Origin of the sequence: Saccharibacillus sp. WB 17 (assembly GCF_008634075.2) — a bacterium.
In the GTDB taxonomy this organism is placed as follows: domain Bacteria; phylum Bacillota; class Bacilli; order Paenibacillales; family Paenibacillaceae; genus Saccharibacillus; species Saccharibacillus brassicae.
In genome coordinates, this window is the sequence record NZ_VPFK02000042.1 from 1 (window position 1) to 103434 (window position 103434).

A 103434-nucleotide genomic window follows, 5' to 3' on the forward strand; every position below is an offset into this window, starting at 1 on the left:
AGACCCCTTGGAGACGACGAGGTAGATAGGCAGGAGGTCGAAGCGCAGCAATGCGTGTAGCTGACCTGTACTAATCGGTCGAGGGCTTATCCTATAGACTTGCGCAGCAAGGCTCTTCGGAAGCATCTGCTTCGGTTGAGACTTCGGCGTAAGCAAACACTTCATGACGCGAAGTGGATCGTTTCGGATCCGGTTTTCAGGGTGCAAATCCTGTAACTGCAAGATGCATGTCTTTTCTGGTGTGGGTTATTTTCCTGGATACTGTTCGGCGAACAATAATCTCACGGAAAAAACCGGTTTGGAGAGATACCCAAGTGGCTATAAGGGGACCCTCTGCTAAGGGGTTAGACTGCGTTAGCGGTGCGAGGGTTCGAATCCCTCTCTCTCCGCCATTCCTTTCTTCATTGCAAGAAAGAAAATGGCACTTGTAATATGGCGGTGTAGCTCAGCTGGCTAGAGCGTACGGTTCATACCCGTGAGGTCGGGGGTTCGATCCCCTCCGCCGCTATCTTTATCTTTATTCCCATGGAGGCTTAGCTCAGCTGGGAGAGCATCTGCCTTACAAGCAGAGGGTCGGGGGTTCGAGCCCCTCAGCCTCCACCATCATATGCCGGTGTAGCTCAATTGGTAGAGCAACTGACTTGTAATCAGTAGGTTGGGGGTTCAAGTCCTCTCGCCGGCACCATTAAATTTGGTCTGGAACCGTGGTGTAGGGGTTAACATGCCTGCCTGTCACGCAGGAGATCGCGGGTTCAAATCCCGTCGGTTCCGCCATTTTAATTGAATAACTGGTTTTATGGAGTATGGCTCGGTAGCTCAGTCGGTAGAGCAAAGGACTGAAAATCCTTGTGTCGGCGGTTCGATTCCGTCCCGAGCCATCTTTATAGTGTGGAGGCTTAGCGAAGTGGCCAAACGCAGCAGACTGTAAATCTGTTCTCTCCGAGTTCGGTGGTTCGAATCCATCAGCCTCCACCAGTTTCGAGAGCCATTAGCTCAGTTGGTAGAGCACCTGACTTTTAATCAGGGTGTCGAAGGTTCGAGTCCTTCATGGCTCATCAAGAAGTCGTGTTCCGTTTTGACGGAATGCGGCTTTTTTGCGTATTTGGATTTATGTTAAGATAGAAGAAAACAGGTGTTGGAGGACGGGCTATGAATGTGCAGGACATCCGGCGCCGACTGGAATCGATCGTGGGCAGAACGGTAGAACGGATCGGCGTCTCAAAAAAGCGGCAGCAGGAACTGATGGGCGCGGTCGAACCCGAATGGCAGCCGTCCGGAAGCGAACCGGAAGCCGGGCCGGCCGTGGAAGCGATGCGTCTCGGCGTGGTCGAAGCCGGCTCTACCTGGTTTTTCTCCGCCGATGCCTCGTCGGAAACGGCGGAACGCACCGCTTTTCGTATCGCGAGCGACCGGTTGGACCCTGCCCTGCGCGAATTGATTGCCCTGCTCGTGCAGACGTCGGCAGCGGAGAACTCCGCGCCGCCCCTCCAGGAGGAAGAGACGGAAGCGCAGCAGCTGGGCCGCTGGCTGGCGGACAGGCTGGAGTCGGGAGAAGCTCCGCATGAACTGCCGGATACGCTGCGGTTGAAAAGCCGTCTGTTCACGGAGATGATTCCGTTTCTGTTGATCTACGAAGGGGCGCAGAGTTCGATCGGCGGCTACGAAGAGCTGCATCAGCTGCTGTCCACGTTTCTGGAGCGGGAAGTGCGGGTCGTTCCGCTGCGCGAACGGGAATGGCTGCTGCTCGTCGATCGGCTGGACGTGCTGGATCTGTCGGAAGAACGGGGCGAAGGCGACGAATCGGATCGCGAGCTGCTCGAAGCGTTCGGACTCGGCTTGTACGAGCTAATTGCGAGCGAATGGGCCGGCATTTTCAATCTGTCGGTATCGGAACCGCTGCAGCCGGCCCACGGACTCGTTCCGGCGCTGCGCATTTTGCGGGAAAGCGTCTTTCTCGGCAAAACGTTCCATGTGACGCGTCATGTGCACTTGCCGTGGGAGCTGGATCTGGAGCGGTTGATCTACAGCATTCCGGGCGAGCAGCGGGAACGGTTCATGGAGCGGATCGAAGGCCGGGCGGTCGTGCTGGCGGACAGCGAGACGCTGGCGACGCTGACGACTTTTTTCCAAATGAACTGCAATGTGAGCGAGACGGCCAAGCAGCTGTACATCCACCGCAATACGCTGATCTACCGGTTGGACAAGGTCAAACAGGAGACGGGGCTCGACGTGCGCAACTTCAGCGACGCCGTTTCGATGAAGCTTGCGCTCCTATTGGATAAAGTGACAAAAGACTGAGCGGATTTTTGTGCAGTTTGCGGATAGCCAGGAAAGCGTATTCAAGTTAGAATGGGAACAGATAAAAGAAAGCCGCTTTGCTTCATACACATATCCTCAATACAGGGAGGCAACACTCAATGGCTGGTGTACGCTTAGAACATATCTATAAGAAATACGCAGGTTCCGACAAAGCAACGGTAATCGACGTTAACCTTGATATCAAAGATAAAGAATTCCTCGTCCTGGTCGGTCCTTCCGGCTGCGGAAAATCGACGACTCTGCGCATGATCGCAGGTCTGGAAGAAATTTCCGAAGGCAAACTGTATATCGGTGACCGCGTCGTAAACGACGTAGCTCCGAAAGACCGCGATATCGCGATGGTCTTCCAGTCCTACGCCCTCTACCCGCACATGGACGTATACTCCAACATGGCGTTCGGCCTGAAACTGCGCAAAGTGAAAAAGGAAGAAATCGAGAGACGCGTTCGCGAAGCGGCGAAGATTCTCGATATCGAGCATTTGCTTGAGCGCAAACCTAAAGCACTCTCCGGCGGTCAGCGTCAGCGGGTTGCCCTGGGACGCGCCATCGTACGGGATCCGCAAGTCTTCCTGATGGATGAGCCTCTCTCCAACTTGGACGCGAAACTTCGCGGTCAGATGCGCGCGGAAATCACGAAACTGGTTAAGCGCCTCGAGACGACTTGTATCTACGTAACGCACGACCAGATCGAAGCCATGACCATGGGCGATCGCATCGTCGTTATGAAAGACGGCATCATCCAGCAGGCCGCTCCGCCGGAAGATCTCTACAACAACCCGACGAACATCTTCGTTGCCGGCTTCATCGGTTCCCCTACGATGAACTTCATCAACGGCACGCTGGTCGACAAAGCGGACGGCCTGTACTTCCAGGCTCAGAACCTTGACGTCGAAATTCCGCGCGGCAAAGCTCAAATCCTGCGCGAAAAATCGATGGTCGGCAAAGAAGTCATTCTGGGCCTGCGTCCGGAAGACGTGCACGAAGAGCCGGTCTTCCTGGAAGCTTCGCCAAAAACGGTCTTCACGGCCAACGTTGAAGTTACCGAGAACCTCGGTCACGAAATGCTGTTGTACCTGACAGGCCTCGGCGGCGACACGACGATCGCCCGTGTAGACGGACGTTCGAACGTACGTGAAGGTTCCCAGGTTCAACTGGCAATCGACATGAACAAAGCGCACATCTTCGAAAGAGAATCCGAAGTGAACGTCTTCTACGACGTCAAATAATTCGGCTGCTCTCCGAAAGAGCTTACAGGGCCGCCCTCCGGGGCGGCTTTTTCGTTTGGGGCGGGCAGCGAACGAGCATTGCTTTCGATCTGTATTTCCTTTACGATGAATAAGATAGCGTTTAGAAGCGGCACGACGATTCCATACAAGAACGACCGAGAGAAGGGAAGAATACGCAATGGCTAAAAAGGTAAAAGTAGCCGAGCTGGTTCAACAGTTTCAGTTTGAAGTCGTATCGGGCGAAAAAGGATTGCGCCGTCCGATCGTCGTCGACGACCTGAACCGGCCGGGACTAGAGATGGCCGGATACTTCGAATATCATTCGCCGGAGCGCATTCAGCTGTTGGGCAAAACCGAGCTGACTTTTTATCATATGCTCTCGAAAGAAGACAAGTTGGACCGGATGAGCCGGCTCTGCAGCGAAGAGACGCCGTGCATTATCGTCACCCGGTCTTTTGACGTGCCGGAAGAACTGATTGCTCTCGGCGAAGAGCGGGATATTCCGATTCTGCGCAGCGGCATGTCGACGACCAGCCTGGGCAGCCGCGTTACCGGCTTCCTGGAACGCAAGCTGGCGCCGACGACGACGATCCACGGCGTGCTGGTGGATGTGTACGGCGTAGGCATCATCATTACCGGCAGCAGCGGCATCGGCAAAAGCGAGACCGCCCTGGAACTCGTCAAGCGCGGCCACCGGCTTATCGCCGACGACGCGGTCGAGATTCGTCAGAGCGCCGACAACCAGCTCGACGGCACTGCGCCGGAACTGATCCGTCACCTGCTGGAGATCCGCGGCGTAGGCATCATCAACGTGATGACGCTGTTCGGGGCGGGCGCGATCCGCAACCACAAGCGCATTACGCTCGTCGTGCGGCTGGAGAACTGGCAGCCGGACAAGCAGTACGACCGTCTGGGACTCGACGAGGAGACGACGCGCATCATCGATACGGATGTGCCGCTCGTGACGGTTCCGGTACGACCGGGCCGAAATCTGGCCGTAATTATCGAAGTGGCGGCGATGAACTTCCGTCTGAAGCGTATGGGCTACAACGCGGCCCAGCAGTTTACGCACAAATTGACCGCAACGATCGATAACGACGCGGACGATCTGGACTAAGGCGTCGACTGCTTCACATTTCATGCGGCAAACGCACGGGGAGGAACAAGAATGGGTGCATTACTGGCGATCAATCCGATCGCTTTCAGCATCGGTCCGCTGGCCGTGCACTGGTACGGGCTGATTCTCGGGCTCGGTGCCGTGACCGGCATGCTGATCGCAATGCGGGAAGGCAAGCGTTTCGGGCTGCCGCAGGAATTGTTTATGGATATTTTGCTGTTCGGCGTTCCGTCGGCCATCATCTGCGCGCGGCTGTACTACGTGGCCTTCCAATGGGACCAGTACAAAGACAATCCGCTGAAGATTTTCGCCATTTGGGAAGGCGGCATCGCTATTTACGGCGCGCTGATTGGCGCCGTGATCTGCGGCGTGGTCTATACGCGTATCAAGGGATACAGCTTTTGGCGGATCGCCGATCTCTGCGCGCCGGGTCTGCTGGCCGGTCAGCTGATCGGCCGCTGGGGCAACTTCGTCAACCAGGAAGCGTACGGCGGCGAAGTGAGCGAAAGCTTCCTGCGCGATACGCTGCACCTGCCGAACTTTATCGTGAACCAGATGAATATCGAGGGCGTGTTCCATCATCCCACATTCCTCTACGAATCGTGCTGGAACCTGCTGGGCATCCTGCTGATCTTCGTGATCCGCCGCCGCAAGTTCGTGCGTGCCGGCGAGATCTTTATCGGCTACTTTATCTGGTACGCGATCGGCCGCTTCTTCATTGAAGCGCTGCGCACCGACAGCCTCGCGTTCCAGGGACCGGGCTGGCTGGCTTCGCTGATCCACGGCATGTGGACGCCGATGACGTGGTTCGGCTTCGAAGAAGGTTACCTCGACCCGGCTTACGGCAACGTCCGGATCTCGCAGCTGGTCGCGATCCTCTTCTTCGTTATCGCGATCGCGCTGATCGTGATCCGTCGCATGAACGGCCAGGCCAATATCCGGTATTCCGATCCGATCGTCTCGTCCAGACCGGAAAACGCGCCTCCGGCGATCGACGAGCGCCATCGCGCGGAGACGGGATCGGAGACCGACCGCATCGCTGCCACGCCGTCCGATAGGGAACGCACACCGCCTTCGGGCGACGATCCTCTGCGCAAGGAGTGAGAACCTCATGAATCCGGCAATACGCACCGTGCTGTTCGACCTGGACGGCACGATCATCGATACCAATCAGCTTATCATCGATTCTTTCATGAATACGGTGACCGGCTCTTCGCTGACGCGGGAGACGATCATTCCGCATATGGGCACCACGCTGCAAAATCAGCTGCGCGTCTTCTCCGGCCTCGACGATGTGCGCGAGCTGGAGCAGGCTTACCGCGCCTACAATCTGGCTCACCACGATTCGATGGTCAAGCCGTTCCCGCATGTGCAGCAGGTCATTCATGACCTGCATGCGGCCGGGATCCGCCTCGGCGTCGTCACGACGAAGATCCGGCCGACGACGATGAAAGTGCTGGAGATGTTCGACCTGTACCGGTACATGGAAGCGGTCGTGACCGTCACCGATGTGACGCATCCGAAGCCCCATGCCGAACCGGTGCGGATGGCGCTGGAGAAAATGGGCGCAGAAGCCGAGACGGCGCTGATGGTAGGCGACAGTCCGGCCGATATCCAATCGGCCCAGAACGCGGGCGTGCGCGCCGCGGCCGTCGCCTGGTCGCTCAAAGGCGAACAGGAGCTGTCCGGCTACGGGCCGGACCATATGCTGCACGATATGCGCGACCTGTACGAATTGACCGGAACGGAGCGTCGGGAAGCATGAGAAAAACGGAGCGCCATTTCGTCGAAGACGGTCCCAACGCGCTGCGCCAGATCTACAAGACGGTCAGCCCGTGGAAAGGCGTCAAAAATTTCGTTTTTATCCAAATTGCCCGCTACTGCCCGGTGCTTGAACTGAAAAACTGGATCTACCGCCGTATCCTCCACATGAAAGTGGGCCAGGATACGGCTTTCGGCCTTATGGTCATGGTCGATGTCTTTTTCCCGGAAAAGATTACGATCGGACGCAACACCGTCATTGGCTACAACACGACCATCCTCGCGCACGAGTATTTGATTCGCGAATACCGGCTCGGCGAAGTCATTATCGGGGACGAGGTCATGATCGGCGCCAACACGACGATTCTGCCGGGCGTGACGATCGGCGACGGCGCGGTCGTGGCGGCCGGTTCGGTCGTCTACCGCGATGTAGAGCCGGGCACTTTCGTCGGCGGCAATCCGCTGCGGGTCATCGAACGGAAAAATCCTTAATTTTGTAAAAAAATCGACCTTAAAAACGCAAATTTCCTAAAAAACGACTAAAAAAAGGGATACGAAGCTGCGCCGTCGGGTATAATGCGAAGAGAGCGGACAACGGGAGGCGCTTGCGCCATCCCGTTTTTCGCTTCGTCGGTAGCCGATACGAAGTCCGCATGGAACGATCAGGCAACCAGATCGCTGCGCACGTTCGCAGCGCAACATCGCGGAAGGGAGCAATGGAGTTGAGTTCTGTTTCAATCAAAAAAGAGCGGCTGCCGCAGCTGGACACATTTCGCGCGCTGGCCATTTTGGGCGTGCTGCACGTACATGCCACCTCGCTCGCGACGGTCGAATCCGTCGAACTGAAAGCTTTTTACCTCATCAACTTTCTTAACGTCTTTTTCAGATACGGGACGCCTTCGTTTATTATGCTGAGCAGTTTCGTGCTGTTCTACAACTACTTCAACCGTCCGCTGGACGGCAAGTTGATCGGAGGATTCTACAAAAAACGGCTGCTCTACATTTTGCTGCCTTATGTGCTGTTCTCGGTCATTTATTTCATCTATAAGATGCACGTGGCGGGAACGCTTGGAACGAGCACCGAAACGTACGGGGAGATGCTGGGCCGCTACTGGAAAAACCTGAGTGAAGGCACCGCGTATACGCATCTGTATTTCGTGTACATCAGCGTGCAGTTCTACATTTTGTTCCCGCTGATGCTGAAGCTGTTCAAGTCGTCCAAATGGTTCGTGCGCTGGGCGATTCCGATCGGACTTGTGCTGCAATGGGCGTTCGTGATCTGGAACAAATACGAATGGCAGTATCAGAGCAAAGGCAGTCTCGCGATTACATATCTGTCTTATTACATGATCGGCGCCGTGCTGGCGATTCATTTCGACAAGGTACGGAGCTGGCTTATGAACGACCTCAACAAGCTGCGCACGAAAGCGTGGATCTGGAACGGGATTCTGTGGATCTCGTGGGCGGCGGTGGCGGGGGTGCATATCTGGTTCTACCAGCAGGTACGTCTCAACGGCCTGATCGTCGACACGATCTGGTACGAGATTCTGTGGAATCTGCACACGATGCTTACGGCGCTTGTGCTGATGCGGGTATCGTTCGTCCTGTACCGCAAAGGGCCGAAATGGCTGATCAAGCTGCTGACCCGGCTCGGGGAGCTGTCGTTTGCGATCTATCTCGTCCATCCGCTCATCCTCGGCTATTACCGGGATACGAAAGACTGGTTCTTCGATCAGGTGCCGATGAGCTCGATGACGTATCTGATTTGGGTGTACGGAGGGCTGGTCTGCTCGCTCGTCGTCTCCTGGATCGTCACCCAGGTTGTCCTGCGCTGGATTCCGGGGGCGTGGGTGCTGCTCGGAAGCGTACCTGGGTCTTTGCGTAAAAAGAAAACGGGTCCGTCCGCGCCGGTATCGGCGACCGACCGTAATCTGTAATTGATCGCAATCTGTGATCGATCGGAATCCCTGATCGGCCGGGGCGCGCCTCTTTTGTCGAAAAAGCTTTTTCCCGATTGGGGAAAAGCTTTTTTGCTGCTCTGAAGGTCGTATTTATTAGTTGTTCCTCGTTGACTCCAATACGGACAAAATGATAATATAGTCGTACGCTTTATTTTACTACCATGTTATCACGGTACCATAGTAAAGTGTTGGGCTTTCCATTTTCCGCCATACTGCCCGGCAGGCCGCCGACAATTGCGGTTGCCCGGCGGCGGGCTTTCCGATATGGTGAATATAAATAAGGGTAATGCGTAACAGGCGAGACCCGACTGTGTACAGAGACGAACTCATAGAGGTGAAAATCATGTCCAAACCGAAAGGCTTTGAAAAACCGGTCGGCGTGCGCGATTATCTGCCGCGCGCGACGAGAAGGCTGCGCCGGATCGAACGCAGCGTGCTCGACTGCATGGGCCGCTGGGGCTACGACCCGATCAAGACGCCGACGATGGAATATTACGATACGGTCGGCATCGCAAGTTCCACGCCGGACCGCAAATTGTACAAACTGCTCAACAACCGCGGACAGACGCTCGTTCTGCGCTCCGACATGACGGCGCCGATCGCGCGCGTCGCTTCGTCGCTGCTGCGCGAAGAACCGCTGCCGCTGCGGCTGTCGTATCACGCGAACGTGTTCCGAGCGATCGAAGAAGAAGCGGGCCGCGAAGCGGAATTTTTCCAGACGGGCGTCGAACTCGTCGGCGACCGTTCGCCGGAGGCGGACGCGGAAGTGATCGCGCTCGCGATCGCTTCGCTGCAGGCAGCCGGCGTCGGCACGTTCAAGTTCGCCATGGGGCATGTCGGCTTCCTGAACGGGCTGTTCGACGAAGCGCTGCCGGATCGCTCGGACGCGCAGCAGGCGCTCAAAGAGCGGCTGCTGCATCGCGATTACGTGGGCTTCCGCGAGACGGCGGAATCGCTCGGCCTGAAGCCCGAGCAGCAGGAAGAGCTCGAAGGGCTGCTGCGCCTGCGCGGCGGGGTCGAGGTCTGCGAGCAGGCGGCCGGGCTGAGCGGCCATACGCTTGCGCAGGAGTCGCTTGCGCATCTGCGCAGCGTCTGGGAAGCGCTGGTCGACTACGGCGTGTCGCAGCATGTTTTGATCGATCTGACGATGATCGGCGATTTCTCGTATTATACGGGCATGGTGTTCGAAGGCTACGCGGCGGAACTCGGGTTCCCGGTCTGCAGCGGCGGCCGTTACGACAATCTGCTGCGGCAGTTCGGCCGCGACGTGCCGGCTACGGGCTTCGCGCTGAAGACGACGCGCATTCTCGACGGCGTGGACGATCCGGCGGGCGAAGAAGAACGCCCGGCGCTGATCGTGTACGAAGCGAACCGGCGGGCCGAAGCGTTGGCCGAAGCCGCCCGTATCCGGGCGGAAGGCGGGGCCGCGGTCACGCGCCTTGCGGCGGAGAGCGCCGGGGAAGAGAGCGAGAGCGGCCGCTACAGCCGGGTGCTGCGCCTGACGGCGGAGAACGCGCCGGCGAACTGAACGGCGGCGATCGGCGAAGAGGGCCGCATCATGGAGCGATTCGGGCACGGATCACAGTCCGAACGGAAGCGGAAGCCGACGTGAAGGAAGTCTGAAGGAAGTCTGAAGGAAGTTGAATCGAAGGAAGCCAATATAGAATCTTTTGACAAGAGGAGGAGAGAAGCATGGGAGAAGTGCTGAAGGTGGCAATGCCGAAAGGGCGCATCTACAAAAAGGCCGCGCAGCTGTTCCGCGAAGCGGGCATCGTCATTCCGGACGACGTGGACGACTCGCGCCGGCTGGTCATTCCGATTCCGGAAGCGAATATGGAGTTCATCATGGCGAAGCCGGTCGACGTGCCGACCTACGTCGAATACGGCGTGGCCGATATCGGCATCGTCGGCAAGGACGTGCTGCTCGAAGAGAACCGCGACGTATACGAACTGCTCGATCTTGGCATCGCGCGCTGCCGCATGTCGGTCATCGCGCTGCCGGACCGGCAGCCGGGTATCCATCTGCGGGTAGCGACCAAATATCCGAACGTCGCGGCGCGTTATTTCCGCGAGCAGGGCGAGCAGGTCGAAGTGATCAAGCTGAACGGCTCGATCGAGCTGGCGCCGCTGATCGGTCTGGCCGACCGGATCGTCGATATGGTCGAGACGGGGCAGACGCTCAAGGACAACGGACTCGTGGAGCTGGAGAGCATCTTCGGCATCACGAGCCGCCTGATCGCGAACCGGGTCAGCTACCGGATGAAGAACGACGCGATCCAGCAGCTGTGCGACAAGCTGGAGAAGGTCATGCCGGGCGCCGGCACGGCAAAAGTCTAACACGGTCGCCGGGGACGGGACGCTGCGTCGCGCTGCGCTGCGTGAAAGTGTACGCGGAGACTCTGCCCGACCCCGGACCCTGATTACAAGAAGCGGGAGGAACCCCCATGAAGATCGTACAAGCGGCACAGTTCGATCTGCGCCGGGACGTGGAATACGGCTCGGAAGAGCAGGTCGCGATCGTCAAGCGGATCGTCGGCGACATCAAGGCGGAAGGCGACGCGGCGCTGCTGCGCTACACCGAGAGCCTCGACCGCACGAAGCTCGAAGCTTCGCAGCTGCGCGTCACGGACGCGGAACTGCAGGCGGCCTACAGCCGCGTCGAGCCGTCCTTTATCGAAGCGATCGCGGCCGCGGCCGCGAATATCCGCGCTTTCCACGAACGGCAGAAGCGCAATTCCTGGATGGACCTGCAGCCGGACGGCAGCCTGCTGGGACAGATCATCCGGCCGCTGCGCCGGGTGGGCGTCTACGTGCCGGGCGGCAAAGCCGCCTATCCGTCTTCCGTGCTGATGAACGTCATTCCCGCCCAGGTGGCGGGCGTGCCGGAGATCGTCATGGTCACGCCGCCGGCAACGGGCGGCCGCGAAGGGATCGATCCGTACATTCTCGTCGCGGCGGCGGAAGCCGGCGTGACCGAGATGTACCGCGTCGGCGGCGCGCAGGCGATCGCGGCGCTCGCCTACGGCACGGACAGCATCGAGCGGGTCGACAAGATCTGCGGGCCGGGCAATATCTACGTCGCGCTGGCCAAGCGCGAAGTGTACGGGCTGGTCGATATCGACAGCCTGGCCGGACCGAGCGAGATCGTCGTCCTCGCGGACGAGACGGCCGACCCGGAATACGTGGCGGCCGACCTGCTGTCGCAGGCGGAGCACGACGAACTGGCTTCGGCCATTCTCGTGACGACGTCGGAACGCGTGGCGGAATACGTCTCCGCCGAGGTCGAGCGGCAGCTGTCGCTGCTGCCGCGCGAGCATATCGCGCGGGCTTCGATCGAGAACTACGGCGCGATCATCGTGACCGGGAGCCTCGAAGAAGGCATCGCCGTCGTGAACCGGCTGGCGCCGGAACATCTGGAAGTAATGGTGCAGAATCCGGTCGACTGCCTGGGCCTGATCGAGAACGCGGGCGCGATTTTCCTCGGCCCGTACAGTTCCGAGCCGGTCGGCGACTACTTTGCCGGACCGAACCATATCATTCCGACGAACGGCACGGCGCGTTTCGCTTCGCCGGTCGACGTGGACGATTTTATCAAAAAATCGAGTCTGATCCAATACAGCAAGCAGGCGCTGCTCGCCAATGCCGCGACGATCATGGAGCTGGCACGCCGGGAAGGGCTGGAAGGCCACGCGCGCGCAATCGAAGTTCGGGTGAACAAGGAAGGCGCGGCGCGCCGGGCAGACTGATCACAAGGACGCCGCGCCGCCTGGCGGAACGCGGCGGGCCGAATTCAACAGACGAGAAAGCGGGGCAACAGGGATGACGGAAGCCAATCAGGCAGGGGCGCGCAGCGCAAGCATCGCGCGCAAGACGAACGAGACGGATATCAAGCTGTCGTTCGGAATCGACGGAACCGGCGTATCGGAAATTTCGACGGGGGTTCCTTTTCTCAACCATATGCTCGACCTGTTCGCGAAGCACGGCCAATTCGACCTGAACGTCGACGCGGACGGCGATATCGACATCGACGACCACCACACGGTCGAAGACATCGGCATCTGCCTGGGCGGGACGCTGCTGGAATCGCTTGGCGACAAGCGCGGCATCAAGCGCTACGCCAGCGTGTTCGTTCCGATGGACGAAGCGCTTGCGCAGGTCATCATCGACGTGAGCGGACGTCCGCACTTCGAGTACCGCGCGGAGTATCCGTCCAATCTCGTCGGCACTTTTTCCACCGAGATGGTGCATGAATTCCTGTGGAAGTTCGCGCTGGAATCGCGTATCACGCTGCACGTCATCGTGCACTACGGCCGCAATACGCACCATATGATCGAAGCGGTGTTCAAGGCGCTCGGCCGCGCGCTCGACGAAGCGACATCGATCGATCCGCGCGTGACCGGGGTGCCGTCGACGAAGGGAGTGCTGTAACATGACCGTCGCGATCGTCGACTACGGCATGGGCAATCTGCACAGCGTCAGCAAAGCGGTGGAACGGCTCGGGTACGAATACCTGATCACCGGCGACGAAGTCGAGATCATGCGGGCTTCCAGCGTGCTGCTGCCCGGAGTGGGCGCGTTCGGCGACGCGATGAGCCATCTGCGGGATACCGGCCTTGACCTCGTCATGCGCCGCGCCGCGGGCGAAGGCCGGCCGCTGCTCGGCATCTGCCTCGGCATGCAGCTTCTGTTCGACGGAAGCGAAGAGCACGGCGACCACGAAGGGCTCGGGCTGCTGCCGGGGCGCGCGGTCCGGTTCCCGAGCGGAGAGCTCAAAGTGCCGCATATGGGCTGGAACCGGCTGGACTTTACGCGCGGCGGCGAGCCGCTGCTCGGCGGACTGGAAGAAGGGCACGTCTACTTCGTCCATTCGTACCACGTGGAACTGGGCGAGCCGGGCGACCTGATCGCGTCGGCGGACTACGGGCTGCCGGTCACGGCGATCGTGGGCCGGGAGAACGTCTACGGCATGCAGTTCCATCCGGAGAAAAGCGGGGAGCTGGGCATGAACCTGCTGCGCAATTTTCTGAAGCTGTCCGAAGGACCGGGCAGGTTCTGAGCGGACGAGCGGTTTGACAAGCATACGGAGGAAAAAGGAGAGTTGACGATGACGGCATTTACGATCTATCCGGCAATCGATATTCGCGGCGGCAAATGCGTGCGGCTGCTGCAGGGCGATTACGACCAGGAAACGGTGTTCAACGAAAGCCCGCTCGAAGCGGCGAAGCAGTGGGCAGATCTCGGCGGCCCTTACATCCATCTGGTCGATCTCGACGGAGCCAAAGCGGGCCGTCCGGTCAACCATGAGCTGATCGGCAGCATCGCGTCGGCGTTGAACGTGCCGGTGCAGGTCGGCGGCGGCCTGCGTACGTTCGAAGACGTGCGCCTGCTGCTGTCGCTCGGCGTGAGCCGGGTCATTCTGGGCACGGCGGCGATCGAAGACAAGTCGTTCACGGAAAAAGTGCTGGCCGAATACGGCGACCGCGCGGCGATCGGAATCGACGCGAGAAACGGCTTCGTGGCGACGAGAGGGTGGCTTACGACGTCCGAAGTGCGCGCGGAAGACCTGGCGAAGGAATTGGCGGCCAAAGGGGCGGAAACGTTCATCTTCACCGACATTTCGCGCGACGGCATGATGCAGGGGCCGAACGTGGAAGCGATTCTGAGCCTGGCCAAAGCGTCGGGCAAAACGGTGATCGCGTCGGGCGGCGTGAGCGTGCAGGCCGATCTGGAGCGCCTTGCGGCGCACACGGCGGACGGCATCGGCGGAGCGATCGTCGGCAAAGCGCTGTATACGGGCAGCATCGACCTGGCGGCGGCGCTGCAGGCGGTCGGGCGTTAAGCGGACCGGCATTCAAGCGGATTCGCATGTAAAAAGAACGGGAGTCGAAAGGAGGAGCCGTATGCTCGCGAAACGAATCATTCCGTGTCTGGACGTCAAGGACGGACGCGTGGTCAAAGGAGTCAATTTCGTCAATCTGCGCGATGCCGGCGATCCGGTCGAACTGGCTTCGGTCTACGACCGGGAAGGCGCGGACGAACTCGTCTTCCTCGATATTTCGGCGTCGGTCGAAGGACGGGCCACGATGGTCGAGGTCGTGCGCCAGACGGCGGGAGAGATTACGATTCCGTTCACGGTCGGAGGCGGCATCTCGCAGGTGGACGACATGAAGCGCATTCTGCGCGCGGGCGCCGACAAGACGGCGGTCAACACGGCGGCGGTCCTGCGTCCCGAACTGATCGCCGAAGGCGCGCGGCGCTTCGGCTCGCAGTGCATCGTGCTGGCGGTCGACGCCAAGTACAACGCGGAGTGGGAAGAATGGGAAGTGTACACGCACGGCGGACGCAAGCCGACCGGCATCCGTGCGCTGGAATGGGTGCGGCGCGCCGAATCGCTCGGAGCGGGCGAGATCCTGCTGACGAGCATGGACGCGGATGGCACCAAAGACGGCTTCGACCTCAAGCTGACGCGCGCGGTCTGCCGCGAAGTGTCGGTGCCGGTCATCGCCTCGGGCGGGGCGGGCACCTCGGAGCATTTCTACGACGTGTTCACGGAAGGCACGGCGGACGCGGGACTTGCGGCGACCATTTTCCATTACAAAGAAATCGCGATTCCGGACTTGAAGAATCAATTGAAGCAAAAAGGAGTCGAAATCAGATGAAAAGAGAAAACGATGTGACCGTCCCGCCCGAGCAGTTTGCGGCGCAGGTCAAATGGGACGCGCAGGGGCTGGCTCCGGCGATCGTGCAGGACGCACACAGCAAGGAAGTGCTGACGCTCGCCTACATGAACGAAGAATCGCTGCGCCGCTCGATCGAATACGGCGAGACGTGGTTCTGGAGCCGTTCGCGGCAGGAATTTTGGCACAAAGGCGCGACGTCGGGCAATGTGCAGCGGATCGTCTCGCTGAGCTACGATTGCGACGGCGACGCGCTGCTGGTCGGCGTCATTCCGGCCGGACCGGCTTGCCACACGGGACGGGTAAGCTGCTTCTTCAACAAGGCGGAGCTTGCGGGCGGAGCGGCGGAAACGGGCGTGATCGACGCGGCCGGCGCCGGTGCGGAAAGCGGGCGCGTGCTCGGTTCGGAGCCGGAATTCGCGCAGACGTCGGCGGCTTCTGCCGGAGCGCAGGAGTCGGCCGGACGTTTCGACGTGCTGGGCGAACTGGAAGGCATCATCGCCGAACGCGACCGCGAACGGCCGGAAGGCGCGTACACGACGTATTTGTTCGAAAAAGGGATCGACAAGATTCTCAAAAAAGTCGGCGAAGAAACGGCGGAATCGATCATCGCGGCCAAAAACGGCGACAACGCCGAACTGCGCCTCGAAGTGAGCGACCTGATCTATCACCTGCTCGTGCTGCTGCAGGAGCGCAAGCTGCCGCTGGACGAGATCATGGACGAGCTGGCGCGCCGGCACGAACGTCCGCGCCGGGACTGACCGGATTCGTCGGACCCGGCCGACCCGGCTGGACGCTTCGGGCCCGAAGCGAAGCCGGACGGCGATCCGCAGCCGGGCAGGCATGCGGATCACAACGGCGGACACCCGGCAGACGGCCGGTGCGGTCCGCTTTTTCTATCGGACAAGCGAGAGGAGAAAATCTGATGCTCATCGATTACCATACGCACCACGAACGGTGCGGTCATGCCGTCGGCACGCTGGAACAATACGTGCTGCGCGGCATCGAGCTCGGCCTGGGGCAGCTCGGCTTGTCCGACCATATGCCGCTGATCCATGTCGATCCGGCCCTCTACTATCCGGAGATGGCGATGCCGATGGACGAACTGCCGCGCTACGTCGAGGAAGTGCTGGCGCTCAAGCAGAAATACCGGGACCGTATCGATATCAGGCTGGGGCTCGAAGGCGATTATATCGAAGGCTTCGAGAGCGAGATCAAGGCTATCGTCGACGCCTATCCGTGGGATTACGTCATCGGCTCGGTACATTTCCTCGGCGAATGGGACGTCACCGATTTTCGGCAGACGGCCGGCTGGGAAGGGCGCGATCCGCTGGACGTCTACCGGACGTATTACGACGCGGTCGGACGCGCGGCGGAGACCGGCTTCTACGATATCGTCGGCCATTTCGACGTGATCAAGCGCTTCGGCCACGGCCCCGCGCCGGAGCAGGCCGCGGAGCGGGAAGCGGCCGAGAACGAAGCGCTGCGCCGGATCGCGGACAGCGGCATCGCGATGGAGCTGAACGCTTCCGGCCTGACCAAGCCCTGCGCGGAGATGTTTCCTGCGGAAGGGCTGCTGCGCCGCGCGCTTGCGCTGGGCATTCCGCTGACGCTCGGGTCCGACGCGCACGATCCGGCGAAGCTGTCCGAGAATCTGGACAAAGCCCGCGCGCAGCTGCTTGCGCTCGGCGTGCGCGAGGTGGCGACGTTCGATCGCCGTACGCGGACGATGATCGCTTTAACGGAATAAAAAGCGGGAGACGCCGTTTTCGGCGTCTCTTTGCTTTTGCCGCTCCGGCGATTGGGGTATAATCAAGGCAAGTCCAAGGAAAATTTTATCGATTCGCGGAGCAAGTCCTACGCGGTATACACAAAACAAGATGCGGGAGGGTGCCATGCAGCACAGGATGCGTGTATTTTCAGGATCTTCCAATCCGGGTCTGGTGGACCGGATCTGCAACGATTTGGGCGTTACGCCCGGCAAGGTCAAACTGACCAAATTCAAAAGCGGCGAGAGTTACGTACATTACGAGGAAAGCATTCGCAATCTGGACGTCTTTCTCGTACAGTCGCTGTCCCATCCGATCAACGAGCATTTTGTCGAACTGCTCGTCATGATCGACGCCGCCAAGCGGGCTTCGGCCCGTACGGTCAATGTGGTCATTCCCTATTACGGATATGCCCGCCAGGAGCGCAAAGCCGCGCCGCGCGAACCGATCTCGGCCAAGATGGTCGCGGACGTGCTGACGACGGCCGGCGCGAGCCGCGTCGTCACCATCGAACTGCACGCGGCCGCCATCCAAGGATTTTTCAACATTCCGGTCGATCACCTCACGACGCTCGATCTGATCGCCAACTATTTGCGCAGCAAAAACATTACCGATCCGGTCATCGTGTCTCCGGACGCGGGCCGGGCGAAGCTGGCCGAGAAGCTCGCGAACCGGCTCGACTCGCCGGTCGCGATCATGCTCAAGAAACGTCCGGCTCACAATCAGGCGATGATCACCCACGTCATCGGCGACGTCGAAGGACGCACCCCGATCATCATGGAGGATCTGATCGATACCGGTTCGACGATCCTCAAAGTGGTGGAAGGGCTGAAGGAACGCAACGCCAAGGACTCGATCGTCTGCGCGACGCACGGCGTGTTCTCGGACGGCGCGCTGCAGCGCCTGGAACATCCGAATATCCAGGAAGTCGTCATTACCGATTCGATCGCGCTTCCGGCGGACCATTCGGACCGCTTCACCGTGCTGCCGGTCGCGCCTATGCTCGCCCGGGCCATCCATATTATTCTGGAAGGCGGATCGCTCGCGACGCTGTTCAGCGACTCGGGGATCTGACCGGGATTTGACCGTCCCGGCGCCGGAAACGGCGGCCGGGTCAAGGAGCGAAGCGTCGGCCGCTTGGTTGGGAGCGACCGGGGAATTATGGTATACTGGTTTCGCTATTCGTTTTTAAGCGGTTAACAAAGGGGGCCTTGCTCAGGTGAACGGGAACAATCGGCGTGAAGAGAAGCCGCGGACCAATGTGGTTTCTTTATCGATGGACGAAAGCTTTTTTTTCGAAAGAGCCGTCCGCGCGCTGGATCGCTACCAATATGACAAGGCGTTGAAATATTTTCGCAAATCGGTCGAACTAAAACCGGATAATCCGGTGAACCATTGCAATATGGCGGGTATATTGTCCGAGATGGGCCAATACGAAGCATCGAACGACGTGCTGCTGCACGTGCTGGACGAGGTCGATCCGTCCATGACGGAGTGCCGGTTCTACATGGCGAACAACTTCGCGAACATGGAACGGTTCGAAGAAGCCGAGACCGCGCTGCTGAAGTATCTGGAGGAAGACGCCGCCGGTCAGTTCCTGCACGAAGCGGAAGAGATGATCGACCTGCTTCAACTGGAACTGAACCGCAAGATCCGCGATCACAGCGTGCTGGCCCGCCGCGGTTCCGACCGGCACGAACGGGCCCGGACGATGCTGGAAGAAGGCATGTTCGCCGAAGCGGCCGACCTGCTGGAAGAACTGCTGAAGGAATATCCCGAATTTGCCGCCGCCGCCAATAACCTGGCGTTGGCCTACTACTATATGGGCATGACCGACCGGGCGCTTGGCGTAGTGGAAGACGTACTGGAGCGCGAACCGGGCAATCTGCACGGGCTGTGCAACCTGGCGATCTTCCGCCGCCATTCCGGCCCCGCGGGCGCCGAAGAAGCTTCGCGCCTGGCGCGCCGCCTGACGGCGATCATCCCGTTCCATCGCGAACACGCCTTCAAGCTGGCGACCACGCTCGGCATTCTGGGCGAACACGAAGCGGCTTACGTGCATTTTCGCAGGCTGCTGACGGACGAGGAAGCGTCCGCGGACGCTTCGCTCCATCATTACTGCGCCGTAGCCGCGGTGCTGAGCGGCAGGCCCGAAGCGGCCGAGAAGCTGTGGAAGACGACGCTGAAGCTCGATCCGGAAGCCGAAGCGGCGGCCTATTATCTCGGTCGCCTGCCGGAGTGGCAGACCGACGGCATCGCCGAGCCGGTCAGCTACCATTACCGGCTTGAAGCCGTGCGCCGGTCGGAGCTGTGGCAGCGCTGGGAAGAACGGCTGCCCGAAGATTCGCCGGCGATTCGTGCCGCGCTCATCCGCACGCTGCGCAGCGGCAGCGAAGAAGACAAGCATCATGCGCTGCAGGCGTGCCGGCCGCTGGCGGACGAAGAGATGACGCGGGTCCTGAAGGACCTCGCCTACGACGAGCGCGAATCGGAAAGCGTACGCGGCCTGGCACGCTCGATTCTGGTCGATAACGGATTTGAGCAGGCGGAGCCGGACGCCGAAGACGAACGGTCTTCGGCCCTGTTCTCCCTCGAACCGGCAGAACTGCCGGTGTGGGAGAAACGGTGGCAGGACGTGCTCGACGCGGCGATCCGCTCTTCGTGCGCGCCCGGCGATTTCAGCCTGAGGCGCGATCTGGAGTCGCTCTGGACCGATTTTCTGCGCCGGCTGTATCCCGAAGTTCCCGTGCTTTCCTACGTGGAAGGCTGGGCGGCGGCGCTCGATTACCTGACCGACAAGCTTCGCCGCGGCACCTCGACCTATGAAGAGGTCGGCCGCCGTTACGGCGTGTCGGCTTCGACCGTCGGGCGCTACGTCAACCGGGTGGACCAGGTATGCAGCATCAAGGAACGCATGACCCTGCACGGAAGAGATCACCGGAAAGGACTGTAACGTCCGATCCGCATGTACCCCAAGAATCGCAAAAGCCAATCAACCCTGAGGAGGATGTCTGTATGCAAAAGCACAAAACCGTAGTCATCGGAACCGGCCCGTCCGGCCTTACCGCAGCCATTTACCTGGCTCGCGCCAGCTTGAACCCGCTCGTGATCGAAGGTCTTCAACCGGGCGGACAGCTGACGACCACGACCGAAATCGAGAACTTCCCGGGCTTCCCGAACGGAATCATGGGACCGGAACTGATGGACAATATGCGTCAGCAGGCGGAGCGTTTCGGCGCCGAGTTCATGAACGGCTGGGTCGATTCCGTCGACTTCTCCACGCGCCCGTTCAAGATTACCGTTGAAGGCGCCGAGCCGATCGAAGCGGATTCGGTCATTATCTCCACCGGTGCATCGGCCCGCTACCTCGGCATTCCGGGCGAGCAGGACAATATCGGACGCGGCGTCAGCACGTGCGCGACCTGCGACGGATTCTTTTTCCGCGGCAAAAAATTGATCGTTGTCGGGGGCGGCGACTCCGCGATGGAAGAAGCCAGCTTCCTGACGCGCTTCGCGACCGAAGTGACCGTCGTTAACCGCCGCGAAGAACTTCGCGCTTCGAAGATCATGCAGGACCGCGCGCGCGAGAACGAGAAAGTCTCGTGGGCGCTCAACCGTCAGCCGCTGGAAGTCGTAGCGGGCGACACCGGCCTCAAAGGGCTGAAAGTGCTCAACAACGAGACCGGACAGGAAGAACTGCTGGAAGCGGACGGCGTCTTCGTGGCGATCGGCCACACGCCGAACACGACGTTCCTGCAGGGCAAGCTTGAGCTGGACGGCCACGGCTACGCGATTGTCAAGCCGGGTACGACCGAGACGAACATCCCGGGCGTCTTCGCCTGCGGCGACGTGCAGGACACCAAGTACCGCCAGGCGATCACGGCTGCGGGCAGCGGCTGCATGGCGGCGATGGACTGCGAGAAGTATCTCGAAGGCAGCGTCGTGCACGACTGGAGCGAATCGCTCGACCGTTAATTGTTGGAATTCACCTTCTTCATGAAGCTTCAAGCGCGCAGGCGAAAATCCGTCACGGAATTTTTCGTCCGCGCGCTTTTTTGCGTATATGCAAACAGATCGAATCGGGCAGGTTGGAAAATGGGAAGGGGAGATCGACTCATGAGGATGGGCATGGACGGTGCGGGAGCCGGAAAAGCCGAAAAAATCGAAAAAGCCGACCGCCGCTATCTGCGGCGGGTCGAGCTGCTGCGCGGACAGATTCAAACGCCGGACGAATATCCGTTCAATCTGCCGGCGGTGCGGGAACTGGAAAGTCTTGAATTTCATGCCCGCGTCACGTACATCGTAGGCGAGAACGGAGTCGGCAAGTCGACGCTGCTGGAAGCGATCGCGACCGCGTGGGGCTTCAATCCGGAAGGCGGCACGCTGAACCTCAACTTCGCCACCGCCGAGACGCATTCCCCGCTGCACCGGCATCTTCGATTGATCCGCGGGACGGTGCGGCCGAAAGACGGTTATTTTTTCCGGGCGGAGAGTTATTACAACGTGGCGACGACGATCGACGAACTGGACCGGCAGCCGGACGCCGGCCCCGCGATCATCGACAGCTACGGCGGACGTTCGCTGCATGAACAGTCGCACGGAGAAGCTTTTTTCGCAACGTTCATGCACCGGTTCGGTTCGGGCGGCCTGTATATTCTCGACGAGCCGGAAGCGGCGCTGTCGCCTGTCCGCCAACTGGCGATGCTGACGCGTATCCACGAACTGGTCCGCAGCGGCGGACAGTTTATCATCTCGACCCACTCCCCGCTGCTGATGTCCTACCCGGACAGCCGGTTGTACAATCTGACTGCGGGCGGGATTCGAACGTGCCGGGTGGAGGAGACGGAACATGATATCGTGACGCGGGAATTTCTCAACAACCGCGAACTGATGCTGGCGGAGCTGCTGCGAGACGAATAGCGGAATCGGCGAATCGTGAAATAAGCAAAGCGGGGAAAGAGGGCAAGCGCCGCAAAGCCCGCCCCGCAACGTTTTCAACGCCCCCGGGTGTGCCGCGGCGCGCGATAAAGACAGGCGAACGGGCAAAAGGGCGCGCCCCGAAGTCAAGAAAAGGCTTTCGACCCTTGTGGGACAAGGCTTTGCGCGAAAGCGCGCTCGCTTGACCGAAACCGGGTGTTCGCTTATAGTGGGAGACGAAGGAAACGGATTTTGGACTTGAGCAAACAAAGCGATGAATTCCTGCATTCTCTATATTGAAGAAAAAAGGTGGCTTGTAACATGTCTGAAAATGTCTACGTCGGGATGGATCTGGGCGGCACCACGATCAAGGTCGGTCTGTGCAGCGAGAGCGGCGTCCTGCTGCATACTTATGAAGGACCCACGGGAGTGGCGGAAGGTCCGGAGACGGTCATTGCCAATATGGCGGAATACGTTCGCCGGGTCGTCGAAGAATCGCCTTATGCCTGGGAACAACTGGCCGGAGTCGGCGCCGGGGTGGCCGGATTCACGAACGTTCGTGACGGAATCATCGTCATGGCACCGAACATAGGCCTCAAAGACGTTCCGATCCGCGCCATTTTGGAAGAGCGGCTCGGCAAGCCCGTGAAGATCGATAACGACGCCAACGTCGCCGCGCTCGGCGAAGCGTGGAGCGGCGCCGGAGCCGGCGTCGAGAACTGCGTATGCTATACGCTGGGAACCGGCGTAGGCGGCGGCATCATCATCAATGGCCGCATCTACCAGGGCTCTGCCGGCATGGCGGGCGAGATCGGCCATATCGACGTCGTGCCGGACCTGGAAGCGATCCAGTGCGGCTGCGGCAAGACCGGCTGTCTGGAGACCGTCTCTTCGGCGACGGGCATCATCCGCATGGCGAAGGAAGCCGTGGAGCGCGGCGAGCGCACCTTTATCGCCGACGCGAGCGAGATTACGGCCAAGACGGTGTTTGACGCCGCCAAAGCGGGCGACGAAGTAGCGCTGCGCATCGTCAAGCGCGCCGCGTTCTATCTCGGCAAGTCGATGGCGACCGTGGCAGCGGTACTGAATCCGCAGAGCTTCATTATCGGCGGCGGCGTATCGAAAGCGGGCGACATTCTGTTCAATCCGATTCGCGAGACGTTCGCGCAGCTGACGCCCGCCCCGCTTCAAGGCGGCGTGCAGATCGTTCCGGCGATGCTCGGCAACGACGCCGGCATGATCGGCGCGGCCGGCCTGATGATTCGTTAACGAAGCAAGCCAGGGAGGGAAAGCTCGCATGACCGATATCCAAAAAGAAGGCAGGGCGGCTCCGGCCGCCACGCTGATGATCATTACGGGAATGTCGGGAGCCGGCAAGACGATCGCCGTGCAAAGCCTGGAAGATCTGGGGTTTTTCTGCGTCGACAACCTGCCGCCGGTCCTGATCCCCAAGTTCGCCGAGCTGATCGATCAGTCCAACGGCAAGATCGCCAAGGTGGCGCTGGTCATCGACCTGCGCGGCCGGGAGTTTTTCGCCGCGCTGTCCGAATCGCTGTCTTTTATCAAAGACCATTTTACGATTCATAGCGAGATTCTGTTCTTCGACGCGGACGACGCCGTGCTTGTGCAGCGCTACAAAGAAACGCGCCGCCGGCATCCGCTCGCCCCGGACGGCATGCCGCTCGACGGCATTCGCCTGGAACGCAAAATGCTGGAAGAACTCAAAAATTCGGCGACGCAGATCATCGATACGACGAACATGAAGCCGGCCGTTCTCAAAGAGAAGATCATCTCCCGCTTCTCGCATATGGAAAGCCATCAATTATCGGTCAACGTCACGTCGTTCGGCTTCAAGTACGGCGTGCCGATTGACGCGGACCTGATTTTCGACGTGCGCTTCCTGCCCAACCCGCACTACGTCGACAATTTGCGTCCGCTGACGGGCCAGAACAGCGACGTGTACGATTACGTCATGAAATGGCCGGAGACCCAGACGTTTTTGACCAAGCTGCTGGACATGCTGCATTTTCTCATTCCGCAGTACCGCAAAGAAGGCAAGAGCCAGGTGATTATCGGCATCGGCTGTACCGGCGGCAAGCACCGTTCGGTCGCCATCTCCGAATATTTGGGACGGATGCTGGGAGCAAGCGAAACGGAAAGAGTGCGCGTCAATCACCGGGACGCCGATCGGGACCGTCATTAGAATCGCAGCCGCCGGCTTTTCCGGTACAGCCCGGAGCGGCCGGCAAGCGATTCGAAGCGGTTAACGTACGGAGGAGTGAACATTCATGAATATTAAGCAACAGGCGCAGCGGCCCGTGCGTCGCCCCCGAATCGTAGTGATGGGCGGCGGAACGGGTTTGTCCGTCATGCTGCGGGGTCTCAAGCAGCAGCCGCTCGACATTACGGCCATCGTGACGGTAGCCGACGACGGCGGCAGTTCCGGCATTCTGCGCAGCGAGATGCAGATGCCGCCCCCGGGCGATATCCGCAACGTGCTGACGTCGCTTGCCGACGTGGAGCCGCTGCTCTCGGACATGCTGAGCTACCGTTTCAAGACCGGCAGCGGTCTTGCGGGGCACAGCCTGGGCAATCTGATCCTGGCCGCCATGACGGACATCTCGGGCGACTTCGTCACCGCCGTGCGCGAGCTCGGGCGGGTATTCGCCGTCCGCGGAGTCGTCTACCCCGCCGCCAAGGAAGGCGTCATTTTGCATGCGGAAATGGAAGACGGCACGATCGTGACCGGCGAGTCGAGCATTCCGGAATACGGCGGACGAATCAAGCGGATTTTCCTCGAACCGGCCGAAGTCGAAGCGCTGCCGGAAGCCGTGCTGGCGATCCAGCGCGCCGACGCGATCCTGATCGGTCCGGGCAGCCTCTACACGAGCCTGCTGCCGAACCTGCTCGTGCCGCAGCTGGCCGAAGCGGTCGTCGCGTCCAACGCGATCAAGATGTATATTTGCAACGTCATGACCCAACCGGGCGAAACGGACGGGTTCAGTGTGGGCGACCATCTTCAGGCCGTGTACGACCATGTCGGCAGCCATCTGTTCGACTACGTGCTCGTCAACAGCGGGCATATTCCCGAAGACGTGCAGCTTCGCTACGCGGAAGAAGGCGCGACGCCGGTCCGGCTGGACCTGGAAGAGATCGCGGGCACGAACTGTACCGTCATTGCCGATACTTTCGTGAAATACGGCACTTATCTGCGCCACGACGCGGACAAATTAAGCGAACACATAAACAGGCTGGTGGCAGACTGGATGATACGGAAGGGGTGAATAATCCATGTCGTTTGCGGCTCAGACCAAAAAAGAATTGACGATGGTGGAGGCGGACGCCTGCTGCGAACAAGCGGAGCTGTCGGCGCTTATACGCATGAACGGCTCGATCCAGCTCTCCAACAAAAAAGTCATTCTGGACATTTCCACCGAAAACGCGGCGATCGCACGCCGGATCTATTCCTTGATCAAAAAGCATTACAGCGTCCATACGGAGCTGCTCGTGCGCAAAAAAATGCGTCTCAAAAAAAACAACGTGTACATCGTGCGGATTCCGGCCGGCGTACAGGAACTGCTCGCTTCGCTCAAGATCACGTCGGAAGGGTTCCAATTCCTGCCCGGCATCAGTCCCGATATCGTCAAAAAGAACTGCTGCAAGCGCGCCTACCTGCGCGGCGCCTTCATGGCGGGCGGCTCGGTCAACAATCCGGAAGGATCTTCGTACCATCTGGAGATCGCCTCCATGTACGAAGAACACTGCCAGTCGCTCGTCGACCTGGCGAACGAATTCCATCTGAACGCCCGCTGCATCGAACGGAAGAAAGGCTTCATTTTCTACCTCAAAGAAGGCGAGAAGATCATCGAACTGCTGAATATTATCGGAGCCCATCAGGCTCTGTTCAAATTCGAGGACGTCCGGATCATGCGCGACATGCGCAATTCGGTCAACCGGATCGTAAACTGCGAGACGGCCAACCTTAACAAGACGATCGGCGCCGCCGTGCGGCAGATCGACAATATCCGCTTCCTGCAGAGAGAAATGGGGCTGGAGCGGCTGCCGGAGAAGCTGCGCGAAGTGGCGGAAGTCCGGTTGGCCCATCCCGAGATCAACCTCAAGGAAGTGGGCGAACTGCTCAAGGGCAACGTCAGCAAATCCGGCGTCAATCACCGGCTGCGCAAGCTCGACATTATGGCGGAGAAGATTCGGGGCGGCTGAGAGCCGCTCTTTTTTTTGCGGTCGGCGTGGAAAAGGGCGCGACGCGAAAGGCTGCAAACGCTACGCTCGGTTTTAGACTAGTGTGAGCAACCGAAGTTATGGTATACTGGGTACAATAATGCGTTTCGACAGGAACTTCATTTCGTATAGGGGGTAAGATTGCTCATGACCAAACACCCGGTAGTCGTCAGACTGAAGACGGGGCTGCACGCGAGACCTGCGGCTTTGTTCGTTCAGGAAGCCAATAAATATTCTTCCGAAATCTTTGTAGAGAAGGAAGACAAAAAAGTAAACGCCAAAAGCATCATGGGCATCATGAGCCTGGCAATCAGTTCCGGTACTGAAGTTCACATCAGTGCGGAAGGCGCGGACGCCGAGCAGGCTGTAAACGCTTTAATGAGCCTTGTCAGCAAAGAAGAATTGGAAAACCAATAATTCTTGTGCCAGCTTCCCGTTAGGCGATATTTTTGCATAGATACGCCGCCCATCGAACCTCCCGAACGTTTTCGGGAGGTTTTTGTATGCGCAAATTCGCCTGCAATCGATATTAACCAACAACTTCCAGTTTGCCGAAAAAATATTTGCTTTTCCTGTACCGAGGCGGCATTTTCGTGTTTGACAGCCGACCCCAAAAGGGTAAGAATGAGTGCGAAGAGCTCGCTATGTAGGCTCATGAAGCCGCACCCATTTTATCAATAGACACAAGGGGGAAAAACATTGAAAAAATCGAATATCTGGAGATCGGCATCGGTCAAATGGACCAAAGCCGTGATCGCTTCGGCGCTTGCGCTGACGCTGCTCCCGCCTACCCTATCGTACGCCGCGGAGACGCCGACCGCGTCCGCATCGGCGGCAGCCCGGGATACCGCGCTTACGTCTTCCTCGGTTACGGCTTTTCTGGACGAGTTTTTTGCGTTGGAAGAAATTCAGGAACTGGCTCCCGGAGCGGCGGTCGTCGTCGTGAAAAACGGCCGGGTGCTGGCAGAAAAAGGGTACGGCTACGCCGACGTGGACAGCAAACGCCGCGTCGATCCGAAAAAAGACGTCTTCCGGATGGCTTCCGTCTCCAAAACGTTCACCGCGGCCGCGATCATGCAGCTGGTCGAGCAGGGCAAACTCAGCCTGGACGCGGACATTCGTACATATCTCGGCGGCATCACTTTTGAGAATCCGTTCGCCGAACCGGTTACCGTCGCCGATCTGCTGACGCATCGCAGCGGCTTCAAAATCCAGGACGCCCGCCAGGAAGACCTGAATCCTGCCAAAGGGCAGTCCGTCAGCATGGAAGACTATATCGCGAAGTATATGCCGGACGTCGTGCGCGAGCCGGGTACGGCTTACATGTACGACAACTTCGCTTACCTGCTGCTCGGGTACATCGTGCAGCAGGCGAGCGGCACGCCGTACGAGACGTATATGGAACGCAACGTGTTTGCGCCGCTCAACATGGGCAGCACCGACTTCACGCTGACCGCGGACCTGCGCAAGCGTTCGGCGACCGGCTATGCGGCCGAAGAGACGATCAAGCCTTATCCGGTCAGCGAAAGCTTCATGCCGCAGGGCGGCATGCTGTCGACGGCCGACGATATCGCCAAATTCATGACCGCCTTCTTGAACGAAGGCAAGACGGCTTCCGGCGCGCAGCTGCTCAAAGCCGATTCGGTAGCGGCCATGTCGGAATACCGTTCCGCGATCCATCCGCTGCTGCCGGACTCGACTTACGGGTTCGAATCGGCTTCGCAGCTTCCGGGCGCGGGCAGCAGCAGCAAAGTCATCACCAAGGGTGGCGACGTTCCGGGCGCAAGCTCGCTGATGTTCCTGATTCCCGAGCAGGATACCGGCGTATTCGTCGTCTACAACCAGAACGGCGCGCTGCGCGAGCAGCTGTACGCGGCATTCATCTACCGGTTCTTCCCGCAGTATGCGGCCGAAGCGACTTTCCCTGCGTTCGCGGCGGAATCGCCGGAGCAGCTTGAGCGCTATGCGGGATTGTACAAAGATCTGCGCGTCGAGAGCGTCGTCTCCAAAGTGGGACCGGGTTCGCGCGGACGCATGGTCATCTCCGACCCGCTGACCGGCGAGCGCGCGCTGCGCCAGGTAGCACCGGGACTGTTCATGGATGCCAACAAGATGCTGGTAGCATTCAAGACCGATGCGGACGGCAGCGTCTCGTACCTCAAGGAACCTTACCTGAATCCGATGGGCTACGAGCAAAAAGGCGCGAAGCCGTCCGGCTTCAACGATATCGCGTCGACGCATCCGTACGCGAAGTACATTCTCGACCTGCAATCGCTCGGCTATTACCCGAACGATCCGAACATGGCGTTCGGACCGGACGAAGCCGTCACCCGCGGCGAGTACGTGGACATGCTGATGCGCACGTCGGCCATTCCGCTGTCGGAAAGCAAGCCCGAATTGAAAGATACGGTCGGACATCCGTATGCCGCGGCAATCCAGACCGCCTACGAGTTCGGCCTGATCTCGGGCAACGACAAAGGCATGTTCCAGCCGGACCGTCCGATTACCCGCCAGGAAGCGGCTCTGATCATCTACAATTCGACGGGCAGCCTGTATCCCGAAGAACTGCTGGACTCGGTCAAGCTTACGGGCAAGACCGACAAGTGGGCCGTATCCGCGGTCAAACTGGTCGTCGCTCTGGGCTACCACGGCCCCGAAGTGAAGTTCAGCGCTTCCGGCGCGGCCGACTTCCAATCTAAGAAAGTGCTGACCCGCGCCGAAAATGCGGCGATCAACGACATGCTGCTGACCAGCACCGTGACCGGTGCGGCCAGCCTCAAAGACGCGGCCCAACCGGCATCCGAGGAGCCGGCAGCCTGATCTGTCCGATCGTTTCGACGCTCCGGCGCGCCTCGTGACCGGAGTGTCGCCGATCCGCGCCCAACACGCGTCAACCTTTCTGCCGTACGCGCCTTCACTGGCGTCCGGCCGAAAGGTTTTTTGCGTTCGCGCCCGGACCCTGCAACTTTTTCGGCCCCATTGTCGTTTAGAGGGTAATCAACGATAACTTGGAGGGATAAACGATGAAAATGTGGATGAAACCGCTTGGCAGCGTATTGATCGCCGGATCTTTGCTCGTCGGAGGAGCGGCCGTGCCCGCGTCGCTCGGAATGAATCAGGCTCATGCTGCGGAGGTCGTTGCAATGAACGTCATCAATGTGGCCGGTAAAGGGGAAATCAAAGTAACGCCGGACGTCGCTTATCTGTACATCGGCGTGGAATCGAACGCGGCTACGGCAGCGGCGGCGCAGAAGAAAACGGCGACTTCGATGAGCAAGCTGAACACCCTGCTCAAAGGCGAATGGAAAATTGCCGCCAAAGACATCGAGACGGAGCAGTTCAACGTATCGCCGAACTACACGTACAGCGACGACAACGGCCAGACGATCAAGGACTACAGCTCCGTGCACGTGCTCAAAGTAACGTACCGCGATCTGGACAAGCTGGGCCAACTGCTGGATGCCGCTTCCGAAGCGGGAGCCAACCGTATCCAGAACATCAGCTTCGCGGCCGAGAATCCGGACCAGTACGAAGAGCAGGCGATCGCCAAAGCGATGTCCAGCGCCAACAAAAAAGCGTCGGCGATCGCCAAATCGGCCAACCGTACGCTCGGCGCGATCGTCTCGATCAGCCAGGACGACGCGGAAGCTCCGATCGTGTACGCGCAGTACGAACGCGCTACGGCGGACATGGCGGCGGGTGCCCCCCCGACTTCCATCGAACCGGGTCAAATTACGGTGACGACCCGTCTGACCGTGCAATATGAGATGAAATAAGCGTGCCTTGATCCGGACATTCGACCTGAAGCCGCCTTCGCCCCGTGCGAAGGCGGCTTTGTTGCTTAAATTCACGCCAACCGGGGCTTTTTTCGAGCGGCGCCGGTTGAATCTTTTACAAAAAAAGAACCGCTTAACTGTTTGGAATCGAATGGGAGGTTTATAAATGGAGTAAGCAAAGAACGTGACTCTCCCTTAGACTCTCCACACAACATCCCATATTCGGAACCAAGAAGCGAGGTGATTCCAGTGATCGAAACAATGAACATTCCCGAAGACCGCAAACAATATTACCGCAGGCTGCTGCACGAAAATCCAGGGCGCAACCTGTTCGAGCGTTATTCGTTGTTTTGCCAGGAGTACACGGATTTTGCGCGCAAAAGGCTGTCTTACATCCCGGAGCTCATGAACAAGGGGTGGATGCCAATCGTTCTGTCTGATGAAGGAATGAACTACGCGTTTACGATTGGATTGGAATACAGCTTTGGCCATCCCGAAATTTTGATTGCGTCGCCGAACCGTTCGGCTCGCCAGTTGAACCGCATGCTGGAATGGTTCGCGCAGCGCGTGGAAGAAGGCAGCCGCATGGAGACAGAAGCCGATTACGGCACCGAATTGAGACGTCAGCCGGATTTTAGCGATATCGAAAGCGAAGCCGCTTTTCGCCATTACGAGGAATCGGACGCGGACAATTACCCGTGCGGCTATCTGTATTCGTTCTACGGATACTTCGCCGACCGCACGCTGGAGACCGGCAAGCTGCCGATTCTCGTCATGGAACTGGATTTTCCGGTGCTGCCCGCGCCTCCCGGAGGCCGGCTGTCGAGCATCATGGGCGCACCCAGGTGGAATGAAGGCAACGAAGGAGCCGATGCGTAACCCGCGCATTTTGCAAGCCGCCAACCTTAACAATTTTGTAAAAAAGCCCGAGTAAGGGTTGCAATACTGTAATGCTCCTTGTCACCCATTTCCGCCGCGGCCCTTTTATAATCAGGATGGATAAAGACAAACCGCCAAGATGCGAAGGAGCTGAACGGATGATGACAAATCACAACGTGCAAGCATGGAAAAAAACGACCAAGATGATGACGGCCGCCGTCCTTACGGCAGGGCTGCTGCTGCCGGCCACGGCAGGAATCGGCACGAGTGGAGCCCACGCGGCAGCCGCTTCGGCAACCGCTTCCACGACTGCCAGCGTCAAAGTGAGCTGGAACGGCAAAGCGCTGGGAGCGAACGCTTACCAGGCGGGCGGCGACACGTACGTGCCGGTCAAAGCTTTGGCCAAAGCCGCGGGCCTGTCGCTCGCTTACGATAAAGAAACCGGTCTCTACGAGCTCGGCACGTCGCCGAACGCGCTGACGCTGTCGCCTTACGAGAGCAACATCTGGATCGGCGCGAACGGCGTTGGCCTTCAGGCGGAAGGGCGGACCAAAGCCGGCACGATGTACGTTCCGTTGTCCGTGCTGCGTGATTACGCGGGCATCGACGGCACGCTGAACGCAGGTTCCATCGCGCTTAAGCCGGCGGCAAGCCCGGGCGTTACCGTGACCGAGAAAACGCTCAAGAGCAGCGCGGCCGGCAAAGACGCGGTCATCAATATCCGGTATCCGGAGCTGGCCGGCAGCGACGCGGGCATCGCGAAGATCAACGCGGCGCTCAAGCAGCATGCCCAGTCGTTCCTGAAGAGCTTCGAAGCCGACATGAAAGAATTCGGCGCGCTGTCCGGCGAGATGCACTACGAAGCGGATGCCAATTACATGATCTCCTACAACAAAAACGGACTGTTCAGCGCCGTGATGCAGGATTACTCGTTCTACGGCGGCGCTCACGGCGGCACGGTTCAGACCGGCTACAACTTCAACCTGAAGACGGGTGCAGAAGTAACGCTGAAGCAGCTGCTCAAAGCGAATCCGAAAGCGTTCGGCGAGCTGGACAAAAAAGTCGCCGCGGCTTTCAAAAAAGCCGGTTCGCTGCTCAGCGAGGACGGCTTCAAGACGATCGGCAGCAAGCCGGGCTTCTACGTCCGCAACGGCGGCTTCACGATCTTCTTCCAGCAGTACGAATACACGCCTTACGCGGCAGGTATTCCGTCCTTCGACTTCACGTTCGCTTCCCTGCTTCCAAAAGGCACCGATCCTTTTGCGGGACTGTAACTTCGCGGGATCTTCATCCAGCATATAGTCCAGCGTAAGAAAAAGATCGGCTTTGAACGTAAAAGTTTTTCCGTTCGGATAATCAAGCCAAATTCGAACACGCAGGCCCGGCCCGGCGGAGCGCGAGACATTCGCGCTTCGCCGGAGCCGGGCTTTTGGTTTGGGTTCGATTGCGTTTGCGTTCGTCCGCATGCGCCGGAGAATTGCACGCCCGCTTATTCGCAAGGTTCGCGGGGTTCGAGCAGCTTGTCCATGAAGCGTTCCGCGCTTCTGGACAAATAGCGGCCCTGCAGCCAGACGAGCCCGACGTCGGCCTGAAGCACGGCATCGCCGAGTTCCAGAACGCGAAAATCTTCCGAGCGGAACGAAGCGAGTACAGAGCGGGGCAGCAGCGAAGCGCCCAGCCCCTGGGCGACAAGCGCGAGGATGACCGCGACGCTGGAACATTCGCAGAAGACGCGGGGCACGGCGCCGCGCGCCGCGAACTCCTGCATGATCCGCTCGTGCATGCCGGTCGTGCGGTCGGTCTTGAGCGTCAGGAGCGGACGCGTCGACAGTTCGTTCAGGCTCAGGCTGCGCCTGCCCGCGTATTCGGTCCAGCCGGCCGGCACGGCGGCGGCCAGTGGATCGGGCGGCAGCGGCGCGATGCCGTAATCGTCGGCGCCCGGCGGCGCCTCGAACGGCAGCCGCGCGACGATCAGCTCGATCCGGCGCTGGCGCAGCAGTTCGGCGAGCTGGAAATGGTCGCCTTCCTGGATATTGAACGTCACGGCGGGATGTTCCCGCCCGAACCGTTCGATCGCGCCCGGCAGCAGCGACACGCACGAGACGACGGCGCCGATCGACAGCGTGCCGCCGATGCCTTCACCAAGCTCCCGAATCTCGAGCAGCGTCTCTTCCAGCTGCACGAGCAGCGCTTCGGAACGTTCGTACAGCCGTCTTCCGGCTTCCGTCGGGATCAGCCTGCGGCCGCTGCGGTCGAACAGCGGCGTGCCGAGTTCTTCTTCGAGCAGCTTCATCTGCCGGCTGAGCGGAGGCTGTTCCATATTCAATTTTTTGGCGGCGGAAGTGATTTGACCGTCCCTGAACACGGCGGAAAAATAGCGCAGTTGGCGAAGATCCATCTTTTTTCTGCTCCTTTCATACTTTTGGGGTATGCAGAACCGACGAAAAGGATATTATTAATATAGGTAAGACGATGATAGGATTCAATATAAAAAGAGGAGCGTGCATCATGCAGGGTGAACTGAAGATTCAAGAGACGACGCAGCGCAAACCGAAACCGGATACCGCCAATCTGTCGTTTGGCGTTTATATGACGGACCATATGTTCACGATGGACTACAAAAAGGGCGAAGGTTGGCACGATGCCAAGATCGTTCCTTACGGACCGATCCCGATGGACCCGGCAGCCAAAGTGTTCCATTACGGGCAGACCATTTTCGAAGGCATGAAAGCCTATATGGGCGAAGACGGCGATATCCGTCTGTTCCGTCCGGAGAAAAACTTCGAGCGCTTCAACCGCTCCTGCCGCCGGATGAGCATTCCGGAGATCGACGAGAGCTTCGTGCTGCAAGCGCTCAAGGAACTGATCAAGCTTGATCGCAGCTGGGTGCCTTCGGCGCCGGGAACGTCGCTGTATATCCGTCCGTTCGCGATCGCGACCGAGAACCATCTCGGCGCGAACCCTTCGCTCAGCTACAAGATGATGATCATTCTGTCGCCGGTCGGAGCCTATTACGCGGAAGGGCTGAACCCGGTCCGTATCCACGTGGAGACGCGCGACGTGCGCGCCGTCGCGGGCGGAGTCGGCGAAGCCAAGACGGCCGGCAACTACGCGGCAAGCATGCAGGCGCAGGAGAATGCCTACGGAGCCGGCTACTCGCAGGTGCTGTGGCTGGACGGCGTACACCGCAAGTACGTGGAAGAAGTCGGCAGCATGAACGTCTTTTTCCGGATCGGAGACCGGATCGTCACGCCTTCGCTCAGCGGAAGCATCCTGAACGGCATCACGCGCGATTCGTCGATCCAAATGCTGCGCGATTTCGGCTTCGAAGTGGAAGAGCGTCCGGTCACGATCGACGAACTGAGCGCTTTCGCCGAAGACGGCACGCTGCTTGAAGCGTTCGGCACCGGCACGGCGGCCGTCGTGTCGCCGATCGGCGAGATCGGCTGGAACGGCAAAACGTTCAAAATCGGCGGCGGAGAGACGGGCGAATGGACGCGCCGTCTGTACGACGAGCTGACTGCGCTGCAGCGCGGCGATATCGAAGACCGTTTTGGCTGGACCGAAGTCATCTGCAGCGCGGAAACGACGCAAGGTTGACATTTTCCTGTAATGTAACTAGAATAGTTTCACCCAAACACATCCCGGAAGCGCCGGAGGGAGGCATGCAAAGTGAATATCAGCACCAAATTCCCCGTGGCCGTGCATACGTTGATTTTGCTTAGCGTTTCGGAGCCGGGCACGGCGACTTCCGAATTTATCGCGGGCAGCGTGAACACGAATCCCGTCGTGATTCGGCGCATCACCGGCATGCTCGGCCGCGCCGGCTTGGTCGAAGCGAGAGCGGGCATCGCCGGAGCGCGCCTGCAGAAGCCGCTTGCGGACATTACGCTGTTCGAAGTGTACCGCGCGGTCGGAGCCGTCGGCGAAGGCGGATTGTTCGCTCTGCACGAGAGCCCGAACCCGAACTGCGAAGTCGGCCGCAATATCCAGGCCGCCATGAACCCGATTCTGCTTGCCGCCCAACAGGCGATGGAGCAGGTGCTGCGCGACACGAGCGTCGCCGACGTAGCCGGCGACATCGCGCAGCTCGACGGGCTGACGCTGCCCGAGTTCTCGCAGGCCGGCCGCTAGGCCGCCGCAAGCGAAGCCCCGGGCACATTCGCCCGGGACCGGCCGGCCGCATCGCAAAAGCCCCGTTCTCCATCTTGATGGAGAACGGGGCTTTTTGCTCGGCCTGCTCGGCCTGCTCGGCCTGCTCGGCCTGCTCGGCCTGCTCGGCCTGCTCGGCCTGCTCGGCCTGCTCGGCCTGCTCGGCCTGCGCCGCGAAGCCCGCCTTTAGAAAGGCTGCGCGCGCATCGGCAGCGTCGGGGCCAGCCACACTTCGCCGTGGCCGCGGAACGTCTGGAGCATGCCTTCGCCGGACGAAGCCGAGCCCATCAGCGACTTGGTCGAACGCTCGATAGAGAATTCGATCGTGCTGCTGCGCAGCACCGCGAACGTTCCGTCGACTTTGAGCGTCTCGCCTTTGAGTTCGTAGCGGACGAGTTCGTATTCCGGTACCGGCAGTTCCAGCACGACATAGCTGCTGTCCGTCGCCGTGATCTTCGTCTGGAACAGCCCTTCGCCGCCGAACAGCGCCGTCGAGGCGTTACCCTGCTTGGCAACGCCGACTTTGACCGTGTTTTCCGCGCAGTAGAACAGGCCGTCGTCCACGATAATCTCTTCGCCCGGCGCAAGCTCGATCAGCGTGAAGTCTTTGCGTTTGGGCTCCAGATAGATTTCGCCCGTGCCGCGGTAGACCGGCTTGCTCGCGGTCTCGCCCGTCACGGCGCTGCCGACGAACTTCTTGGCGAAGCCGCCCACGCCGCCGGAGCGGTTCTCCATCTCGATATTGCCGAACATGAACTGGAGCGCGCCCGCTTCGAGAATGGCCGAAGAATCGTCGAGCAGGATGCGCACCTGCTGCCAGCCGAACCGTTCCGAATCGTGATGGTTTACGGATTTGGCCAGTTCGGCGTTATAATTTTCCGGCAGGCCGCCGGCCTGAATGACTTCGATGATCATATTTTCTCTGCGGAGCGAACTGAAGACGCGAAAATCGTTATGGCGAAATTGCATGGGCGTTGTCCTCCTCGAATGTACGTGCGAATGGTTATGTATCTGCACCTATTACGCAAAGCGGACGGGACGGTTGCGAAATGCGCGTCCAATGAACGCAAATGAACGACAATGACCGATACAGGCACGGTGATGTGATGACCGTAACTGAGCGCGAATCTACCCCGATAAGCGCGAATCTACGCAAAACAGCCGTCCGGCTTGGGCCGGACGGCTGTTTTTTCAGACATAATCGGTTTACTTCACGCCGGCTTCGGCAATCGGCTTCTCGATCACTTTGTCGATGATGCCGTATTCGGCTGCCGCGGCAGCTTCCATGAAGTAATCGCGGTCCGTATCTTTTTCGATGCGTTCCAGCGGTTGGCCGGTACGCTCGGACAGGATGCGGTTCAGCTTGTCGCGCAGCGCGAGGATGCGGCGGGCACGGATTTCGATATCCGAAGCCTGACCCTGGGCGCCGCCGAGCGGCTGGTGAATCATGATTTCGCTGTTCGGCAGGGCAAAACGCTTGCCCTTGGCGCCGGCGTTCAACAGGAATGCGCCCATCGAAGCGGCCATGCCGACGCAGATCGTGGAGACGTCTGCCTTGATGAACTGCATCGTATCGAAAATTGCCATGCCGGCCGTGATCGAACCGCCCGGGCTGTTAATGTAGAGGTAAATGTCTTTCTCCGGATCTTCCGCTTCGAGGAACAGGAGCTGTGCGATGATCGCGTTGGCCACGACATCGTTGACTTCGGTGCCGAGGAAGATGATGCGGTCTTTCAGCAGACGGGAGTAAATATCGTACGCTCTCTCGCCGCGGTTGCTTTGTTCAACGACCATAGGAATGTAACCCACAGTGAAAAACCTCCTTGTGAACGGATGGATTCCGCTCTTAGAATTGGAATGGATGCCCAGGCTGGATGAGCTGTCGAACCCTGTGCAAACGAAGGTCCGATAAACGTCTAGCTGGTATTACCCATATGATAAACAATCCCAAACATAAAGTCAAAGAAAGTCAAACTTTATGCAAAAAAAATAGCCGATATCGGCGTCAGAAATGAAAAATACAGTTAAATAATAACGGGCTGTCCCTTAACGGAACATTTCCATACATTCGGATGCTGTAAAAATAATGGCGCGCCCGCCAAGAATCGAACTTGGATCTCAGGCTTCGGAGGCCTACGTCATATCCATTGGACCACGGGCGCACGCTTACAAACAGCAGCAATCATTATTATACTAGGCAGCAAGAGAAATTGCAAGCCCTAAGAAAGTTGTGAAAAAGGGGACAAAAATACCCCTACATCATGCGCTTGCTGCACGCCTTTTCTCCATATCTAGTAGGCCGGCCGGCAGATTGGAAAAGCACAAAATATACGCGGGGCAAAGCTTGCATCGCGGCGTCAAATTGGTTAAACTAGGTGTGGGACATAAAAAGTGTTCCCGGGACAATAATCGTCCATTGGTCCAACATTATACGGGCAGACGAAGTTTGCAGAGGTGGAACGCATGCAGAACATTCTCGAAATTCAGCAGCAGCTGCTTCCCGATCTCATGGAAACTCTCAAGAAACGGTATACGATCCTGCATCAGATTATGCTGACGGGCACGACGGGACGCCGAACGCTGGCCCACTCCCTGCAGATGACCGAACGCGTGCTGAGAGCCGAGACCGATCTGCTGAAAGCGCAGGGCTTGATTGAAACGGACACGGCGGGCATGCGGATCAGCGATGCCGGACAACTCCTTCTTGAGCGTCTGGAACCGGTATTGAAGGAATTGGTGGGATTGTCCAACCTGGAAGAGAAGATTCGCCGTTTCTACGGACTCCAGAAAGTCGTGGTCGTTCCGGGGAACTGCGAAGAATCGCCTCTCTCCAAGCGCGAACTCGGCAAAGCCGGGGCCAAAGCGCTGCTCGGCGTCATGCGGGGCGGAGACGTGGTGGCCGTAACGGGAGGCACGACGCTGGCCGAAATGGCCGAGCAGCTGACCTATCCGGTCAACGGTCCCCTCAAGGGGAGCTGGTTCGTGCCGGCTCGCGGAGGACTGGGCGAGAGCCTGGAAATCCAGGCGAACACGATCGCTTCCAACATGGCCAAGCGCGTGGGCGCCGATTACCGGCTGCTGCACGTACCCGATCTTTTGAGCCGGGAAGCGTACGAATCGCTCGTACACGACCCGAACATCCAGGAAATCGTTCGCGAGATCCGCACGGCCCGCATCATCGTGCACGGGATCGGGAATGCGGTGGATATGGCTAGAAGGCGCAAGCTGGACGAAGCTACCACCGACGGTCTTCGCGACAAGGGAGCGGTAGCCGAATCGTTCGGTTATTACTTCGACGAGAGCGGCAGCGTCGTACATAATATGCTGACGCTCGGACTCAGGCTCGACGATATCAAGGCGGCGGACGTCGTACTTGGCATTGCGGGCGGCAAATCGAAAGCGAAGGCGATCCACGCGGTGCTGAGGTTCGGCCAGGAAGACATTCTGGTCATCGACGAAGCGGCTGCGATGGAGATTGTCCGGGTGCTGGAGAGCGCTTGATGAACTTGTTACTCATGGCGCCGTGTTTTCATCGATATGGAGATACGCGCCTTGAATAAATGAAAACATTTCTTCAAAAACCATTTTCTTAGGAGGAACTGTTCAATGACTGTAAAAGTAGGAATTAACGGATTTGGTCGTATCGGACGTTTGGCTTTCCGCCGTATTCAAGACGTGCAAGGTATCGAGGTTGTCGCAATCAACGACTTGACCGATGCGAAAATGCTCGCACACCTGTTGAAATATGATACAACGCAAGGCAAGTTCAACGGCGAAGTCGAAGTACACGACGGCTTCTTCAAAGTGAACGGCAAAGAAGTAAAGGTTCTGGCGAACCGCAACCCTGAAGAACTTCCTTGGGGAGAGCTCGGCGTTGACATCGTGCTGGAATGCACAGGCTTCTTCACAACCAAAGAAGGCGCTGAGAAGCACATCACGGCTGGCGCCAAAAAAGTCGTCATCTCCGCTCCGGCAACGGGCGACATGAAGACAATCGTTTACAACGTTAACCACGAGATCCTCGACGGTACGGAAACGGTTATCTCCGGTGCATCTTGCACAACGAACTGCCTGGCTCCTATGGCAAAAACGCTGCAAGACCAGTTCGGCGTCGTTCAAGGTCTCATGACTACGATCCACGCTTACACCGGCGACCAAAACACGCTGGACGCTCCGCACCCTAAAGGCGACTTCCGTCGTGCCCGTGCAGCAGCGGAAAACATCATTCCTAACACGACTGGCGCTGCAAAAGCAATCGGTCTGGTTATTCCTGAACTGCAAGGCAAACTTGACGGCGCTGCGCAGCGCGTACCGGTTGCTACAGGTTCCCTCACGGAGCTGGTAACGGTTCTCGAGAAGAGCGTAACGGTTGACGAAGTCAACGCTGCGATGAAAGCTGCAGCCGACCCGGAAACTTACGGTTACACGGAAGACGAAATCGTATCGTCCGACATCAAGGGCATGACTTACGGCTCCCTGTTCGACGCTACGCAAACCCGCGTAATGACAGTTGGCGACAAGCAGCTCGTTAAAACGGTAGCTTGGTACGACAACGAAATGTCCTACACGGCTCAACTCGTTCGCACGCTTGAGTTCTTCGCGAAAAAAGCTCAGTAATTCCGGACATTTTCGCACGGATTACGGCAAGTAAATAGCAATCTTTGGGTACGTTGGCCGTGTTCATGGGAACCCGGTCAATGTGCGACATGCGGATAAAGCGGAAACAGGGTAATTTTGTTTCCGCTTTTTCTAAGTTGCCGCGCTGCGAGAGTCGTATTCCTTGGAATCCTGAATTCTAAATTTGAGGGCATGGGGGATTTAATTTATGAATAAGAAAAGTGTACGTGACGTAGAAGTAAGCGGCAAAGTCGTGTTTGTGCGCGTCGATTTTAACGTTCCGCTCGAAGACGGAAAGATTACGGACGATACGCGTATCCGTGCAACGATTCCGACGATCGAATATTTGACCGAAAAAGGCGCGAAAGTGCTGCTGGCGAGCCATATGGGACGTCCGAAGGGCGAAGTGGTCGAGTCGATGAGACTGACTTCCGCCGCGGAACGCCTGTCCGAGCTGCTGGGCAAACCGGTTGCCAAAACGGACGAGTCGATCGGAGAGACGGTCAAGGCTAAAATCGCCGAGCTCAAAGACGGAGACGTGTTGGTACTTGAAAACGTGCGTTTCCACAAAGGCGAAGAGAAAAACGATCCGGAACTCGCCAAAGAGTTCGCTTCGCTCGCCGATCTGTTCGTAAACGACGCCTTCGGCGCCGCTCACCGCGCACATGCTTCGACAGAAGGCATCGCGCACCACCTGCCGGCCGTTTCCGGCCTGCTGATGGAAAAAGAACTCGACGTGCTCGGCAAAGCGCTGCTGAACCCGGAACGTCCGTTCACGGCGATCGTCGGCGGCTCCAAAGTCAAAGACAAGATCGACGTGATCGACAACCTGCTGAACATCGCCGACAACGTGCTGATCGGCGGCGGCCTGGCGTATACCTTCTTCAAAGCCCAAGGCTATGAAATCGGTCAATCGCTGCTGGACGACAGCAAGTTCGAGGTAGCGCTCGGCTTTATCGAAAAAGCCAAAAAGCTCGGCAAGAACTTCATGCTGCCGGTCGACATCGTGATCTCCGACGACTTCAGCGCTTCGGCCAACACGAAGATTATCAACGTTGAAGAAGGCATCCCTTCCGATTGGGAAGGCATCGACATCGGTCCGAAGACGCGTGCCCTGTACGCGGACGTCATCGCAAAATCCAAACTGGTCGTTTGGAACGGACCGATGGGCGTATTCGAAATCGAGCCTTTCTCCCACGGTACGCGTGCCGTAGGCGAAGCCTGCGCGAACACGGAAGGCTACACGATCATCGGCGGCGGCGACTCCGCTGCGGCTACCGAGAAATTCGGCTTGGCCGAAAAAATGAACCATATCTCCACGGGCGGCGGCGCTTCCCTGGAATTCATGGAAGGCAAAGCCCTCCCGGGTGTTGTCGCTCTCAACGATAAGTAAGATTCCCGTCTCCCAACCAAGAGCCGAGCGGGATCGCTTCAACCGATCCCGCCGCCTTTTCCTACGGAGCAAGTTTTAAAGCGATTTTGAAAAATGATTCAAGCTCGGCTTGCGCGTCAAAGCGCCTCCGGAGCGCTTACGCCGGCTGGAAAGTCTTTTTCAAAGAAGTCACTAAAAGGAGTGGATTATTTCGTGAGAACCCCAATCATCGCCGGTAACTGGAAAATGTTCAAAACCGTATCCGAAACGCTGGCCTTTGCCGAAGCGGTAAAAGGCAGCGCAGTCGTGGAAGGCGTGGAAACCGTCATCTGCGCACCGTTCACCAACCTTCCTGCCCTGACCGAAGCGGTTAAAGGCACCGGAATCAAAGTGGGCGCACAAAACCTTCACTTCGAAGACAACGGCGCATTCACAGGCGAAATCAGCGGCGTTATGCTCAAAGAGCTCGGCGTGGACTACGTCATCATCGGTCACTCGGAACGCCGCCAGTACTTCGGCGAGACCGACGAGATCGTGAACAAAAAAGTCGTGGCGGCTTTCCGCAACGACCTGACTCCGATCGTATGCGTAGGCGAAAAGCTCGAAGAGCGCGAAGCCGACCAAACCAAAGAAGTCTGCAAAGTTCAAACGGTAGGCGCGTTCCAGGGCCTGTCCAAAGAACAAGCGGCTGAAGTGGTTGTAGCATACGAGCCGATCTGGGCGATCGGAACAGGCAAATCGTCGACATCGGCGGACGCGAACGAAGTGACGGCTTACATCCGCACCGTTCTGGCCGACCTGTACGACCAAGCGACAGCCGACGTGATCCGTATCCAATACGGCGGCAGCGTGAAGCCGGAGAACGTAACGGAATACCTGGGCCAAAGCGATATCGACGGAGCACTCGTCGGCGGCGCGAGTCTGCAGCCCGACTCCTTCACGGCCCTGGTTGAGGGGGCGAAGTAATGACAGCTCCAAAACCGGTAGCATTGATCATCATGGACGGCTTCGGTCTGCGCGAAGGCGTGGAAGGCAACGCGGTTGCCCAAGCCAAAAAGCCGAACTACGAGCGCTTTTTGAACAAGTATCCGCACACGACGCTGACGGCATGCGGCGAAGCCGTAGGCCTGCCGGAAGGCCAGATGGGCAACTCCGAAGTCGGCCACCTGAATATCGGCGCGGGCCGCGTCGTATATCAGGATCTGACCCGGATTTCCAAATCGATCCGCGAAGGCGATTTCTTCGAAAACGCGACGCTGGTCGGTGCCGTTCAATCCGCCAAAGACAGCGGCAAAGCGCTGCACGTGCTTGGCCTGCTGTCGGACGGCGGCGTGCACAGCCATATCGAGCATCTGTACGCTACGCTCGAACTGTGCAAAAAACTGGACTTCCATAACGTATACATCCATGCCTTCATGGACGGACGCGACGTCGCTCCGGACAGCGGCAAGAAGTATATGGAACAGCTCGTGGCCAAGATCGCCGAAATCGGCGTAGGCGAAATCGCGACCGTGCAAGGCCGCTATTACGCGATGGACCGCGACAAGAGATGGGAACGCGTCGAACTGGCTTACCGCGCCCTGGTCTACGGAACAGGCGAGATGGCCGACAGCGCGCTGGAAGCGGTGGAGAACTCCTACGCCAAAAGCGTGATGGACGAATTCGTTCTGCCAACCGTAATTGCCAAAAATGGACAGCCGACCGCGAAGATCCAAACGGGCGACTCGATCATCTTCATCAACTTCCGTCCCGACCGCGCGATCCAGCTCTCCGAAGCGCTGACCGCTCCGGGCTTCGCCGGTTTCGATCGCGGAGACGCGCAGCCGGAAACGCTGAGCTTCGTCTCGTTCACGACTTACAGCGTGAACGTGCAGGGCAGCGTGGCTTACTCGCCGAAGAACCTGAACAACACGCTCGGCGAAGTTCTCGTGCAGAACGGCAAATCGCAGCTGCGTATTGCCGAGACCGAGAAATACCCGCACGTGACGTTCTTCTTCAGCGGCGGACGCGACGTGGAACTGGAAGGCGAAACGCGCATCCTTATCAACTCGCCGAAGGTTGCCACTTACGACCTTCAGCCCGAGATGAGCGCACGCGAAGTGGCCGACGCCTGCATCGCCGAGATCGAAGCGGAGAGACAGGACTGCATTATTCTGAACTTCGCCAATCCGGACATGGTCGGACACTCCGGCATGATGGAGCCGACGATCAAAGCGGTCGAGACGACCGACGAATGCGTAGGCCGCGTCGTGGACGCGATCCTCGCCAAAGGCGGAGTCGCGCTGATCACGGCCGACCACGGCAATGCCGAGACCGAGATCGACGAATTCGGACGCCCTCAGACGGCGCACACGACCAACCCGGTTCCGTTCATCGTAACCAGCGAAGAAGTGACGCTGCGCGAAGGCGGCATCCTGGCCGACATCGCGCCGACGATTCTCGACCTGATGCAGGTCGTTCAACCGGCGGACATGACCGGACAATCCGTCATTTCCGCACGCAAAACTTCTCATTAAGCCTCGAATGTGGCATAGTTAACTTATAAAACCGAACTCAAAGGAGATTACTTAAAATGACGATTATTTCTGACGTTTATGCACGCGAAGTCCTTGACTCCCGCGGTAACCCTACTGTTGAAGTTGAAGTGTACCTGGAATCCGGCGCAATCGGCCGCGCAATCGTACCTTCCGGCGCTTCGACCGGCGTTCACGAAGCGGTAGAGCTTCGCGACGGCGACAAAAGCCGTTACCTGGGCAAAGGCGTAGAAAACGCCGTTAAAAACGTAAACGAAACAATCGCTCCTGAAGTCATCGGCATGGACGCTCTTGACCAACTGGGCATCGACAAAGCGATGATCGCTTTGGACGGAACGCCAAACAAAGGCAAACTGGGCGCTAACGCGATCCTGGCCGTTTCGATGGCTGTTGCCCGCGCTGCGGCCGACGCTCTCGACCTGCCGCTGTACGTCTACCTCGGCGGATTCAACGCCAAGCAGCTTCCGGTTCCTATGATGAACATCGTTAACGGCGGCGAGCATGCCGACAACAACGTTGACGTACAAGAGTTCATGGTTCTGCCGGTAGGCGCGCCTACATTCAAAGAAGCTCTGCGCATGGGCGCAGAAATCTTCCACAACCTCAAATCCGTACTGAGCAGCAAAGGCTTGGCAACGGCTGTAGGCGACGAAGGCGGCTTCGCTCCGAACTTCACGTCGAACGAAGAAGCACTGTCGACGATCATCGAAGCGATCGAAAAAGCCGGCTACACGCCGGGTAAAGACGTCTTCCTCGGTATGGACGTGGCTTCGACCGAGTTCTACAAAGACGGTCAATACGTACTCGCGGGCGAAGGCAAATCGTACTCTTCCGCAGAATTCGTTGACCTGCTCGCTTCGTGGGTCGACAAGTACCCGATCATCACAATCGAAGACGGCTGCTCCGAAGACGACTGGGAAGGTTGGAAACTGCTCACCGAGAAACTGGGCGACAAGATCCAACTGGTCGGCGACGATCTGTTCGTAACGAACACCGAGCGTCTGGGCCGCGGTATCGAAGAAAACATCGGTAACTCGATCCTGATCAAAGTTAACCAAATCGGTACGCTGACCGAGACTTTCGACGCGATCGAAATGGCAAAACGCGCAGGCTACACGGCTGTAATCTCGCACCGTTCGGGCGAATCCGAAGACAGCACGATCGCGGACATCGCCGTTGCGACAAACGCCGGTCAGATCAAAACGGGTGCACCTTCCCGTACGGACCGCGTTGCCAAGTACAACCAACTGCTTCGCATCGAAGACCAACTGGGCGAACTGGCTCAATACAACGGCCTGAAATCGTTCTACAACCTCGACCTCACGAAATTCCAATAAGATTTTCGGCCGACCGGCCGAAATCGATCTGCTGGACCGCTGACGGCTTCGATCCCGGGACGCCGGGATCGAAAGACGCAGCACAAAAAAGAGACGCCGGACGCGGCGTCTCTTTTTTGTTGTTCGCTCTCGTATAGCAAAAGCCCGGCCGACAGGGAATCTGTCGGCCGGGCTTTTCGGATTCACTGCCGTTTGTAAAGGAGAGGCGAAGAATCAATCTCCGCCCAACGTCGGCTCAAGCTTCGAACCGGCCTGTTTGCCGTGTCCTTCCGGACGGCGGGAAGACGGTTTGCGGTACAGCGTGTAGATGGCCACGAAGAAGGCCAGTACGACGATGCCGCCGCCGATCCACGCATTGAACGTCACGGCCGGCGTGTTGTCGATCACGACGCCGCCGATCGCCGAGCCGGCTGCGATGCCGAGCTGCAGGGCGGAGAAGTTGAAGCTCTGCTGGATCTCGGACGTCTCCGGTGCGGCGTCGATCAGGTAGCTCTGCTGCGCCGGCGAGAGTGCCCAGCTCAGCGCGCCCCAGACGAAGACGAGGATCGCGAACAGCGGCACGAACGAAGCCGAGAACGGCAGCAGGAACATGGTGAGCGCAAAAGCGCCGACGACGATCATGATGCTTCTTCTGGCGCCGAGGCTGTCGGACATGAATCCGCCGATCATGCCGCCGGCTACGGCCGCGAGGCCGAAGAAGAAGTAGACGATGCTGATCCACGAAGCGCCGAGGTGCATGACGTTCTCAAGGAACGGCGTGAAGTAGGCATACAGCGTGTAATGGCCGGCCAGCATGAGCGCCGTTACGAGATGGGCGCCGACGACGCGGAAGCTTTTGAGCGAAGCCAGCTGCGTTCGGAGCGGGATCGCCTGCTGTGGAGCGACAGGTTCCATGAACTTGTAGACGACGAACATGGCCAGCAGCGCGAAGATCGCGATGAACAGGAACAGAATGCGCCAGCCGAACTGGTCGGCGGCCAGAACGCCGAGCGGAACGCCCAGCACGATCGACGAGCTGATGCCCATCGAGATAATGCCGATGACGCGCGCGCGGTGGCTTTCCGGCACGACTTTGACGGCCAGCGTCAGCGACAGCGTCGTGATCAGCGAGCCGCTCGCCGCCGTGACGAAGCGCGAGATCAGCAGCACGCCGAAGTTCGGGCTCCAGTAAGCGAGCAGACTGCCGAGGATAAACACGACGAGCGACCACAGGTACAGCTTGCGGCGTTCGAAGCGGGCGGTGAACGCCAGCAGCGTCGGCCCCGATACGGCGTAGACGAGCGCGTACGCGGTAATCAGCTGGCCCGCCGTGCTGACGGACACGCCCAGATCGCCGGCGATCAGCGGCAGGACGCCGCCAATGATAAGTTCGACGAGGCCTACGGTAAACGCGGCGATCGTCAGAACGAGAACTTTCAGATTCATGTTGATTCGGGTCTCCTTTTTTCCTTGAAAGTGCGGCGCGAAAGGAGTGCGGAAGTGTGCGAAAACGCAAAAACTCCCGACTGCAAAGGCGCCTTCGGCGCGACTTTGTAGTCGGGAGATATGGTTCCCGGTAGATACCCTCAAACCGTCTTATTGAGGTTATACAATGTCAACTCGTCTTACTCTAAAGGATCGGACGCGAAAGATCAAGAGGGAAGTTCCGGAATTTGCAAAAATTTGGCCTTCGGCTGCGCGGCGTTTATGATAAGGGAAAATAAACCCCGGCGAGCCGATCGCGGCAGGCCGGATCAACCGCGCCGACGGTTCGGCGCAGGCGGGAGGACCGGCCGAAATGACGACATACGCAGGCATCGACGCGGGAGGCACGCTGATCAAGATCGCTTATGTGGACGAGGATTCAGAGCGGGAGACGACTGCGCAGCGGCAGGCGCCGACAGCCTGGCAGGAAGGGGCGGAAGCTTCCGCCCCTTCGCCGAAGCTGCTGAAGTTCCCGACTTCGCGTATCGAAGAGGCGGCCACCTGGATCGCGGCGCATCTGCCACCTGGATCGCGGCGCATCTGCCGCCCGGCACGCGGATCGGCTGTACCGGCGGGCAGGCGGAGAGGCTGCGCCGCCTGCTGCCGAAGCATGCGAACTTCGCGGATGTGCCGGAATTCGAAGCAACGGCCGAAGGCGCCGTCCGGATTCTGGAGGCAGAGAGCCGCGGCTCCGGCGGCCGGGCTTCCGGCGGCGCGGCAGGCGAAGGCGCCTCGTCCGGCGCAGCAGCGCCGGACAGCTCTGCCCCCGGTAGCGGGGCCGAACGCTTCGTGCTCGTCAACGTCGGCACCGGGACGTCGTTCTATGTGATTGACGGGGCCGAGCGGCCGAGGCTCGGCGGGATCGGTCTGGGCGGAGGCACGATCGTGGGTCTGACGGGCCTGCTGTGCGGGGTGCGCGATTACGCGGAAATCGCGCGGCTGGCCCCGCTGGGCGACCGGGAGGCGGTCGATCTGACGGTGGGGCAGATCTATGCCCCGGCGCAGCCGCCGATTGCCGGCGACCTGACGGCCGCGAATTTTGCGCGGCCTCTGCCGCCTGAAGGCGGCGCACGGCCGCAGGATTATGCGGCGGCGGTGATCGGCATGGTGGCGGAGATCGTCACGACGGTAGGCGTGCAGCACGCCAAGCTGCACGGAGCGCGCCGGGTCGTGTACGTCGGCTCGTCGTACGAGCACAACGCGCTGCTGCGCGAGCTGACCGTGCGGTTTACGGCGATGCTCGGCTCCGAGGCCGTCATCCCCGAAGCCGGCCCTTACAGCGGCGCGCTGGGCGCCCTGTATGCGGCGATGAACCTGGGCGGATAGGTGTGGCCGCTATCGGGGATTGGTGAGCCCTACAGGAGCGTCCAGCGGGCTTATACGTCTCGCGGGCGAATACGCGCGCGTGCCTATGACCGGCATGCGTGCGGATAAGCGGGAAGCATGAGACAGCCGAATTCTAACGAATCGTCATAACGTTAAATCGGCTTTTAGAGACAATCCCGTATTTTAACGAATTCTCATATCGCTATTTCGTGCGTAGAGGCTGCAAAAGGCGCTTTACGCGCAATTAGCATGATGACGATTCGTTAGATTCGAAAAAAGACTCAAAACGCGCCTATAGCGTGATCAGGATTCGTTAGCCAAGCGCGTCGGCCGCGAGCATAATCCACTGTGGAAGTGGAAGTGGAAGTGGAAGTGGAAGTGGAAGTGGAAGTGGAAGTGGAAATTAGAACCGGAAAAGGAGGCTTTCCGATGAAACCCGTGCAGCCCGCAGATTCGACACATTTGACAAATCCACATCAGCCACCCGCGGCTTCCCGTCCGCCAGCCTCCTCTCACCAAGCCTCCTCTCACCAAGCCTCCGCCCTCCAACTCGCCCTCCAAGAGGCCCACCACGCGGCCGCAAGCATACGCGAGGCGCTGGGAGCCTACGTGACCGGCCTCTACCTGCACGGTTCGCTGGCGATCGGCGGCTTTAATCCGGCGTCGAGCGATATCGATCTGCTGGTCGTCGTGCGAGAACGGCCGGAGTCGGAGCGGCTGTATGCGCTGACGCGCAGTACGCTGGAGACGCACGCCCGTTTTCCGGCCGGCCGCGACCTGGAATTCAGCGTCGTGGAAGAGGATGTTCTCCGTCAATTCAGGCATCCGGCGCCGTGCGTCTATCATTATTCCGGGGCGCACCGCGAACGGTACGCTTCCGATCCGCACTATTTGTGCGCGGACTACGCGGATGACGATCTGGCCGCGCAGGTCACCGTCGCCTACGAGCGCGGCGTCGCTTTGTACGGTCCGCCGCTGCGCGATTCGTATCCGCCGGTGCCGAAGCATGCTTATCTGGAGTCGGTCTGGAGCGACGTACGCGGCGCCGAAGCGGAGATTAAGGACAATCCGGTCTATCTGACGCTTAATTTGTGCCGGGTGCTGATGTTCCTGAAGACCGGGACAGTCGCTTCAAAAAAAGAAGGCGGAGAATGGGCAGCTTCGGCGCTCCCGGAATGGACGGACGTGGTGCGGCCCGCGCTTGAGGCTTACGCAGGAGACGTGCGAAGCGGCCCGGCGGTGCCGGAAGCCCGGCTGACGGCTTTTGCGCGAAGCATGCTGCAGGCGATCGCCGCGCAGGCGGCTTTTCATGGCGTTTCCCTGCGGGGAGGGCTATAATAAGAGGCTGAAGAGACTCGACCGACGAGGCTCCACCAATGAGACCAAATCAACGAAACGGCAGGGGAAGCAGCATGAGCATCGCTTTTTTTGACTCGGGGATCGGAGGGCTGACCGTGATGCGCGAAGCGGCCCGCAGCCTTCCGAACGAGGACTTTATTTTTTTCGCGGATACGCTGCATGTCCCTTACGGGCCGAAGACCAAAGAACAGGTGACAGAATACGTCTGCGAAGCGGCGGAGCGCATTTTGGGCCAAAGCGTCAAAGCGCTCGTCATCGCGTGCAATACGGCGACCAGCGTAGCGGCGACCGAGCTGCGGCGCACCTACGACGTGCCCGTGATCGGGATGGAACCGGCGGTCAAGCCGGCCGTCGAGATGAACGGGGCGAGCGGGCGGCGCGTGCTGGTGCTGGCGACCGAACTGACGCTCAGCCAGGCCAAATACCGGGATCTGGTGTCGCGCGTGGATGATCTGGGGATCGTCGATTCGCTGCCGATGCCGGAACTCGTGGAATACTGCGAAGCGCTGAAGTTTGATCCGGCCGAGCTCGGTCCTTACTTTTTGCGCAAATTCGACCGGTTCGACCTGAGCCGCTACGGCACGCTGGTGCTCGGCTGCACGCATTACCCGTATTATACGGAGCTGCTGGAACAGATCCTGCCGCCGCACATCCGGGTCATCGACGGAAGCGCCGGCACGGTGCGGAGAGTGGCGCGCGTTCTCGAAGAGCGCGGGCTGGCCGGCGGCGGAAGCGGGCGCGTGCGGTTCATGAACTCTGCGGACGATCCGGCCTATCAGGCCAAGCTTGAGCGCGCTTGGGGGATTCTGAACGGCGTGACGCTTTGAGTTTTGAATAGGAAAAGAACCCGAAAAAACCGGCAAAAAGCTCCCGCCGCGTACGGTCGGAGCCTTCACGGAAGCTGCGTGGACGTGCGATCCGCCTTTCCGATCTTCGAAGCCTGCGACTCGTCTCAGGCTTTTTTCTCGCGCCCGCACAGGGCAAATCCCGCTCCGAACGAACGTCCCGCAAGGCCGGGCAGGTTGCTCAAAACGACTTCGTTTCCACATATGAAAACGGTAACAAAATCCGCTTTTCGACCTAAACGGCCCATCAAGCTCCGGCAAAGTGCCGCAGGCTGCTTTTTCAGCCGCATTTTCAGAGCTAAATCGAGCAAACGGGAGGTTTTCCGCGAAAAGGAAAGATCCGGCTTCGTGGGAGATTCCAATGTCAGCTTTTAACGCCCAAACCCGCAAAAAACGCTCAGGTTCATCCTTTACACGAGGTGTCAGAAGGGGTTAAGATACGGTTCATAAAAGCTGCATATGACCGCGCGAGGCGCAGGGGAAATGCCGCTTCTTCCCGGACTTTCGAAGCTTGGCACATCGAACGTTCCGGCATGCCGCCCACTTTTCGGAAAGGATGATGAGATTCGTCACTCGAACACGAAGACCCAGATTAGACTGCTGAATTTTTCGATAAAAACGGGGGAACCGATCGAGACGCCGCACAGGCGCTCATGGGGTGAAGCCTGACGCTCTCCGGTACGCCGGATCTGCGGCAGGCGGGGCGACTCTTGCGTCCCAATCCGTCAGCTAACCTCGTAAGCAGAGCAGGAGAGGTGACCTTTTTCGCATCTTTCGAAAACCAGGCCATTCTCGCACGTCACACCGGAGCCACATCAGCAGAGGAGGAAAAAGCATGTCGGATGCCATGATCATCATGGCCATTCTGGTCCTTACGGCCGTATCCGCGGGATACATTCTCTGGACCGACCGTACGGTCCAAGCCAAAGAGCAGCGCCGTTAAGCGCGAGCTTGTCAGGGCCGTACGTCCCCATACCGTCAAATGAACCGAAGCCGCGCCGCGGGAGATCCAGCCGCCGCGCGGCTTCTTAACGTCCGCTTGCAGGGATCGCCCATTCTTTTCCGCATCCGGTCTGCCCTTGGTCGATTGTCAAATACCGAGAACTATGGTAGACTGAAAATGCTGTTTTCCATTTTAGAAACTCTGATTCAATCGATACAGGATACGCGGCTTACGCTTAGGAGGTTAAACGACATGGAAATCTTTCTGAAGGTAGTTCTCTTGATCTTTGCTGTCGGTGTGATCACGGTCGTACTGCTGCAAAAAGGCAAAAGCGCAGGCTTGGCCGGCGCAATTTCCGGCGGTGCGGAGCATCTGTTCGGCAAAAGCAAAGCTCGCGGCATGGACTTGGTGCTTGAGCGCACGACCGTCGTACTGGGTGCCGGATTCGTAATCATGGCGTTGTTGACTACGGCTCTGACCAACTAACCCGGCGATCGGGGCGGTTGGACTGCCCGGGAAGCCTTCGTTGATCCTTGGATTCAAGGGAGACGAGGGCTTTTTTTTGTATATATTCAAATAAATGCGCACGAAAAAGCAAGCAAGGATTAAGCATGCGCCAGCGCGGGTACTTTTAACGTATAATAGAGAATGTAGAAGAAAAAATCGAGCATTCGCGATCTGCAGCCGATCGGGCGGTCTGTAGGCAGCCGGAGCCATTTTGAGGTGATAACCATGATAACGGAAGATATGCTGCTGGGCTTTATGCGCGAGAGCGCCTACAAGCCGATGACGCACCAGGAACTGGAGCAACATTTCGGCATCGACGATGCGGAACAGTTTCGGGAGTTTATGAACATGCTCAACGGACTTGAAGAAGAAGGCAAGATCGTACTGACGCGTACCCAGTGCTATGGCGTACCGGAACGTATGGATTTGCTGCGCGGACGTTTGCAAACGCATGCCAAGGGCTTCGGTTTCCTGATTCCCGAGGATCGCGAACACGCGGACGTATACATTAACGCGAACGACATGCTGAGCGCGATGAACGGCGATACGGTGCTGATTCGCATCGCGTCGCGCCGTTCTTCGAACGGACGCATGGAAGGCGAAGTGGTGCGGGTCGTCAAGCGCGCCGTGACGCAGATCGTCGGCACGTACCAGGACGAGGAATCGTTCGGCTTCGTGCTTCCGGACGACAAGCGCATCACGCGCGACATCTTTATCCCGGCCGGACGGTCCGGAAGCGCGCTGAACGGCCAGAAGGTCGTCGTGAGCATTATCGCCTACCCGGAAGGCCGCGCGGCGGCCCAGGGCGAAGTTATCGAAGTGCTGGGCTATAACAGCGACCCGGGCGTCGACATCCTGTCGATCATCCGCAAGCACCAGCTGCCGGAGTCTTTCCCGGACGAAGTGCTCGAAGAAGCGCAGCAGGCGCCGGAGACGATCTCCGACGAAGAGATCAACAGCCAGGGCCGGCGCGACCTGCGCGGCAAGCAGATTGTCACGATCGACGGCGAAGACGCCAAAGACCTGGACGACGCGGTCAACGTGGAACGCCTCGAGAACGGCAACTACGTGCTCGGCGTGCATATCGCGGACGTCGGCTATTATGTCAAAGAAAACTCCCAGCTCGATCAGGAAGCGTATAACCGGGGCAGCAGCGTGTATTTGGTGGACCGGGTCATTCCGATGCTGCCGCCGCGCCTGTCCAACGGCATCTGCAGCCTGAATCCGCGCGTGGACCGTCTGACGCTGTCGTGCGAGATGGAATTCGACGCGTCGATGAAGCTCGTTCGCTACGATATTTTCAAAAGCGTGATCAAGACGGTCGAGCGCATGACGTACAAAAACGTGCGCCGCATGCTCGAAGAAGAAGATCCGGAACTGCAGGAGCGTTACGGCTATCTGGCCGACACGTTCCGCACGATGCAGGAGCTGGCGCTCAAGCTGAACGGACGCCGCATGAAGCGCGGCGCGGTCGATTTCGACTTCGAAGAAGCCAAAGTGCTGCTCGACGACCAGGGCAAAGCGATCGACATCGTGACGCGCGAGCGCTCGATTGCCGAACGCATCATCGAAGAGTTCATGCTGGCGGCGAACGAGACGGTGGCGGAGCATTTCAGCAAAGCCAAAGTTCCGTTCCTGTACCGCATCCACGAAGACCCGGATCAGGAGCGTCTGGAATTGTTCGCGGCCTTCGCCGCCAATCTGGGCTATCAGGTCAAAGGCACGCGCGGAGGCACCATCCAGCCGAGCGAGCTGCAATCGCTGCTGGAAGAAGTGCAGGATACGCCGGAGCAAAAAGCGATCAGCACGCTGCTGCTGCGCTCGATGAAGCAGGCGAAGTACGATTCGGCCAATCTCGGCCACTTCGGCCTGGCGGCCGAATATTATACGCACTTCACGTCGCCGATCCGCCGCTATCCCGATTTGGTCATCCACCGGGTGATCGGGGAAGTGCTGGACCACGGCGGCAAGCTGTCGCAGTCGCGCGAGGAATACCTCAATATCCGCATGCCGGACATCGCGCAGCAGTCGTCGATTCGCGAGCGCGTGGCGGTCGATGCGGAGCGCGATACGGCCCAACTCAAAAAAGCCGAATTCATGCTGGACAAAGTCGGCGAGACGTTCGAAGGCGTGATCGGCAGCGTGACGAGCTTCGGTCTGTTCGTGGAGCTTGAGAACACGATCGAAGGCCTGATCCATATCAGCAACCTGACCGACGATTATTACCATTACGACGAGTCCCGCCTGACGCTGGTCGGCGAGCGCACGTCGCGCATCTTCCGCATCGGCGATCTGGTCGAGATCCGCGTGTCCAAGGTCAGCATGGAAGAGCATACGATCGATTTCGAGCTGGTGGATATGAAAAAGAGCGCGTTCCGCGGCGGCCGTGGAGGCCGCGGCGAAGGTGCGCCGAGCGGCGCACCTAGAGGCGGACGCGGCGACAAGACCGGCAAAGATAAAGGCAAAGGCAAGAAAAAAGGCAAAAAGCAGGGCGACGTCTTCCGTCCGAACGGAGCGGCAGCTCCGGCTCCGGCGGCGGGCACCGCACCTGCTGCGGCCGGCAGCGGCACGGCGGAAGCCGGCGCTCATACCAAAAGCAAGCGTACCCGCAAGCGCAAAGGCAAAGGTGGCGGTGCCGCCCTGCCTGAAGGCACGACGGTGATCGCGCCTGCGGCGCAAGCACCGGGCGCGGGCGACGAAGCCGGCGCTCCGGGCGGCGGCAAGCGCAGACGCAAAGGCGGCGGCGTGCCGGAAGGTACCGGCAGCGGCGAAGCCGGCACAGGCGCACAGCCACGCCAAGGCAAAGGCGGCCAGGATGGCGGCTGGACCTTCGGCGGCGTGCCGACCGGAGACGGCGGTACGGGCGCAGGCGCGGGTCAGGGCGCTCCGAGAGGCGAAGCCGGTTCCGAGCCGCGCAAGCCTGCGCGCAAAGGCGGCATTCAGATCGAAGCCGGCCAGGGCGGCGCAGATGCGTACAACGGCTCGCCGGGCGAAGCCGGCGAGCGGGGCAGTCGTCCGCCGGCTTCGGGCGGACGCGGCGGTGCCCGTCCGGGCCGCCCTGACGGCTCGAACGGCGCAGCGGGCAGTTCCGCGGGCGCAGCGAGCGGGGCAGGCGCGCCGGAAGGTGCGCGCGAACCGGGCAAAGGCAAATTTGCCTTCGGTTCCGGCACGGGCGGCTACGGCGGCGAGACGGCTACGTTCTCGCGCAACGGCAACGAACGGCCGAACAAAGGCGGCCGTTCCGGCGGCGGAGGCCGTCCGGGTTCGACAGGCGGCAGCCGTCCGCCGCGCAAAGACAAGTAAAAAGGTTCGGAGCGGCGGCTAGGCCGCATGGAAGGTCATGCAGCGGCGGCGGCTCGAGGATCGATCCGCCGCCGCTGTTGAAGCCCGAGAGCATGTCTTCGGCTGGGCAACCGCGGTTCCGGCCGCTAACGGATTGCATATCCGTTAGCGGCCTTTTTGCGGCATGAACCGCGAGCCAAACGATCTCTCGACCCGTTAACGTATCTTCCTCGATCGCCCGCCGCTCCTTTTCTTGCCTTTTCCAAAGACGGCTTGTTACAATTCGTTATAGAAGCGTTAAATAAAGAAGCAGAGGAGGTGCAAGACATGCCTAAAAATACGGAGCAGGGCAAAGTGCTCGCGCAGAACAAAAAAGCGTCCCACGATTATTTCATCGAGGATACGTATGAAGCGGGACTCGTGCTCACCGGCACGGAGATCAAATCGCTGCGCAAAGCCAAAGCGAATATCGGCGACGCGTTCGCGACAATCCGCGGCGGCGAAGCGTTTGTCCACAACATGCACATCAGCCCGTTCGAGCAGGGCAACCGCAACAACCCGGAAGATCCGACGCGCACGCGCAAGCTGCTGCTGCACAAAGTGCAGATCCGCAAGCTGATCGGTCAGGCCAAGCAGGAAGGCTACACGATCGTGCCGCTCAAAGTCTACGTACGCAACGGCTACGCCAAGCTGCTGATCGGCCTCGGCCGAGGCAAGAAGCAGCACGACAAGCGCGACACGGCCGCCAAGCGCGACGCGCAGCGGGATATCCAGCGGGCGCTCAAATCTCGCCAGCGTTAAGCGGGGGAGGCAGGCGGGCGTTCGACGGTCTGCCGAAGCCGGCGAGGCTGCGCGGCGAACGCGAGACCAGCCGAAAAGCGGCCGAAACGGCATTTTCCGGTTTTACGGTCGAGCGAGCAGGGTAATCTACCTTTACACCACGAAATGTGGTATAATCAAAGTCTGTGGGGAGTGCTTGCACTCCCGCGAACGGTTCTTTCTTTTATGGAGGGAAAGACACCGTGCGAACTTAAGGAACATACGGCTCGTGCCGGAACCTAGCGGTTCCAAGAACACGGCCCTTTAATCCGGAAGTTCCCTTTTACGAAAAATGCGCGCCGGCTTCGATCTTCGAAGGGCGACCTTTTTCCGACCAGGGGGCGTTTATGGATTCGACGGGGGTAGTTCGGGCATGGGTAGCGGGTAGTGGGGACGCGTCCGCTTTATCAACGCTAAAGCCTATTAAATGGCAAACAACAAACCAACTACGCTTTCGCAGCCTAAGAAACTGTGATGCGTGCTCTCGCCCGGCATCGCCTATGTGCCGGGATGAGGGCCCAACCCAATTAGTAGGCTACGCCGTCTAGTCTCCGCCTGGGGGTAGACGGAAGAAGACAATCAGGCTGACCCAACGCAGAGCCGGTTACGGGGCGCTGCTCGGGTGACATCAAAACTGTGACTACACCCGTAGAAGCCTATGCTGCGTTGCCTTCGGACAGGGGTTCGACTCCCCTCGCCTCCATACGTAATGAAATAAAAAATCGCTGACCAGCTAAATCGGTCAGCGATTTTTTAGTTGGACTAAGGATGAATTCATTGAAAAAAGCCTATATCAACTCTACAATGAGCCTATATCAGGATATTCGGAAAGGAACGATCGTGTTGAGTCGAACGGAAGATTATCTACGCAGCCTATTAAATGAGTTAAGAAATTTACCCGGAGAAACAGGTTGGATCGAATTTAAGCATAATAATAAAGATCCAGAAAAGATCGGCGAATATATTTCTGCGCTAAGCAACTCAGCTGCTTTGGAAGGTAAAAGTCATGCCTATATGATTTGGGGCTTAGATGACGATACCCACGATATTGTAGGAACGGATTTCAATCCGCATACTTCAAAAATAGGTAATGAAGAATTAGAGAGCTGGCTGCTTAGATTATTATCTCCTAAAGTGTTGTTTGTATTTTATGAACTTGAACAAGAAGTCGGTAGAACTACAATTCTTGAAATCGAACGCGCAACGGACAAACCGGTACAATTTAAAGGAACGGAATACATTCGAATCGGTTCTTATAAGAAAAATCTCAAAGATTACCCGGATAAGGAAAGAGCGTTATGGAGAGCCTTCGATAAAACTCCTTTTGAGGAACTAGTTGCAGCGGAGCATCTTGAGGAAACGGAGGTTCTACAGAAGCTGGATTACCCTTCCTATTTTCAACTGCTTGATATTCCACTGCCCGAAGAAAGAAAAAGCATTATCGAACAGTTACAGGGTGACCATATGATTATTAGAAATCTAGCTGGAGGATGGAATATTACCAATCTAGGGGCTGTTCTCTTTGCTAGAAAATTATCGGATTTTAACCACTTCAAACGTAAGCCAGTCAGAGTAATTATTTATAAAAATCGAGATAGAACTTCTACTGAAAGAGAGCAGGAAGGGGCTAAAGGTTACGCCTGTGGATTTGAAGGATTGATTGGATTTGTAGATAATATTTTGCCACGTAATGAATTTATCGGTAAGGCTTTACGAACGGAAGTTTCGATGTATCCGGAGCTTGCTGTACGAGAGTTGATTGCCAATGCGATCATTCATCAAGATTTTTCGTTAAGAGGTACAGGACCAATGATCGAAATTTTCTCTGATCGAATGGAAATTACAAATCCGGGAATTCCTCTTGTACAGGCTGAACGTTTTATAGACAGTCCTCCCCGATCCAGAAATGAGGCGCTGGCTTCCTTTATGCGTCGTATCGGAGTATGTGAAGAAAGAGGAAGCGGATTTGATAAAGTCGTTTCGCAAACTGAATTTTATCAACTTCCGGCCCCGGTTGTGGAAGTTACTGAACAGCATACTCGTATTACGCTATTTGCTTATAAGCCTTTTAAGGAGATGGACCGTGAAGAACGTGTACGAGCCTGCTATTTACATGCTTGCCTCAGATATGTAATGCGCGACTTTATGACCAATACAACTTTACGGCAGCGCTTCGGAATGGATGATAAGCAAAATTCTATTGCATCAAGAATAATTAAAGACACGGTAGAAGCTGGGAAAGTTAAGGCCAAAGATCCTGAGACAGCTCCTAGACATATGAAATATGTGCCTTACTGGGCCTGAAAATTTAACTTGCACGTAACTTGCGTGATGCTCTCTTATAGACAGGATTTCAAGCTGAAGAAACTACAAAACCTTATTATGACGCCTTTTCCTAGGGTTCCATGTAAAAAATCTAACTTGCGCTTAACTTCTTAACTTTCGGATAGGGATTTGACCACTCGTTTCCATTGTTTGATCTAAAGAGATACCCTTCAAGGGTGTCTCTTTTCTATTTCTTTATTTGTTGAAGTTCTTCAAACGATTATAGGAGTCTAATTACTTGCTTGCTTGCTATTCCTTTACAAATGCGAAGATGGTATAAATAAATCAATAAGGAATAAAGTCTCATAAGAAAAATGAAATGGGTAGGGTATGCATTTTATAAGGCTAAAGCCTTAAAGGAGAAAAATATGAAAAAGAAAATTGGAGCTGCTTTTCTGGCAGTCAGTTTGGCATTAACAGGAACAGTAACGGTATCAGTATCAGAAGTTCAAGCAGCACCGTCTGCCAAAATGCAGGCGGCATATTCGGCTCAAGCCAGCTTTGCCAAGCAGTCTGGACTGGATGCCAAGTCAATCTCCAGTCCCATGTTTTACGATGTGAACAACGATAAGTCGGAGGAGATCATCTTGTCGGCTTCAAGCAAAGACGGGTACGGTCCGTGGATTTCTTACATAGGGATCTACTCGAAGAATGGAACGAAGTTATTGGCCAAGAATGTGGAGTCTGAGTATTTTTATGAAATTAGACGTATCAAAAATAAAACTCACAAAAATATGCTGGCTTTCGTGCATGACGGCGGAAGTGGCGGAGCCTCTGTTTCCGTCAATGTCTTCAAAAATAATACTCTGAAAGAAATTTACCTTACTGATGTCCTAAATACGGATACTGCAAAAATTACAGATGATGATAAAGACGGAAATGATGAGATTCAAGGCTATCAGCTCTATAGTTCTATAGAAACGCGTTCTCTTTCCAAAGCAGAAGGGGTTTACGACAAGCTGGTATACAAATGGGACGCAGGCAAAAAGAAATATACAGAAGTTGTATATGGTCAAGACGGAGTAAGAGACAGCCAACGAGCTAAAGTCGGAACAATCAATGCTCAACAAGCTATGAAAATCTTACGGCAGGCGTATTACAAACAGATCAATGTAGCTGCTGAAGGGCTGCCAGGAAGCTTAAGAAAAAATCTTCAATCAGTCTTTACGTATAATTTTTTGTACAAAATTGAAACAGAAGGCATGATAAGCTTTGGAAACGGCAAAGTAGGTCCAATGTATTTGAACAGCGACGACTTCTCTTTACTCTTGCCAGCATTTGATGCCAGTAAAAAAGCGACTTTTAAATTATCAGCCAGCAAACAAAGCGCAACCGTTACTCAAAAGCTTATTGTAAATTCTGAAGGTTATGAATATAAGGTAACGTATCAAGCTACACTTTTTAAAACCAAATATGGTTGGAAAGTCGATAGCTTCAAGACATTGGACTACGAATAATAAATAGTCATCTATTTCAGCGGCATAGAAGCATTCCTGGTCTGCCCAGGCTTCTATGCGGCTTTTTCAAATAAGGAAGGAGAAGCCCACCGTGACAACACTCCAAGTAGATTATTCCGTTTTGCACCAACTAGCCCATCGCCTACTCCAATGCACCTTTCCTTTTGACGACAAACAAATTGAAGCCTCTTCGCCAAAGGCGGAAGATTGCGGTCGATGTACGGCTGATTCGAGTAGTCCGGGTTCTTTCACTCCGATCTGTTCGCCAGGGCTATAGCGTTGGATCATAGCTACATTTATTGCAATCACTTCTTGAACGGAAAGGTAGCGAAGAGATCTCATCTGTCTTTAAGTCCAAGAAGGGTTTGATCGTATTCGGTCATGACATCGTTCAAGGTATCCATGAAATCTGCGCTTATTCCTTCGGGAAGCGAAACTTTTACTGCTTTCTTGATCGTGATTTTTCCGGAGGTCGGATCAACGCTGATATTGGCTAAATCGCCTTGCTCCAACCCGATTTGTTTCAATGCTTCAGTCATGCTGATTCCTAGACTGTTACCGAATTTGGTTACTTTGCGTTCAATTTCTAACATTTTAACGACTCGCCTCCTATGCATTTTGTTTGACTGTTGTAACGATTATACGTCCGTCCCACGAAAATTCAATCTATATATCAATCCCCTATAACCAGCCATACCTTCTTCGTCTACGCCAGCCCTCTTGCACCCGTGCTACAATAACCACACATAATCAACCGAGTGCTTTGGCACAAATCACACATCCAAGGAGGCACATCCCCATGACCGATAAATTTCAAATCGTAGGCAGCCTGCTGCGCCCTTCCGATCTGCTCGAATACAAGACGCAGATCGAGCATCGCGACGATATTCAGTACCCGTTCTATCAGGAGTTCGACGGCTACGAGCAGTGCGAAGCGAAAGCGATCGACTCCGTCGTGCAGGACCAGATCCGGCATGACCTTTCGATCATCACGGACGGCGAGTATTCCAAGTCGATGTGGCATCTGGACTTTGTATGGGGCTTCCAGGGGATTGAGCGGTATATCGCGGATCACGGGTACTTTTTCCGCGATACGGACGGCAGTTCCAAATACGAGACGCGCAAAGACATCGGGCTGCGCATCACGGGCGAGCTCGGCGCGAAGAACCACCACTTCCTCAAATCGTTCAAGCAGCTCAAAAACAGTGCCGGCGATCGCGAGACGAAGCTGTGCGTGCCGTCCCCGTCCCATATCTTCGGCGAGCTGTCGTGGTCGGACAATATCGGCGGCACGGACTCCGTGTACAAGGACGCCAAAGAACTCAAAGCCGGTCTCGTCAAAGCGTACAAAGACTTCGTGCAGGACTTCGCGGACGCGGGCGGCGAGATTCTTCAGTTCGACGACTGCCTGTGGGAGCTGTTCGCGGACGATAACCCGAACTCCCCGTACACGGGCGAGAACATCGACCAGGAGCAGGTGCAGGCGCTGGCGGCCGAGTTTATCGACATCAACAACACGGTGATCGACTTCGGGCATGAGCTGGGTCTAAAAATGTGGACGCATAACTGCCGCGGCAACTACGATTCGCGGAACATGGGCGGCGGTTCGTACGTGAAGATCGCGAACCTGTTCCTCAAGCAGCTCAAATACGATCGGTTCTTCCTCGAATGGGACGACGACCGCGCGGGTTCGCTCGAAGCGCTGGAAGTGTTCCGGGACAAGCCGGACACGGAGATCGTTCTCGGCCTTCTGTCTTCCAAGACGAACACGCTCGATGACGAAGAACGCGTGCTGCGCCTGCTGGACGAAGCTTCGAGCATCATCGACAAAGACCGTCTGCTGCTGTCCCACCAATGCGGCTTTGCTTCCTGCGACGGCGGCAACGAGCTGACTCAGGCGGAGCAGTGGGCGAAAATCCATCAGGGCCAGAAAATCGCGCAGCAGTACTGGGAGAGATAAAGCCGCTTTCGGCACAGAGATTCACTTTTTCCGTCTCTCTGAGTGCTGAGGAAGTTACCGTTAACGCTCACAAGATACCGGGGATCAAGCCTATATCAGCAAAACCAGCCTCCAAGCCATGGAGAGCTGGTTTTTGCTTATGGTATAATTAGGCTAACGAACTACAGTCCATATAGACAACGGAGGGATCGGTATGGCGATGAGCCGTGAACAGCTGCAGAAGATTTTGGATCAAGCTTATGTCAATGTTCGTCACAGGGCGAAGCAGTCCGAGGCGTCTATCTATTATATAAAAAATAATGTGCACATTCGTGAAGATGCGAAGGGTCATAAATTTGAAATCTTGTTCGATTCCGAAGGGAACCGGCAGGAGAGAAAATATGTCGAATGAATTAGGGCCTGTCATGACCGTATTCGCTGGAACCAATGGAGCGGGTAAAAGTACAATCAGCTTGCAAATGCAAGAATGGATCGGCGAGGTCGTAGATCCCGATCAAATTGCTATGCGTCTCAACCCTAATGATCCGCGAAGTGCCGATTTAACGGCAGGAAAAGAAGCGATTAGAAGAATTCGGGCTTTAATTGCAGCCAAGCAAAATTTTACTGTCGAAACTACATTATCCGGCACCTTTTTTTTGAAAAATATGCAGTTGGCCAAAGCGCGGGGTTATAAAGTTGTATTGTATTATATCGGCCTTCGAAATGTCGAACTGCATATTAACCGAGTAGCTTCACGGGTCGAACAAGGAGGCCATTGGATCGCGGAGAAAGACATTCGTTGGCGATATGGGCACTCTTTGCAGAATTTAAAGCCAGCTATAGAAACCGCAGATCGTGTCATTTTAATGGATAATACATATGTCCCGGAAGTTATTGCGGAAATCAGACAGAATAAGATGATCTATTGTGTGGATAAAGTACCGGAATGGTCGGAGAACCTTATTAAGCAGTATCGTTAAACGCGCCGTTTCCTGTGTCCGACTTTGATTCCGCCCCTCCCTATCCTTTATAATAAAGGCTTGTTCGATTATGTATCACCGGGCTGGGAGGGACTCATGAACTTTATCCGAAATCAACTGGAAGGCTACGGCATGAGCGAGACGATGATTGTGTACGTATCGAACATCGTCATGGTGCTGTTCATCGCGGCCATTTCCATTATTGCCAATCTGATTACGAAAAAAATCGTGCTGACCGTGATCTCGCGGGTAGTCAGCAAGTATCGGCACAACTGGAGCCAGATCGTGCTGGAGAAAAACGTGCTGCATCGGCTGTCGCATCTCGTGCCGGCGATCATCATTTATTTTTCCGCGTGGTCGTTTCCGATCTATCAGGTCTTGATCGAGCGCTTGGCGGCGGTGTACATGATCGCGGTCACTATTATGGTGATCAATGCGCTGCTGAACGCTTTTGACGAAATTTACCGGTCGTTCGAAGTGTCGAAAGTGCGTCCGATCAAAGGCTATATCCAGGTTATGAAAATCGTGCTGTTCATCATCGGCGGCATTCTGATCGTGGCGGGATTGATCGGGCAGAACCCGTTGATTATCCTCAGCGGTCTCGGCGCGCTGTCGGCGGTGCTGATGCTCGTATTCAAAGACTCCATTCTGGGGTTGGTGGCGGGCATTCAGCTGTCGTCCAACGACATGGTGCGCGTCGGCGACTGGATCGAGATGCCGAATTACAACGCGGACGGCGACGTGGTCGACATTACGCTCAACACGGTCAAAGTCATGAATTTCGACAAAACGATTACGATGATCCCGAGTTACGCGCTGATCTCGGACTCTTTCCGCAACTGGAGAAGCATGCAGCTGTCGGGCGGCCGGCGGATCAAGCGCAGCGTTCAGGTCGATACGACGAGTATCGGGTTTTGTACGGACGAGATGATCGCCGAATTCAAAAAGATCCATTACCTGTCCGATTACGTCACGAGCCGGCTGCAGGAGATCGAAGATTACAACCGCGAACACCGGATCGACCGGGGCAGCAAAGTCAACGGACGCAGCCTCACCAACGTCGGCGTGTTCCGCGAGTATATCCATCAGTATTTGCGGCATCATCCGAAGATCCACCAGGAGATGACGCTGATCGTCAGACAGCTGGCGCCGGGCGACAACGGGCTTCCGCTCGAAATCTACGCGTTCAGCAACGATACGGCGTGGGCGGTGTACGAGTCGGTGCAGGCGGACATTTTTGACCATATTTTCGCCGTCGCTCCGATATTCGGCCTGCGTCTGTTCCAGAATCCGACGGGCCATGATATTACGCGTCTGCAAGAACTCGAAGAGCGCCCGGCCGCGGCCGGCACCGAATCGAGGATCGGTTAGAAGATTAACCCAAACGAAGCGAAGGGGCGATTCTCCATGAACGAGTACGAAACGAATGCCGATCAGGTCGAGATTATCCAAGCTTTGCCCGAGCATTTCCCGCAGTTGGCGCAGCTCTGGCTCGATACGTCGCTCGCGGCGCATGCTTTTATCGATTCCGCGCATTGGACGACGAACAAGCAGGCGATGGAAGAGCGGTACCTGCCCGAATCGGACGTCCAGATGTGCCTGGAAAACGGCGAGATCGTCGGTTTTGCGGCCGTGAAGGAGAACCGCCTGGCGGCGCTGTTCATCGACGAATCGCGTCAGGGCCGGGGATACGGACGAAGACTGCTTGATCGGGTAAAAGAAGGCCGGGATACGGTCACGTTGAACGTATACGCGCAAAATGCGCAGGCCGGCGAATTCTACCGCAAGCAGGGCTTCAAGCTTGAACGCGAGCAGGTCGACGCCGCCACGAACGAACGCGAATACGCGATGGTGTGGAATCGGGACTGAATTTTTCCGCTTTGAAGGCGCTCCTTCCCGGAGCGCCTTTTTGCCGTGCAGCCGAATGACCAAGCCGAAAAAACAGGCATGTTGGCAATTTGCCCTGTATGCGTATTCAAAAATGTGTCATATTGAAGAGGTGGGCGGATAGATCCGCTTCCTTAACCGGCTTGACCTACCCCGTATTCAGGAGGAATTTGGTATGACGAATGAAAATAACCCGGCTGTTCTGCAGACGCCGGAGATGATCTCCGCTTTGACCGCGCTGTACGGCGCAGCCAAGCTTGACGAACAAACGGTGCGCTACCAAAAAGTGCTGGACGCGTACGCCGACACCTACGGACCGGAAGCGGTGCGGCTGTTCAGCGCGCCGGGACGGACCGAGATCGGCGGCAACCATACCGACCATAACCACGGCAAAGTGCTGACCGGCAGTATCGATCTCGATACGATCGCCGCGGCGGCGAAGACGGAAGAGAACGTCATCACGCTGCGTTCGGAAGGATACGAGCGGCAGTACGCCATTGATCTGGATCAATTGGAGCCCAATGCTGAAGACGACGGCACAGCGGGCTTGATCCGCGGCATCGTCGCCGGCTTCGCCGAACAGGGCTACCGGACCGGCGGATTCCGCGCCTACGTCTCGAGCAGCGTGTACAGCGCTTCGGGCCTCAGCTCGTCCGCTTCGTTCGAGATGCTGATCTGCACGATCCTCAGCGAGTTCTACAATGAAGGAAGCTTGAACGCGGTGCAGATCGGCAAGATCGGCAAATACGCGGAAAATAAATTTTGGAACAAGCCGTCCGGCCTGCTGGATCAGATCGCCTGCGCGCACGGCGGCCTGATCTCGATCGATTTCGAGAATCCGGACGAGCCGGTGATCGAGCCGGTCACGTACCGGTTCGATCAGGACGGGTATGCGCTCGTGATCGTAAATACCGGCGGCAACCATGCGGACCTGACCGAGGACTACGCAGCCGTTCCGCGGGAGATGTTCGCCGTAGCGGAGCTGCTCGGAACGGAGTTCTGCCGCGGCACGTCGGCGGACGAACTGTACGCGCGCCTGCCGGAAATCCGCGAAAAAGCCGGCGACCGTGCCGTGCTTCGCGCGCTGCACTTTTTTGAAGAAAACGAGCGCGTAGACGGCATGCTGGACGCGCTGCGCCGCGAAGATCTGCAGGCGTTCCTGCCGTTGATTACGGAATCGGGCAATTCGTCGTGGAAATGGCTGCAGAACGTCTATCGTCCCGCAGCGACAAGCGGACAGGAAGTGGCGATCGCGCTGGCGATCACGGAGCGCTATATCAAGCAGCTCGGAGCGGGTGCGTGCCGTGTGCACGGCGGCGGATTCGCGGGCGTGATTCTGGCTGTGCTGCCGCAGGATGCGGTCCAGGCTTATCAAGACCTGATCCAGCGCACGCTGGGCACGGAATCGCTTGAAATCCAGGTTCGCGCGCACGGCGCCGTCTGCCTGGATCGGGTGAAGTAGAATTCAATAAACGCTAAAAAAGAAACGAGCCGCCGAAGAGATTCGGAAGGCTCGTTTTTTACGTTCCGTCTTGTCCGTCGAATTACCGCTGGTCCGCTCGTTTCCACCAAGATATCGTCCCGAACGCACCAAGCTCAAATACCAGGATCAGAATCACATAACTGGCTGTACCCAGCGGAAACAGCGTCAAGCCGCTCATCGACAGATGCAGTGCCGGAATCGACCAGGGCAGATAAGGGCCGAGTGCGGTCGGTCCTGCAGTCAGGGCGACCATCAGCGTGGTGAACGCGTAAGCGATCGGAACCAGATAACCGCGCGAGATGCTGGCCAGCAGCGCGATCGGCGAACAGAGCAGCAGATGAAAAACGGCGATCAGCAGCAGTTCGACGAACTGATGGGTGATAATAGGCCAGGAAAAACCGGGAACGCCGATTAACAAGCCGATCAGCAGCGAGAAAGCGAAGATCGTCAGCGCTGCGACCAGACACCAGAACGCGATGACGACAGCCTTGGCGATCACAAGGGTGGTGCGCGAGACTGGCAGGGCCAGCAGGTCTTTCACGGTCCGGTCCGTATACTCCCTCCCGAAGGTCCAGGCGGTAATCGTCCCGAATCCCATCAGACCGAATACGGAAGCGAACAAGAAGGTCATGCTTCCCAAATGCTCGTTCCAGTCCGCTCCGCCGGAGCGAATGCCGGTCACGAACAACAGGAAGACCAACATCCCCCACAGTACCGGTGAACGGCTCAATTTTCGATTTTCCACGTAAACGGCATTCCCTAATAATCTCATATTGGATATCCTCCCTGCAGCCATTATTCGCTTACCCGCTGTAAAAAATACGATTCAAGGCCTTCTTCTTCAACCGTCAGCCCGGCCAGTGAAAAGTTGGCGTTCACCAGCAGCTTGGCTACCCGTTCCGGCTGCCGGATCGCCTGTTCGTCCGCAATCTCGATGCTGCCTTCAGCCGAGATTTGCGCACGGTAACCGGCTTCCAGCAGCAGTCGATTCGCGGTGTCCCCATGATCCTGAACCTTAACCATCAGCCGTTTACGCCGGAGCTGCTCGAATTCCTGCGAGCTGATCTCTTGAATCAGTGTGCCGCCGTGAATAATGCCGATCCGCGACGCCAGCTTGGACATCTCCTCCAAAATGTGGCTGGAAATAAATACGGTCATCCCTTCCTCCCTGGCCAAGCGGCGCAGAAGTTCGCGAACCTGAACGATGCCTGCCGGGTCGAGCGCATTGGTGGGTTCGTCCAGAATCAGAACGGAGGGGTTATGGATCATGGCTTTGGCCAGGCCAAGCTTCTGGGCATTGCCGAGCGATAGATTTTTGGCTTTGGTATCGGCATAAGGCGTCAGCTGCAATTTTTCTATGACGGACTCGGTCGCGCTTTTTGCCGGCAGACCCCGCAGTCTGGCGATCAGCCGCAGATTGTCGCGTACCGTAAAATTCGGGTATGCATAAGGCGTCTCCACCATGTAGCCGATCTGTCGCCACAGATCGGGCTTGGCTTCGATGATGCTTCGACCGTTGATATAGGCGGCTCCGGAAGTCGGCCGAATCATGCCCAGCAGCATGCGGATCGTCGTCGTTTTTCCGGCTCCGTTCAGACCCAGGAATCCGTAAATTTCTCCCCGGTGCACATTCAGCGATACGTCCTGCAGAACCGAATGGGTGCCGTACCGTTTGGTCAAAGATTCCGTGCGAATGATCTCCTGCATCATCAACTCTCCTTGTTTTCTTATTTCGTTTATCGAACGTTCGTTGAGTCAAATTATCAAAAAAAGAAGCACCGAAGTGCCGCTTACTCGAGGGTCGTTTTGGCCCACAACTGCATGTAGAATTGCGATAATGTACGGGCTTCCTCCTGCTCCATGCGGGTTCCCCTCAACAGCTGCTGGATCACGGTAAACACGATATGCGCCAAAAACTGCGAGGAAGCGAGCGAGAAATCCATGTGCCGAATATCGCCCTGCTCCGCGCGCTGCGACAGATAATCGGACATCGCTTCGAACGGAAGACGGGTGACGCTGTCGAGCGCTTCTTTCTGTTGGTCGCTCAGCAGAGAGCGCTCGCGAAGCAGAATCTGGAAGTAGGCTTGGTCTTCCGTCAATTTCTGCGCCAGCCCGACAATCAGCTCCGTTAATACATGGGACAGAGGCAGATCGGTTTTTGCAAACGTCTTTTGAAAAAACAAAACGATGCCGCCGATCCGTTCTTCCTGCGCCGTTTGCAGCACAGTGGTCAGAATTTCGAATTTGCCGCCGGGAAAATAGTGATACGTCAGGGCATCCGCCATGCCGATTGCTTTATTCAGCTCGCGCATCGATACGGCATGATACCCTTTGCTCGCAAAAAGTTGCTTGGCCGTCTGGAGGATCTGCTGTCTGCGATGTACAGCTTGAAGATCTCGACTTGTCATACGTTTGCCGGGCTGTTTCGATTCCATAACCGTTCCTCATTTCACTAAACGTTCGTTGAACCAATAATAAGCGCGTTTAACGGCAAAGTCAAATCCAAAGCAAAAACAAGCCGGACGTTGAACCGCCGGCTTGTTCATTGGAGTGAATCACAGAGGCTTCGATGCCGCCAACGCCCGGTTCAACTCGCGGAACCGGTCATGGTGCGACGACACGCCGGCCATTTTGCTGGCGTTCGGATCGAGGTACAGCTTGGCGTGGTTGACCGCCAGCACGGCGTCGTTGAATGCACCGGCGATCAGGCGCACCTTCGTGCCGAAGGTGACGAAGTCGCCCGCGCCGAACACGCCCGGAATCGACGTAGCCATGCTGTTGTCGACCGTCACGCCGTAATCCTGCCGCTCCAATCCCCATTCGAGCAGATGTCCGTAATTGCGGCTGAAGCCGTGATTGACGAGAATTTCGTCCGCTTCGATCCGCATTTCGGCGCCGGTCTCGGCATCGGACAGCTCGACGGCATGGATCCGGTCGCCTTCGCCGATCAGGCGGGAGACGTTGAACGGCGTGCGCACTTCGGCGCTTGCATACATACGCGTCACCTGGCGCTCCAGCGCGTCGAACTCGCGGCGCCGGTGGACGACGATGACGTGCGAAGCATAGTCCGCAAGCTCGACGGCCCAATCGACCGCGGAATTGCCGCCGCCGGTCACCAGCACTTTTTTGCCGCGAAAATGTTCCAGATCGGTGATCGTGTAATGCAGATTCGCCAGTTCGTAGCGGTCGGCGCCTTCGACGGCAAGCTTCTGGATCTGCGTGATGCCGCGTCCGGCGCACATCAGGAGCGTGCGCGTGAGATGCAGCTCGCCCGTATCGGAAGTCAGCATTAGCACGCCGTCTTCCCGCCGCTGCAGGCCGCGAATCTCCTGTCCGAACACGATCGTCGGATCGAAAGTCCGCGCCTGCCGCTCCAGATCGAGAATCAGCTGCTCGCAGCGGATCGGGTTGACCCCGCCCACGTCCCAGATCATCTTTTCCGGGTACATGCGCATGAATCCGCCGAGCTCGTGCTTGGCCTCGATCAGCTTGGTGCGCATCTCGCGCATGCCGGCATAGAAAGAAGCGTACATGCCCGCCGGGCCGCCGCCCACGATCGTCAGGTCATAAATATCGGTCATTGCGTTCACTCTCCTATTCGGCCGCGGAAGCATGCCGTCATTGTAGGGCCGTCAGCCGCTTCACCAGTTCGTCCGTGAAGTTGGCGTACCCGATCGGGCCTTCGCCCTGCACCAGATCCTGCGTCGTGACCGGAATGACATGGCCTTCCTTGACCGCGCGCAATCCTTTCCACAGGCTGCTCTTCATGAGCTGGTCGTAAAATTCGGTGCCGTCTTCGCCGTCGACGACCCGCTGCTCCAGCAGGATATAGTCGGGATCGATCTCCGGCAGGAATTCGAGCGAGAACGGGGTGAACCAGTCTTCGGCGCCGGCAATCGCCGGCGGCACGTTCAGGCCGAGATCGTGATACAGCAGCTTGATCGCGCCGCCCCGCTGCTCGTCGTCGCCCAGATAGCGGTACTGCTTGGCTTCGACGCGCAGCACGAGCACGGTCCGGTCGCCGAGCGCCTGCTCCAGCTGCGAAGCCGCTTCGGCAGTCTTCGCGTGGTAGGCGGCCATTTCCGCGTCGCTCTCGCTCTGCTTGTCGAACAGCTGCGCAAGCTTCGGCATCGATTCTTCCATGCCGACGGTCGAATCGAGCGCGACGGTCGGAGCGATCTTGGTCATCTGCTCGTACGTGCTCTCGTCGACCGAGATACCCGGCGCGACGATCAGGTCGGGAGCCAGCGACAGCAGCAGCTCGAAGTTGTGTTCGTACTGCGGATATTCGATGATCTCGACGCCCTGCTCCTGCAAATATTGCGTGCGGTATTCCGGTTCGACGCTGCTCGTGTACAGCACCATATCCGGCGCTTCGCCCATCGAAGCCAGGTATTCGGCGTAGCGCGAACTCGTCACAAGCACGCGCTGCGGATCGGCCGGAATACTCACTTCGCCGTACAGATCCGTATAGGTGCGGGGCGAAGCTTCCTGCGCGGGCTTCGCTGCGGCTCCGTCCGCGGAGACTGTATTGGATGGCGGCGCGGCTGCGTCCGGAGAAGCCGCGTCCGCGGAAGCGGAAGGCGACGCCGGACTTGTATCGGTCGAGCAGGCGGCAAGCGTAACGGCCAGGAACAACGTTCCGAGCAGGGAAATCAAACGTTGGGACATAGGGAATCTCTCCTCGTCTTCTGTGTAATAATGATAATCATTGTCATTTACACAGCATAGCAAAGAGAAGGAGAGGGCTCCATAGTCGAACGTGCGCAAAGAATAGGACGATTGTGCGCGGGCTCAAGACTGCGCATGCGCGCTGCCGGTCAGGCAGGCGACGACGTAAGCGATCAGGGCGGCATGTCCGGTCGTGCCGAGCCCCGCGGTCCACAGCCGCGTATCCGCGTCGTAGACCCGGCCGCGGCGAACGGCGGTCAGCTGCGGCCAGAAGGAGCTGCCGAGCAGGCGCTCCACGTTCTCGTCCGCGGAGCCGGCTTCCGTCCGGCGGTTCTCGACGAACAGGTAATCCGGATCGAGCCTGGCGAGCCGCTCCGGCGCCACCGGATTGAACCAGGCCTGCCCGGCGTCGAGGGCGGCAGGCAGGGACAGACCAAGTTCGCGGTACAGCACGCGCGAAGCGCCGCTCGAATGCGCGCCGAGATAGCGGCAGCCCGTGCGTTCGACGCGCAGCACCATGACGGAGGCGCCCGGTTCGAGCGCTGCGGCGAGTTCCTGCCGGGCCTGCGCGGCTTCGGCGTCCATCTGCCGCAGCCGTTCGGCCGCTGCGGCTTCCCGGCCGAACAGGGACGCGAGCCGCTCGACCGTGCCGACGAGGTCGGGCGAGATCCGCACGAGGGCGGGCGCGAGCGCGCGGAGCCGATGGAGCGTATAGTCGTCCGTCGGCCCGCAGAGCAGCAGTTCCGGCCGGGCTTCGCGGATCGCGTCGATCTGCAGCGAATGCTGCGGGGAGCGGATCACGTGCACGCCGTGCCGCTCGAACCGCTCAAGCTGCGCGGCGGGAACAAGCTCCGGGGTGAGCGCCACGCTGTGGGGCGTCACGCCGAGATCGAGCAGAATCTCGGCGCCGCGGGCGGACGTGACGCAGATGCGGCGGGAAGAGACCGTGCCCGCGTAGTCGCGCGGCGCACAGCGGGCGAATTGTTTGAAGCGGCGGCTGAAGTACGACGCGTCTTCGAAGCCGACCCGCGCCGCGATCTCGCGGGTGGGCAGGCTGGAAGACAGCAGATGTTCCTGCGCGCGGTAGATGCGGTACGCGGACAAATAGTCCAGCGGCGGCTGTCCGGCATAGTCGCGGAATTTGCGCGAGTAATGCCACGGGCTGAGACCCGCGATGTCCGCAAGCGTCTCGCGGGTCAGATTGCGGGCGTAATGCTGCCGGATATGGGCCATCGAGCGGCGCAGCCCTGCTTCGGTGCCGTCTGCGCCCGCGCGGTTCTCCGGCCGGTAGAACGATTCGATCAGCGTCAGCAGCAGCCGCTGCCGGCGGATCGCCTGCCCGGCACTGCCGCCTTGGCCGCGCCGCAGTTCGCCGCTCAGCTCGGCGAGCGTCTCCGCCGGCACGGAAGACAGCTGGAAGCTGTCGCCGGAAGGCAGCTCCCAGAAGCGCGGATGCAGCTCCGGCGCTCCGCCTTCGTCGCCGCGCAGCCCGTACAGGCGCACCGCGATGACCCAGCCTTCGGCGCCTTCCGCCGCGCTCGAAGGCGCTTCGATCCGCACGCCTTCGAGCGCGGCAAGGGCTTCGCCGGAGCGCAGCGTCACGGAGCGGCCTTCGATGCTCCAGGCCATCGCGCCCGTGCCCAGCAGAAACAGGCAGTTCGTATCCAGGTTTCGCGCCTGCGGCGCTTCGGCCAGCCAATCGGACAGCCGCCGGCAGCCGATCCATTGAAACTGCACCGGAACCGATGCTTCGCCGTATTCCAAAAAATTCGTCATGGGACCTTCCTCCTGTCCGGGCTTTAGCCTGCCGCAGCGACGGGCATGTTCCGGCCACGCTGCGGCATTTCGATCTTTTCATCATAAAGGCGCATACGCTCCAGGCCAAGCGCCGATTTTGATCGCCGCGCCCAAAAGTGCTATCGTAGAACGATACGAGAGGAGGGCTTTTTCATGTCAACGCATATTCCGAATATCCGTCTGAACGACGGTCTCGACATCCCCGCGATCGGGCTCGGTACGTACTCGCTGAACGGCTTTTCCGGCGTCGAATCGGTCAAAAGCGGTATCGAAGCCGGTTTCAGGCTGATCGATTCGGCTTTTAACTACGAAAACGAAGGAGCGGTCGGCCGCGCGGTGCGCGAAGCTTCCGTTCCCCGCGAACAGCTGCGCATCTGCTCCAAGCTGCCGGGCCGCCACCACGCGTACGACAAAGCGCTGCGCACGATCGAAGAATCGCTGCTGCGCACCGGGCTCGACTATTTCGACCTCTACATCATCCACTGGCCGAACCCGAAGCAGGGCAAATACGTGGAAGCGTGGCAGGCGCTGATCGAAGCGCGCAAGCGCGGTTACGTCCGTTCGATCGGCGTGAGCAACTTCCTGCCGGAGCATAACGAACGTATCATCCGGGAGACGGGCGTGGCGCCGAGCCTCAATCAGGTCGAGCTGCACCCGTACTTCGAACAGGCGCATCAGCGCGCGGAAGACGCCAAGCACGGCATCGTTACCGAATCGTGGAGCCCGCTCGGCCGCGGCAAAGGCGACGGCGTGCTGGAAGACTCGGCGGTGCGCGCGATCGCGCAGGCGCACGGCAAGACGCCGACGCAGATCGTTCTGCGCTGGCATACGCAGCTGGGCGCCGTTCCGATTCCCAAAGCCGGCTCGCGGGAACACCAGCAGGAGAACCTCGACATTTTCGATTTCGAGCTGAACAAGGAGCAGATGGCCGTCATCTCCGCATTCAGCCAGGGCAACAAGCGGCTGTGGGATCAGGACCCGGCGGAATACGAAGAGTTTTGAACGGAATTTTGGCGTGTCCGCAAACCCTGCTCTCCTCGTGGAGAGTCGGGTTTCTTTGTTGAACGGCCGAGTCTTTTTGCTCTTTTTACCGAGAGGCAGGCCCGGAAGTGTAACCCAATCCCCCGACCCGCCGTATAACCCCTAACGATTTCATACACGACACAAAACCTAAGGGGAATGACCAATGAGTTCGACATCCGTAACTGTAGACCCGGCCGAGCCGATCGATCCGATCGAGCGTCGGGCCAAAGAAGCGTACCGCAGGGCGGAACGGCGCGCGGCGGAATATCTGGAAGAGCTGATCGCGAGCGTACGGGGGAAAACGTACGCGGCGGCGCTGACGGAAGATTTTCGCATGTGGAAAAAGAAGCACGTCCGCCCGTGGCCGGCACGTCTGCTGCGCGGCGGCGGGAGTCCGGACAACCGCGATTACGACCGCTACCTTCACTGGATGGAGACGGCGGGCAAGCTGGACGATTACCTGGAGCGCAGCGTGTCGTATCTGTATATGCGCGATCTCGGCCGGGCGCTGAACGATCCCGATACGCAGCGGCGGGTGCGCCATACGGCGGCCGGACTCAAGCGCTCGCTGCTCAGCGGCGGCGATCCGCAGGAAGGCATGCCGACGGACGGCTTCGACACGGCGGCGCTGTACCGGTGGGGTCAGCAGGAAGGAATCGAAGACGCGGTGATCTGGATGATCGCCAAGATGAAGCGGGTGTCGGAGAACATTCCGGAAGGACTCAGCGCGGAGCACGCCCAGCGCAAGCTGCTCAAGATCATCGCCGGCGTCGTGCTGCATACGCGCGAAGAAATGGACGAGCGGACGCCGAAGGCCGAACGCTCGCGCCGGCTGGACGAAGCGGTGCGGCTCGGCTATTCGTACGGGCTGACGTATCCGTTCGTCGACGACCTGCTCGATTCGACGCTGCTGACGGACGAAGAGAAAGAGCGGTATTCGGACCTGATCCGCGGCGCGCTGCTGAGCGGGGCGGTGCCGAAATGGGATGAGTGGAACCATGCTTTCGAGAGCGACGGCGGACGCAATCTCGACCTGATCCGGTATATCCACAGCGAACTCGGCGAAGCGTTTTTGTATATCAAAAGCCGGCAGGCGGATGGGCTCGGCAGTTTGTTTTTCGAGCAGGCGTACGTCTTTTTCGAAGCGCAGGACACGGATCGGCGAAAAGAGCTGGCGCATGACGGCTACGACAGCCGCCAGCTCTACGTCCCGGTCATCTTGAAGTCGTCCGGTTCGCGCCTCATCGCGCGATCGGTCGGTCAGGAAGGCGAAGACGGGGGATTCGAGCGGCGCACGTTTTTCTACGGCATCTACAACCAGCTCGCCGACGACTTTGCGGACCTGTTCGACGATCTGGAAGCGGGCGCGGTGACGCCGTACACGTATTATTGGAAGCATCGCGGCCAACGTCCCGATCTGCAAAGCCCGTTCGAGATGTATTGGGGCGTTATCGCCTACCTGATCCGCGACGTATACGGCGGCGACGCGTATACGCGCGAAGTGCTGCTGGACCGGGCGATCAACGGACTCAAGCGGGCACGCCAGCGCCTCGGCATCCCCCGCTACGAAGAGCTGATGAACGTGCTGGCTGCCGGCATGCCGGAGCTGAACGCCGTCATTCAGAACATGGTGCGCCGGGCGGAAGACGTCGAGTTTTTCGACAAGCTGCTGCGCGACCGGATGCTGACCGAGATGAAGCGGGACCGCGAAGACCGCGAACGCTTCCGTGCGCTGCTGAGCGAAGTGCGCGCGGAGATCGACGACTCGCTGCCGATCCCGTCCGACTCGAACGTCCCCCATGTCGGCGACTCGCTGATCGACGCGGCCAACTACAGCCTGGCGGGGTCCGGCAAAAGGCTGCGTCCGGTGCTGGCGCATCTCGTGGCGACGGAAGGCTACGGCCTGGAAGCGGCCAAGCTGCGCCCGCTGCTCAAATCGCTGGAATATCTGCATACCGCGTCCCTGATCTTCGACGACCTGCCTTCGCAGGACGACGCGGATACCCGGCGCGGCCGGCAGACGCTGCATACGCGCTACGACGGCGCGACCGCCGAGCTGTCCGGGCTGCTGCTGATCCAGCAGGGCGTGCGCGAACAATCGCGCCTGCAGGGCTTCAAGGCGGAGACGGTGCTTGAGCTGATGCACTATTCGGCGCACAAAGCGGAAGAACTGTGCATGGGCCAGGCGCTGGACCTGAAGTCGCGGGGGCGGAAGCTGACGCTGGAACGGCTGAACGAGATCTGTTTTTACAAAACGGGGGTCGCGTTCGAAGCGTGCCTTATCATGCCGGCGATGCTGGCGAACGCGCCGCAGAATCAGCTCAAGCTGCTGGAGAAGTTCGCGTATCACGCGGGCATCGCGTTCCAGATCCGGGACGACCTGCTCGACGCCGAAGGCGAAGCCTTGCTGCTCGGCAAGCCTGCCGGACAGGACGCCGCCAACGGCAGTTCGACGTTCGTGACCGTACTCGGCCTCGGCGGGGCGAAGCGCGCGATGTGGGATCACTACTGCGACGCCGCGGATGCCGTGCGGGAGCTGCCGGAGAGCCTGCGGTTCCTGAAGCATCTGCTGGATTATTTGGTGCAGCGGGAACGGTAAGGCCGGGCGGGTCTGGACGAGATGGATCGGATAGGAAAAGATTACAAAGAAGCATAGATCAAAAGACATGGAAAAAGCCGTTTGGTCCCGGGACCGGGCGGCTTTTTTTGTGCGTTTTGCCTATTCACCGATACTCGCTGCCGCAAACCCGTTCGAACATTCGCCTTTTTTTGCCGGAAAAAAGGTCCAAATCGGATAAGTCAGGGAAAAAATCGGTTTCCGGGACGAAATTTTTCTATTTTTTGTCGGAAAATAAGGTTTAAGGGCGGAATTGTTCAGAAATTGTATAGTCTTGACCATTATAATGACCAAGCAACTGGATAGACACATTTTATCGGCGGAGGGGACTTGGCAGGGTGAAGGCAGCGGGAGTAGGCAAGAGGGGAATTACGGGAAGAACAGGCAAAAGAACGACAGCCGCATTGCTTGCGCTGTTGTTGGCGGCAGGTCCGGTATGGCCGAACATGCCTCACGCATCGGCGGAGACGCTGGGCGCGACGTCGTTTAACGATATCGACACCTGGAACGGAGACGTCGTGGGAACAGGCGTGCCGACGAGTGCCGAGATGCAGCTCGATTACGACAAAGGCATCGGCAAGCGGATCAGCAACGGATACGTGGACAGCACGACCAAAGCCGCGCTGTATCCGATCGAATCGAAAATCGACGGCGTGGCCCAGGCTCCGCGGGAGAGCGCGTATCTGTTGATGCGGGCGTTCGACGTGGACGAATACGACGGAAGCAGCGGCACGGGAGAATGGGATCGGGTCTACCTGTCCGAAGATCCGGCGCTGCTCCGTCTGGGCAATCCGTATACGGCCTGGCCGACGTCGGGCACTTTCTGGTCCGGCAAAACGGCCGATTACAAAAAAGAATTTCCGCAGCAGACTTACGTCGGCGCGCTTTCGGGCAATAACGAAAAGTGGAACACGACCGTCATGAAGCTGGATGCGTCCAAGATTCAAGCGGACGAACCTTATTATTACGGCGTATCGACGCATCATTACGTCAATGCCGCTTCGAGCGGCTCCACCCCGAACTGGGAAGTTATCGTCGATTGGGCGCAGCTCATCGTCGACGGCGGAGCCAAAGAAAGCGGAGCGATCGACAAAGGCGACATTTCGGTCGAAAAAGGCGGAATCACGGTCGATACGAGCTTCGTACCCAAGCAAAACGGCAACTTCGCGATGGAAGTCAGCGTCGTGAAGCCGGCGGCGAGCAAAACGGAAGTCGACCAGAACCTGGACACGAAAAAGAAACTGTTCAGCGGCGCCGAAGCGAACGTGCCACAGCCGTGGAGCGGCGTGCAGCTGGTCGATCCGAGTATCGATCCGGCCAAAGAGTACGACGTCAACGTCATTTTGTTCGACGATCGGGGCGACGGCAAGGTCGGGGAGAGCTACACCAATCCCGGCAAAGCGCAGCATATTTATACGGTGTCGACGTTCGATCCCAAGCTGCGCGACTTCGCGACCTCGGTCGCGCAGTACGACGCGACGGCGCTCGATCCGAACGAGTTCAAGGAAAATTACCTCAAAATTAACGGAGCCGCGAACGGTGCCCATCTGGACAAAGTTCGTATCGTGACGCTTCCGGATTCTTCCGCGGGACGTCTGGTGCTCCAGAGCGCAAGCGGCGTCACGACCGACATTGCGGCCGGCAGCGAGATTTCGGCCGCCGATCTGCCCAAGCTGAAGTTCGTTCCGGCCGAAGGCGGCTTCGACGGCTCGGCCAGCTTCGAATGGAACGGTTATGACGGCGACGAATATGCCGTCTATCCGGGCAAAGTCATGCTGACGGCCAACCACGCGCCGCGGCTCGACCCGATCCTGATCGAAGCGAACAAAGGCGAGACCGTGCCGCTGCCGCAGTCGATCTTCGACGAAGCTTACAGCGACGGCAAGTCCGGTCCGCCGAGCAAGCTGCGGTTCGATACGCTGCCCGATCCGTCCAAAGGCCGTTTGGTACTGGACGGAGGAAGCAGCAGCGCTCCGATCGACGTGCAGCCCGGCGGCGAGCTTGACGCTTCCGAGCTGTCGGCGCTGAGATTCGTGCCGGCGGAAGGGTTCACCGGCACGGAAGAGTTCCGCTGGAACGGCTACGACGGCACCCAATACGCGCTCAAATCGGGCAGCCTGACGATTCGCGTCAACGCGCCGCCTGCGGCGGGACATGTGGGCAAGTCGGGTTCCGCCGGTGACGCGGTGTCGTTCGGCCGGGACGACTTTTCGTTGACGCCGGCCTACACGGACCCGGAGAACGACAAGTTAACGAAGATTCGGATCACGCTGCCCGAAGATTTCAGCGTCAAGCAGGGCGAACTCTCGTACACCACGGTGACGGGGAATGTGTATCTGCCAAGCGGCGCACGGACCGAAATCGCGGCAGACGAGCTGAACACGCTGCGCTTCATGCCTTCGGCAGGACTGCCGAACGGCGGCACGGCGATCTTCGATTGGGAAGCGTACGACGGCAAGATGTACTCCGAAGTTCCGGGTACGGTCTCGATCGCCTACAGCGGCGTTCCGAGCGGAGACGCGGTAGGCGTCGGCGCGGAAGAAGGCGCGCCTTCCATTCCGGTCACGCTGCGCGGCAGCGATCCGGAAACGGTCACCGGGCTCGTGTACGGCATTGCGAGCCAGCCGCTCAAAGGCACGCTTACGCCGGCTGATCCCGCCGACCCGAACGGTGCGAATTGGACCTACGTGCCGAATCCCGACTTCATCGGCGGCACGGATACGTTCACGTATACCGTAAAAGACGCAGACGGTCAGGAGAGCGCTCCGGCGACCGTGACCGTCCGTATCGATCGGACGCTCGACGGATGGCCGGGCGACAAGGAAAGAGGCGACACCCGTCCCGCGAAAGCGATCCCGGGCCAATCGCTGAAGCTGTCGGCCGTCAGTTCGCTGCTGGCCGAAGGCGTAAACGCGAAGGTGGGCGGCGAGGAAGTGCCGCTGCTGCTGGCCAACGCTTCGACGTTCGCGCAGGACGGCTACAAGCAGTGGGAGAAATCGACGTATCCGCTGGATGCCCGCACCCTCCCCGGCCGCTACTCGGTCGCCTATACGGCTGTCGGGTCGGAAGGCATGATCCTGCCGGCGGAACCGGAAACGCGTCTGGCCGATAACGGATTTGAAGTGTTGGCCGTCGATCTGACGCTGACCGCCGATCCCGCCGCCATCGTCGGCGACGGCACGTCGCGGACCGAATTGACGGCGCTGTTGAAAGACGCGGAAGGCGTCCCTGTCCAGGGCGTGGAAGTGTCGTTCGATTCGGGCGGCATCGGCTCGTTCCCGAACGGCGATCGCGCCGTGACGGGCGCGGACGGCAAAGCGACCCTGACGTACCAATCGGCGAATATTACCGGCGTCGAGGAGCAGTCGTTCCCTGTCAAGGCAACCGTGAACGATCCAGTCCGCGGCTTGTGGGGACAAAAAGAGATCCGCGTCGTCTTCCTGCCCGCATCCGTAAAAGGCGTGCTGACGGAAGGCAAAAACAATACGCCTGTCGTCGGAGCCACTGTCCGTATCACGCTTGACGTGGACGGCAACGGCTCGATCGAGCCGGGCGTCGACTTCGACCGCACGGTGAACACCGACACGCACGGCGCTTACTCGGTGCCGGTTCCGTTCGGCGGACGCGAATACACGCTGACGGTGACCCGCCTGATCGAAGTCGGCGGCGTTCCGACGCCGGTGACGTACGAGCAGAAAGCTCAGGTCGGCATGGCTGGCACGACGGAAGAAGAAGTCTACGAATCGCAAAAAACCGCGGCCGGCATCGTCATGTTCAAACGGCCCGACGGCAGCAGTTCGTTGATCGACAACGCGTTCATCGCGCATACGTCGGTCTACCTGCAGGACGCTTCCGGCCACTATGTGACCGAAAACGGCAGTCCGAAGTCGTTCTCGCTCGGCAAGCAGGGCGTATTCAGCGCTCCGGGCTTGACGATCGGCGATTACAAGCTTGAGATCCGCTACGAGCTTGAACCGGGCAAGGCGATCACGATCGGGACGAGCACCGTCCACGTGCAGGCCAACGGGGAGATGAATATTTCCCAGGAGCTGGTCGATCCGTACGGCACGATTCGCGACGCTTCGACCAAAGCGCTGATCGAAGGGGCCACCGTGACGCTGTATTACGCGGATACCGCCAAAAATCGCGGCAGCGGCGTCGCGCCGAACACCAAAGTCGTTCTGCCGGCCATTCCGGGCTTCGCTCCGAACGACAATGCGAGCCCGGTCCAGCTGAGCGACGTGAACGGCTTCTACGCCTACATGGTCTACCCGGAGACGGATTACTACCTGATCGTCACGCAAAAAGGGTACGATACGTACACAAGCCCGACCCTGTCGGTCGGTCAGGAGATCGTGCGGCACGACCTTGAACTGACGCCGCAGCGCTCCGGCAGCCCGGCCGCGGTCGCGACGACGGAGCCGGTACAGGCGCCGCAGCTTGAACTGAAGCTGACGGTCGACCGCAATCCGGTCGAAGAAGGCGGACAATCGACGATCAAGGTCGATTACAAGAACGTGTCGGGCGTAACGCTCGGCGAAGGCACGATTCGCGTCGCCCTTCCCGCGGGAGCGGAAGTGATCGACGCGGCGGGCGGAACCCGCAACGGCGGTAGCCTGGTATGGACCGTCCGCAATCTGGACGGAGGCAAGTCCGGCAGCTACAATATCGTGCTGAAATGGCCGATGCAGCAGGGGCCGGAAAGCAGCTACCCGGTGACGGGCAGTTTCGCGGCCGGCGCTTCGCAGGCAGGCGTACAGGCGGCGGCGCAGTCCAACGTCAACGTACGCGTTCTGTCGCCGCGCTTCGAAGAACTGCGCCATCAGCGCTACATTCTCGGTTATCCCGACGGCGAGTTCAAGCCGGACCGTTCGCTGACACGCGCCGAACTCGCGGCGATCGTCGCGCGCCTGACCGAAAACGTCAACCTTAACGATCCGATCGGATTCCGCGACGTGCCGACTTCGCATTGGGCGGCCAATTATATCCGCATCGCCGTCAAGCACGACTATTTCGACGGTTTCCGAGACGGCACGTTCAAGCCGGAAAGCCAGGTGACCCGTGCCGAACTGGCCGCCGTCGCCGTCCGTTTCCTCGGACTGGAAGGTTCGGCCGCGAGCGGTTCGACCTTCACGGACACGAAGGGACACTGGGCGTCCTCGGCGATCGAGCGGTTGAGCCAAGACGGCTTCATCGCCGGCTACCCGGACGGATCGTTCCGTCCGAATCAGGTGCTCAAACGTTCCGAAGCGGTAACGCTGATCAACCGCATGCTGTCCCGCGGTCCGCTGACCGGACTGAAGCCGCAGTTCCCCGACATGCCGCAGACGCATTGGGCGTTCGGCGACGTGCAGGAAGCGACGATTTCGCACACCGCGAAACGCGGCGCTTCCGGCGAGATCTGGACGGGAACTTTGGCAGACGACGTGCAGTGAAACCAAACGAAGTCCGCTTCGCGGACAAGAAGAAAAACGGACGCCGATCAAACATCGGCGTCCGTTTTTTTGCGTGCGTAAGGGAAGAGGGTTCTTTTTCATGCGCTTTATTTGCTGTTTTCCGAGGCATAGGGCTCCCCAAGCGCTTCTTCACCTTCAGCGTAATACCATTGTTCGTAAACGGACTCGGCATTTGGCTCGTTGTTCGCGTAAAGCTCGAAGCGGCTGACCGAATCGGAATCTTCGGTGCGCACGGCAATCACGAAATTCGGATGGCCGCTCGAAAAATACTTGGCAATTTTATGGCTTTGAATCACTTCCGTATCGAACCGCTCGCTCATCAAAAATCGTCGGCTGTCTTCGAACAGGCCTGCCTTTTCTTCGTCGTCTATGGAATCTTTTAGCGTATGCGTCATATGGAAAGTCAAAGGGCTAAATGTAAGAGTCGTTTTCTCGATCGCCGGATGATCTGCCTGGATTTCCAGACGGAAATCTTTGACCGGGTCGTCGGATAGGGTGATCGTTTTGGAGCAGCCCGTCGCGATGCCGATCCCTAACAGAATGAATACAAGCATGCCTACTGTTTTCGTCCGAGAAGTTCGCATCGTTCACCGTCCTTATTTGAAGTACATGAAGCCTCCGCCCAACGATTTGAATCTTGTGATGGCTTCGAAGTGCGTTCTGTAATTGATACTTCTGCGATCTCCCCAGGTTGATACAGCGATCCAGCGATTATCGTTCACGTCCCTATAATACTTCGTAATCGTCATCCAATGCCATTCGTAGGGATAATCCGTAAACTTGGAAAGATTCAAAGTAGCGACTGGCGAATTAATTTTTAATCCTGCTTTGATATAAGAGGCGGTATTGTCGAGAGTGAAGGCAGAATTGTCAGCAACACCAGCAAGTTTTACATTTTTGTCTTTGGCATATTTCTCAACGGCGGTAGTAAAGTCGTGTACGGAAGTTTCACCAAACGGGCCCGGATTAATATAGCTGTACATTAAATTCATATGAGTCAGAAAATCATTTTTTGAAGTGGCGACTCCGCTGTACAAGTTGCGGTAAGCTGAAGGATTGCTGATTTTAGCCAAATAAGTAGTAAGATTGGCCGCTGCTACTGGACCGCATCCTCTTTCATTTTTGGTCAGATTGGAAGGATTCCACCAGCCTTGATCGCCACCATAACTGTAATTGCCCGAACCAGTATCTATGGGAACAAACCTTTGCTGGCTGGCTTCTACAGTAAGTGCGTAATCCTCTTTGGTTACGGCTACCGCTGCCATAAGAGACTTTGTGTCGGAAGCCTCATTCAAAATCCGCTGCATTCGCTGCTCGTTTTGCTCGGTTTGAAGTTGTTGCGCCTGACGCTGCAGTTGATCTTTTTGTCCGGTAACGGCTTGGGTGACGTCTTCAACCGATCCGAAGTCGTCTTCCAATTGAAAATATTGTGTTTGCTCTCTTGAACCAGTCTGAATGATATACGTCATTGGGGGAACAAAAACTAGTTTTGAAGAAGAGTCATTGAAGGCAGTGATAGAAGGCGGGTATAGCCGATCACGGATCGATTGTACGACCGAATCATCGATAAAAATATCGTAAGCATCGTAACTGTTACGTAACGCGCCGATCGAGATATAGCCGACTTCCTGTCCGCTCGAAAGAAGCGGCACTATATATGCGATCACATGATCTTCCAGATCGTACAACGGGATTTGATTTTGCGAGGGCGTGAGAATTAATCCTTTCGTTTGCCAGTCGTCTTTAAGGTATCCATTTATATGCATGTCGGCAACCTGAAGTATTTCTTTTGCGGTTAAAAATGGAGCTAATGGAGCTGTCTTCTCTTGTTCATCCATTTCTATGGTTGTCTGATTGAACGGTTCCGCATTCGATACGGGTACGTTCGAACATAAGACAAGCATGGATAAGACTAAACCTGAGGCAGCTTTTTTGAAAAGAACCACATAATCACTTCCTTTTTAACTTTTTTTGTTATTTATATAAAATTAACGATTTAGATGAGTATAAAGTTTATAAAATATTCCACTTTTTTTAAAACCCCACGATAGAATCCCTTTATTCCCTTCGTAGTATACAATGTCGGTACGGATTCGAACGGGGTCGGTACTTGGAACGGAAGGAGGGACGAGCGGGATGGAGCAGAAGTCGGAAGACAGGCAGCAGAAGGAAAAAGAATTGGTCGACCGTATTCGCCGCCGTGACGAGCGGGCGCTGCGCGAGCTGATCGACCTGCACGGCGCGCTGCTGAAAGCGATCGTGTATCGGCATTTGCCCGGCAGTCGGCAGGACCGCGAGGAATGCCTCGACGACGTGCTGCTGGCGATCTGGACCCATATCGGGTCGTTCGACGCGGAGCGCAATACGCTGCGGCAGTGGTCGGCGGCCGTCGCCAAATACAGGGCGATCGACTATCGGCGCAGAGAGCTGCGCGAACGCGGGCGCCGCGCCGGCGGAGAGCTGGACCCGGAGCGGCTGCCCGGGACGGACAGCGATCGCGCGGCGGCGAAGTCGAGCGTGGAAGACGTGCTGGAGCAGCTGCCGGAAGACGAGCGCAGGCTGTTCGAACGCTACTATCTGGAAGGCGTTCCGGCGAGAGAGATTGCGGCGGGACTGAACGTGCGGGAATCGTGGATTCATAACAAGCTGTCGCGCGGCCGGCGGAAGTTGAAAAATAGTTGGATTTCGCGAAACGGGGTGCAGGAGAAATGAGCGTGTACGACGATTTGAACGAATGGAAGCTGGATGCCGCGGATTATGAAGAAGAAGCGTTAAGCGAGGCGGAGCGGAGCGAGTGGGCGCAGCGAATAGGCAGCAGGCTGACGGGCAGCTCGCAATCGACGGGGCGCGCCCGGCAGCCCGGCAGAAACCGAAAAGCGAAAGGGCTGATGTCTGCCGCCGCCGTTCTGCTGCTCGCCGGAGCGGCATGGACGTACAGCCCGCAGGCGCTGGCCGATATGCCCTGGGTAGCGGGACTGATCGAGAATTTCGGCAGCACGTCGGGAGGCGAAGCGGCGGATTACTCGTCGTACAAAACGCGGATCGGACAGACGGCGGAGAACGAATACGGGAAGCTCACGCTGAACGAAGTGCTGTTCGACACGGACCGGCTTCTGATCAGTGCCACGTTCGAGCCGACCGCCCAAGCCGACTTCGATTACCGGACGTTTTTGTCGGCTGCGGTCGCGATCGACGGGCGAGACGACCTTCAACTGACGACGGGCACCCAATCGATCGAAGAAAAGAACGGCACGTATACGATCTACGGCGAAGTGAACCTGAGCGAACTTCCGAATGACGGTCCGATGAATCTGTCCATCATCTACGACGAGATCAGGCACGGTCAGACCTGGCTATCGGACTCGTCGATCATCGAACCGAAGCGGCCGTGGACGTTCGATATTCAAGCTTCGGCCGGAGAACTTGTGTCGGACACGCAGACGATCGAACTGGAACGGAGCATGAAGCTGGCTACAGGCGAAGAGATTCGGGTAGAAAAAGCGATCGTGAGTCCGGTATCGACGCTGCTGTATTATCGCGTGCTTAACGAGAGCGAATTTGCGAATCCCGAGACGCCGCGAATGACCGCTTTTCTTCTGCAGGACGAGCACGGCACGGAGATTCCTTTTATCGAGGCAGGCAGCCGTGAAGCGTCGGGCCGTTCCGGAGAAGGCTGGCATTATGCCCGTTATGCGACCATAGATCCGGCTGCCCATGCGTACACGCTGACGCCGTATCAGCATTTTGACGGTGAACCGCATGCGGTCGGGGAATCTTTTGCGCTGGACAAATAGAACGTTCCTATGAAAAGCCCGCTGTTCCCACAAAATCGTCCACGCAGCACGGAAGGCTGGACGTTCGCAGAGACCTCGCCGCAGCGGCCGGGGTCTTGTGGACGGGGCGGGGTTGTTTGCCGGGTTTCTTTTCACAGATAAAGCTTTGCTTCTTGGGGCGGAATTCTTTATAGTGGAGGGAGATGCGCGGCGTGTTTCCGGCATTTACGAAACTGTTTTCGGAAAGCGCGATCATGCAATCGGAAAACATTCGGCAGCCGACCGGAAAGCGCAGGGAACGTACGCGCACGTGCAGCATTCACACAGAATCGGGAGGGAAAGCTTTGAATAAAGTAATGGGTGCAGGACCTCTAAAAGGCTTCGCGGAATTCAGCAGAACGGTGGCCGCTCAAGGTGCCGTATTGATTCAGAACGAAGGGCAGGCACTGCCGATCCGGGAAAACGAGAACGTGGCGATTTTCGGACGGGTACAGCTCAACTATTACCGCAGCGGTACGGGATCGGGCGGCAGCGTGCATGTGTCGCATACGACGAACCTGCTCGACGGACTGCGGAGCAAGCCTTCCGTCACGGTCAACGAAGAGTTGGCGTCGGTATACACGAAATGGATCGAAGAAAATCCGTTCGATAACGGCGGAGGCGGCTGGGCAGCGGAACCGTGGCACCAGGCGGAAATGCCGTTAAGCGACGAGCTGGTCGCAGGCGCGCGCGCCGCATCGTCCAAAGCGATCGTCGTCATCGGCCGGACGGCCGGCGAAGACCAGGATAACGCCGACGCACCGGGCAGCTACCGCCTGACGCCGGAAGAGCTGGACATGCTGACGCAGGTCACGAACCATTTCGAGCAGACGATCGTCGTGCTCAACGTGTCGAACATCGTGGACATGAGCTGGGTCAAAGACGCGGCACACAAACATCCGATCGCGGCAGTCATCTATGCGTGGCACGGCGGGATGGAAGGCGGCAACGCTATCGCGGACGTGCTGTCCGGCGACGTGACGCCAAGCGGCAAATTGACCGACACCATCGCCTACTCGATCGACGATTATCCGTCCACGAGCAACTACGGCAATGAGTTCAAGAGTGTGTATGAGGAAGACGTATACGTCGGATACCGGTATTTCGAAACGTTTCGACCGGAAAAAGTGCAGTACGAATTCGGTTTCGGCCTGTCGTACACCACTTTTGAGCATGCACCGGAACCCGCCCAAACGCTGCAAAAAGACGGCGCGGAATGGATCGAAGTCGGCGTAACCGTGACGAATACGGGCGATACGTTCGAAGGCAAGGAAGTCGTGCAGGTCTACGTGGAAGCGCCTCAGGGCAGACTCGGCCAGCCGTATAAAAAGCTCGTGGCATTCGGCAAAACGAAGTCGCTTCAACCGGGCGAATCGCAGCGTATTACAGTCGGCTTCCCGATCGACAAGCTCGCTTCGTACGACGACGCCGGCACGACCGGACACGCGCACGCCTACGTGCTCGAAGAAGGGACGTACCTGCTGCACGTCGGATCGAGCGTCAAGCAGACCTCGGTCGTGCAGGTGGACGGAGCCGGTGGTTACATCGTGAACGAACTGCGCGTCGTGGCCCAGTTTGAAGAAGCGATGGCGCCGGTCGAAGCTTTCAACCGCCTCAAGCCGGGCGCCCGCCAAGCGGACGGTTCGTACGAGATGGACAGCGAGATCGTGCCGACCCGCAGCGTCGACATGGCGCGTCGTATCCAGGACCGTATGCCGCAATCGCTGGCGGAGACCGGAGATCAGGGCATCAAGCTGCAGGACGTCAAAGCCGGCAAAGCTTCGCTGGACGCTTTCGTGGCGCAGCTCAGCAACGACGAACTGGCGACGCTCGTGCGCGGCGAAGGCATGAGCAGCCCGCTTGCGACGCCGGGTACGGCATCCGTGTTCGGCGGAGTCAGCGACGCGCTGCTCGGCTACGGCATTCCGGTCGCCTGTACGGCGGACGGCCCTTCGGGCATCCGGATGGACAGCGGCCAACAGGCGACTCAGGTGTCGATCGGCACGCTGCTCGCAGCGACCTGGGACAAAGATCTGGTCGAAGAACTGTACGTGCTGGAAGGACAGGAGCTGGTGCTCAACGAAGTGGATACGCTGCTCGGACCGGGCCTCAACATCCGCCGCAGCCCGCTGAACGGCCGTAACTTCGAGTATTTCTCCGAAGATCCGATCGTGTCGGGCGAATTCGCGGCAGCCTGCGTGCGCGGTATCGCCAAAGGCGGTTCCAACGCGACGCTCAAGCACTTTGCCTGCAACAACCAGGAGCAGTACCGCAGCAAAGTGAACGCGGTCGTATCCGAACGCGCGCTGCGCGAGATCTACCTCAAAGGCTTCGAGATCGCGGTCCGCGAAGGCGGCGCCAAATCGATCATGACTTCGTACAATCCGATCAACGGCCACTGGGCGGCGTCGAATTACGATCTCAACACGACGATCCTGCGCGGCGAGTGGAACTTTGACGGCATCGTCATGACCGACTGGTGGGCGATCATGAACGATTCGGCCAACGGCGGCGAAGCGGATCGCAAAAACACGAACTTCATGATCCGCGCGCAAAACGATCTGTACATGGTCGTGATGAACTACGGCGCCGAGACCAACATCTGGGGCGACAACACGATCGAATCGCTGGCGGACGGCACGGTAACCCGCGGCGAGCTTCAGCGCAGCGCCAAAAACATCTGCCAGTTCATCATGGACGCGCCGGTATTTGGAAGAGAACGCAAAACGGACGAGTCGTTCGAGAAATTCGCAGCGGCAGGCGTGACCCAACTGGACAGCGCGCAGGCGTTGGCCGGCCAGGGAGACATTCAGCCTTCCGTCGATTCGCCGGTCTACCTCAAAGTCGAGCAGCCGGGCGTGTACCGCGTAGCGGTCAACGTCATGTCGCCGGAGCCGGAACTTTCGCAAAGCGCCTGCAACCTGCTGCTCAACGGCAAGGTCATGACGACCGTGCAGATGAACGGCACCCAGGGCCGCTGGCTCAAGCAGCGCCTCGTGTCAATCGAGCTGGAAAAAGGCACGTACAAGCTCGAAGTCGAATTCACGAAACCGGGCCTGCAGCTCGGTACGGTGGAGTTTAGAGCGGTTTAAGAGCTTGGAGCAGGTTAAGGATTAGAGCGATTTGGGATTGCAAAGTGTGGGGGCGTTCGTCGCCCCGCGTTTGTAAGGCGAATGGCACTTGCCTCTTTTCGCTGTCTTTTCTACACTTGATGCCATACGGACGCGAAGCACGCGCCGCTTTAATCCTTCGGGGTTGAAGCGGCTTTTTTGCGTGTTCGCGCGCCGAGGGAGAAGGAGGGAAAGGCTGTAATGACGGAGTTTGCAAAAGAATACGCCGGTTGGATAGACGTCCAACTTGCGGCCGAGCCGAATCCGAGAAGAAGAGAGCGGCTGGAAGCGGGATTGGGACACGGGAGCGTGGAGTTTTTGCGTTCGATCTGGCTGCCCGCGCTCAAAAATTTCGACCACCTGCATGCCGAATGGGAAGTGCGCGATCTGAACGGCGGATACCGGTATATCGATTTCGCGTACCGGCCCGGCGGCGCGAAAGGCGCGATCGAAATCCAGGGCTACGGTCCGCATGCCCGGGATTTGGACGTGCGGCGGTTCAAGGACCTGTGCTGGAGACACAGCCTGCTCGCTCTGGACGACTGGACGCTGCTGCCGATCGCGTATCCGTCGATTGCGGAAGAGCCGGGCCGCTGCCGCCAACTGATCCTTGCTTTTGCCGGGAAATTCACCGCTTCGGCTGCCGAACCGTCTCTATCCTGGCTGGAGGCGGAGCTGCTGCGGTTTGCGCGCACGACGCCGATTCCTTTTACGGCGGCGCGCCTTGCGGAGCATCTGCGAATCAGCAGCCAGCACGCCAGGCGCCTGCTGCATGCGTCCGTGTCAAGCGGACGTCTCGTCGTGGCGAGCGGCAAAGAAAGATTCCGGACGTACCGGCTGCCGGAGTGGAAATGAGGGTTTGGAGGGGATGGGTGGCAGAACGACAGAACGGCTCGCACAACGACCCGCAGACGGGTTTCGCCGGCTCTCGGGTAAAAGCTAACGAATCCGTATAACGCTAAATCGGTGAAAACAGGGATTTTGAAAATCTAACGAATCGTAGTCACGCTATGAGAGCAAAAACGTGCGAAATGTGCGATATGGGGCCGAATAGCGTTACGACGATTCGTTAGCATTCGGAGAACGGCTTTTTTTCCGGAATAGCGTTATGAGGGTTCGTTAGCTGCATCATTGAAACGGAGAACGGAGAACGGAGAACGGAGAACGGAGAACGGAGAACGGAGAACGGAGAACGGAGAACGGAGAACGGAGAACGGAGAACGGAGAACGGAGAACGGAGAACGGAGAACGGAGAACGGGGAACGGGGAACGGAGAACGGAGAACGGAGAACGGGGAACGGGGGGATTCCCCCGACCCGACTTGAACTTGTACGTACAACAGGTTATGATAAATATATAACGTATATCTATTACTAATTAACAATTATATTAATTTAATTAAGAAATCCATTAACGATAGGAGAATCCATCCATGAATTCAACGCCAACTTCTAATCCAGCCCAGGCTTCGTTCCGTGATCGCCTTCTTGCCCGCTATACGTTCGAGGACGCTGCCGATATCGGGCGCGACGCTTCCGGGCACGGGCGAGACGCTCGCGCCGCCGGCAGCGTGCTGCCGCGGATCTCACAGGATACCGGCAGGCCGGCGGTCACGTTCGGCGGAGGGCGCAGCGGCACTTCTTATCTCGAACTGCCATCCGATCTGCTGCAAGATGTAAGCGATCGCAGCGGCGTGACGGTGACGGCCTGGGTGCGTTTTGACGCGGGCACGAGCGTGTGGGAACGCATTTTCGATTTTGGCCAAAATGAAGGCGGACCGTCGCTGTTCCTGACCCGCAGCCTGCGCGGCACGCTATCCGCGGGCGGCGACCTCGTCGTCGATCCGGGCCGCGGGTTCGTGCGCGGCGAATGGATGCACGTCGCGCTGAGCGTGGTCGGCACGCAGGGCGGAACGCTGAGCAGCGCGGGCCCGGTCGCGTACGTCAACGGCGAACCGGTCGCCGACGGCACGATCAGCCAGACGTCGAGCGGCCATTACGCGCAGCTGCGCCGCTGGTTCGAGACGTTCGTCGAAGGCGGCAATTATACCCGCAATTTCATCGGCCGTTCGCAGTACGCCGCAGACGACGATTTTGCCGGCTCGATCTCGGACTTCCGCGTCTACGCGGCGGGCCTGTCGGCCGACGACGTGATCGAGGTGCTGTGCGAGTCGCTGACGGACGAAGAGATCGTGCGGCTGGCGGCAGACAAATATTTGTCTTTTCCGACGAGCATTTTGACGGGCGACGTCAGTCTGCCTGCTTCGCTGATGGGCGGTAAAGTCCGTGTGAACTGGACATCCAGCCATCCGGAATTCGTGTCGGGCGACGGACGGATCTGGCCGGACACAGGCGCGCGCACGCAGGGAGCAGGCGGCGGGGCGGCTTCGAATTCTCCGTCCTCCGCACCGCGCAGCCCGCAGGCCGCGACGCTCACCGCGACGCTTGAGGTGGTCGGCGGCAGCGAAGTGCGGCGCAGCTTCGACGTCTCCGTTCTTCCGCCGGAACTGCCTCCCTATACGGTGACGATCCACGGCGAAGAGACGCTGGACGGCGTGGTCGACGTCAGCGAAGTGATGTACGGGCTCTTTTACGAAGACATCAACAATGCGGCCGACGGCGGCATCTATGCGGAGATGGTGCAGAACCGCTCGTTCGAGGCGTTCGAGTTCGATACGTATTCGCACGCGTCCGGCGAATGCGGCTGTTCGACCGGCCGCAACCGTCAGCCGCTGCTGTGGTGGTACGGCGATATCGACAAGATGACGCCGCGCAGCACCGATACGCTGGGACAATTCCTCGGTTCCTCCGATCCCGACGTGAACGGGTATTACGTCACCGTCGCGGACGGCGCGACCGTGTACAACCGCGGCTTCAACGACACGAACGGCGGGTGCGCGATGCCTATTCGGGAAGGCGCCGCGTACGATTTTACCGTGTGGGCCAAAGCGGCGCAGGCAGGCTCCGTCATGCTGCAGCTGCAAGGGCCGGACGGCGAAGCGGCGAGCGACGTCGTCACGTTCGCGGTCGAAGGCGGCGATACGTGGCAAAAATACGGCGTGCCTTACCCGGCGGACGGCAGCGCGCTGTCGACGCTCGTGCTCACCGGCTCCCGGAACGTGCTCGGCCAGCTCTCGCTGACGTTCGACGGCGACATTTCGATCGAACTCGTGTCGCTCGTGCCGCGCGGCGTATGGGGTGCGGCAGAAGAAGCGGGTTCGCCTTCGGCGCGCGCCAACTATCTCGGCAACCCGAACTACCGGCTGCGCCGGGATCTTGTGGAAGCGCTGGCGGGGATGCATCCGAAGTTTTTGCGGTTCCCGGGCGGCTGTATTTCGGAAGGTTCTTTTATCTGGGACAATGTGTACGATTGGAAAGATTCGGTCAACGACATCGAGCTGCGCAAAGAAAACTTCAACGTGTGGGGCTACATGATGACGATGGGCCTCGGTTATATGGAATATTTCCAGCTGGCCGAAGACCTGAACGCGACCCCGCTGCCGGTCATGGCGTGCGGCGTGCTGTGCCAGGCCCGTTCCGACTACGCGCATCCGGCCGGCGGCGAACTGCGCGACCAGTACATCCGCAATTTCACGGATCTGATCGATTTTGCGATCGGCACCGACTTCGAGCATAACGAATGGGCGGCGATGCGGCGGAAAATGGGGCACGAAGCTCCGTTCGACCTGCGCTATCTGGGCGTGGGCAACGAGAACTGGGGGACGGAGTTTTTTGCCAACTTCGAAGTGTTCAAAGCCCGGATCGACGAGTACATGGCCGAGCATTATCCGGACCGCGAGCTGCACATCATCTCCACGGTGGGCGCGCAGGCGGACGACGACGCGTACCAGCAGGGCTGGAAGTTCCTGAGCGGCGGGCTGGAAGGTTCGGCGGACGTGCAGTTCGCGGATCGGGATCGGGTCATCTCGGAAAAAGTGTCCTGGTACGCCAAGCAGCCGAACTATATGGACACGATCGCGGACGAACATTATTACCGGTCGAACGAATATTTGCTGGAAAACGCGGACCGCTACAATTATTATTTCCGCGCCTACAACGAAGACGGCAGCCTCGACTGGCCGGCCACGTCCAAAGTGTTCGTCGGCGAATACGCGTCCACGGACAAAAACACGCTGGCGGGCGCCGTGGCGGAAGCCGCGGTGATGACCGGATTCGAGAACAATGCCGACGTCGTGCGGCTGGCCGCCTATGCGCCGCTGTTCAACAAAGTGCTTACCGACGGCACCTACCGATGGACGCCGGACTGCATCTGGTTCGACGACGAGAGCGTCTGGTTCACGCCGAACTATTACGTGCAGCAGATGTTCGCCAAATATTTGGGCGACCGCGTGCTGCCGACTTCGTTCTCGACGTACCACGGCGGCCGTCCGGTCGACCTTATTCCGCGCGGCGGCATCCACGTCGCGGCGGGCCGGGCGGAAGTGACGGTAAGCCGCGTCACGGTAACGTCAAACGACAGCGGCGAGGTGCTGCTGGAGACGGACTTTACGCAGGCGGCCGAACTCGATCCGGTCTGGCAGGTCATCCCGGGCTCGGCCGGCTATGCGCTTGAAGCGGGGCGCGGCCTCGTGCTCAAGCCGCAAAGCGGCGGCCTGAACGGCCTGTACGTACCGAGCGGCGAGTGGACCGGGTATACGGTCGAAGTGATCGCCTCCAAAGCTTCGGGCGAAGACGGCTTCTACGTCGGCGTCGGCCTGACCGACATCTCGCCGGATCGCAAAGACGTGCTGGAGTACGCGATCGGCTACGGCGGTTCCGCGACCGGCCTCAAAGTGCACAAGCAGGGCGTGGAAGGCTATACGCTCGGCGATTATTCGTCCAGTACGGCGGCAGGCAACCTGCGGGCGGCGAACTACGAAGGGCTTGAAGACGGGCGTCCGTATGCGATCACCGTCGATTTCGGCGGCCCGCGCGGCCGCAACCTGATCTGCTCGTACGCCGATGCCGATCCGGCCGGCGGATGGCGCAGCAAAGTGCTGGATTACAAGCTGGAGGCCTACAACCGCGACGTGTTCCATTCCGTGACGGCGGATGCCAAGCACGTGTACGTCAAGCTGGTCAATGCCGACGGCGTGGACAAAAACACGCGCCTGAACCTCGACGGTCTGGAAGTCGCGGCGGAAGCCAAACTCGTGACGCTGACGGGCGATCCGGCACTGCTGCACGTGCCGAACGTGAACAAAAAAAGCGGAGAGCCGGTCGTGCCGGTCGAGAGTGTCTTCGCGCTAGAAGACGGCACGGGCGTGGACGGCTTCGCTTCCGGCCAAGCCGCAGGAGGTACGGGCGGGACAGGCCGAACGGGCCGCACGGCGGTGCTGAAGCTGCCGGCGAACTCGGTGAGCGTCGTCGTGCTGGAACGACGGGTGTAGCGTTTGGCGGCGCGGTGGTCACGCTAACGAATCCTGCACACGCTATATTGCGCTTCAGCGCGCTTTTATCCAAACTAACGAATCGTCATCACGCTATCGGCTCGAATTCGGCCCAAAATGGCCTTTTAACGCTCAATAAGGATATGACGATTCGTTAGATAGCGGAAAAAGCGGAAAATGGGCAAATAGCGATATAAGGATTCGTTACGCTTAGCTCCCTTCGCGCACGGCGCGGGAAAGACGCAGAAACGGAGTTGGAAAGGTGCGAAAAGCACCGAAAAAGGAGACGGGGAAATCCCCGTCTCCTTTTTGGCGCGTCCGCAGCATGGAGCGGCCGGGCGAAAAGCGGCCGCGTTTTGGCCACCCCGCGCCCCGCTTGCCCGCGCCCCGCTTACTCCTCCCCGTCCCCTCGGCCCGGCCGATGCGGCGGCGCTTCCGCGTCCGAATCCGAGTTCGGATTCGCAGGCTCGGCGGGCTTTTTTGTCGGCCCGACCGGAATGCCGATCCGATTCGCCGTTTCCATGCGCCGCAGGCGCCGATCTCTTTTTCGCTGTAGAAGAGGATCTGCTTTGGCCAGTTCCTCATACTGCTCCATCTGCTCCCGGTAATGCTGCTCGGTCTCGCTCGTCGAAGGCAGGAACGGCTCGTGGTTGTATCCGGTCCGTCTGCCGTAGCGCAGCATCTCGTAGATGATCATGCCGTTGTTCGGCTTGCCGTTCGTCGTGCGCATCGGAATGATGTCGAACAGAGCATAATAGAAAGCGTAAAAAATAAGCCGTTCCCAAAAGGTCTGCTGCGAATCGATGATCCCGTTCGCCAGCAGGGCGTTGAGGACAAAAGCGAGCGCCAGATTGACCAAGATCGGCCCGGCGTACAGGCAGGCGTAAGCGCCCCGGCTCTCGCGCCGGATCTCGTCGTAGGAGAACCAGCTGTACAGATGATAGTGGCGGCGCACGTCCAACACGCCGAGCTTGAACAGACGCGGCCCCGACCCCAACGTGATACGCGGATTGCGCACGCCGAACAGCAGGCTGCCGAGCAGGTAACCCGATTCGCGCAGAAAAACGACGACGGGCAAAATGATAAAAGCCGATACGATCAGCGAGATCAGATCCGCAAAACCGAACATGGAATCCGCTCCTTTGGCTTTTTTTTGCGTATTTGCATGTCTATACAATTTTTTTCGTTCTCTCTACTAATACCCGCTGCAAAAAAGGCTGAACAAACGGCAAGCAGCAGAAGATAAAGAAGAAGGTGAAACGAAGATTCATAAAATACGTTTTCGAATACAAAAAAGTTAACCTAAAGCGAGTTATATCGCAAAATAGCGTCCAAAACTAAATGTTAAGGCTTATTTAGTTAATGTTTTTGTTATTTATTTTCGAAAACAAGAAGGATACCGGCAAAGAACGGCGAAAAGATTAAAAGTATCTCTATGCAACCGCTATCATCCCGAATTCCATATCCGAAGGAGGAACATACGTACATGAAAAGCAACAAGTTTACCCGAAGTTCCGTACTGCTGCTGTCGCTCGCCCTGCTGGTGCCGGTCTCCGCCGGCTGCGGCCCCGATATGCGCGCCGCAGCGGCGGGAACGTCGTCCGATACGCCTCCGACATTCTCGAACGTCTCCGTGCACGATCCTTCCATCGTCAAGGACGGCGACACGTTCTACGTGTTCGGTTCGCATATCGATGCGGCGAAGTCGACCGACCTGATGCATTGGACTTCTTTTGCAAACGGTTACAAGACTCCGGGCAATGCCATCTACGGAGATCTGTCCAAAAACCTGGCGGGTTCGTTCGCATGGGCCGGAGAAAACGATTCGGACAGCAAAGGCGGCTTCTCGGTCTGGGCGCCGGACGTGTTCTGGAACAAGGACTACGTGAACAAAGACGGCTCCAAAGGCGCGTACATGACCTACTACAGCGCGTCTTCGACCTATATCCGCTCGGCGCTCGGCTTCGCGGTATCCAAGCAGATCGAAGGTCCGTACGAGTACGGCGGCACGGTCGTCTACTCCGGCTTTACGGAGAACGAAGCGTACGACAAAGACAGCAAAGTGAACAAAAAGTGGACCAGCACGCATATCGACGAACTGATCGGCGCAGGCAAGCTTGCCGGCGAGAAAGACGACTGGTTCAATGCGGACGGTTCGTACAACAACCAACAATATCCGAACGCGATCGACGCCGCCCTTTCCTACGATAGCCAAGGCAAGCTGTGGATGACGTACGGTTCGTGGTCGGGCGGCATTTTCCTGCTGGAGATCGATCCGAAGACCGGCCAACCTATTTTCCCGGGCAAAGACGGCACGACCAAGGACGGACGCCCGATCGACCGCTACTTCGGCACGAAGATCGCGGGCGGGTACGGCAAATCGGGCGAAGGCCCGTACATCGAATATAACAAAAGCACGCGCCAGTATTATCTGTACGTGACCTACGGCTGGCTGGGCGCGGACGGCGGCTATAATATGCGCGTATTCCGCTCCAAGAACATCGACGGCCCGTACACCGACTCGCTCGGTCAGAACGCGGTGCTGCCGGCGGCCACGGAGAATACCGAGATCGGCAACAAGCTGATCGGCAACTTCCTGTTCGAACGCGAAGCGGGCGATCCGGGCACGGGCGCCGGTTACGGATACGTCTCGGCGGGACACAACTCCGTCTACACGGACAAGAACGGGCAGATGTTCCTCGTGTTCCATACCCGTTTCCCGCAGCAGGGCGAACTGCACGAGCTGCGCATCCACCAGATGTTCATGAACAAGGACGGCTGGCCGGTCGTAGCGCCGTACCGGTATGGCGGAGAGACGCTGGACAAGGTGAAAAAAGACGGGATCGCCGGCGATTACCGCTACGTGAACCACGGCAAAGCCTATTCCGGCGCGATCGAGGAACCGGAGTCGATCACGCTCAATGACGACGGCACCGTCACGGGCGCGCTTGAAGGCAAATGGCGCAAAAACGCCGACAACAAAGCCAAGCTGACGCTCGGCGGCGAAGAATTCGACGGCGTCTTTCTGCGTCAGTGGGACCCGGTGTCGCAAACGAACGTCATGACGTTCACCGCGGTATCGGAGTCGGGCGAATCGGCGTGGGGCACACGCCTGGCCGATCTGAACGACGAGCAGGTCGTCGCGAACGTGGCGGCAGGCCTGACGCTCGGCGATACGAGCCGGGTCACCGCGGACCTGAAGCTGCCGACCGTCGGCAGCCGCGGCACGTCGATCGCGTGGAGCAGTTCCGAAGCAGGCGTCGTCTCTTCGACGGGCCAGGTGACACGTCCGGCCGAAGGCGAACCGGCCGGCCAGGCCGTGCTGACCGCGACGATCGCCAAAGGCAGCGTGAGCAGGGCGGTCACGTTCGACATTACCGTCGTGCCGTATGCCAATGCCGCCTTGACGGCTTCCTATTCGTTCGAGAACAACCTGTCCGACGGACAGGGCGCGTTCGCGGACGGCACCGTCACCGGCGACCGGATCGGCAAAGAAGGCGGCCGCGTCAGCTACGCGGACGGCGCCGCCGGACAAGCGCTCGTATTGGACGGCGCTTCCGGCGTGAGCCTGCCAAGCAACCTGATCGGGAGCGCGTCGTATTCCGTCTCGCTCTGGGTGAAGCCCGAGCAGCTCACGTCCTTCACGCCGACGTTCTTCGGCGCCAAAGACGAGACGCATTGGCTGAGCCTGCTGCCCAAAGGCTCGGTCGGCGACCAGACGATGCTCTGGTCCGGCAGCGCCAGTTGGTACGACGGCGTGACCGGCACGAAGATTCCGGCCGGCACCTGGTCGCATTTGGCGTTCTCGGTCGACAAAGGCACGTTGACCGTGTACGTGGACGGCGAGCGCAAGTTTTCCGGCACCGGCTTCCCGGACCTGTTCACGGAAGGCGCGAACCGCACGTTCGCGCTGGGCGTAAACTGGTGGGACGCCGCGTTCAAAGGCCAACTGGACGAATTGAACGTGTACGCAGGCGCGCTGACGCCGGAGCAGGCGGCAGCTTTGGCCCGGCCGGCGAAGTAAATCGCAGAAGCCAATTGAAGTAAAAGTTAGAAGTGAACAGTAGAAGGAAATAGTGGAACGCCGCCGGAACACTTGGGAAGCTTGAGCTTTCAGTGCAAAAACGCGAACGAAAACAGGAAGGAACAGGCAGCCGTTCCTTCCTGTTTTTTTATTTAACCCTTTAGATCGCCGCAGTGTGGTATAATAGAGAGATTCATACCCGAGCGTTCACATTTTCCTAAACAGGAGGTCGATCTATTGAGTACATTCCAGGATTGGAATCTAAAGGTCAAAAAGACGTTCAACGCGACAAGCAACGAACAGGTGCTGACGGTTACGGAAGCGGGCAGCCTGCTGGGCCTGACCAAGGATCAGATGAAAGTATACGTGGACAAAAACAAGCTGACCAAGGTACCGATCATGCGCAGTACCCATCGTTATCTCGTGCTTGAACAGGAAATTAACGAGATTCTCAAAAAAGTTTAACAAGAATGCTTGTCAACTTCTTCGGATCGTGATATATTATTTCTTGTGCTCGCGAGGTAATCGCAGCCATCAAGATATGCGGTCGTGGCGGAATTGGCAGACGCGCACGGTTCAGGTCCGTGTGGGCTAACCCCCGTGGAGGTTCGAGTCCTCTCGACCGCATCCCTTTTAAGAAAAGGTCCGAACTTTCGATGGATAATCGAAGGTTCGGGCCTTTTTTTGCGTGGTCAGACGTTTGACAGTCAGACCCCCGACGGTTATAGTCTTGACATAGTTAGCCTTCTAACAGTATGAGGATCTACAGTATAAGGATCTAACCTTACAATCCGCAAGCACCCGGGAAGGGGCGATCGAGCATGAGCGACAAAGACGGACCTTCGAAAAAAACGAAAAAGTCCAAAAGCGAGAAAAACGCCGCCAAAGCGAAAAAAGCCAAACAGGCAGAGCTGGCTGCTCTGGAAAAGGCCGGCGGTGCAGACTCTCCGGATGGGAGCGATCCCGCGGCAGAGCCGTCTGCGGCGCATTCGCCTGAACCGGCGGGACGCGCGGACGAGTCCGGCGGGGAAACGGGCGATGGAGCGGAAGCGGCGACGCCGGTGTCGGATCTGCTGCGCGAGATCGGGACGAAGCTCAAGTCGGCGTCTGACGGCCGGCTGGCCGAGCTCGGCATGAACGCGCAGCAGGGGCAGATGCTCGGCTACATCTATCGGTTCCGGGAAGACGGCATCATCCAGACCGAGCTGGCCAAGCATTTTAACCGGACCGGCGCAAGCGTCAGCAGCATGCTGCAGGGGCTGGAGAAGAAAGGGTATGTGAAGCGGATCGTGCCCGAAGGCAACGAGCGCCAGAAAAAGGTGTACGTGACGAAGAAAGCGAAAGCGCTGATTCCGGAATTCGACCGCATGTTCGTCGAACTCGAACAGCGGATCACGGCAGGGCTGAAGCCGGAAGAAGCGGAAGCGCTGCATGCGCTGCTGGAGCAGGTCAAATCGAGGCTGTAACCCGCGTCCCGCAAGCGGATAGCAGAGATTTCCGCGTGTCCGAACGCCTTGTCCTTTGCGCGGAATCGTGATATATTTGCACACGTGGCGGAACTGACCCAGGGTCGCACGCGGCTTGTTGCAAGCCGATTTCGCGGGCGGGATGCCGCTTCGGCATCCGCAAGGAACGATTACGAGAAGTCAGTCACGCCCTACGGCCGCATCGGCGAGCAGGGCGTTTTTGTGTTTGGCACAAGCAAGCGGTCAAAATACGTGAAAAAGAAGGGTTGGAGATGGCGGAAAGCGGCATACGAACGGGATGGGGCGTCAGGCTTCTGGAGAAATATTTGTCGGGCCGGTCGATCGATTACAGGCAGATCATCGGGCTGTTCGTCCCGCTGCTCGTCGATCAGGTGTTTATCGTCGGGCTGCATATGATCAACACGGCGATGATCAGTTCGGCGGGAGTGGACGCGATCAGCGCGGTCAACATGGTCGATTCGCTGAACATTTTCCTGCTCAGCATCTTCGTGGCGGTCGCCACGGGCGGGACGGTCGTCGTCGCGCAGTACAAAGGGAGCGGCAATTCGATCATGGTGTCCAAAGCGACGGCCGGAGCGGCTTCGGTCGTCTCGGTCCTCGCGCTGTTTATCGGCTTGTTCATGATCGTCTTCCACAATCCGCTGCTGAACCTGCTGTTCGGCTCGGCGGAACCGGCGGTCAAGGAACTGGCGCGTATCTATATGATCGGCAGCGGGTTTTCGTACATGGGCCTGGCGTTTGTCGAAGCGGTCTGCGGCGCGCTGCGCGGCATCGGGCGTTCCCGGGCTTCGCTCGCCCTGTCGCTCGTCATGAACCTGCCGTATGTCGGCTTGAACCTGCTGTTCATCAACGTGCTCGATATGGGCGTGTTCGGCATGACGCTGTCGGTTAACATCTCGCGCTACCTGGCGGCGGCCTGCGCGGTCTATTACCTGATCCGGATCGACGCCGAACTGCGGCTGCGTATCCGGGATTTTTTCCACGTCGGGCTCGATATGTTCAAAAAAGTGCTGGGCATCGGCATGCCGTTCGCGGCGGAACAGATGTTTTTCAACGGCGGCAAAATCCTGACCCAAATCTTCATCGTCAGCATGGGCACGTACGCGATCGCGACCAACGCGATCAGCGGTTCGCTGGCCGGCGTGATGCAGATTCCGGCCAACGCGCTTTCGCTGACGCTGATCACGGTCGTCGGACAGTGTATCGGGCGGCGGGATTTGAAGGATGCGAAAAAGCTGACCAAATCGTTCGTCGCGCTCGGCTCTGTTTTTTACGTCCTGATGACCGTGCTCGTGATGGCGCTGTTCTATCCGCTCGTCGGGTTGTTCAATCCGCCGGCAGAGATCGTGGACGACATCTTCCTGATCGTGCTCGTCAACGCGCTCGCGCAGATTCCGCTGTGGTCGATCAGCTTCATGATTCCGTCGGCGCTGCGCGCGGCGGGAGACGCCAAGTTCACTTCGCTCGTGTCCATGCTGTCGATGTGGCTGTTCCGCGTCGTGCTGGGCTACATTCTCGGCATCGTGCTGGATATGGGCATCCTCGGCGTCTGGATTGCGATGAACGCCGAATGGGCGATTCGCGGCGGCGTGTTCGTCTGGCGGTTCATGGGCAACAAATGGTATCGGCATAAGCTGATCTAGTGCGTTGTCCACGTACCGGGTCGGATACAGGGGCCGAAGCCGGAATAAGGCAGACCCCGGCATTCGGCTTGAATGAACCCCGAACGGCAGAAGAACCGTGCAGCTTCGGACGTGCAAACGTCGGGGCGCGCGGTTCTTTTTACATACGTATGATACAATCAGGCCAGCGCAAGACAGGAACGATACACGGTATACGAGAGGAGAGAAGCAGATGACGCAGAAAATAACGGCGCCCCGCCTTCGGGAGGAGCAGCTGGAAGCGGAGACGGACGTGTATGTGGAGTCCCGGGCCGAAATCGCGGACCGGTTGATCGAGCAGGCGGAATGGACCGGGTTCGACGCCGACCGGGCTTCGTTCGACCGGGTGATTTTCAGACAGATGACGATCTCCGAATCCGCGCTGCGCGAAACGGAATTCACCGACGTCCTGTTCGACCGCTGCGATTTTTCCAACGTGAACTTCGCGGACATTTTTCTCAACCGGGTGGAATTCCGCGACTGCCGGCTGATCGGCAGCGACTTCGGCGGCGGCCGGATGCAGCACGTCGTGTTCGCCGACTGCATCGCGGACTACGCCAACTTCCGCCTCGTCAAGTTCAAGTCCGTCCGCTTCGAAGACTGCTCCCTGATCGGCAGCGACTACTACGCCGCGTCCGTGCAGCACTTCCAATGGGAACGGTGCAAGCTCGATCAGGCCAACCTGTCCGAAGTCAAACTGAGCGGCACCGACCTGAGCAGCTCCACGTTCGACTCGCTGACCGTCAACCCGGAAGACCTGGCCGGCTGCCGGATCTCATCCTCCCAGGCTTCGGTGTTTGTGGGGCTGCTGGGGTTGATTGTGGACTAGGGTTACGGGTATTTGGTACTGAGGATCAGGTACAGACCTAGCGAGATGGACAGATCGATCGTATCGTCATAATGGGTCAGCTTAACTTTTCGCAGAGGCAGCAGGTTCAGGTATTTATATTCGGACATGACTTTTTTCGTATCGACATTTTGAATTCGGAGGGTGCTTCCCAAAAAATCCCGGTATAACAAGTAGCGGCTGTTTTGATACGTAAAAGCATATTGAGGATTCGTACGGATTTTCGTGATGCACTTTAACTGGAATTGCTCCTGCTGCGCAGAAATCGTCCATGAATCTTTTAAAAAAGTAAGGTTATGATGGCACGAAACTTTAGTGTTTTGCTCGGTATCGCAGACCTTAACGTTCAAATAAAATCCTTCGATAATAAAATCGATGATCCGTTCGAACAAGTTGTTGTAGTAACGTTGAACCTCCAAAACGGGCGTGTTACTCTCATCAAGCAGCGGATACGATTTGGTACTTTGTTTTACGAAAGGTTGAACGAAAGAATAGATGATAGACGTGCCTCCTTATTTTCATAATATCAACCCAATTTGTTCTTATTCATAAAAATGTTGGATAATTAAAATATTTGGAATAGGTGTTAAGTAGGATTTGCCGAATAGAAATACGTTTGTTTAAAAGGGGCTTGGCTGCGATTTACGTCCGTTTGTTAAGCACGGCGCAGCAGCGGAAGGAGGAGCTTTCGGATGTACAGTTTTATTTTCGATATTGACGATACCGTCTACGACCAGATGCTGCCGTTCAGGCAGGCGTTCGAGCGGAATTTTGCCGAGCATGGGGATTTGCCGCTGCACGATCTATACCGGCATAACCGCAAATTCAGCGACGAGGTGTTCGAGCTTACGGTGCGCGGGGAGATGACGCTTGAGGATATGCAGGTGTACCGGATCACGGAAGCGATGAAGGCGATGGGGATCGGGATTACGCGGGTGGAAGCGCTCGGTTTTCAGGACGGTTACGCGGCTGCGCAGCAGGAGCTTCGACTGACGCCCGACATCAGGGAGGCGCTCGATTACTGCCGCGACCTCGGGCTGAAGATCGGGGTCATCACGAACGGCCCGGGCGAGCACCAGCGCGGCAAAGTCGAGCGGCTCGGCGTATACGCCTGGGTGAAGCCGGAGCATGTGTTCATCTCCGGGGAACTCGGGTGTATTAAGCCGGATCGGCGGATTTTTCGTCATGCGGAGGAGACGCTTGGGCTTGAGCGCGAGCGGACGTATTACGTCGGAGATTCGTACGCCAACGACATCGTCGGAGCCAAAGGCGCCGGCTGGAAGTCGATCTGGATCGACCGCCGCGGGCAGCGCATACCGGAAGGCGGCGCGCAGCCGGACGTCAGGATCGCCGAAGGCGATTCGATCGCGGCGACGATTCGGGGGATTTGCGAGAGCGGGCACGAAGGCGGGCGCGAGTGAGCACGAGTAGCGGTTGCACCGCCAAGTATGGAATCAAGACTCGGCATGCCAAAAGCTCCAAAAGGGCTTTATTCAAAAGCGGCGCCTCTGTAAAGAGGTCTGCCGCTTTTTCATGTCCGAGAGTCTGGAAAACGTCTTTGGCGATAGGTTCTTGTCTCTAATGGGCTGCATGTTTGTTGATCTTCAGCAGCCCGATCATCGCCGCTCCGCCCAGCCCAATCGTTCCGATCGCCGGGAACTGGCCTGGCAGAATGATGCGAGAGCGAAAATGTGATCATTTTGTACGCTTTTTACGCATATATTCGATCTTTTCGCAAAAATGTGGTCATTAGGGCAACAATTCAGACGTAAAAAGCGGATTTGGAGCATTATACGGCAAAAATGTGATCAAGAAGACAACATTAATGCGGATTAGTTAGAAAAACGAGGAAAATGTGATCAAAAAGACAACATTTGCGCCGCCCTAAACAGTCATTCGGCTGTTTCGGGAGCGGGAGGGGCTGTACGGTCCTACGGTCCGTTAAAATCGCAAAACGCAGCGAAAAAGCCCGCTCACGGATCACCGATCCGTTGGCGGGCTTTTCGGCGTGCGCGCCGCGCCGCTTTTCGCTAGGCGTCCTCAGCCTGACGCTTACTTCGCTCCGTCTCTTCGCGTATGCTGCCCGCTTCCCGCTCCGCCGCCGCTTACTCCGCCGCCTTGCGCTCCGCCGCCCCGCGCCCCGCCGCTTCCCGCTCCGCTGCCGCTCACTCCGCCGCCTCGCGCTCCGCCGCTGCCCGCTCCGCCGCCGCTCGCCCCGCCGCTTCCCGCTCCGCTGCCGCTCACTCCGCCGCCTCGCGCTCCGCCGCTGCC

Annotated in this window: 81 protein-coding genes, 10 tRNA genes, 1 rRNA gene, 1 other RNA gene, 1 pseudogene and 2 riboswitches; of the genes and pseudogenes, 76 read left to right on the forward strand and 18 right to left on the reverse strand. The window is 58.2% G+C overall.

Translation table 11 applies throughout. The annotated features are described in order from the left end of the window. The 38 genes from FTE24_RS18705 to FTE24_RS18890 form a co-directional block, all read left to right on the forward strand. A 23S ribosomal RNA gene (locus FTE24_RS18705) occupies positions 1–94 on the forward strand; the annotation flags it as partial. Between the two features lie 206 nt (positions 95–300). Further along, a tRNA-Ser gene (locus tag FTE24_RS18710) sits at positions 301–392 on the forward strand. 42 nt (positions 393–434) lie between these two features. Beyond that, positions 435–508: transfer RNA gene (locus FTE24_RS18715), tRNA-Met, on the forward strand. 19 nt (positions 509–527) lie between these two features. Next, positions 528–603 (forward strand) — tRNA-Val (locus tag FTE24_RS18720). A 6-nt stretch (positions 604–609) separates the two neighbouring features. Beyond that, positions 610–685, forward strand: a tRNA-Thr gene (locus FTE24_RS18725). 13 nt (positions 686–698) lie between these two features. Further along, a tRNA-Asp gene (locus FTE24_RS18730) sits at positions 699–774 on the forward strand. Positions 775–805: 31 nt separating this feature from the next. Next, positions 806–878: transfer RNA gene (locus FTE24_RS18735), tRNA-Phe, on the forward strand. A gap of 12 nt (positions 879–890) precedes the next feature. Further along, a tRNA-Tyr gene (locus tag FTE24_RS18740) sits at positions 891–975 on the forward strand. Positions 976–982: 7 nt separating this feature from the next. Then, positions 983–1055, forward strand: a tRNA-Lys gene (locus FTE24_RS18745). 94 nt (positions 1056–1149) lie between these two features. Beyond that, complete coding sequence (locus tag FTE24_RS18750) at positions 1150–2298, forward strand: PucR family transcriptional regulator (RefSeq protein WP_150233973.1); 1149 nt, start codon at positions 1150–1152, stop codon at positions 2296–2298. Between the two features lie 119 nt (positions 2299–2417). Beyond that, a complete protein-coding gene (locus FTE24_RS18755; RefSeq protein ID WP_141447905.1) occupies positions 2418–3545 on the forward strand; it encodes an ABC transporter ATP-binding protein in 1128 nt (375 codons plus the stop codon). Between the two features lie 178 nt (positions 3546–3723). Further along, on the forward strand, positions 3724–4662 hold the full coding sequence (hprK, locus tag FTE24_RS18760) for an HPr(Ser) kinase/phosphatase (RefSeq protein WP_141447906.1): 939 nt from the start codon (positions 3724–3726) through the stop codon (positions 4660–4662). A gap of 51 nt (positions 4663–4713) precedes the next feature. After that, positions 4714–5766: a prolipoprotein diacylglyceryl transferase gene (gene lgt, locus FTE24_RS18765; protein WP_150233971.1), complete on the forward strand. Its 1053-nt coding sequence runs from the start codon at positions 4714–4716 to the stop codon at positions 5764–5766. Positions 5767–5773: 7 nt separating this feature from the next. Further along, on the forward strand, positions 5774–6427 hold the full coding sequence (gene ppaX, locus FTE24_RS18770; RefSeq protein ID WP_150233969.1) for a pyrophosphatase PpaX: 654 nt from the start codon (positions 5774–5776) through the stop codon (positions 6425–6427). Continuing rightward, the gene (locus FTE24_RS18775; RefSeq protein WP_141447909.1) at positions 6424–6915 is read left to right on the forward strand and encodes an acyltransferase; all 492 of its coding nucleotides are present in this window, start codon (positions 6424–6426) and stop codon (positions 6913–6915) included. Before ppaX ends, FTE24_RS18775 begins: the two co-directional genes overlap by 4 nt. A gap of 224 nt (positions 6916–7139) precedes the next feature. Then, the gene (locus tag FTE24_RS18780; RefSeq protein WP_237401839.1) at positions 7140–8360 is read left to right on the forward strand and encodes an acyltransferase; all 1221 of its coding nucleotides are present in this window, start codon (positions 7140–7142) and stop codon (positions 8358–8360) included. Positions 8361–8727: 367 nt separating this feature from the next. After that, a complete protein-coding gene (locus FTE24_RS18785; protein ID WP_141447911.1) occupies positions 8728–9912 on the forward strand; it encodes an ATP phosphoribosyltransferase regulatory subunit in 1185 nt (394 codons plus the stop codon). Between the two features lie 164 nt (positions 9913–10076). Next, positions 10077–10721: an ATP phosphoribosyltransferase gene (gene hisG, locus FTE24_RS18790; protein WP_150233964.1), complete on the forward strand. Its 645-nt coding sequence runs from the start codon at positions 10077–10079 to the stop codon at positions 10719–10721. 107 nt (positions 10722–10828) lie between these two features. Then, positions 10829–12130: a histidinol dehydrogenase gene (hisD, locus tag FTE24_RS18795; protein WP_150233962.1), complete on the forward strand. Its 1302-nt coding sequence runs from the start codon at positions 10829–10831 to the stop codon at positions 12128–12130. Between the two features lie 73 nt (positions 12131–12203). Then, positions 12204–12812 carry an imidazoleglycerol-phosphate dehydratase HisB gene (hisB, locus tag FTE24_RS18800; RefSeq protein ID WP_141447914.1) on the forward strand — a complete coding sequence of 203 codons (609 nt, stop codon included), beginning with the start codon at positions 12204–12206 and terminating at the stop codon, positions 12810–12812. 1 nt (position 12813) lies between these two features. Then, positions 12814–13440 (forward strand): imidazole glycerol phosphate synthase subunit HisH, encoded by a 627-nt coding sequence (hisH, locus tag FTE24_RS18805; protein WP_150233960.1) that lies wholly within the window; start codon positions 12814–12816, stop codon positions 13438–13440. A 48-nt stretch (positions 13441–13488) separates the two neighbouring features. After that, positions 13489–14223, forward strand: coding sequence for a 1-(5-phosphoribosyl)-5-[(5-phosphoribosylamino)methylideneamino]imidazole-4-carboxamide isomerase (hisA, locus tag FTE24_RS18810; protein ID WP_150233958.1), 735 nt, complete (start codon positions 13489–13491; stop codon positions 14221–14223). 61 nt (positions 14224–14284) lie between these two features. After that, positions 14285–15043, forward strand: coding sequence for an imidazole glycerol phosphate synthase subunit HisF (gene hisF / locus FTE24_RS18815; protein WP_141447917.1), 759 nt, complete (start codon positions 14285–14287; stop codon positions 15041–15043). Beyond that, on the forward strand, positions 15040–15822 hold the full coding sequence (hisIE, locus tag FTE24_RS18820) for a bifunctional phosphoribosyl-AMP cyclohydrolase/phosphoribosyl-ATP diphosphatase HisIE (RefSeq protein ID WP_150233956.1): 783 nt from the start codon (positions 15040–15042) through the stop codon (positions 15820–15822). The genes hisF and hisIE overlap by 4 nt, the downstream gene beginning before the upstream one ends. A 164-nt stretch (positions 15823–15986) precedes the next feature. Further along, a complete protein-coding gene (gene hisJ / locus FTE24_RS18825) occupies positions 15987–16811 on the forward strand; it encodes a histidinol-phosphatase HisJ (RefSeq protein ID WP_150233954.1) in 825 nt (274 codons plus the stop codon). 145 nt (positions 16812–16956) lie between these two features. After that, positions 16957–17904: a ribose-phosphate diphosphokinase gene (locus FTE24_RS18830; RefSeq protein WP_150233952.1), complete on the forward strand. Its 948-nt coding sequence runs from the start codon at positions 16957–16959 to the stop codon at positions 17902–17904. Between the two features lie 328 nt (positions 17905–18232). Beyond that, a complete protein-coding gene (locus FTE24_RS18835; protein ID WP_237401840.1) occupies positions 18233–19783 on the forward strand; it encodes a tetratricopeptide repeat protein in 1551 nt (516 codons plus the stop codon). 62 nt (positions 19784–19845) lie between these two features. Beyond that, positions 19846–20805, forward strand: coding sequence for a thioredoxin-disulfide reductase (gene trxB, locus FTE24_RS18840; protein ID WP_141447922.1), 960 nt, complete (start codon positions 19846–19848; stop codon positions 20803–20805). Positions 20806–20952: 147 nt separating this feature from the next. Next, a complete protein-coding gene (locus FTE24_RS18845; RefSeq protein WP_237401844.1) occupies positions 20953–21750 on the forward strand; it encodes an AAA family ATPase in 798 nt (265 codons plus the stop codon). A 318-nt stretch (positions 21751–22068) separates the two neighbouring features. After that, on the forward strand, positions 22069–23016 hold the full coding sequence (locus FTE24_RS18850; RefSeq protein ID WP_141447923.1) for an ROK family glucokinase: 948 nt from the start codon (positions 22069–22071) through the stop codon (positions 23014–23016). A gap of 28 nt (positions 23017–23044) precedes the next feature. Next, complete coding sequence (gene rapZ / locus FTE24_RS18855) at positions 23045–23950, forward strand: RNase adapter RapZ (RefSeq protein ID WP_141447924.1); 906 nt, start codon at positions 23045–23047, stop codon at positions 23948–23950. An 85-nt stretch (positions 23951–24035) separates the two neighbouring features. Further along, positions 24036–25031, forward strand: a complete 996-nt coding sequence (locus tag FTE24_RS18860; protein WP_141447925.1) for a gluconeogenesis factor YvcK family protein — start codon at positions 24036–24038, stop codon at positions 25029–25031. 7 nt (positions 25032–25038) lie between these two features. Then, complete coding sequence (whiA, locus tag FTE24_RS18865; protein ID WP_141447926.1) at positions 25039–25968, forward strand: DNA-binding protein WhiA; 930 nt, start codon at positions 25039–25041, stop codon at positions 25966–25968. 165 nt (positions 25969–26133) lie between these two features. Continuing rightward, positions 26134–26403, forward strand: coding sequence for an HPr family phosphocarrier protein (locus FTE24_RS18870; protein WP_141447927.1), 270 nt, complete (start codon positions 26134–26136; stop codon positions 26401–26403). Between the two features lie 282 nt (positions 26404–26685). Beyond that, positions 26686–28806: a serine hydrolase gene (locus FTE24_RS18875; RefSeq protein ID WP_202111919.1), complete on the forward strand. Its 2121-nt coding sequence runs from the start codon at positions 26686–26688 to the stop codon at positions 28804–28806. A gap of 203 nt (positions 28807–29009) precedes the next feature. Beyond that, on the forward strand, positions 29010–29762 hold the full coding sequence (locus FTE24_RS18880) for an SIMPL domain-containing protein (RefSeq protein ID WP_141447928.1): 753 nt from the start codon (positions 29010–29012) through the stop codon (positions 29760–29762). A gap of 249 nt (positions 29763–30011) precedes the next feature. Further along, entirely contained in the window at positions 30012–30641 is a 630-nt protein-coding gene (locus FTE24_RS18885) for a DUF4262 domain-containing protein (RefSeq protein ID WP_141447929.1), read from the forward strand. A gap of 158 nt (positions 30642–30799) precedes the next feature. Continuing rightward, positions 30800–31915 (forward strand): PdaC/SigV domain-containing protein, encoded by a 1116-nt coding sequence (locus FTE24_RS18890; protein WP_160441831.1) that lies wholly within the window; start codon positions 30800–30802, stop codon positions 31913–31915. Positions 31916–32130: 215 nt separating this feature from the next. Here FTE24_RS18890 and FTE24_RS18895 read toward each other — a convergent pair whose 3' ends face one another. After that, a complete protein-coding gene (locus FTE24_RS18895; RefSeq protein WP_150233946.1) occupies positions 32131–33039 on the reverse strand; it encodes a LysR family transcriptional regulator in 909 nt (302 codons plus the stop codon). Between the two features lie 110 nt (positions 33040–33149). Here FTE24_RS18895 and FTE24_RS18900 point away from each other — a divergent pair, with 110 nt between their 5' ends. Both FTE24_RS18900 and FTE24_RS18905 read left to right on the forward strand, forming a co-directional pair. After that, positions 33150–34241: a branched-chain amino acid aminotransferase gene (locus FTE24_RS18900; protein WP_141447932.1), complete on the forward strand. Its 1092-nt coding sequence runs from the start codon at positions 33150–33152 to the stop codon at positions 34239–34241. A 72-nt stretch (positions 34242–34313) separates the two neighbouring features. Beyond that, positions 34314–34775, forward strand: coding sequence for an Rrf2 family transcriptional regulator (locus tag FTE24_RS18905; protein WP_150233944.1), 462 nt, complete (start codon positions 34314–34316; stop codon positions 34773–34775). Between the two features lie 204 nt (positions 34776–34979). On the opposite strand, the gene FTE24_RS18910 is transcribed toward FTE24_RS18905, so the two are convergent. From FTE24_RS18910 to FTE24_RS18920, 3 genes are all read right to left on the reverse strand, one after another. After that, on the reverse strand, positions 34980–35762 hold the full coding sequence (locus FTE24_RS18910; RefSeq protein WP_150233941.1) for an AIM24 family protein: 783 nt from the start codon (positions 35760–35762) through the stop codon (positions 34980–34982). A 237-nt stretch (positions 35763–35999) separates the two neighbouring features. Next, the gene (gene clpP / locus FTE24_RS18915) at positions 36000–36602 is read right to left on the reverse strand and encodes an ATP-dependent Clp endopeptidase proteolytic subunit ClpP (RefSeq protein WP_141447935.1); all 603 of its coding nucleotides are present in this window, start codon (positions 36600–36602) and stop codon (positions 36000–36002) included. Positions 36603–36880: 278 nt separating this feature from the next. Further along, positions 36881–36955 (reverse strand) — tRNA-Arg (locus FTE24_RS18920). Positions 36956–37256: 301 nt separating this feature from the next. Between FTE24_RS18920 and FTE24_RS18925 the strand changes: the two genes are divergently transcribed. The 6 genes from FTE24_RS18925 to eno all read left to right on the forward strand — a co-directional run bounded on the left by FTE24_RS18925 (position 37257) and on the right by eno (position 44653). Then, positions 37257–38294 carry a sugar-binding transcriptional regulator gene (locus FTE24_RS18925; RefSeq protein ID WP_141447936.1) on the forward strand — a complete coding sequence of 346 codons (1038 nt, stop codon included), beginning with the start codon at positions 37257–37259 and terminating at the stop codon, positions 38292–38294. A gap of 105 nt (positions 38295–38399) precedes the next feature. Further along, a complete protein-coding gene (gene gap, locus FTE24_RS18930; RefSeq protein ID WP_141447937.1) occupies positions 38400–39410 on the forward strand; it encodes a type I glyceraldehyde-3-phosphate dehydrogenase in 1011 nt (336 codons plus the stop codon). Positions 39411–39618: 208 nt separating this feature from the next. Further along, complete coding sequence (locus FTE24_RS18935) at positions 39619–40803, forward strand: phosphoglycerate kinase (protein WP_150233939.1); 1185 nt, start codon at positions 39619–39621, stop codon at positions 40801–40803. A gap of 192 nt (positions 40804–40995) precedes the next feature. Then, on the forward strand, positions 40996–41748 hold the full coding sequence (gene tpiA, locus FTE24_RS18940; protein ID WP_141447939.1) for a triose-phosphate isomerase: 753 nt from the start codon (positions 40996–40998) through the stop codon (positions 41746–41748). Beyond that, on the forward strand, positions 41748–43298 hold the full coding sequence (gene gpmI / locus FTE24_RS18945) for a 2,3-bisphosphoglycerate-independent phosphoglycerate mutase (protein ID WP_150233937.1): 1551 nt from the start codon (positions 41748–41750) through the stop codon (positions 43296–43298). Before tpiA ends, gpmI begins: the two co-directional genes overlap by 1 nt. 56 nt (positions 43299–43354) lie before the next feature. Further along, a complete protein-coding gene (gene eno / locus FTE24_RS18950) occupies positions 43355–44653 on the forward strand; it encodes a phosphopyruvate hydratase (protein ID WP_150233935.1) in 1299 nt (432 codons plus the stop codon). 213 nt (positions 44654–44866) lie between these two features. On the opposite strand, the gene FTE24_RS18955 is transcribed toward eno, so the two are convergent. Next, positions 44867–46078, reverse strand: a complete 1212-nt coding sequence (locus FTE24_RS18955; RefSeq protein WP_150233933.1) for an MFS transporter — start codon at positions 46076–46078, stop codon at positions 44867–44869. Positions 46079–46166: 88 nt separating this feature from the next. Beyond that, positions 46167–46265: riboswitch (purine riboswitch) on the reverse strand. A 479-nt stretch (positions 46266–46744) separates the two neighbouring features. Here FTE24_RS18955 and FTE24_RS23585 point away from each other — a divergent pair. The 9 genes from FTE24_RS23585 to FTE24_RS19000 all read left to right on the forward strand — a co-directional run bounded on the left by FTE24_RS23585 (position 46745) and on the right by FTE24_RS19000 (position 58980). Then, positions 46745–47443 (forward strand): hypothetical protein, encoded by a 699-nt coding sequence (locus FTE24_RS23585; RefSeq protein WP_160441832.1) that lies wholly within the window; start codon positions 46745–46747, stop codon positions 47441–47443. A gap of 609 nt (positions 47444–48052) precedes the next feature. Then, positions 48053–48781: an aminoglycoside adenylyltransferase domain-containing protein gene (locus FTE24_RS18965; protein WP_160441833.1), complete on the forward strand. Its 729-nt coding sequence runs from the start codon at positions 48053–48055 to the stop codon at positions 48779–48781. 74 nt (positions 48782–48855) lie between these two features. Then, positions 48856–49629: a glutamate racemase gene (murI, locus tag FTE24_RS18970; RefSeq protein ID WP_150233927.1), complete on the forward strand. Its 774-nt coding sequence runs from the start codon at positions 48856–48858 to the stop codon at positions 49627–49629. 606 nt (positions 49630–50235) lie between these two features. Continuing rightward, positions 50236–50407, forward strand: a riboswitch (cyclic di-AMP (ydaO/yuaA leader). Between the two features lie 435 nt (positions 50408–50842). After that, entirely contained in the window at positions 50843–51076 is a 234-nt protein-coding gene (gene secG / locus FTE24_RS18975; RefSeq protein WP_141447946.1) for a preprotein translocase subunit SecG, read from the forward strand. 246 nt (positions 51077–51322) lie between these two features. Then, positions 51323–54400 carry a ribonuclease R gene (rnr, locus tag FTE24_RS18980; RefSeq protein ID WP_150233925.1) on the forward strand — a complete coding sequence of 1026 codons (3078 nt, stop codon included), beginning with the start codon at positions 51323–51325 and terminating at the stop codon, positions 54398–54400. A gap of 306 nt (positions 54401–54706) precedes the next feature. Next, positions 54707–55180 (forward strand): SsrA-binding protein SmpB, encoded by a 474-nt coding sequence (gene smpB / locus FTE24_RS18985; RefSeq protein WP_141447947.1) that lies wholly within the window; start codon positions 54707–54709, stop codon positions 55178–55180. A 355-nt stretch (positions 55181–55535) separates the two neighbouring features. Then, positions 55536–55904: a transfer-messenger RNA gene (gene ssrA / locus FTE24_RS18990) on the forward strand. 71 nt (positions 55905–55975) lie between these two features. Next, complete coding sequence (locus tag FTE24_RS18995) at positions 55976–57502, forward strand: ATP-binding protein (RefSeq protein WP_237401841.1); 1527 nt, start codon at positions 55976–55978, stop codon at positions 57500–57502. A gap of 389 nt (positions 57503–57891) precedes the next feature. Further along, positions 57892–58980, forward strand: coding sequence for a hypothetical protein (locus tag FTE24_RS19000; protein WP_150233923.1), 1089 nt, complete (start codon positions 57892–57894; stop codon positions 58978–58980). A gap of 183 nt (positions 58981–59163) precedes the next feature. Here the strand turns inward: FTE24_RS19000 and FTE24_RS23360 are convergent. After that, positions 59164–59322: pseudogene (locus FTE24_RS23360) on the reverse strand (type II toxin-antitoxin system death-on-curing family toxin); the annotation flags it as partial. Continuing rightward, a complete protein-coding gene (locus FTE24_RS19005) occupies positions 59319–59573 on the reverse strand; it encodes an AbrB/MazE/SpoVT family DNA-binding domain-containing protein (protein WP_172198055.1) in 255 nt (84 codons plus the stop codon). The gene FTE24_RS19005 and the pseudogene FTE24_RS23360, both read right to left, overlap by 4 nt. A gap of 206 nt (positions 59574–59779) precedes the next feature. Between FTE24_RS19005 and FTE24_RS19010 the strand changes: the two genes are divergently transcribed. From FTE24_RS19010 to FTE24_RS19035, 6 genes are all read left to right on the forward strand, one after another. Continuing rightward, entirely contained in the window at positions 59780–60940 is a 1161-nt protein-coding gene (locus tag FTE24_RS19010) for a cobalamin-independent methionine synthase II family protein (protein ID WP_150233919.1), read from the forward strand. Positions 60941–61133: 193 nt separating this feature from the next. Beyond that, a complete protein-coding gene (locus FTE24_RS19015; protein WP_150233917.1) occupies positions 61134–61331 on the forward strand; it encodes a hypothetical protein in 198 nt (65 codons plus the stop codon). Beyond that, positions 61321–61899 (forward strand): zeta toxin family protein, encoded by a 579-nt coding sequence (locus FTE24_RS19020; RefSeq protein WP_150233914.1) that lies wholly within the window; start codon positions 61321–61323, stop codon positions 61897–61899. The genes FTE24_RS19015 and FTE24_RS19020 overlap by 11 nt, the downstream gene beginning before the upstream one ends. A 96-nt stretch (positions 61900–61995) precedes the next feature. Further along, complete coding sequence (locus tag FTE24_RS19025; RefSeq protein WP_150233913.1) at positions 61996–63270, forward strand: mechanosensitive ion channel family protein; 1275 nt, start codon at positions 61996–61998, stop codon at positions 63268–63270. A gap of 36 nt (positions 63271–63306) precedes the next feature. Further along, positions 63307–63768 carry a GNAT family N-acetyltransferase gene (locus FTE24_RS19030; protein ID WP_150233911.1) on the forward strand — a complete coding sequence of 154 codons (462 nt, stop codon included), beginning with the start codon at positions 63307–63309 and terminating at the stop codon, positions 63766–63768. 193 nt (positions 63769–63961) lie between these two features. Continuing rightward, positions 63962–65248: a galactokinase gene (locus FTE24_RS19035; protein WP_150233908.1), complete on the forward strand. Its 1287-nt coding sequence runs from the start codon at positions 63962–63964 to the stop codon at positions 65246–65248. 82 nt (positions 65249–65330) lie between these two features. Here FTE24_RS19035 and FTE24_RS19040 read toward each other — a convergent pair whose 3' ends face one another. The 6 genes from FTE24_RS19040 to FTE24_RS19065 all read right to left on the reverse strand — a co-directional run bounded on the left by FTE24_RS19040 (position 65331) and on the right by FTE24_RS19065 (position 71716). Continuing rightward, positions 65331–66041, reverse strand: a complete 711-nt coding sequence (locus tag FTE24_RS19040; RefSeq protein WP_150233906.1) for an ABC transporter permease — start codon at positions 66039–66041, stop codon at positions 65331–65333. Between the two features lie 23 nt (positions 66042–66064). Further along, positions 66065–66976: an ABC transporter ATP-binding protein gene (locus FTE24_RS19045; protein WP_150233904.1), complete on the reverse strand. Its 912-nt coding sequence runs from the start codon at positions 66974–66976 to the stop codon at positions 66065–66067. An 83-nt stretch (positions 66977–67059) separates the two neighbouring features. After that, on the reverse strand, positions 67060–67704 hold the full coding sequence (locus FTE24_RS19050; RefSeq protein ID WP_150233902.1) for a TetR/AcrR family transcriptional regulator: 645 nt from the start codon (positions 67702–67704) through the stop codon (positions 67060–67062). Between the two features lie 120 nt (positions 67705–67824). Next, entirely contained in the window at positions 67825–68859 is a 1035-nt protein-coding gene (locus tag FTE24_RS19055) for an NAD(P)/FAD-dependent oxidoreductase (protein ID WP_415663202.1), read from the reverse strand. Between the two features lie 28 nt (positions 68860–68887). Next, complete coding sequence (locus tag FTE24_RS19060) at positions 68888–69940, reverse strand: ABC transporter substrate-binding protein (protein ID WP_150233898.1); 1053 nt, start codon at positions 69938–69940, stop codon at positions 68888–68890. A gap of 123 nt (positions 69941–70063) precedes the next feature. Continuing rightward, positions 70064–71716, reverse strand: a complete 1653-nt coding sequence (locus FTE24_RS19065) for an AraC family transcriptional regulator (RefSeq protein ID WP_150233896.1) — start codon at positions 71714–71716, stop codon at positions 70064–70066. A 174-nt stretch (positions 71717–71890) separates the two neighbouring features. Between FTE24_RS19065 and FTE24_RS19070 the strand changes: the two genes are divergently transcribed. The 3 genes from FTE24_RS19070 to FTE24_RS19080 all read left to right on the forward strand — a co-directional run bounded on the left by FTE24_RS19070 (position 71891) and on the right by FTE24_RS19080 (position 80812). Further along, positions 71891–72739: an aldo/keto reductase gene (locus tag FTE24_RS19070; RefSeq protein WP_141447960.1), complete on the forward strand. Its 849-nt coding sequence runs from the start codon at positions 71891–71893 to the stop codon at positions 72737–72739. A gap of 184 nt (positions 72740–72923) precedes the next feature. Beyond that, complete coding sequence (locus FTE24_RS19075) at positions 72924–75359, forward strand: polyprenyl synthetase family protein (protein ID WP_150233894.1); 2436 nt, start codon at positions 72924–72926, stop codon at positions 75357–75359. Positions 75360–75823: 464 nt separating this feature from the next. Next, complete coding sequence (locus FTE24_RS19080) at positions 75824–80812, forward strand: S-layer homology domain-containing protein (RefSeq protein WP_150233892.1); 4989 nt, start codon at positions 75824–75826, stop codon at positions 80810–80812. 107 nt (positions 80813–80919) lie between these two features. Here FTE24_RS19080 and FTE24_RS19085 read toward each other — a convergent pair whose 3' ends face one another. Together FTE24_RS19085 and FTE24_RS19090 are read right to left on the reverse strand one after the other, a co-directional pair. Then, on the reverse strand, positions 80920–81387 hold the full coding sequence (locus tag FTE24_RS19085; RefSeq protein ID WP_150233890.1) for a hypothetical protein: 468 nt from the start codon (positions 81385–81387) through the stop codon (positions 80920–80922). A gap of 42 nt (positions 81388–81429) precedes the next feature. Then, the gene (locus tag FTE24_RS19090; RefSeq protein ID WP_150233888.1) at positions 81430–82779 is read right to left on the reverse strand and encodes a hypothetical protein; all 1350 of its coding nucleotides are present in this window, start codon (positions 82777–82779) and stop codon (positions 81430–81432) included. Positions 82780–82969: 190 nt separating this feature from the next. On the opposite strand from FTE24_RS19090, the gene FTE24_RS19095 reads away from it, so the two are divergent. From FTE24_RS19095 to FTE24_RS19115, 5 genes are all read left to right on the forward strand, one after another. Then, positions 82970–83545 carry a sigma-70 family RNA polymerase sigma factor gene (locus FTE24_RS19095; RefSeq protein WP_150233886.1) on the forward strand — a complete coding sequence of 192 codons (576 nt, stop codon included), beginning with the start codon at positions 82970–82972 and terminating at the stop codon, positions 83543–83545. Positions 83546–83547: 2 nt separating this feature from the next. Then, on the forward strand, positions 83548–84627 hold the full coding sequence (locus tag FTE24_RS19100) for a DUF4179 domain-containing protein (protein ID WP_160441834.1): 1080 nt from the start codon (positions 83548–83550) through the stop codon (positions 84625–84627). A 335-nt stretch (positions 84628–84962) separates the two neighbouring features. Next, positions 84963–87737, forward strand: a complete 2775-nt coding sequence (locus FTE24_RS19105) for a glycoside hydrolase family 3 C-terminal domain-containing protein (RefSeq protein ID WP_150233999.1) — start codon at positions 84963–84965, stop codon at positions 87735–87737. 219 nt (positions 87738–87956) lie between these two features. After that, the gene (locus FTE24_RS19110) at positions 87957–88610 is read left to right on the forward strand and encodes a transcriptional regulator (protein ID WP_150233882.1); all 654 of its coding nucleotides are present in this window, start codon (positions 87957–87959) and stop codon (positions 88608–88610) included. A gap of 577 nt (positions 88611–89187) precedes the next feature. Then, positions 89188–93144, forward strand: coding sequence for an alpha-L-arabinofuranosidase C-terminal domain-containing protein (locus FTE24_RS19115; protein WP_150233880.1), 3957 nt, complete (start codon positions 89188–89190; stop codon positions 93142–93144). A 391-nt stretch (positions 93145–93535) separates the two neighbouring features. On the opposite strand, the gene FTE24_RS19120 is transcribed toward FTE24_RS19115, so the two are convergent. Further along, positions 93536–94273, reverse strand: a complete 738-nt coding sequence (locus tag FTE24_RS19120) for a hypothetical protein (RefSeq protein ID WP_237401842.1) — start codon at positions 94271–94273, stop codon at positions 93536–93538. 357 nt (positions 94274–94630) lie between these two features. On the opposite strand from FTE24_RS19120, the gene FTE24_RS19125 reads away from it, so the two are divergent. The 6 genes from FTE24_RS19125 to FTE24_RS19150 all read left to right on the forward strand — a co-directional run bounded on the left by FTE24_RS19125 (position 94631) and on the right by FTE24_RS19150 (position 101145). Further along, positions 94631–97168, forward strand: a complete 2538-nt coding sequence (locus FTE24_RS19125) for a LamG-like jellyroll fold domain-containing protein (RefSeq protein ID WP_150233877.1) — start codon at positions 94631–94633, stop codon at positions 97166–97168. Between the two features lie 237 nt (positions 97169–97405). Continuing rightward, a complete protein-coding gene (locus FTE24_RS19130; RefSeq protein WP_141447968.1) occupies positions 97406–97633 on the forward strand; it encodes a helix-turn-helix domain-containing protein in 228 nt (75 codons plus the stop codon). 78 nt (positions 97634–97711) lie between these two features. Further along, positions 97712–97795 (forward strand) — tRNA-Leu (locus FTE24_RS19135). Positions 97796–97989: 194 nt separating this feature from the next. Beyond that, positions 97990–98634: a MarR family winged helix-turn-helix transcriptional regulator gene (locus tag FTE24_RS23365; RefSeq protein WP_237401843.1), complete on the forward strand. Its 645-nt coding sequence runs from the start codon at positions 97990–97992 to the stop codon at positions 98632–98634. 272 nt (positions 98635–98906) lie between these two features. Then, positions 98907–100298, forward strand: coding sequence for an MATE family efflux transporter (locus FTE24_RS19145; RefSeq protein ID WP_141447969.1), 1392 nt, complete (start codon positions 98907–98909; stop codon positions 100296–100298). Positions 100299–100509: 211 nt separating this feature from the next. Continuing rightward, positions 100510–101145 carry a pentapeptide repeat-containing protein gene (locus FTE24_RS19150; RefSeq protein ID WP_141447970.1) on the forward strand — a complete coding sequence of 212 codons (636 nt, stop codon included), beginning with the start codon at positions 100510–100512 and terminating at the stop codon, positions 101143–101145. A 2-nt stretch (positions 101146–101147) separates the two neighbouring features. Here the strand turns inward: FTE24_RS19150 and FTE24_RS23625 are convergent, their stop codons facing one another. Further along, entirely contained in the window at positions 101148–101663 is a 516-nt protein-coding gene (locus FTE24_RS23625) for a tubby C-terminal domain-like protein (protein ID WP_442978174.1), read from the reverse strand. A gap of 192 nt (positions 101664–101855) precedes the next feature. Between FTE24_RS23625 and FTE24_RS19155 the strand changes: the two genes are divergently transcribed. Next, positions 101856–102584, forward strand: a complete 729-nt coding sequence (locus tag FTE24_RS19155; protein WP_150233876.1) for an HAD family hydrolase — start codon at positions 101856–101858, stop codon at positions 102582–102584. A 631-nt stretch (positions 102585–103215) separates the two neighbouring features. Here FTE24_RS19155 and FTE24_RS19160 read toward each other — a convergent pair. Beyond that, positions 103216–103434, reverse strand: a 219-nt coding sequence (locus FTE24_RS19160) for a hypothetical protein (RefSeq protein ID WP_202111920.1), incomplete at its 5' end; no start/stop codon positions are given.

Coding starts and splice junctions, on each gene's coding strand:
- FTE24_RS18750 (WP_150233973.1), top strand. CDS start 1,150: ATGAATGTGCAGGACATCCGGCGCCGACTGGAATCGATCGTGGGCAGA.
- FTE24_RS18755 (WP_141447905.1), top strand. CDS start 2,418: ATGGCTGGTGTACGCTTAGAACATATCTATAAGAAATACGCAGGTTCC.
- hprK (WP_141447906.1), top strand. CDS start 3,724: ATGGCTAAAAAGGTAAAAGTAGCCGAGCTGGTTCAACAGTTTCAGTTT.
- lgt (WP_150233971.1), top strand. CDS start 4,714: ATGGGTGCATTACTGGCGATCAATCCGATCGCTTTCAGCATCGGTCCG.
- ppaX (WP_150233969.1), top strand. CDS start 5,774: ATGAATCCGGCAATACGCACCGTGCTGTTCGACCTGGACGGCACGATC.
- FTE24_RS18775 (WP_141447909.1), top strand. CDS start 6,424: ATGAGAAAAACGGAGCGCCATTTCGTCGAAGACGGTCCCAACGCGCTG.
- FTE24_RS18780 (WP_237401839.1), top strand. CDS start 7,140: ATGGAGTTGAGTTCTGTTTCAATCAAAAAAGAGCGGCTGCCGCAGCTG.
- FTE24_RS18785 (WP_141447911.1), top strand. CDS start 8,728: ATGTCCAAACCGAAAGGCTTTGAAAAACCGGTCGGCGTGCGCGATTAT.
- hisG (WP_150233964.1), top strand. CDS start 10,077: ATGGGAGAAGTGCTGAAGGTGGCAATGCCGAAAGGGCGCATCTACAAA.
- hisD (WP_150233962.1), top strand. CDS start 10,829: ATGAAGATCGTACAAGCGGCACAGTTCGATCTGCGCCGGGACGTGGAA.
- hisB (WP_141447914.1), top strand. CDS start 12,204: ATGACGGAAGCCAATCAGGCAGGGGCGCGCAGCGCAAGCATCGCGCGC.
- hisH (WP_150233960.1), top strand. CDS start 12,814: ATGACCGTCGCGATCGTCGACTACGGCATGGGCAATCTGCACAGCGTC.
- hisA (WP_150233958.1), top strand. CDS start 13,489: ATGACGGCATTTACGATCTATCCGGCAATCGATATTCGCGGCGGCAAA.
- hisF (WP_141447917.1), top strand. CDS start 14,285: ATGCTCGCGAAACGAATCATTCCGTGTCTGGACGTCAAGGACGGACGC.
- hisIE (WP_150233956.1), top strand. CDS start 15,040: ATGAAAAGAGAAAACGATGTGACCGTCCCGCCCGAGCAGTTTGCGGCG.
- hisJ (WP_150233954.1), top strand. CDS start 15,987: ATGCTCATCGATTACCATACGCACCACGAACGGTGCGGTCATGCCGTC.
- FTE24_RS18830 (WP_150233952.1), top strand. CDS start 16,957: ATGCAGCACAGGATGCGTGTATTTTCAGGATCTTCCAATCCGGGTCTG.
- FTE24_RS18835 (WP_237401840.1), top strand. CDS start 18,233: ATGGCGGGTATATTGTCCGAGATGGGCCAATACGAAGCATCGAACGAC.
- trxB (WP_141447922.1), top strand. CDS start 19,846: ATGCAAAAGCACAAAACCGTAGTCATCGGAACCGGCCCGTCCGGCCTT.
- FTE24_RS18845 (WP_237401844.1), top strand. CDS start 20,953: ATGGGCATGGACGGTGCGGGAGCCGGAAAAGCCGAAAAAATCGAAAAA.
- FTE24_RS18850 (WP_141447923.1), top strand. CDS start 22,069: ATGTCTGAAAATGTCTACGTCGGGATGGATCTGGGCGGCACCACGATC.
- rapZ (WP_141447924.1), top strand. CDS start 23,045: ATGACCGATATCCAAAAAGAAGGCAGGGCGGCTCCGGCCGCCACGCTG.
- FTE24_RS18860 (WP_141447925.1), top strand. CDS start 24,036: ATGAATATTAAGCAACAGGCGCAGCGGCCCGTGCGTCGCCCCCGAATC.
- whiA (WP_141447926.1), top strand. CDS start 25,039: ATGTCGTTTGCGGCTCAGACCAAAAAAGAATTGACGATGGTGGAGGCG.
- FTE24_RS18870 (WP_141447927.1), top strand. CDS start 26,134: ATGACCAAACACCCGGTAGTCGTCAGACTGAAGACGGGGCTGCACGCG.
- FTE24_RS18880 (WP_141447928.1), top strand. CDS start 29,010: ATGAAAATGTGGATGAAACCGCTTGGCAGCGTATTGATCGCCGGATCT.
- FTE24_RS18890 (WP_160441831.1), top strand. CDS start 30,800: ATGATGACAAATCACAACGTGCAAGCATGGAAAAAAACGACCAAGATG.
- FTE24_RS18895 (WP_150233946.1), bottom strand. CDS start 33,039: ATGGATCTTCGCCAACTGCGCTATTTTTCCGCCGTGTTCAGGGACGGT.
- FTE24_RS18900 (WP_141447932.1), top strand. CDS start 33,150: ATGCAGGGTGAACTGAAGATTCAAGAGACGACGCAGCGCAAACCGAAA.
- FTE24_RS18910 (WP_150233941.1), bottom strand. CDS start 35,762: ATGCAATTTCGCCATAACGATTTTCGCGTCTTCAGTTCGCTCCGCAGA.
- FTE24_RS18925 (WP_141447936.1), top strand. CDS start 37,257: ATGCAGAACATTCTCGAAATTCAGCAGCAGCTGCTTCCCGATCTCATG.
- gap (WP_141447937.1), top strand. CDS start 38,400: ATGACTGTAAAAGTAGGAATTAACGGATTTGGTCGTATCGGACGTTTG.
- FTE24_RS18935 (WP_150233939.1), top strand. CDS start 39,619: ATGAATAAGAAAAGTGTACGTGACGTAGAAGTAAGCGGCAAAGTCGTG.
- gpmI (WP_150233937.1), top strand. CDS start 41,748: ATGACAGCTCCAAAACCGGTAGCATTGATCATCATGGACGGCTTCGGT.
- eno (WP_150233935.1), top strand. CDS start 43,355: ATGACGATTATTTCTGACGTTTATGCACGCGAAGTCCTTGACTCCCGC.
- FTE24_RS18955 (WP_150233933.1), bottom strand. CDS start 46,078: ATGAATCTGAAAGTTCTCGTTCTGACGATCGCCGCGTTTACCGTAGGC.
- murI (WP_150233927.1), top strand. CDS start 48,856: ATGAGCATCGCTTTTTTTGACTCGGGGATCGGAGGGCTGACCGTGATG.
- secG (WP_141447946.1), top strand. CDS start 50,843: ATGGAAATCTTTCTGAAGGTAGTTCTCTTGATCTTTGCTGTCGGTGTG.
- rnr (WP_150233925.1), top strand. CDS start 51,323: ATGATAACGGAAGATATGCTGCTGGGCTTTATGCGCGAGAGCGCCTAC.
- smpB (WP_141447947.1), top strand. CDS start 54,707: ATGCCTAAAAATACGGAGCAGGGCAAAGTGCTCGCGCAGAACAAAAAA.
- FTE24_RS19000 (WP_150233923.1), top strand. CDS start 57,892: ATGAAAAAGAAAATTGGAGCTGCTTTTCTGGCAGTCAGTTTGGCATTA.
- FTE24_RS19005 (WP_172198055.1), bottom strand. CDS start 59,573: ATGTTAGAAATTGAACGCAAAGTAACCAAATTCGGTAACAGTCTAGGA.
- FTE24_RS19010 (WP_150233919.1), top strand. CDS start 59,780: ATGACCGATAAATTTCAAATCGTAGGCAGCCTGCTGCGCCCTTCCGAT.
- FTE24_RS19015 (WP_150233917.1), top strand. CDS start 61,134: ATGGCGATGAGCCGTGAACAGCTGCAGAAGATTTTGGATCAAGCTTAT.
- FTE24_RS19020 (WP_150233914.1), top strand. CDS start 61,321: ATGTCGAATGAATTAGGGCCTGTCATGACCGTATTCGCTGGAACCAAT.
- FTE24_RS19025 (WP_150233913.1), top strand. CDS start 61,996: ATGAACTTTATCCGAAATCAACTGGAAGGCTACGGCATGAGCGAGACG.
- FTE24_RS19030 (WP_150233911.1), top strand. CDS start 63,307: ATGAACGAGTACGAAACGAATGCCGATCAGGTCGAGATTATCCAAGCT.
- FTE24_RS19035 (WP_150233908.1), top strand. CDS start 63,962: ATGACGAATGAAAATAACCCGGCTGTTCTGCAGACGCCGGAGATGATC.
- FTE24_RS19040 (WP_150233906.1), bottom strand. CDS start 66,041: ATGAGATTATTAGGGAATGCCGTTTACGTGGAAAATCGAAAATTGAGC.
- FTE24_RS19045 (WP_150233904.1), bottom strand. CDS start 66,976: ATGCAGGAGATCATTCGCACGGAATCTTTGACCAAACGGTACGGCACC.
- FTE24_RS19050 (WP_150233902.1), bottom strand. CDS start 67,704: ATGGAATCGAAACAGCCCGGCAAACGTATGACAAGTCGAGATCTTCAA.
- FTE24_RS19060 (WP_150233898.1), bottom strand. CDS start 69,940: ATGTCCCAACGTTTGATTTCCCTGCTCGGAACGTTGTTCCTGGCCGTT.
- FTE24_RS19065 (WP_150233896.1), bottom strand. CDS start 71,716: ATGACGAATTTTTTGGAATACGGCGAAGCATCGGTTCCGGTGCAGTTT.
- FTE24_RS19070 (WP_141447960.1), top strand. CDS start 71,891: ATGTCAACGCATATTCCGAATATCCGTCTGAACGACGGTCTCGACATC.
- FTE24_RS19075 (WP_150233894.1), top strand. CDS start 72,924: ATGAGTTCGACATCCGTAACTGTAGACCCGGCCGAGCCGATCGATCCG.
- FTE24_RS19080 (WP_150233892.1), top strand. CDS start 75,824: ATGCCTCACGCATCGGCGGAGACGCTGGGCGCGACGTCGTTTAACGAT.
- FTE24_RS19085 (WP_150233890.1), bottom strand. CDS start 81,387: ATGCTTGTATTCATTCTGTTAGGGATCGGCATCGCGACGGGCTGCTCC.
- FTE24_RS19095 (WP_150233886.1), top strand. CDS start 82,970: ATGGAGCAGAAGTCGGAAGACAGGCAGCAGAAGGAAAAAGAATTGGTC.
- FTE24_RS19105 (WP_150233999.1), top strand. CDS start 84,963: ATGGGTGCAGGACCTCTAAAAGGCTTCGCGGAATTCAGCAGAACGGTG.
- FTE24_RS19110 (WP_150233882.1), top strand. CDS start 87,957: ATGACGGAGTTTGCAAAAGAATACGCCGGTTGGATAGACGTCCAACTT.
- FTE24_RS19115 (WP_150233880.1), top strand. CDS start 89,188: ATGAATTCAACGCCAACTTCTAATCCAGCCCAGGCTTCGTTCCGTGAT.
- FTE24_RS19120 (WP_237401842.1), bottom strand. CDS start 94,273: ATGTTCGGTTTTGCGGATCTGATCTCGCTGATCGTATCGGCTTTTATC.
- FTE24_RS19125 (WP_150233877.1), top strand. CDS start 94,631: ATGAAAAGCAACAAGTTTACCCGAAGTTCCGTACTGCTGCTGTCGCTC.
- FTE24_RS23365 (WP_237401843.1), top strand. CDS start 97,990: ATGAGCGACAAAGACGGACCTTCGAAAAAAACGAAAAAGTCCAAAAGC.
- FTE24_RS19145 (WP_141447969.1), top strand. CDS start 98,907: ATGGCGGAAAGCGGCATACGAACGGGATGGGGCGTCAGGCTTCTGGAG.
- FTE24_RS19150 (WP_141447970.1), top strand. CDS start 100,510: ATGACGCAGAAAATAACGGCGCCCCGCCTTCGGGAGGAGCAGCTGGAA.
- FTE24_RS19155 (WP_150233876.1), top strand. CDS start 101,856: ATGTACAGTTTTATTTTCGATATTGACGATACCGTCTACGACCAGATG.